The organism is Candidatus Methylomicrobium oryzae (genome assembly GCF_016745425.1).
Lineage (GTDB): Bacteria > Pseudomonadota > Gammaproteobacteria > Methylococcales > Methylomonadaceae > Methylomicrobium > Methylomicrobium oryzae.
Genome location: NZ_JAERVK010000007.1, coordinates 1 through 115343 on the forward strand (window position 1 = coordinate 1; position 115343 = coordinate 115343).

Here is a 115343-nt window from a genome sequence, read left to right on the forward strand (position 1 = left end):
TCGACCGGGCCGATGCGGCCCTGTACCGCGCCAAGGCGGCCGGCCGCAATAGGATCGTCGTGCAGGAAGAACCTTAACCTGAAAGCGGTAGGTAGAGAGACTATTTTTTGATCTTGTCCTTTTCCGGAAGCAGATCGATGGTGAGGCAACTCAGTGCTCTTGCAAGCCTGCGCAACGCGTCGATCGAAATGTTTTCGGCCTGGCCCTGTTCGAGCTTGCTGATCATCGACTGAGTGACGCCGGACCGGTTCTCGAGCTCCTGCTGGGTCAGCCCGAGGCTGAGCCGTTTATTTTTTAATATGTCGCCGATTCGCATCAGGTAATCCCTCCTCAAGAATAAGCTCAGCATTATATGAACATATTCATAATCCGTCTAAAAAAGTCGCAAAAAAAAGGGCCGTAAAACGGCCCTTAGTCTGTAACGGCGGGTTTATTTGATTACGAGGCGCGCGCCTTGGCTTAGGCTGGCGCCAGCGACGCTCTGCCCCGCCTGCAGCGCTTTTCTGATCGCTGTTTTATCGACTTTCCAGCTGACGACCGGCTCTTTGAATTCGGCCGGCACCGAGTCTTCGTCGCAAATTTCGACCGCTGGCGGATTGCTCTGAATCGTCACCCTGAAATAAGGGCATTCGATTTCGGTTATACCGCTATGCTCCATGTTGCTTCTCAGGTAGTCTTTCAGCCATTGCACCCGATTTTCCAACGTCTTCCGGCGCTTTGCCATATTCGCCTCGGCGGCTTTAATTGCTTCAGCGGTGGCTTCCATGTTGCGCAAAAATTTGGCGACATTGACGGCCTTCTCCTCCAATTCTCCGGCCAGCGCCTCCAGCGTGTCGCTGACCGCTTCCGCCGGCAGCTCGGCCTCCGGGTCGGCCAAAGCATCGAGGGCCTGCAGGTACTGGGCGCTCAACTGGTACAGCGTTAAATTGGGCACCTTACACTCCTGCAAACTGATCGAGCTTACTGTAAAGCCGGTGGTAGAACTCCTGGTTCAAATCCAGAAAGGTTCTGAAACGCTGATGCGACGCGTTGGCCATCCAGGCTTTGACCCGTTTTCGGTCGAGGCCGAGTTCTCTTATCTTCACTTCCAGCTGTTTGAGCTGTTCCTTGGTGATCCCCTCGAAACCGTTGTTCAGCACAGTGGTTTCCGCTTCCCGAATGCTTTCCGCTTCGCGCAACTGCATCATGTCTTCAAGATCCTGGGTGAAGACCTCCGACAAGCCGGCCATCCTCAGCGTGGCGTCGATATGGGCGGATTTCTCGGCCATTTTCAGCGATTTGTTGATGTCGCCGTTATCCTGCGAAACGATCCGGGCCCCTACTCCATCGGCAACGACGCGGCCGGAACCGTCGACAATTTCGCAGCGGATAATGATCTGGCTGAGCTGCGTGCCGTTCAACGCCGCCTTTTCGTAGTCGGGCAGCGTCGGATAGCGAACCATCAGGCCCAGCATACCGCAAATTTTTTCCGCGCCGGCTTTGAATAGGCTCGGCTTGCTGAAATGGGCCGGATTCCGGCAATCCTTGCCGGCCGAACACCGCCTGTTCGCGACATGGATTTTTCCGAAATCCAGACCTTCGATCAAGGCATCCCGAACCCAGGCCATCAGTGCGGCGCGGTTCTGCTTACGCCGATCCAGTCCTTCCTTGAACATATCGGCCGGCAAATCGAGCGGATTGGCGGCGATTACCGGAGGTTCGTTTTCCGGCTGTTTTTCAATAGTGGCCGGAACCACTGCTTGCGATGTAGATTGCATAATAAACACACTCATCTATGCGATTGAGAAACGGCGAAACCGGGCGGATGCCTGTTTCCGCGGTATCTTTCGATGTTCTTCCGGAAGAAGGACGGTTGTTGCAGGTCGGACGCATCGGGTATCAACCGGGTTTATCGCGCCGAACCGGATCGCTGAAATTTTTCTGTTTGAATCGTCATAATGGAGGCCCTCCTGATAAATAAAATTAGGGAGAATGAGGAATCAAGGCCCGGAGCCGAAACAGCCTCAAAACGGCGCCGCCTCGGGACTTTCATCCGTTGCTTCAACGCCGTTTTTCTTTCGCTGGCCTTTCACGGCGGCGAGTACTTTTCGGACAGCTTCCGTGAGAGTTTTGCCGGTTTCGTAATAAGGCTCGATATCCGCACCGGGCGGAGCCGAGACAAAAACGGCAAAGTTTTCGGCACACTCCGCCGAAAGCACCCGGCTCGCCCAACTGGCGCAGACGTCCCGCCCGTGGATGCCTTGGCTATCCAATGCGGTGCGGACCACGTTCACGGCACTTCGCTGTTTTTTTTCAAGATTTGTCAAAATAACAATCTCCGAAAAAGATGGAGCAAACTCCGCAATATGAATATATTCATATTTCAGGGCGCTTTTCATCCTGTCAATTGATCATGTCAGACCTAGCAGAACCGGAAAAGTTGCCCTCCGTCTCTCTTGTCCATACAAACGAACTCCTAAGCGCAAACGGGGGAAAAATATATGAATATATTCATATTTTACACCAAAATACTATCTTTTTCATATAGATATTTTGGACAGAACGAGAAGGGAGCGGATTGAGTCGCCCTCACGGCATGCCGGAATCGACGATCTTTCCTCTTGAATGAAAAGTCATCGCCCCACGCTCTGCACTCATCGTCATACGTCCGTCCTGCAAAACTCAAATGCGGATTAAGTGCTGCATCAGGGGTGTCCCATCCACTCTTTGCAGAGCAAATCCCCCCTGCCCCCCTTTTTCAAAGGGGGGAATGTCTCCAGCGTAGTCGCTCTCTTTTCAAAAAGGGGATAGCCGTTTTGGTCAAAGGGGAATGGCGTTTTGGCCCTTGTTGAAGCGACGCCTGCCCTCGCCCCTTTGACAAGGCCGCTTTCCTTCCCTTTGAAAAAAGGGGGAGCCGGAGTATTAACTACGTCGACAAAATAACGTTTGACAATGCCGCTTTCCCCCCCCTTTGAAAAAGGGGGGCAGGGGGGATTTTAAATAGGCTGCTTTCACAGCATAACAGCCTTTAGCTCTTAACCCGTATTCAAGCAGCGGAGTTTAAAAGGTATAACGACGAGCGCCCGATATGGGAACGCGGCCCCCCGCTCCGGCCCTCGCGTCCCAGCGGAACGTGAGAGGCGGCGGCTACCGCCTCACCCGCTTCTCGGTTTCCAGAATCCGCGAGGTCGTTTGCAGCACCGTATCCGGATTCAGGCTCATCGAATCGATCCCGATTTCGACCAGGAATTCGGCCATTTCGGGATAATCGGACGGCGCCTGGCCGCAGAGTCCGCAATGGCGCCCGTTACGGCGCGCGCCTTCGACCGCGAGGCGGATCATCTCTTTCACACCCGGGTCGCGCTCGTCGAAATCGTTCGCCACGATTTCGGAATCGCGGTCGACGCCCAAGGTTAACTGGGTCAAGTCGTTCGAGCCGATCGAGAAGCCGTCGAAATGCTTGGCGAATTCGTCGATCAGGATCACGTTGTTCGGAATCTCGCACATCACGTACACCTGCAGACCGTTCTCGCCCCGCTTCAAGCCCAACTTCGCCATGGAGTCGAGTACCCGTTCGGCCTCGTCGACGCGCCGGCAGAACGGAATCATCAGGATCAGGTTGGTCAGCCCCATCGTCTCGCGCACATATTTCATTGCCGCACATTCGAGCGCGAAGCCTTCGGCATAGGCGGGATGCACATAGCGCGAGGCACCGCGGAAGCCGATCATCGGATTCGCTTCGTCGAACTCGAACCAACGGCCACCGAGCAGCGTCGCGTACTCGTTGGTCTTGAAATCGGACATCCGGACCACCACCGGTTTCGGGTAAAACGCCGCCGCGATCGTTCCCACCCCTTCGGCCAGGCGTTGGATGAAGAAATCCCGGCCGCTCTCGTACTGCTGAGTCAGCGCTTCCAGTTGCGCTTTCTCGGCCTCGTCCTGCACTTTTTCCCGATGGATCAGCGCCATCGGATGCGCTTTGATCGATTCGGTGATGATGAACTCCATCCGGGCTAGGCCGACGCCGTCGTTCGGCAGGAAGCTGTGCTTGAACGCCGCTTCGGGATTACCGATGTTCAGCATGATGTGGGTCTTCGGACGCGCCATGCCGGACAGGTCGGTGGTGATTTTTTCGAAGTCGATCAGGCCCGGGTAGATCTTGCCGACATCGCCTTCCGCGCAGGAAACGGTCACCGGCCCGTCGGTCTTCAGCACTTCGGTGGCGTTTTCGCAGCCGACTACCGCCGGCACCCCGAGCTCGCGGGCCACGATCGCCGCATGGCAGGTACGGCCACCCCGGTTGGTCACAATCGCGGACGCGATCTTCATCACCGGCTCCCAATCCGGGGTCGTGATGTCCGCCACCAGCACCTCGCCGGCCTTGAATTGGGACAGCTGCTCGACATGATCGATCACCCGGGCGTTGCCCTGAGCGATCCGGCCGCCGACCGCGCGACCGGTAACGATAGGCGTTGCAGAGCCTTTCAGCACGAACTGATCAAGCGACGCGCCCTGTTTCAGCGACGCAACCGTTTCCGGACGCGCCTGCACGATGTAAAGCTCGCCGTCGATACCGTCCTTCGCCCATTCGATGTCCATCGGCCGCTGCATGCCGGCCTTGGCGCTGTAGTGCTTTTCGATCTCGATCGCATAGCCGCCCAGGGTCAGCGCATCCTCGTCGCCGATGCAGAACCGGGCGCGCTCCTGTTCGCTGGTTTCGATGTTGCGGGTCGGCTCACGTGTGCGGCCCTCGCTGTAGATCATCTTGATCTTCTTGGCGCCGAGCGAACGCCGGAGCACGCTACGGTAGCCCTGCTCGTAAGTCGGCTTGTGCACGTAAAACTCGTCCGGATCGACCGCCCCCTGCACCACGTTTTCGCCCAAGCCGTAAGCGCCGGTAATGAACACCACGTCCTTGAAGCCCGATTCGGTGTCGAGCGAAAACATCACACCGCTGGCCGCGAGATCGGAGCGGACCATCTTCATCACCCCAACCGACAGCGCCAGCTTGAAATGGTCGAAGCCCTGGTCGACCCGGTAATGGATCGCCCGGTCGGTGAACAGGCTGGCCATGCAGCGCTTGCAGGCGTCGAGCAGCGCGTGCTCGCCGCTGATGTTCAGATAGGTATCCTGCTGGCCGGCGAAGCTGGCGGTCGGCAGGTCTTCCGCGGTCGCGGAACTGCGCACCGCAACGCTCAAGTCGTCTCCGTATTCCTTTTGCAACTCGGCGTACGCCCCGAGGATTTCCCATTCAAGATCGTCCGGAAACGGTGCGCCATAGATAATTTCCCGGGCCGACCGGGCGCATCTGGCAAGATCGGCCACATCGTCCGGATCGAGGTCGTCGAGCACCCGATGCAGGGCTTCCCAGGCGCCGGCCTGATCGAGAATATAGCGGTAGGCCTCCGCGGTCACCGCAAAACCGTTCGGAATCCGAATGCCTTTCGGCGTCAGTTCGCGGTACATTTCGCCCAGCGAAGCGTTCTTGCCGCCCACCAAAGGCACGTCTTCGATCGACAATTCGTTAAACCAGCGGATATATTGCATCTGTTCGGGCATGCTTGTCTCCTTGTACGGGCGCGGCCGGATCGGCCGCGAAAATCAATTGTAGTCTAGTATCAGTCGTTTTCCGCAAATACGCAAAAATCCCGGCTAAACGGATAGCTTGCGCGGTCTCTGCATATGATATTTTAAGGAGTGCCTTAATAAACCGGTTGCGGGTTGCGGCTGTCTTAGTCAAAAATAGGTTTAAGGGTGTCCGGCAATGGACGCAAATCAAAGATTACCGTAATGATGGCCTGTTCCGAATCGCACGGCGAAGGCATCGCGAATCGATTAACGGCATGGAGTTTCGCTGCCCTACCCGACTTGGAACGGGAAATGCGGAATTTTAGGCCTCTCTTCGAAAGAAGCGTTGAGGAAAAAATAAGGTGGCTTACTCTGATACCATGGAGGTCATCGGATGCGATTGTCCCGTTTGGCTCGAAATCCTTCACCGCTGCAGCAAGCCGTGCGAATAGCCGCGCTTTCCCTGCTCTTCACGGATGTTCCTGCAGAAACCGCGATCCGCGGCATCGAAGGCGAAGCCGCGAAGAACGTCGAGTTATCCTTATCGTTAGCCAGAGAACAATGCGACGCTTCGCGGTGGATGATCGAGCGCCTGTTCGATAAAGCCGACACCGAAATCGATCAGGCGATGCGCGCGTTCGGCTATTATCACGCCGCCGTCGAAAAATCGCTGAGTGTTGATGATGCCTGCTGGCACGCAAAATTCGACATTTCGCCCGGCCCGCGGACAGTCGTGAACGACATCCGGATTACGCTGCGCGGCGAGGCCGAAAGCGATCCCGCATTCCGCGAATTACGGGATAAACTGGCCGCCGAAAAAAACCAGCCGCTGCGCCACGACCGCTACGAAAAAATGAAGAACGAGATCAAATCGCTGGCGACCGCAACCGGCTATCTGAACGGAAGCTTTTCGGAAAGCCGGCTAATCGTCGACCCGGCCACAAACACCGCAACGTTCCGGCTGTCTTTCGATTCGAAAAACCGGCTGCGTTTCGGCGACGTGAACGTCGAACAGGATATCCTCAACCCGGAATTCGTTCGGAAATTCATCGCCTTCAAACCGGGCGATTTTTATTCCAGCGATGCCTTGGGGAAAACTTACGACGCGCTGTCCAGAAGCGGCTATTTCGAGCAGATCGACATCCGGCCCGCGGCCGACGTCGAACACCGGCAAAACGTACCCGTCTCTGTTCGCCTGACGCCCAAGAAAGTGCATCACTACAGCTTCGGCCTGGGCTTCGCCACCGACGTCGGCCCGCTGGTAACCGCCGCCTACCAGAACCGCCGCCTGAACCGGCGAGGCCATTTCCTGAACGCCAATCTCGACATTTCCCAGGTGCTGTCGACTGCGGATATCGAATACAACATCCCGCTAGCCAAACCGACGACCGATTTTTTCAGTTTCGGCGCGGGATTTAAGCGCGAAGACACCGATACGTTCGAATCGCGCTCCGGCAAGCTGTCGTCCCGCCTGAAACATGCGTACGACAGCGGCTGGAAGCAGACCCTGTTCCTCGACTGGGTTTACGAAGACTTCCGGATCGGCGCAACCCAGGAGGAGGTGGTACTGTTAGTCCCCGGCGGCAACTGGCTGCGCTCCGTCTCGAACGATCCCCTGCGTCCGACCGAAGGCTACAGATTAGAGTTCAACCTGGCCGGCAGCTATGAAAACCCGCTGTCCGAAGTCAGCTTTGCGCAGGGTTCGGTGGCTGCGGTCTGGCGGCATCAACTGCCCTGGGGCGGAATTTTCCTCGGGCGAGCCGAGCAGGGCGCAACGCTGGTCGGCGATTTCGACAAACTGCCGCCTTCCTACCGGTTTTACGCGGGCGGGATGAACAGCATCCGGGGCTATGACTATAAGGAACTCGGGCCGCGGGACAGAACCGGCAGCGTGATCGGCGGCAGGTTTTTGAGCGTGGTCAGCGCCGAATACGAGCATCCGATTCTCGACAACTGGGGACTCGCGGCGTTCGTCGATGCCGGCGATGCGTATAACTCGGGGGGAATCGACGTAAAGGTCGGCACGGGCCTGGGCGTCCGCTGGTATTCGCCGATCGGCCCGATTCGGCTGGATTTCGCGGTGCCGCTGAATGAAGCGGCGTCTTCGTTTCAGGTCCATTTCGCCGCCGGCATGCGCTTATGAAAAAGCGTGTGTTCCTGATCGTTCTCGCGGCGGTGCTGGCGCTGCCGCTTGTCCTGATCGGGCTGCTCTACACCGAGGCCGGCACCCGCTGGCTGCTGCGGCAGGGTTTTGCCTTCCTGCCGGCCGAAATCGCCGCCGATGCGATCGAAGGCCGGCTGCTCGGCCGCCTGACGCTGACCGGTTTCGACTACCGGAGTGACACTGCGCATATCGCGGTCGACCGGTTCGTCTTCGCCTGGAAACCCGCCCGGCTTTTCGGCGGAACGCTTGCTATCGACGAAATCGTCGTGGATACGCCCGCGATTATCTTGACGCCGTCGGAAGCGCCTGCCGCCCAAAAGCCTTTCGCCCCGAACAGCCTGCCGCGACTGCCGATCGGTATTTTCATCGGCCGCGCGCGTATAACCGATTTGACCTTTCGGCAAGGCGAGACGGAACAGCGCCTCGACGAACTGCAATTCTCCGCCCGGACCGAGAACGAGCGCCTTATCATTCCCGACCTTGCGCTGAAGACCGATAACGCCGCGCTGAATGCGCGGGCCGAGGTTACGCTCCGGGGAGAACTGGCGTTTCTGCTGGCCGCCGAGGGCCAGGCCGCTGCCGGCGAATACGGCGACTGGAAGGGCAAAGCGCAGCTTCAGGGCGATGCCCGGCAAATTCGGCTCGAAGGCCAGCTCGCCTCCCCTTTTGAACTTCAACTCAAGGGAACCGCGGACGATTGGTCAGAAAAACCGAAGCTGAATTTGCACGCCGAATGGCGAAAGCTGGCCTGGCCGCTCGCCGCGAAAGCGCCGCAGGTACGCAGCGACTCCGGTCGGCTGGAACTCTCAGGTCCACTCCGCGGCTACTGGATCGTGCTGAACGGCGAACTCAGCCCCGCGGCATTGCCGAAGGCGATGCTGGCGCTGAAGGGCCGGGGCAGCCTGGAAACGCTAGAGATCGAAGCGCTCGAACTCCGGTCGCCGGACGGGGTGTTTCGAGCCAGCGGCGGTCTCGCCTGGCCACCCGACGAAATCACCTTCGATCTGGCCTTAAACGCGCAGGACTTCAACCCCGCCGTGCTGTCGCCGGAACTGCCGGGCAAGGTGTCGATGACGGTACGCAGCGGGGGTAGGCTTGCCGGCGGCAAACTATGGCTCGATGCCCGCATCGATAAACTGGCCGGCAATCTGCGCGGGCGCCCGTTACGCGGCGGAGGCGGGCTGGCGCTGGCGGACGACAGGCTCAAGGCCGACAACCTGACGCTGGCTTCCGGCCCGAACAAGCTCGCGCTGAACGGCACGCTCGGCTCTGCACGCGACACGCTGGACGCGGCGATTGAGGCGTCGAACCTGAACACGCTCTGGCCGACGCTCGGCGGCCGTTTCGAAGGCAGCGCGCAACTGCGCGGCGCGTTGAAACAGCCCTCGTTGTCATTCCAGGGCAAAGGCCAAGCCCTGCGTTTCGGCGAACACAGGATCGAACGCGCGGACATCGCGATCGATTACCAGGCAGGTGCGCAGGAAAACTCGACCCTCGCGGTTTCCGCCCGCTCCATCCAAAGCGGCGGGCTGCTGATCGAACAGTTATCGGTAGACGCCTCCGGCTCGGAACGACGGCATCGATTCAAGGCCCGGATCGATTCGACTCATGCCGACATCGCTGCCGCGCTCGACGGCGATCTGAACGACGGCCGCTGGGAAGGCAAACTGACGCGCCTGGACATACGCCGGCCCAGCGACGGCAGCCAGTGGGAACTCGAAAAACCGTGGCCGATGCGCGCACAAAAAAAGCCCGAAGGCGTCGAATTCGCGCTGGATACCGGCTGCCTGGCCGGGCAGAAGTCTTCGGTCTGCGCGAATGGGCACTACTGGCCAAACAGCGATTTCAAGCTGGCCGCGCAGGTGGCGAATTTCCCCACCGGCCTGTTTCAGGATTATTTCCCGGCAGGCTTCAGCCTGATCGGCCTGCTCGATGCGGACATCGACTTCAACAGGCAGAAACAGCGTCTGAGCGGAAAATACAACGTATCGCTGCCCGGCCGTACCACTCTTCAACTACCGGCAAAACCGAAACCGCAGACGATCGCATTGGGCCCCTTGGCCGTGTCGGGTGCCTTGAAAGGCCAGGAGGTTACCGCCGTTGCCGATGTGAAGCTCGTCGAACAGGATTATCTGCGCGGCAACCTGCGCTTGAACACCGCCGCCCCGCAAACGCTTTCAGGCCGGATCGACGCCTCGGTACGCCGGCTGGACCTGATCAAGTCTTTCGCTCCGGCGCTTTCGAACATTAAAGGGCATCTGCGGGCGGATCTCGGCATCGAAGGCAGCCTGCAAAAACCTGAAGTCACCGGAACGCTCGCTCTAACCGAAGGGCTTGTCGAAATGACGGGAGCGGGAATTGCCCTCCGGGAAATCGATCTCAGGGCGACAGCGTCGGGCCGGCGCGAAACCCGCATCCAACTGCAAGGCTCCACGCGGCTAGCCATGTTGAGCTCTCCGGGCGTGACCGTCCAAAAACCGGTCCAGGAACGGATCGAGGCCGATGCCGAGGCGGTTTTGCACGAAAACACCCTCAGCGCAGCGCTGAAGCTGGGCATCGGCTCCCGGAACCGGATCGATGCCGACATGCGGATGGACACCGGCGAGCGGCAAACCCTGGACGGCCGGATAACCGCATCGCTGACCGACTGGTCGTTGCTGGCGCCGTTGACCGACGCGCAATTGGGGGATATCAAAGGCCGGCTGGCGGCCGATTTCAGGATCGCCGGACAAACGGACGCTCCTGAGATACGGGGCGACATGACGCTTTCAGAGGGCGGCGCCGCGGTGCTGCCGCTCGGCATTGCGGTTCGCGATATCCGGCTTCGGGCGACAGCCGACATGGACAACGAACGGCCGGTCCGGATCGAGGGCTCGGCCCGATCGGGACAAGGCACGATCAACCTGGACGGATTTGCTGATCTTTCCGGCAACGGCCAATTCCGCTTGCAAGGTAACCGGTTCGAAGCGGCCCGGCTCCCCGAAGCCCAGGTGACCGTCAGCCCCGATCTGTCGCTGCTGATGACGGCCGAGGCACGCAAAATCAGCGGAACCCTGGCCATTCCGAAAGCGCGGATCGAACTGAAAGAACTTCCCGAAAACGCGGTCCCGGTCAGCAAGGACGAAGTGATCCTGGGCGAAGAAAAAAAGCGCGAGGAGGCGGTGCCGCCGATTCCGCTCGATGCGAACGTCGAAATCGAACTCGGCCGCGAAATCCGGTTTTCCGGCATGGGCCTCAAGACCGGCCTTACCGGTAAACTCCGGGTCAGCAAGGCCGGCGAAAAAATCGCCGCGAACGGCAATATCGATATGGAAAAAGGCAGCTATAAAAGTTACGGGCAAGACCTGGCCATTAAGCGGGGCAAGATCGCGTTCAACGGCCCGCTCGACAATCCCTGGCTCGATGTGGAAGCGACCCGGCTATCGAAGGACGAAAAGGTCACCGCGATCGTCAACGTGAGCGGCCCTCTGAAAACGCCCAAAACGCGGCTTTCTTCGAATCCTCCGCTGCCGGAAACCGATGTGCTGGCCTACCTCGTCACCGGCGGCCCGCTCGATCAGGTCGGCCAGAGCGAAGGCGAGATGGTCGCCGGCGCGGCGCTCGCCTACGGTTCTTCCCGGGTCGGCTGGATCGCGAACAAACTCGGGTTCAGCGAGTTCGAAATCAAGCAAGGCAAAACGCTGGAAGATACGCTGGTACAGGCCGGGCGGTACCTGGCGCCCGGTTTTTATGTCGGCGCCAAGGTCGGCCTTTTCAATAATCAGGCCGCACTGGTAATGAAGCGCAGACTGACCGAAAACCTAAACCTGGAAACCCAGGCCGGCACGGCGCAGCGGGTCAAAATCAATTACGAATTCGATACCGATTAGCTTCGTTCGGCTAGGTGATAGACCTGCCAGGTTTTCAAAACCCGGCAGGTCTATCAAGCCGGCAGGAACACTTGAAAAAACGCGATGAAATCGCCGCTTCGATTCGGCCGAAATTCGGTTAAACTGATCGAATCATAACATTCAGGCTCGGTATGCGATGACATTGAAGACTCTTCCTCTGCATGCGTTACACCTCGAACTCGGCGCAAAGATGGCGCCTTTCGCGGGTTACGAGATGCCGCTGCATTATCCAACGGGCATCATCCGGGAACACCTGCACTGCCGGAGCCAGGCCGGCTTTTTCGATATCTCGCACATGGGTCAATTCGAAGTCGAAGGTACCGAGGCCGCCGGCGTACTCGAAAACCTGACGCCGAGCGACATCACGGGCCTGCGTCCCGGCTTTCAGAAATACACCGTGCTGACGCTGGACAACGGCGGCGTGCTCGACGACATCATCGTCAGCCGGACCGGGACGGGACTCTTTATCGTCGTGAACGCGGCCCGCAGGGACCAGGATTTCGCGCACCTGAGCCGTTCTCTGCCGGCCCTTAAAAATCTGCAGGACCGCGCGCTGTTCGCGCTGCAGGGTCCCAAAGCCGAAGCCGTGATCCGGAAGTTTTCCCCGGCTGTTGCAGAACTCAAATTCATGCAGTTCGCCGAAGCCGAACTCGACGGGATTGCATGCTCGATCAGCCGCAGCGGGTACACCGGCGAGGACGGCTTCGAGATTTCGGTCAATATTTCCGAAGCCGAACGCCTGGCCCGCGTGCTGCTCGCCGAACCCCTTGTCGCGCCGGTCGGGCTCGGCGCGCGCGACACGCTGCGGCTGGAAGCGGGCCTTTGCCTGTACGGGCACGAGCTGAACGAAATGATTACCCCGGTCGAAGCGGGGCTTGCGTGGATCATCAAAAAAGGCCACGACCGCTTTCCCGGCGCCGAAAAAATCCTCGCCCAGCGCCAACACGGTCCGGCATTCGTCCGCGCGGGGCTGATCGCGGAAGGCAAGGTGCCGATTCGGGAAGGCGCGACTTTATTGAACGACCGGGGCCAGAGCGTCGGCCGCGTCACCAGCGGCAGCTTCGCGCCGAGCCTTGCCAAACCGGTGGCGCTGGCACGGCTCGAAACGGCTTACGCCGCGGCGGGCACCACGCTGTTCGCCGAAGTCCGGGACCGCCGGATCATGCTGTCGGTCGTCCCCCTCCCTTTCATTCCTCACCGCTACCGCCGTTAAGCCATGACTACACCGCGCCCTACCCTGAACCAACTGGAAATGCTCGGCGACTTCATCCGCCGCCATATCGGCCCGAATCCCGAACAAACCCGGCAGATGCTGGCCGAACTGGGCCTAACCGATCTTGAACAGATTATCGACAAGGCGCTGCCGGCCGACATTCTGAACACCGAGCCCTTAAAGCTGACCGAAACGATCAGCGAGAACGCGGTGATCAAGCACCTGCGCAAGATCCGCGAACGCAACAAGGTGTTTACCTCGCTGATCGGGATGGGCTATTACGACACGATCATGCCGGCCGTGATCAAGCGCAACGTGCTCGAAAACCCCGGCTGGTACACCGCCTATACTCCGTACCAGGCCGAAGTCAGCCAGGGCCGGCTGGAAGCGCTGCTGAATTTTCAGCAGATGGTGATCGATTTGACCGGCATGGAAATCGCGAACGCTTCGCTGCTGGATGAAGCGACCGCCGCGGCCGAAGCGATGACGATGGCGCGCCGCCTCTCGCACGGCACCAACAACACGGTCTTCGTCGACCAGGACTGCCATCCGCAGACGATCGCGGTGGTCCAGACCCGGGCGCGCTCGCTCGGCTACCGGGTGATCGTCGGCGATCCTTACCAAGGGCTCGACCGGCACGACTTCTTTACGGTAATCGTGCAGTATCCCGGCTCGCAAGGCGAAATCCGCGATCTTTCCGAAATCGTCGGTATCGCGAAGCAAAAATCGGCGCTGGTCACGGTCGCTGCCGACCTGTTGAGCCTGGTTTTACTGAAGCCGCCGGCCGCGTTCGGGGCCGACATCGTGGTCGGCAATTCGCAGCGTTTCGGCGTGCCGATGGGCTACGGCGGCCCGCACGCGGCCTTTTTCGCGACCAAGGACGAATACAAGCGCTCGATGCCGGGGCGGATCATCGGCGTCTCAAAGGACAGCCACGGCCAGGCCGCCCTGCGCATGGCGCTGCAGACGCGCGAACAGCATATCCGCCGCGACAAGGCGACCAGCAATATCTGCACCTCGCAGGTGCTGCTCGCGGTGATCGCGGGTTTTTACGCGGTCTACCACGGCGCGGACGGCCTCAAGATGATCGCCGGACGCGTGCACCGCTATGCGCAAATTCTCTCGAAAGGGCTCAAACTGATGGGCCATGAGGTCGTCAGCCGTTGCTACTTCGACACCATCGTCGTGCGCGTGCCGAACCGGGCCAAACGGATCGCCGCGCAGGCGATGGAAGCGACGATCAACCTGCGCGTGATCGATCCGGACCATCTCGGCATCTCGCTCGACGAAACGACCACCCGCAACACGCTGCGGGCGGTCTGGCAAGTGTTCGCGGCGCCGGCGGCCGAATTTCCGGACATCAACCGGCTGCATAAAACGATCGAGGAATGCATCCCCAACGACCTGCTGCGCAGCGATCCGATCCTGCAGCATCCGGTCTTCGCGCGCTACCATTCCGAAACCGAGATGATGCGCTACATGCGCCGGCTGGCGCGGCGCGACATCGCGCTGGACCGCTCGATGATTCCCTTGGGATCGTGCACGATGAAGCTGAACGCGGCGACCGAAATGCAGTCGATCTCTTACCACGAATTCAACGGCCTACATCCGTTCGCGCCGCTGTACCAGACGCTCGGCTACCAGCAGATGTTCGCCGAGCTCGAAGACATGCTCTGCGACCTGACCGGCTTCGATGCGTTTTCGCTGCAGCCGAACGCGGGCTCGCAGGGTGAATACACAGGCCTATTGGTAATTCGGAAATACCACGAGGTGAGCGGCCAGGGCCAACGCAACGTCTGCCTGATCCCCGCCTCCGCGCACGGCACCAACCCGGCCAGCGCGGTGCTGGCCGGTCTGAAGGTGGTCGTGGTCGCCTGCGACGACAACGGCAACGTCAGCCTCGACGACTTGAAAGCCAAACTGGACGAGTATCATGATACGGTCGCCGCGCTGATGATCACCTACCCTTCCACGCACGGCGTATTCGAGGAAGCGTTCCGGACCCTCTGCGACCTGGTCCACGCGCATGGCGGCCAGGTCTATCTGGACGGCGCCAATTTCAACGCGCTGGTCGGCCTCAGCCGACCCGGCAGGATCGGCGCCGATGTCGCGCATTTGAACCTGCACAAGACCTTCAGCATTCCGCACGGCGGCGGCGGACCCGGCGTCGGCCCGATCGGCGTCGGCGCGCATCTGGCGCCTTACCTGCCCGACCATCCGGTCGTCAAAAACGTCAATCCGAACAAAGGCCGCTACGGCACGGTCGGCACGGTTGCAGCCGCGCCCTGGGGCTCGGCCAGCATCTATACGATTTCCTGGGCCTATATCGCGATGATGGGCGCGGCCGGGCTCAAAAAAGCCACCCTGACCGCGATCCTGAACGCGAACTACATCGCCAAGCGGCTCGCACCGCATTACCCGATCCTGTACACCGGCAAGAACGGCTGGGTCGCGCACGAGTGCATCATCGACTGCCGCACCTTTAAATACTCCTGCGGCATTACCGTCGAAGACATCGCCAAACGGCTGATCGATTTCGGCTTCCATGCCCCGACCGTATCGTTCCCCGTGCCGGAAACCCTGATGATCGAGCCGACCGAAAGCGAGAGCAAGGACGAAATCGACCGCTTCTGCGATGCGCTGATCGCGATCCGGAACGAAATCGCCGAAATCGAAGCCGGCCGCGCCGACCCCGAAAACAATGTACTCAAGCACGCGCCCCACACGCACCGGCTCCTGCTCGAAGACTGGACCCTACCCTATTCCCGTAAGCAGGCCTTCTTTCCGGCCGAACACCAGCAGGACGACAAATACTGGCCGCCGGTCGGGAGGATCGACAATGTGTACGGGGACCGCCATGTAGTCTGCACCTGTCCGCCGATGGAAGATTATCAATAAAGCCGTAGGTCATCTAGGATGTGCCGAACAACGTGAGGCGCATCAATCGCGACTATGTCGCGAAAGGGATTTATCCGCCGGCTTGGTGCGGGGATGCTTCTTCCGAAGTAGAGGGCGATGCTTGACATGCGTCCGATTACGCTGCGCTAATCGGACCTACGCGGGCTATAATAGGCGTCCACTTAACGTTATGCAATTAGAGATCGAGGCAAACAAGCGTGAAAAATAAGCCCTTCAACTGGGACGAATACTTTTCAAGTGCAACATGGGATGAAGTAAGAAAAAATTCGCCAATGCTTTCAGAGCAAAGATTGCCTTCTCTCACTATTCATGAGCAAGGGTTGATTTATCTATCATCGCTGGATTTAGATTTTTCCATTTCAGATATAGACGGCCTGAAAAACGTCCTACCTGAAGTGAAAGATGCATTTCATCGGGCAAAAAAATCAAATAATTACTACAAAATGGCTGTTGCCAACTATGACTTCGAGGAGATCAAAAATTTACTGGCTAGCCTCGGAGTAGAAAGCTTCGATTCCATAGATGCTTAACTATATGCATAACAATCGCATAAACTTCAGACTGCAAAAAGCTACGCTACGCTCGACTTTTTTGTCAGGTTATGTGTAGCGTTAGAATAAAATAGACTGCTTTTCTTTGGTCTCCCTATCCGGGCAACAGAAATGTTTGTTTGATGCCCCGCGTCATACGCCTATGGAACAGCTCTAACTGCATTCTGAGGTGGGATACCAGGTTACGGTAAAAATAGTTTTTTCCTGAAAAAAACAATATCTTATATAAACGATGAATAATTATTGTAGAGCATTTTTAATTTTCAGCATTTTCTTAACATCATTAGTCGTGAACGCAGAAAACAAAATATACAATTTTCATGAAGGTATAAATGCTGAAATAAAATCAGCATCAGATTGCGTGCCGATCCTAAAAGGAAAAGTTTCATTAGGAGGTGATGGATTGTATATATACAACTATGAATGCAGGAACAAGGCAGAAACCGCTCAATACAATATTACATACCAATCAAAACTCAATTTCGCTCTTGCTGATAAGGGCGAAGCAGAAAATTTTTTTAATGAATACTTAAAAAACAAAATAGTGCCATATCTACAAAGCGCAGAAATAACAAATGTTAAATATTCTCTTTTATCGGTAAGTTACAAATCAAGTGAATCATCCAATGCCGACTATGTTATTACTTACAACTGGAATGGACAGTTACTATTAAAACAGGGAAGATTTATTTTCAAAAAAGGGTACATTGCAGATTGGTCTGTTAAAAGCGAGGCTTCTTCGGGCGAAGCGGCTAAAGCATTTGATAATTATGTAAAATATTTTGACATAATTATATAAACTCACAAGCCCGCGTAGGGCCGTAGGATGCGCTGAGGAACGAAGCGCATCTGTCGAGTCACTTTCACAATTGATGCGCCTCCTGACGTCGGCACATCCTACGATTTCATGATGGGGATAGCTCGCGTAGGTCCGATTAGCGCAGCGTAATCGGACGCATGTCAGGCATCGCCCTCTATATCGGAAGAAGCATCCCCGCACCAAGCCGGCGGATAAATCCCCTTGGCGACATAGCGATGAAAAGTCGAATAAGGCCAGTCCTCTACCCGCTTGACGTAGCCGTGCTTCAAGGGATTCACATGCACATAATCAACATGGCGTTGATAATCGGCATCGTCACGAATCAAATGCTCCCAATAATGCCGCTGCCAGATACCCCGCTCCCCCGCGGCTTTTCGCACGTCCGACCTGCGTTCGGTTTGGGGTAAGATGCGAGAAAATCCGCTTTTGATCAAGCGCCACCGCATACTGAAATCGCTGTCGCCGGGCGGCAAGGTCCAAACACAGCCCGCGTAGGCCCGATTACGCTGCGCTAATCGGACCTACGCAGGCGGGTGAAGTGAAACGGAAAATGGAAACGCTTCTATGGTATTAGTTCAGACTTAACCCACTCGTGACGTAGTTTACAGCGCTGTCACTAACGTTTTGACAATGCGGATATTCGCAAAACCTACGAAAAAGGTACGGAAACCTGATCCGAAAACCGGCTCAAGTCCGACAGGCTCCTAAGAGTTAATATACAGATTTTTACTGCATTGCCATTTTCTAAAAATCAATTATCGAAAAAAATGAATATCTGGTGAAAAATGTAAAATTTATGCGACACTATCGGCCAAAAACAGGCGCTGATTTATCATGCATTTATTTACCAAAAATCACGGGGGCATATTCGGCTTGGCGTTACCGTTTATGCTGCTTAGCCCTACGGCCTTCGCCACCAATGGCTTCAACCTGATCGGCTTCGGCGCCGAATCGACCTTGATGGGCGGCGCCGATATTGCGGTAGCCCGCGACACCAGCGCACTGAACACCAATCCTGCCGGCCTGACACAGATTCACGGACAGGCATTCGACGGTTTTGCTTCGGGATTGCGCACTTTCGATCTCACTCATAAAGATAGCCTGGGCAATAACAAACACGCCGATAATAAATATACCTTTCTTGGCGGCGGCGGTTATGCCGCTTCGTTTGATTCACTACCTTGCACTGCCGGAGTCGGCCTGTTCAGCCAGGGCGGCGCCGGTGGAATATTCAAAAATATTAATACTCCATTCGGCAACCGCGATGAGATAAGTTCACTATTCGGCATGGCCAAAGTCAGTCCCGGAATGGGTTGCCGCATCAATGACAGCTGGTCGGTGGGAGCCAGTCTGGCGGTCACTTATGCCAGCGTAAGACAGAAGTTTTTCCCCGATACGTCGGTCGGCGCTGCCCCGTTTGCAGGCTATAGGCTTGACGGCACTACTGCGCTTAAAGTGGGGTTCAGGCTGGGTGTACAGTACCGCGTCAATCCGTCTCTAACACTGGCCGCAACTTACACCGAAAAAATCGATTTGCCGCTGACCGACGGTGAGCTGACTGCAAATTACTCGGAGATGGGGCTGGGAAGAGTCAAGTACCATAATGCCAGCGTGACCGGTCTGGCGCTGCCGCGCGAAGTGGCACTGGGCTTCGCGTTCAAACCGGCCGATAGTCTGCTGCTATCGTTTAAAGTCAATTGGATCAATTGGGCCGACGCGATCAAATCCGCAACCATTCGCGCCACCGATCCTGAAAATCCTTTAGCGCCGGCGGTCTATCAAATCGTGACCGCCGGCGATTGGAGCAATCAGTGGGTGTTCGCTTCCGGGCTTGCTTATAACTGGGATAAAAGGACAACGCTCTACCTAGGGCATAACTACGGCAATAGCCCGATACCGGCCCAGAACGCCAGCCCTTTGTTGGCCGGGATTCTCGATCATCATATCACGGTCGGCGCAGCGCATCAGATCAGCCGGGAATGGCGCTTTACCGGCGGCCTGGAATATATGTTGCCGGTCAAAGAACAATATACCAGCCCTCTCTTCGGCAACGCCGAAGTCAGAAACGAAGCCTTATTCCTGCACGTTATGTTGAGCCGTCGTTGGTAGAATCATTTTTCAATAATTCGGTGTCAAAACCGAACACTTTCCCGAACCAAATGAACACCACCCATACCAGAATGCCGAAAGGGATATAACCTATGTAGCCCAAAATCGGCATTTCGGCAAAAATATGGATAACGTTGACGTAAGGAATATCGTATATCCAATAATTAGGGTTAGTCGGCGGAATGTCCGGGTTGGCATTGCTGCCCCAGTTCCATAACTCCCAGAAAAACCCGTTACACAAACTGCCGATCGCCACCAGCAAGGCCGGCCCCCAATTACCTTCGGCCATGGGTGTAAACGGATTCCATATGTTTTTCCTGATCAGTTGGCCGGAGACGATTGCCAGCGGCCCCACCCACATTGCCCAAAACAGCGGATAGGGCGCAAACACCACGGCAAAGATCAGCAATAAGCCGCCCCACAGCAACAGTCCGCCCGGCAACGCTATCTTAGGACCGTTGCTGTATCGGCTGGCTAATCCGGGAAATGTGTTCAACAGCGTGTACCATTCGAAAATCGCGGGCCAGACCGTGGTATAGGCAATCAGGAACAGCAGCACGATGGTGCCGTGGCTAAGCGGCATCACGCCGTCCGCGGTGTTCGGGTAATACCAGTTGCCGAGCGTAAAGTAATCGAAATATTCAAAATACAGCCAGCCCACTATTGAGATGGCTGCGCTAATAAACAATGTTTTCGGCCGCGCCGCCAGCAATGAATAACCGCCGCTACGACGATAGGTCAATCCGTCCAAGGCCAGAATAAAGCCCCACCATAAAGGAGTAAAAGCGTAGTACACCAAATCGCCGAAAGGCGTGACCCGCGCCCACATCAACCACCAGAAAAACAGTGTCAGCACCGAGCCTATCCAAAACCACACAGGCAATGCTGCGGGAGCCGGCTTCGGCGGTGGAACCGGTATCGTAAAACCGAACCATTGAGGGAATAATAAAAATAGATAGAACGCAGCCTCTACCAGTGCCAATGCAATAAAGACTATCAAATTGAAACCGGGCGGTTCCTCCACAAAAAGCGGCGGGAATACGCCGAAGCCGGGCGGCAAATGGGTTTCCGGATAAGCCAGCCACGCCGCTACAAGCGGTAACACGATTGATAATACAATCGGCCAGATCAAACCGTAAATACGCTGCATTATTCTCCCCTCGCTAGTTGTTATAGAATTGATTTATGACCTTCCAAGCATCTCCGCCTGCGAAAATGCTTGCTTCACGATATGTACCTGGTGATCCAATGCCGTTAAGTTAAGCCGTCATCCCGGCATGGACCCGAAGGGTGCCGGGCTTTCCTGCCTGGCACCCTCCGGGTAAATGCAAATCTGTTCCAGACAGATTTGTGCCGGGATCCAGAGTGCAGGGATGTATTAAAGCTTGCCATCCCTGGCGCCTGGATTCATGCGGAGCTATCCTGCTCCGCACCCCGTTGGGGTTAATGCCAATTCGCTCCCGACGAATTGCTCCGGCATACCCCTTGGGCCCTTCAGGGTATGCCGGAATGACGTGTTTTTTCTTAACTTAACTTAACGGCATTGCCTGGTGGTCTACCCCATCGTTTTACGAAGACGCTTATTTTCATACATCCGGCAATCGGCCATGTGCATGAGTTTTTCTTTACTTGTAGCTTCATAAACATATGCCGAACCGGAACTGGCGCCGACAGAGCCGAATCCGCCGGCACGCATGGCGTCAATTGCTTGCATCAACATTTTCTCGATCCACAGCACATCGCCTTGCTCGCAAGTAATCGCGAACTCGTCGCCGCCCAAACGGTGCGCCTGGGCATTGTCGCCCAAAAATTCGTTCAGATGCCGGGCAAATACGCACAGCAATTCGTCTCCGCGTTCATGTCCGAATCGGTCGTTGTAATACTTGAGGCCATCCATATCGATAAATGTCAAGCTGCCATGAGAGGGCAAATTCTCCAGTGTCATATCCAAAGCCACACGATTGGGCAGACCGGTCAAATTATCGGTTCTGGCTACCTGATTGCTGTATTCCAGGCATTCCAGCGCATATTGCTTATCGCGATATAGCTGGGCAAACTGGTAAGCCTGAACCAGAGCCAACAGCATGACTTCTACCGAAACCGAAACCAGGCCCATGTGTTCGGCGTACAAAGTGTAAAAGCTGAGGCTATTGATTGAAATTGCCGTAATTCCCAGCACAAAAAACGCCCCGATCGCGCACAGGTAAAGCCGCGCGGTCGTGCTGCCCTCAAGTGATCGGGCAATACCGGCAACCAAGCCGTAAAGCAGAAACAAACCAACACCGTAACGATCGATTTCCAGCGACCAGTGAGGCATCAACATCGCCAACGCTATGCCTCCTCCCAGCAAGACTAATGATAGTTTACCGGCCCTGTTCAGGCGCGGATAAGCCTCAGGCCGGATTTCCAACAAAGACATGACGAACAGAATATAGGCGAAGTTGGAAAACAGGATTGGGAAACTAACCAGATAAAACCAGTGCATATCGAACAATTCTGTAAATGCCAGCAGCGCCGTGCCGTTATACAGCAGATTGCCGAGAATAAAGATCGAGTACATGATCGAAGAGAGATTCAGGCGTACAGCCGCCAGCGCCGCATAATAGACCATCAAACCCAAAAACATGCCCAGGCAAGTCAAAACCAGCGCATTCCCCGGTTTGATCGCTTGCCGGTAACTGGTTAACGAATCCAGATAGGGTTGCGGATCGGCCAGAAAGAAAGGGGAGTCCAGTTCAGTCAACAGACGGTAATGACCGGCCGGAAGATCGATTTCGCGACCATGGCGTAGAAAGAAAGGGTTTAGCGCATTGCTCAGGATCCCGCCTTGCAGATCGACAACCGGACGGCCATGAGCGTCTAGGATGATATGCCGAAAGTACCCGATAGTGCTGGTATTCTTGAAATCCAGCACATGGCGGCCTGGAGCATCAATGTCGAAATCCGCCTGCTGAAAAAAATGGCCCCCAGTCAATGCGACTTTAGCAACCGGTTTGAGTCCCGCAACAGTCATATCGCCCTGCCCCTGATAGGTCCAACCTTCGGGAGCTTGATACCAAGAACCGGCAATTTCCTTCGCATCGGCCAGACAGGACAAGGACCACGAAAGGCTCACGATCAAGCAAATAACCATGCTGAACACGGTGTGCGGGGAGCATATGCTGAAACACGCACTTGATCGGGTGATTTTTACCATATTTTCTACATAAAGAGTTTAGTCGTCTAAACCAGAACGAAGCCAGTAATAAGCATCCGCACAATTGAAAAACATTAGTCTATTTTACAAACTAAGCAACTCCCTTATTTTCTGCCCAGGACTTTCAGCCCGCATAAATGCTTCACCGGCCAGGCATGTACAGATGCTGTTATCCAGCCCGCGTAGGTCCGGTGAGCGCAGCGTAATCGGACGCATGCTGCCGAGGCCAATGCTCTCTTTGCCGCATTTTTCATAATGCGAACAAAGTCATGCTGCGCGAAACAGTGTGGCGGGTTCATGAGCGCCATCCTTTCCAAACCGAGGACTGTGTCGTTTTGCCGGAACATTTGTATTGCATATGGACCTTGCCGCACGCTGACAGCGCTTTCAGCAAACGGTGGCGCTTGATCAAAAGCGGGTTTTCCCGCGACTTACCCAACACCGAAAGGCGGTCTGATGTGCGAAAAGCCGCAGGGGAACGGAGCATCTGGCAAAGCTCACGCTCCTTGCCTAAGTCCCTGTAGGCAGCGGCATTATCAGGAGCGTTGGATTTGCAATGATGCCGACTATCAATGCCACATCGATTATGTGCATGTGAATCCCTTGAAGCACGGCTACGTCAAGCGGGTAGAGGACTGGCCTTATTCGACTTTTCATCGCTATGTCGCCAAGGGGATTTATCCGCCGGCTTGGTGCGGGGATGCGTCTTCTGAAGTAGAGGGCGAGCCTGACTATGCCTCCGATTACGCTGCGCTAATCGGACCTACGCGGGCTCAGCCGTATCCATAGACTTGGCAAACAATTCGGCATAAGTTTCGAGCAGTTGTCCCAGTTTGGCCGCCTGGGACTCACGGGTTTCCTGCATCCAGGCCGGCACGTCCATTGCTTTGGCTTTGGTTTCCCAAGCGGCGGCTTGGGAATCGCCAAGGCCGACAGCTGCTTCGTATAATGAGGCGATGACCCAATAGCGGTTATCCCTGTCTTCCAGCTTATCCGCCAGTGCAGAAGCATAACGTATCACATCCTTACGCACGCGCCTCGCGAGCACGAAGTCGGCGACGGCTTCGTCGCGGTTGCCGCTCTGCAGAAACTGCAGGGCGCGTAGGTTCAACAGATAAGCCAGATTGATGCCGTTATAATGGTCCTGCTTCAGGTAAAAGCCGCGCTCGTAGGCGGCGATGCATTCCGACAGGCATTCGGGGCGGCCGCATTCTTCCCATAGGCGTTTATGGATGGCGCCCCAAAGCCCCAGGGTTTCGGGGTTGTTCGAGATTTCGGGAGACAGCCGTTTGAGCACGTCGCGCGCGGCGTGCAGCGCTTCGACCACGGTCGGCTGCTTGCTTTTGTAAGTCGCCAGAGCCAGCTGCTGAACCACGAACGAATCTTCCGGGCGCAGCTTGTCGACCTCTTCCAGCAAGATCCGGGCCGCGGCAAAATCGCTGGCGGCGATTTTTTTCATCGCCGCATCGAGTATTGCCTTGGCGCTGGGATTGTCTTCGCCGACAAGGTCCCCGGCAGGGCCGAATGAAAGGCCGGATTTCACGGCCGCGGCATGCGCGGGCTCGGCCTTCGCCGCCGGCGGCTGCAAATGCGGCAGGTAGGTGTAGACCGGGCTGTCGATGGCCGGCTGGCTGAGGATTTTCTCGATCGCGGCCTTCAAATCGTTCATCAGGCGGTTGGCTTCCTTGAAGCCGATTTCATCGCCCAGATGCTTGTAGCGGCGCAGCACGATATGCGACAGGTCGAACGGGTTTTTGAACTGTTCTTCGGCCAGCACGATCGTGGTATAGGGCTTTAGCGCATAGCGCACGCCCAGTTCGAACGCCGCATTGACGTTGTAGGTGGACAGGTCGGCAATGACCACGTCGGCGTTCAGCAGGCGCTCGTACATCGGCACGTCGATGGTGCCGGCATGCACGATTTCGTCCGCGCGCACGCACTCCAAGCCGGCCGCTTCGACCGCCATCTTGATGATTTCGTAAGACGCGTCCAGGTCCAAGACCCGGCCGTCGGTGTAATCGGTTTTCTTGCCGAATCCCTGGACAACAAAACATTGGCTCATGCTAAAAACCCCTCGAAATGTTCAGGAAAACAGTTTTTCTCTGCGTACGCGCTGCCGACCCGGCGAATGTCGCCGATATGGTCGACCGAATCCAGCAACTGTACATTGGCGGGATTGATGTCGCCCAGGCCGAGGGCATGCAGCCCTTCGAAGCTGACGTCGGGATCGTAGCGAAGATAAGCAAATAATTTGGAACCGGTCCAATTCAAACCATCGGCGCACGGAACCACCATGTCGCCGAACTCCCGATCGATCGGCCTCCCGTGCCGGCATTCGCCGACCAGGCGGCAAGTCATGTCCCAGCCGGCCGAGGCGGCGTTCATCAACGCGGAAGGAATATTTTTGGCGAAATACAGCAGATTCATCTCGTCGACCTTAAGATTGGGGTTGGCGTTCGCCACACTGCCGGTGCCGACCGACACGATCATCAGTTTATCCGCCCCGGTCTGCCAGTTGATCGCGTAGGGCCTGGCCGTCGCCATCTGAAACGCCAGCCAGGCCGGGTTGTTGTACGTCGTCACGCCGCCGTCCACGAAGATGAAGTTGTATTCGTCCGGCGTGCCTTCGGCAAAGGTCACGATTTCCGGCGGGAAATAAGTCGGCGCGGCGGTGCTCGCCCGCACCAGTTGCCACAGCGGCAGATTCAGGTTGCAGTCCTTGCGTTCGCGGCCGTTGTATTTGGCGAAAGGGTTGTTCGACACCGGCCAGGGCGAATCGGTGGTGTGGTTACGCATCACCATCATCAGCAGGGTTTTGAGGTTGGCGCTGCCCAGCGTCGCCGCGCTTTCCTGCAGCTGTTCGTCGAACGACGATTTGAGCAGTTCGGCCAGGGGTTCCTTGTTGTAATCGTATTTAAGCCGTTTCAACAGCGAGGCCTTATCGAACATCTGCTTGCCGCTGTCCAGGTAAAACTGGCGAACCCGCGCCATCGACATGCCGCTGGCGATGCAGGTGGCGATAATCGCGCCGGTGCTGGTTCCGCAAACGAAATCGAAATAATCGGCCAGCACGAACTCTTCGCCTTTTCCCAGCGCCTGCCGCAATTGGTCTTCCAGCCTGGCCAAAATTTCCACGCTCATCAAGCCCAGGATGCCGCCGCCGTCGCAGGCGAGGATTTTCTTGGGGCCCGGTGACTGGATGCGGTTAAGCACGTTGCTATTCTGGATCGGAGGGTTCATGACGGCTTCCTGTTGGCTTGCATAAAGTTATTTTTTTAATTGGGTTTTGCAAAAGCTCTCGGCCAGCGTTTCATCATATTGACGCGTAGCCTCAGTTGCGAGGTAGGATAAGCGCCCCGCTCATTCCAGGGTTTTGGTATTCAACCAGACCACCCGGCCATTCCGCTTTTCGACTTCTTTCACCATGTGCGCCGTACCCCCCGGCCCGTCGCCGCCGCTTCCGTCCCATAGGCAGATGAAGGTCAGCTTTTCGGGGCCGTAAGCCAACGCGCTGGCCAACAACCAAAGATTGCAGCGCTCGTAAGGGTCCGTGTCGGGCGACAGTTCGCCTAACGCCCGAGGGGCAGCCAGCGGTGGCGTTTCCAAACTTTCGGTTATCGCCCGGTAACGCTTCAGCCAATTGGCATTGGCGATAGCGACCGACTTTTCGATAAAGACCGGCTCTTCGAAAGGTTGCAGCAGCTGCAGCCTGACGCCGCGTTGCCGGCAAGCCTCGGCAAACAGAATATCGCCGCCGCAGGCGCCTTGAGTCAATCCCAAGTCGTGCGGGCCTGCCTGCAGGTCGGAAAGTACGGCCGCGATCCGCTTGCCGGCGATATTTTCCTTGGCCGCGGGAAAACGCGGGCTTTTGCGGCCCGGAGAATCAATCATGTGGCCGCTGAACAAAAATACTTTTTCCGGAACCCATCCATCGCGGCAGGCGCTAGGTTTGAAGCTGACGGGCGCAATCTTCATGCGGAAGCGGTTCCTGTGTATGTAACGATTGAAATGAATGGGCGGGATTCCATCCCTTACCTGCGCCGAACACACTCCCGAAGTTCAATACGCGAACCTGGCGATACGGAAGATCGGCCGCTTGCCGCGCCTAGAGTCAAAAAAGCGCCTGCGGTTGGGCCAACAACTTTGATCAAGCTTGAATGGTTTGATAAGCCCTGTCAAGCCCTATTATCGATCAGATTTAAGGAGATTGGAAAGGCCGAACCCTGGCCTGTTACGCTTACCGCCCGACCGGCGGAATGGTGTTCCGCCGGTCGGATAGGTAATGCCTACGCGATTGGCTTTGAAGCTTGAGTTTGCCCTTCGCCTGAGAACAATTAATATCCGTCAGCCGATAAACAAACTTTTGCTGAAAGAATTTGAGGCTAAAAAGAAGATAAAAAATCTTTTTTGTTACATCGGCTGCAGGCTTCCCTTGTTCCGGGACCGGGTTTCGATCACGAACCGCAGTTATAAGCCTTGCCGGTGACCGAACCGTTAAAAGCGCCGGTCGGGTTGAACCGTTCCCATACGACATGACTTGCCCCCAACCGGCCGGCGCGCTTAACGGCAGCCTGTCGGGCCATTCTTTGCCAACCGTTGTTCTTGCCGTAGCCTGACGAACCCTCGATCGGGCCGATCAAACGGCAACCCTGGACGCTTTCGGCCGGCACCTCGTCGGGTTTTGCGGCCGCGTTGAACGAAAGGCCTAAGAAAGCCATGATCAGTAAAATCTTGCCGAAACGGAAACGATTTCCTTGGGAATCGAGAAGTTTTGTCATAAAGTTCTCCATTTTGTAATTATTGAGGGGAATCTCTTTCCGAAGAGATTATTCTTCCTGATTGGCGCCGGATCAGTATGCACCAAAATGTTACGTTGTAGCGATTCGAAAGTAAATAGCTGATAAGCTCCGGCCGCAAAAAAAGTTTTAACACCCGGCATATAAAGAAAATAAGCTTTTGATATTTATAGTTATATATTGATTATCAAAAAACAGGATGATGCACCATTATGGTATATTTTTTTGATCTATTTATGCACAATAATGGAACGCCGATCGAAAGCAGAAATTCGAAATCCCCACCTATTAATATCGACTCGAAACCATTTGAAGAATATAATTCATCCTGATGCTCGGCAAACGGCTCTACATAGCCGCAAGGGCGGCAGGACAGGATTTTTCAAACAAGACGTATCGAAGTGATACGTAACCGATCCCCATGGCAATGCTTGGCTTGAATATGAAACCATCGACGGCAGTTCTCTGCGCATCTCCGCTGACTTTCGACAAGGCATCGATACTTTGCCTGTTTTTACTGTTGTACAGCCATTTCGCATCGACAGTGATGGCGCATGACGAGAGTGTGATCTATGCATTGACTGGCCAGGGTTTCAGCCAGAGCAAATTCCTCAGGGAACACGGCCTCAAGATGGACGGCTGGCTGTCCATGGGCGGAACCTACCAGACCCACAACCCGGACAATCATTCGAACGCGCCGATCACCTTCAACGACCGCAGCGGCGAGTTCCAGCTCAACCAGCTCTATTTCTACCTCGAAAAAGCGGTGGACATGGAAGCCAGACACTGGAATTTCGGGGGCCGCGTCGATCTGATGTTCGGAACCGACAGCCGGTTTACCCAGGCTACCGGACTGGACAACCGATGGATCGACGAGCGGGATCTGCGCTTTTACGACCTGGCGCTGCCGCAAGCCTATCTGGAAATCTTTGCGCCGTTCGGCAACGGCATCACCGCCAAGATCGGCCATTTCTACACGATTCTCGGCGAGGAAGTCGTGACTTCGCCGAATAATTTCTTTTATTCGCACGCCTATACGATGCAGTACGGCGAGCCGTTCACCCACACCGGCGCCTTGCTCAGTTATGCGCTGAATGAAAATTTAACGCTGAATGCGGGCACAGTCGCGGGGTGGGATAATTTCAGCGAAAACTTGGCCAACTGGAATTTTCTGGGCGGCGTGTCCTGGACCAACGACGAAGCGACCAGCGCCGTATCCTGGTCGGTGGTCAGCGGCGATGCCGACGATGTTCCGGATGCCAACCGAACGGTGTCCAGCCTGGTCGTCTCGCACAACTTTACCGATAAACTGGAATACGTTTTCGGGCACGATTTCGGCTTTCAGGAACAGGCCGCGGCATCGGGCCAGGACGCCTACTGGTACGGCATCAACCAATACCTGGTGTACGATTTTACCGATGCATTTTCGGCCGGGCTGCGTGGGGAATGGTTTCGCGATGCCAACGGCACTCGGGTGATGGCCGGCAATCCGGGGCATTATTTTGCGCTGACCGCGGGCGTGAATTGGAAACCGCAGAGCTGGCTTACCTTGCGGCCGGAAGTGCGTTACGACTGGGCCGATGCAAAAACCGATCCTTACGCCGATCGAAGCAAGGATCATCAGTTGCAGATTGCGATGGATGTCGTGATCGATTTGTAACGTTTTTAATCTGCCGCGTCCTTATCACACCTCGAAGAGGCCTCATCCCGCCCCACTCCGCGCAGTGTGGCAACACGTTGCCGGTATTTCCCATCGGTCTGCCTAAAAAACATTTTCTCTGAGCGCTGCTTTTTTTAATATCCGGGCGCCGTAGTTTTGCACTCCGCACGCTGCCCTCCAGTAACACCTTGCATTTTTTTCGCAACTACGCTACAAAGCGCGATCCTTTGAGCACCGGAGGCAAGGCCTCCGTTACAGAATAAAAATAACGGTGCAGATCATGCGAAAAATCCTCTCCCTACTCCCGATTGCCGCGATCCCGTTTCCGGTTTGTGCCGAAGACGGCCTGAACTCGGCCGATACCGCCTGGATCTTGACCTCGGCGGGCCTGGTACTGTTCATGACCATGCCGGGACTGGCGCTGTTTTATGGCGGACTGGTGCGCACCCGCAACGTGCTGTCGGTGATCATGGCCTGTTTTTCGATCACCTCGCTGATCTCGCTGATCTGGGCGATCGCCGGCTACAGCCTGGCGTTGACCGACGGCGATGTGCACCAGGCCGTGCTCGGCGGCATCTCACAATTGTTTATGGCCGGCATGAATGCGGACCGGCTGGTCGGCAATCTGCCCGAATCGGTCTTTGCGATGTATCACATGACTTTTGCGATCTTCGCGCCCGCCCTGATCGTCGGCGCGATGGTCGAACGCGCCCGCTTTTTTCCGCTGCTGTTTTTCTGTGCATTTTGGGAATTGCTCGTGTATGTACCGATCTGCCACTGGATCTGGGGCAACGGCTGGCTGGCCGAATGGGGCGTGATGGACTTTGCAGGCGGCATTGTGGTGCACGGCAGCGCAGGGGTCGCCGCGCTGGCCGGCGCACTGGCGATCGGCCCGCGGCGCGGTTTTCCGCGCGCGCCGATGATGCCGCATAATTTGACGATGACCGCGATGGGCGCCGGCATTCTCTGGGTCGGCTGGCACGGTTTCAGCGCCGGCAGCGCGCTGATGGCGAACGGTTCGGCGGGCATGGCGATGCTGTCCACCCATCTTTGCGCCTCCTCGGCTTCGATCACCTGGATCGTGATGGATTGGCTCAAATTCGGCAAACCGAGCGTGCTCGGCGCCATGACCGGCATGGTCGCCGGCCTCGGCATGATTGCGGCCGGCGCGGGTTTCGTGTCGCCGTTCGGCGCGATCCTGATCGGAATCATCGCCGGAATCGCCTGTTTTTATTCGATTCAACTGATCAAGCAGCGCCTCGGCATTGACGACGCGCTCGACGTGTTTCCGGTGCACGGCGTCAGCGGCATTCTGGGGGCGCTGTTGACCGCGGTATTTGCAGACACCGCTTTCGGCGGCACTGGCATTGTGACCGAAGGCGGCATCCTCAAGCAGATCTTGGTCCAGTTGTTCGGCATCGGGGTCACAATTGCCTGGAGCGGCCTGGTCAGTTTTCTGTTATTCAAAGCGATCGATAAAACGGTCGGGATTCGGGTCACGCAGGAAGCCGAATCGACCGGGCTCGACATCGACCAGCATGACCAGCAGGGCTACAGTTTTTAACCCACCGATGGATTCCTCACTTTTGCCCTGACCGACATACCGAAACCATGCAAATCCGTCGTTTTCTGACCCTGATTCTGCTGTTCGCCGCGAACCCGGCCTTTGCCGAAACGCACGAGCACGAAGTGAAGGTCCAAAACTCGCCCTGCCTGGGACAGACCGTCGAAGAGGTCTTGAAAAGCAAGATTCACACCCGGTCGCAACGCGACCTGGGCTGGCAGACTTTCCACGAAGAAGACCATGTAGAGGTCGAACGCGCCTTTTTGATGAACAAAAGCATGCAGCTGCGCTTTCGCTGGCGGATCAACGCCGACGGCAGCATTACGCCGATCAGCAAACGGGCGGAATCGCTTTGCACGCAGGAAGAAGAGTAACCGTCACGGCAGATCTTCCGGTAGAAGGCGATTTACCTCGAGGGCGAGTCGGCATACAATGAATTTACGTAAGGCTTGTTTTAGTCAGCCAGGAACGGCTTCTACCCATGCGAGGAACCGGACATGCTTTTCCCTTCAATAAAAACCGAGGCGTACCTCAAATTCAGGCGGTCAAGCCCGATCCTCCTGTTTTGCATTCTTCTTTCCGCCGGCTGTGCGCAATCGCTGCCCCCGCCGGATACTTTAGCAATCCAGACCGACGCCGCTGCCTCGGCGCTGATTCCGCTGACTTCGCCCGAAGGCGAGCTTTTGCTCTACAACAGCGAATCCAGACAAGATTTCCTGCCGCTGAGCGTTCATTTCATCTCCCAGCAGAATCTGGCCTACTGCGGCACGGCGAGCATGACGATGGTCCTGAACGCGCTCGGCATTCCCGCACCGGTCGATCCCGTGTATGTCCGTTTCCCGATGTTTACCCAGAACAACGTGTTCAATCCCGAAACCGAACGCGTCCTGCCCGTTAAAACGATCGCGAAACAAGGCATGACGCTGGACCAGCTCGGCGGCATGCTGGCGACCTATCCGCTTGCAACGCAGGTCTACCATACCCGCGACAGTAATCTTGACACATTCCGGAGGCTGGCCGTCGAAAACCTGAAACAGCCCGGCAACTTTATCCTGGTCAACTATCTGCGCAAAGCCCTCGGCCAGCAAACCGGCGGCCATATTTCGCCTTTGGCCGCTTATGATCAGGCCGGCGACCGGTTTTTGATTCTGGACGTCGCCCGCTTCAAATACCCGCCGGTCTGGGTCAAGGCCAATAAGCTCTGGCAGGCGATGGATACGGTCGACGATGCTTCCGGCAAGACCCGGGGCTTTGTTTTGATCAGCCGAGCGGCATCGAACCGATGACCATCTTGTTCTAATCCGCATGCGGCCTTTATTCAAAACAAAACCGCTTCCCTCCATTCCGCGGACCGTCTGGACGCTGGGCTTCGTCAGCCTACTCATGGACATGTCCTCGGAATTGGTACACAGCATCCTGCCGGTTTATCTGGTCGACACGCTCGGCGCGAGCGTGCTGACGCTCGGCTTTATTGAAGGCTTCGCGGTCGCCGCGGCCCAACTCGTCAAAATCTTTTCCGGCACGTTGAGCGACTTTTGGGGACATCGCAAGCGTCTGATCCTGCTCGGCTACGGGCTGGCAGCACTCACCAAACCGCTGTTTCCGCTGGCCGGTTCGGTCGAAACGGTTTTCGCCGCACGATTTCTCGACCGGATCGGCAAAGGCATCCGCGGCGCTCCGCGCGATGCCCTGATCGCCGATGTCGCCCCGGCCGCCATTCGCGGCGCCTGTTTCGGGCTGCGCCAGGCGATGGATACGGTCGGCGCATTTCTCGGCCCGCTGCTGGCGATCGGACTACTCTATCTTTACGACAACAACCTGAAAACCGTTCTCTGGTTTGCGGTCCTGCCTGCCGCGCTGACCGTGGTGCTGATCGTTGCCGGCTTGCGGGAATCCAGGCCTGCTGCAGGACAACATCGCTTTCGTCCCCCGCTGCGGCTCGCTTCGCTGAGGCATTTCCCGTGGCCGTATTGGCGAATCGTCTTGATCGGTGCTGTGTTTACGTTAGCCAGATTCAGCGAGGCTTTTTTGGTCCTGCGCGCTCAGCAAATGGGCATGGCTGTGGCGATGATACCGCTGGTGATGGTCGCTATGAGCCTGTTCTATGCGCTGTCGGCCTATCCGGCCGGCGTTCTGTCGGACTCGATCAACAAAAATCATGTGCTCTTGATCGGGCTGCTTTTCCTGATCGCGGCCGATTTGCTGCTGGCAAGGGCCGCGGCGCCGCTTGCCGTGCTGCTCGGTGCCGGTTTCTGGGGCTTGCATATGGGGTTTACCGAAGGCATCCTGGCTGCGCTTGTAGCGGGCTCGACGCCGCCGGAATGGAAAGGCTCGGCATTCGGGCTTTTCAATTTTGTAAGCGGCGTGTTTACCCTGCTGGCCAGTGTCATCGCCGGCTGGCTCTGGGATTTTCACGGGGCAGCGGCGACGTTTTATACAGGCGCCGGGTTTGCCGTACTGGTCCTGATCTTGACCGCGTTCAGCAGAAAATAAAACCAAAACCAGACCGGATCGGTCGAAAAAACGCAAAATCATCCGCAGCAAATCCGACTGCAGCGAATTAAGGAAACAAGCCATGACCGAAGCCCAAGCCATTACCGACATACTGCAGCACTGCAAAGAGCTGAGCGCCTTCTGCAGCCAGAACGGCTGGATCATCAACGAATCGATCGACTATGAAATCATCGAGCGGCGCCCGGACAGTCTGTTGATTTATGTCACCTTTCTCGAAAGCATCATGGAAGGCTCGGGCTGCCAGTGCGACCAGAAATCCTGCTACGGCCGCTTGAGGTTGAAATTGAACGAACAGGAGGAAATCGTCGGCGTAAAACCGGAATAACGAAGGTGCCTTGGCCATCGCTTGTGCCTTTATCTCGAAATATTTTGGTCTTTCGGCAAATGTTATTTAATAATTTCTGGAGCTGTTTGGGATTGTTTTAACATATATAAAGTTTATAAAGTTACGCAAACCTTTTTCACTCAAAACCGCTTCCCGCTTCTTCTCCAAATCACGCAGTAAGCTACAGAGGCGGCGAGAACGTTTCAACCCCAAAGGATCGGATTGCGGAGAACCACTCATGAACATGGGACCGAACCAAATCGAGTCGAAATGCTTGCGTTTACGGCAGCAGGCCGAGCGATACTTGGCAGAACTGAAAGAAGCTCGCCCGCTAACAGACGGAACGGAAGACATGCAACGTTTGCTGCATGAGCTTCAAGTTCACCAAATAGAACTGGATATACAAAACGAAAACCTTAGAACAGCGAGCCAGCAACTTGAAACCGCGCTGGAACGCTACACCGATCTCTATGATTTCGCACCGGTCGGCTACCTTACCTTGGCCCCCTCCGGACTCATCCTCGAAATCAATCTCACCGGCGCGAAAATGCTGGGCGAAAAGCGCCCGGAAATCATAGGCCGCTTCTTTCTGAATTATCTTGATCCCCGCCACAGTGAATTATTGCGCCGACATTTGCGCGAGGCGTTCCGGAAAAAAAGCCGGATAAGCGACGAACTGAGCATAAAACGAAAAAAAAGTACAGCGCGGGACATTCTGCTGGTTAGCGTGGTATCGGAAGAGCACGGCGTTTGCCGCTCGATCATGACAGATGTCAGCCAACGCAAACAGATGATTCAAAAATTGCGGGCCTTGACGGCGGAACTGAGAACGGTCGAAGCGCGCGAACGACGTAATCTGGCAAATGAACTGCACGATAATTTGAGCCAGATAATGGCAGTGGCGAACATAAAGCTGTCGCAATTTCCAAGAAACGGCATGGATGACAGCCAGGCGCAAATCCTTCTAGAGGTTAATAATTTACTTGAAAAAGCAATGAAATCGATGCACGCTCTGGCATTTCGTCTCAATCCACCCGAGCTGGATCATTTTGGACTATCGGCAGCCCTTCAAAAATTGGCGGAAGAATTCAAAAACCAATACGATTTTGAGGTGCGCCTTGTAGACGCTGCCCGGGAGAAACTGCTGCCGAAAGAATTGAATCTTATCTTGTACCGAACGGTTCGCGAATTGCTGATGAATGCAGTCAAACACGCCCAAGTTCGGACGGCAGAAGTGGTGACGCGACGGATCGGCAATCAAGTACTGGTCACCGTGAGCGATAAAGGAAAAGGCTTCGATAACGGGGTGCTAGCCAACGGCCTCCATGCCAAAGGCTTCGGCTTATTCAGCATCAAAGACCAGTTCGATCACTTGGGCGGCAGTATGGCGATCTATACTTGTCCCAACGGCGGCACCCAAGTCACAGTAGCCCTCCCCTTAAGTGAGACCTTGGGAGACCGGTGGGAGCCTTCAAAATGAACCTACGCTTGATTCTGGCCGACGATCATCAGTTAGTGAGGGAAGCCTTGCGGGCTTTGCTGGAAAAGGAAGCAGACCTTGCTATCGTAGGCGAAGCGCCCAACGGCCGCGTCTTACTTCACCAAACCGCCGAATTGCAACCCGACATGGTAATCATGGATATCGGCATGCCCGTCATGGACGGCATTACGGCAACGCGGCGCCTGCATACCGATCATCCATCGGTCAAAGTCATCGTGCTGTCGATGTTCTGCAACAGACATTATACGCAGGAAGCCTTGGCGGCAGGCGCCTCTGCCTTTATCCTCAAAGCCTCCGCCGGCGAGCACTTGCTGCAGGCCGTTCGAGCGGTAAGCCAGAACCACCGCTACCTGCCCCCGAATATCGCCGCCTTGCTATCGGAGGAGTCTGGCGGCGCCATCCGGCCTCTTCCCCAATTGGGGCGGCGCGAATTCGACGTGCTGCAGCTCCTGGCGGACGGCCTAACCTCAAAAGAAATCGCGAAACAGCTCCATATTTCCCCTCGCACGGCCGAAACCCACCGGCGTAACATTATGAAAAAACTCAATATCGGCAATCTGGCGGAATTGGTCAAATACGCTATTCGCCAAGGTCTGACGTTTTATTGATTCGAATTTATGGACGATCCGGCCATGTCGTCGATTTCTCATTAGGGCGAAAAACCGGCCGCCCAGGCCTTTGCCGTAATTTCGTTAACGGCCTCTTCAGAGAAAATACCGATATTACGGTATTTTCAAGAGTATCCGGCTTGAGTATGCTGGACTCAGGTATCTGCGATACCCCATTGGAAAGCCGATTTTTTCTTCTATCGGTCCTATTCCTCGAGGACCTCTTATGGCGATCGAAGACTCCTCCATAACGAGGCCCCACTTTTTTAAAAGTGCAATTACGGGAAATTCGAAAAAACCTTGCGTCTCAGAACGAATTTTCGTGAATCGAAATGTAGAGAGGAATGCGATGAAACCCACCGGCAACAATATCCCTCGAAGCGCAGGCTTTTTATCCCTTGATGAAGTGCCGGCATTCGATCCAGGCGCCAATACGATCCAAATTGCCGAACTCGCCTATTACGTCACCGGAAGAAAAAGACTCGAACCGGACCTCGAACTGGATGATTGGCTGGAGGCGGAGCGGAGAATTCGGATTAAGGCCGGACTAAGGCTTGATTGGAAACGCACAGGAGAAATCGCACGAGACATCGAAGTTACCCTCTCCCAACAAAAAGGAGCTCCCCATGAATTCATCGATATCTACCTATAAAAGCCGATCCGATGCCGAATATGCGCCTTATCGGACAGGCTTCGATACCCAGACCGGCTTCGCCAATCGGGCTCTGTTCATTTCCTTCCTCTCTTACAACTTGCTCCTCCTTTCCCGTAATAGCATGGGTTTGACGCTGCTGGACATCAGTCTCAACAACTTTAAATGGATCGATGAAAACTATGGACCTGCCACCGGTGATCAGGTTCTTGCGGACACCGCACGCCGTCTCCTGGAATGCGCCCGGCACAACGATAGCTTCGCCCGCCTGTCGGAAGACGAATTCGGTATGCTGTTACCCGGCATCATCAGCGCCTCGGCAGCCGAGCTGGTCGCCCGCCAGATACTCGCAGCCATCCAGGAAACTTTCGTGTTGCCGTTGAACACCCGTCTGGAAGTCGCCTGCAGCATAGGAATCGCAACCTATCCGCACGATAGCACCAGCGCCGACGGGTTGCTGCATAATGCCTGCGTTGCGATGAATCAGGTCAAACTGTCAGGGCGGCATGGATTTGCGTTTTCCCAATGTACGGATTCAAGCAGCGGATGAAGCATGCTTGCTCTGCAAAACCTGGTTGAGACTTGAACAAAGCAACGCTGTTCCGGCCGGACTACCAGCCCTTCGCCATCAATCCGCCGACGAGCGGCATTCCGCCCGGCCTTACGGAGGCATGGCTTTGTTTTCACCTACTCCCTCCCTATTCGGCGCCAGCTGCCGAGTCCATATGTTTCGGAAACATCTATTTGAAACAAAATTCAGTCTCAATGAAACATTAAGAAACATTCTTTCGCTCATAACTGTAGTTGCTGCTTTCTAGCGTTTTTCAAGGCGACCCCGCCCTTACGCTTCCCGCTTCCTATTCCTTAGCCCATATTCAGCTGATAGATTAAACCAAGCACACACTTTACTGTCGAAAGTTGCCGAATGCATTCCACGCTGCTTTTCGGATGTTTCTAAAACTTGGCATATGAATTGCTCAATTCACAACAACATCACGATAATCGATAATCCAAGCGGCACTGCCCTACTACAACACGAGGAGAAAAAAATGATTTTCAAACAATTATTCGACCCCGAAACCTGGACTTACACTTATTTCATCGCCGATACCGACACCAAGGAAGCGGTGCTGATCGATCCGGTTAAATCGCATATCGACGAATATATCGCCCTGCTCGACGAACACGGCCTGAAACTGAAATATACGCTCGAGTCCCATGTGCACGCGGACCATATTACCGCCAGCGGTCTGCTCAGGCAGAAGCTCGGCGCGGAAACCGGCGTCGGCCAACTGTGCGGGGCGATCGGTGCAGACCTGCAGTTGCAGGACGGCGACGTGCTGGAATTCGGCAACGGCGAAAGAATCAAAGTCATCGCGACGCCTGGCCATACCAAAGGCAGCATGTCCTTCCTGTGGCGGGATCGCGTATTTACCGGCGATTCCCTGTTCATCGGCGGCTGCGGACGCACCGACTTCCAAAGCGGCGATGCGGGCGCTCTGTACGATTGCATCACCCAGAAGCTGTTTACCCTGCCCGACGAAACTCTGGTTTATCCGGGCCACGACTATCAGCAGCGCTGGGTCAGCAGCATCGTGCAGGAACGCACCACGAATCCGCGCCTGGCCGGTAAGAGCCGCGAGGAATTCATCGAGATCATGAACAATCTGAATCTGCCGAAGCCCCGCTTCATCGATGAAGCGGTGCCCGCCAACCGTTACTGCGGCCTGGATGAAGACGAGCGGCAGGACGCGGTGGCCCGACGCGATACGGCCCGCCCGGCACGGGCCACAACCACGGCACAGAGCCTGGTCGCGACAGCCAAGGAACAAATTACCGAAATCGGCGTCGACAAAGCCAAACAATTGCTGAGCCAGAGCGATATCGCCGTGGTCGATGTGCGCGAAGAGAGCGAATATGCGGCCGGCCATCTGGACAAGGCGCTGCCGATTCCGCGCGGCGTTCTGGAATTCAAAATCGACACCATCCCGGAACTCGCCGACAAGTCGAAAACTGTCGTCGTCTACTGCCGGACGGGCGGCCGCGCGGCCTTGGCCGCGCAAACCCTGCAAAACCTGGGGTATTCGAACGTGCTGTCGATTGCCGGCGGTTACGAGGCCTGGCAAAAAAGCCTCTGATGCGGTAAAACCGCAATGCCGGTTGACTTAAGCCGAGTTTAGCGTAAAAGTGAAGCCGGGAGAACGATCGGACGTTCGCCCGGCAAAGCCAACAGAAACCTGATGAGAAAAGAGGCTTTGCCTCTACCTATAAGAGACTTCAAGCGAGGAGATTTTATGTCGCAACACCATACCCTTCTGATCGTCGGCGGCGGCGCTGCCGGCGTGTCGGTCGCGAACAACATGCTTCGGCAACAGCCGAAAATGGATATCGGCCTGATCGAACCTTCAGAAAAACATTATTATCAGCCGGGCTTTACGATTATCGGCGGCGGCGAATACACCCTGAAACAAACCACCCGCAACGAAGCCGACCTGATTAACCCGAAGGTCAACTGGATCAAGGACTATGCCGAAAGCTTCCAGCCGGAGCAAAATACCGTCACGTTGCGTTCGGGCGAAACGATCACTTACGATTATCTGGTCGTCTGCCCGGGACTGCAGTTGGATTGGGACAAGATCAAAGGCTTGAAGGAAACGCTCGGCAAAAACCAGGTCAGCAGCAATTATTCGGCCGAAACCGTCGAATATACTTGGGAATGCATCCGCTCGCTCGAAGGCGGCACCGCTTTGTTCACCCAGCCGACCATGCCGATCAAATGCGCCGGCGCGCCGCAAAAAATCATGTATCTGGCCGCTGACCGCTTCCGGAAGAAAGGCATCTTCGACAAGTTCACGATCGAGTTCTGCAATGCGGGTCCTGCCATGTTCGGGATCCCGTTTTTCGCCAAGGCATTGGAGAAAGTGGTCGACGGCTACGGCATCAAAAAGTGTTTCAACCATAATCTGGTCGAAATCGACGGCCCGAACAAGACCGCGATTTTCGAAACGACCGACGGCGACGGCAATAAACAGCGGGTCGAGAAGAAATTCGACTATATCCATGTGACGCCGCCGCAAAGCGCCCCGGATTTCATCAAGCGGAGCCCGCTCGCGAACGAGGCCGGCTGGGTTGATGTGAATGCGAATAGCCTGCAGCACAGCAAATATCCGAATATTTTCGGTTTGGGCGATGCAACCTCGACTCCGAACGCAAAAACCGCAGCGGCAATTCGCAAACAGGTGCCGGTCGTGGTCGACAACATTTTGCACCTGATCAAAAGCGCCGGTGTGGAAGGCAAATACGACGGCTACGGTTCCTGCCCGCTGACGACTTCGCTGAGCACGGTGATGCTGGCCGAATTTTCCTATGGCGGTAAGGTGACGCCTTCGTTCCCGCTCCTGGATCCGCGTAAAAACCGCTGGATCTGGTGGTGGGGAAAAAAGGTCGGTTTTCCTTGGATGTACTGGCATTTAATGCTGAAAGGCTACCGGATCGACATTCCTCATCGCGAAGGCTATGCGGAAAAATTTGTGAAGGAAGGATAAGCCAGCAACCTGGCCCAAAGCAAAAGGCGCAAGAGCAACACGAGGCATTCGCCCGTACGACTCGGTTCTCGCGAGGGATGCGCCCGTCAGCATACGGAATATCGTTCCCACGCCCTGCGTGGGAATGCCTTCCGTACTTTCCTGCGGCGCATCGCGCAGAATTCCCCGGCCATTTCAAGCTGACATGGTCCGATCCGTATTGATTTTTTACAGACTCTTTTCAGGAACGATTTTTCCAATTCGACGCAATCATTGCTGAAAATTGTTTTTGACCGATTTACCGTACTGCATTTTTTATTCACCTATTGCTTCTAATGCGCCTGACTGACTTTCTGCCCATTTTCGGCTGGCTCAAAACCTATTCCCGGAGCGATTTCCAGGGCGATGCGTTCGCCAGCGCAATCACAGCCATTCTGCTCGTGCCGCAAGGCATCGCTTATGCGCTGCTGGCTGGGATTTCGCCGCAACTGGGGCTCTATGCCAGCATTTTGCCGCCGATGCTGTATGCGCTGTTCGGCACCAGCCGGACTTTATCGGTCGGTCCGGTATCGATTGCCGCGGTAATGATCGCCAGCGCACTCAATTCGCCCGAAATCAGTATCCTGCATCAGCCCGAACAAAGCGCTGTGATACTGGCCGCCGAAACCGGGATGATCATGCTGTTGATGGCCCTGTTGCGCATGGGAGGCCTCGTTAATTTCATCAGCCATCCGGTGCTGACCGGCTTTACCAGCGGCGCCTCGATCCTGATCGTATTTAGTCAGCTGCCGCCGCTACTCGGACTGGCAAAACCCGCTTGTACAGACCGTTTCATCTGTTATGCGGACGCCGTACGAACGGCGAACCCCGCAACGGTAGGCACCGGTTTCGCCGCCCTTTTGCTGTTGATCCTGCTCGGCAAGCCGCTGACCGGCTTACTCAAAAAAACCGGGATGAAACCCGCCTGGATTACCGCAGTCAGCAAATGCGGGCCGTTACTGACGGTAGCCCTCGGCGCGGCGGCGGTTAACCGGTTCGATCTCTATACCGATTACCGAGTCGCTACGGTCGGCCAAATTCCGGCCGGCCTTCCCTCGCTGCGCTTCGATACGGGCGATTACGCCCATTGGCGGCTTCTGCTGCCCTATGCCGCCTTAATTGCCCTGATCGCCTATGTCGAAAGCGTCGCCATCGCCAAGGCGATAGCGAACCTCAAGGGCGAAAAAATTCAGCCCAACCAGGAATTGTTCGGCCTCGGCGCGGCTAATATCGCCTCGGCCCTGTCCGGCGGCATGGCCGTAGCCGGAGGCTTCAGCCGCACGATGGTCAACTTTTCCGCCGGCGCGCGAACCCAGCTGGCGATGCTGGCGGCCTCCGGCCTTGTCGCGCTGGCGTTAATGTTTTTCAGTCCTTATTTTGCCGCCATCCCGAAATCGGTGCTTGCCGCAATCATTCTGGTCGCAATCACGCCGCTGATCCGTTTGAAAAACATCGCCGATACCTGGCGCTACGATGCCAGCGACGGCATCGCCGAAGGCGTCACCCTGCTCGGCGTGCTGGTGCTCGGGATCGAGGAAGGCATCACACTCGGCATCGTCCTGACCTTGATCAGCTACCTCAGAATCACGAGCCATCCGCATATCGCTGTGGTCGGACGCATCCAGGGCACCGAGCATTTCCGCAACGTCAAACGCCATGAAGTGAAAACCTGGCGGCACCTGCTGCTGCTTCGCGTCGACGAAAACCTTACTTTCGCCAACGTAAACTATGTCGAGGAATTCATTACCGACCAATTGCAGCGCCAGCCGGATATCCGGCATATCGTACTGATCTTCGCCTCGGTCAGCTATATCGACAGCACCGCGCTCGAAGTGATCGAAGGCCTGAACGACACACTGAAAAACCTGAACATCACGCTGCATCTTTCCGAAGCGAAAGGCCCGGTGCTCGATAAGCTGCAGAAGACCGAATTTCTCGGCCATCTGAAACCCGGCAAGGTGTATTTTCGGACTCAGGATGCGGTCAATGAACTGGCGTAACGGCTTCACATCCATGCAGCGTCTCAATTTATTTAATTGAATTTAAGGTTGATATTGCAGAAATCCGGTCTTGTACTAGGCTTAGTCCATCCCGTCTAACGTTTTGGAGGTCGGCATGGAACCCTGCGAATTCAAAGACTTTTATGAGATTCTCGAAATTAGCCCGAACGCGAACAGCGATACGATAGACAGGGTGTTCCGTTATTTGGCGCAACGTTATCATCCCGATATTCAAGAAACCGGAGACAGCCATCGATTCGCCGATATCGTTCAGGCTCATGAAACGTTGCGGAATCCGGAGCAGAGAGCACGTTACGATATCGAATACCGGAAACAACGCAGCCGAAGCCTTCCGCAACCGGAAGACAACCAGAATCCTCAGCCCTTTTATGAAGATGGAACAATACGGGAAAGGCTGCTGCTGTTGCTGTATTTCAAACGCCGCCACAATATGAATAATCCAGGCCTCGGCAATCTCGAACTGGAACGGCTGTCGGGCTGCCCGCGCGAGCACCTGGAATTTCATCTCTGGTATTTGAAGGAAAAAGGCTGGATAGCGCGGATGGAAAACGGTTTGCTGTCGATTACTGTCCATGGCGTCGATCATTCGAATCAGGAAACCCGGCACAGCAGAAGCGCAAAACTATTGACCGTTCAACCCGGCTGAATAAATTATAAAATGGGCCAGCATCCACTTTCGCGGGTGCGTTCCTTTGTCTATTGTCAAGACTTTTGAGGCCTTAGATTTTATGTTAGTCTAACGGAATGCTTCGCCCTTTGAAACAGGAACGCCGCCTTCTAGGCGTTAATGACCAAACCGCATTTGCCCAGTCATTTTATGGAACCAAGTCCGTTCATCGATTATTATGAAACCTTAGAAATCAGTCCAAACGCCAATGCTGAAACAATAGACCGGATATTCCGCTATCTGGCGCAACGCTATCATCCGGACAATCAGGATACCGGCGACCATCATCGCTTCAGCGAAATCGTCCGGGCTCATGATACGCTGAGAGATCCGGTCAGACGGGCCAGATACGATATTCAGCATAAAAACTATACGGAGTCGCGTTCGAAGCTGGCCGAAGAGGCGGGCAATCCCGAAAACATGGAGCGGGATGTCGAAATTCAGGAAAAGCTGCTGTCGATCCTCTATATGAAACGCCGCCGGAATATCCATAATCCCGGCCTCGGCAATCTCGAGCTGGAACGCCTGTCGGGTTGTCCCCACGAGCACCTGGAATTTCACCTCTGGTATTTGAAGGAAAAAGGCTGGATAGCGCGAATGGAGAACGGTACCCTCGCAATTACCGTGGAAGGTGTCGATCACGCGCATTCCGAAACAAAACACACAGCCGGCTTAAAACTCTTGCCGGACCCTATCCACTCCGCCGAAGGCTTCTAAACCCTCCGAAAGACGGGTAATGGTCTCCGCCTCGTCCTCTCAAGCCTCTTTCATCCCAATCCTCCTCGGTTTTCCACCAGGGGATGCGAGAATCAACGTCACCCCCGATGCCGACCCGACGACTTATTCATCCGTATTCGCCAGCACCGGGAGTCGATCTGCAGGCCCTACTGGCCAACCTGGAGGCCGGCTCCGGCCAAAGATGAAGCTACACTTCATCGCAAAGCCGAAATCCGGCCGCCTTTGGCTTCTATAGCCCAGGCTCCAACGCTGCTTGGCCCGGACGGTAAACGGCGTACACATAGACCGGGATGTCCAGCCCGCCAAGGCGCTCATCAATCAAAGGCCAGACATCGTCCCAATCCAGATCTCCAACTCCGGTTGCCAATCGCGGCAGCGCCAACGATGTCAGTTTTTCGTGGCGAATGATTTTGACCAGGGCCTCCAATGCGTGCCGGACATTACCGATCGTTGCCTTGCCGTGCCGATGATCGTGGCTGTCGACGCCTTCCTGAGTAATCAGATTGACGATTCTGACATTGTCCGGACCGCCCCACATCCAGGCCTCGCCCGGCTTGGTATTGTGCATGTGGCACCAGCGATGGAAATCCTTGTGCATGGCCGGATACCGGTTGTGCAGTTCGAGCGCCAGCCCTTTGTCCATCGGATCGTTAAGGCCCACGCCATGCGCAATCGCCTGTGCCTTGGTTAATAAAATATCACCTTCGACTCGGTAAATCATCGTGTTCTCCTTTGTTATTCCAGGCCTGGCGATGGCGCCAGACCGTTTAATTTTTAACCACAAAGTCCCCAAAGACGCCGACTATGCCAGCCCGAATGACAGATACGCGCTCACTGCGCTCCGCCCGTTTTTCAAGAGGCGGTTTCGGAGCCTCACGTCTCCGTTTACGTATCGGATTTGGTAATAAAAACACTTACACCGGTGTGAGAATTGTTGTAAATTTCTAACCGTTTCGGGATGGATTCCGAATTCCCCTTGTCTATTCTAGTTTAACGGAATGAGGCTGTTATTATGAAATTAAAGCCGTTACTTTCTTCTGTCGGAGAATACATGCAGGAGCAGCCGATCGGCACATTGCTGACTTTATTGTTTGCCTTGCTGGTGATCATTCTGATGAGTTTGTATTTTCGAGTGTATATGGACGATGAGCAGTGGGAAAAATTCAAGGCCGAGCACCACTGCGAATTACGGATGAGCAAAACCGGAACCCAGCGCGCAAGCTGGGCTTGCGACGACGGCAAGACCTATTTCCGCTGGCGCCAGCAGCGTTGAGGATCGGAAAGTCCCAAAATCAATGCCGCGGTTCGCGCAATCCTGCATCGACGCCGATTTCGCCGCGCGAATCCAGCGTCAGCACCGCAGGCATAGGCTCGCCATTAATCGTAACCCTGCAAGCTTCCGCAGTACGGCCCTGCCGCAATAATTCCGCCGCCATCCGGCGAGATATCTGCGCACCGAACGCCTCTTTCCACAACACAAACTTGCAGCCCTTGCGCCAATCGCTGCAGCCGTAGCCTTTTCGGCCTTCGATGATCGGCGCGCCGCAGAGAGGGCAGCGCCCCAGGTCTGCCGGTGCGTCGCTGGGTCGGCGCGAACCCACGATATCGCGGGTAAAACGGATGATCCCTTCCATGAACTGCCGCGGATCGAATTCGTTCTGCTCGATTCTTTTCAGGCGCGATTCCCATTCGCCGGTCATCGCGGCCGACTTCAAATGCTCGTCGGCGATCAATTCGATCAGCCGCTGCCCGGTTCCGGTACTCAGCAACAATTTTTTCTGCCGGCAAATATAGTTACGCTTAACCAGCACTTCGATGATCGCGGCCCGCGTCGCAGGCGTCCCGAGCCCTTTTTCCTTCAAGGCTTCTTTCAGGGTTTCATCGTCGCAGGTTTTGCCGGCCGACTCCATCATACCCAGCAAAGTGGCTTCGGTATAATGTTTCGGCGGAGTCGTCTTGCCCTGCTTGAGCGCTGGCCGGTGCGGCCCGGTTTCGCCCTGCTCGAAAGCGGGCAGAATCTTTTGCTCCTGCTCGGCAGGCTGGGAGGAAGAATCCTTATATAATGTCTGCCAACCCGGTGCCTCGATAACCGTGCCGGTCGTTTTGAAAGGCACTTCGGCCGCCTCGCCGAGCACGGTGGTGACCTGCTTCAAGCAGGGCGGGTAAAACCCCGCAATGAACCGTATCGCGACGGCCTGGTATACCTGTTCCTCATCGCCGGCCAGCGTCCGCGGCAAGGTGGTCGTCGGAATGATCGCATGGTGATCGGTCACCCCGGCATCGTTGAACAGGCGGCCGGTCAAAGCCAGTTGATTTAGGTTCAGCGCTGCGATCTGCGGCTCGAAGCGTGCCTTCAAAGTCTGCAGCAAGGGCTTGACCTGCGGCTTCATGTCCGCACTCAGGTAACGGCTGTCGGTACGCGGATAAGTGATGTGCTTTTTTTCGTATAACGACTGGGCAAGACGAAGCGTCTGATCGGCCGTGAAGCCGTGGCGAACGCTCATGTCTTTCTGCAGATCGGTCAGATCGTACAAAGGGGGCGGATAAACTTTTTCCTGCTTGCCTTTGACCGACGTAATCCGGAAATCGCTGCCGTCGATACGCTCCCTGAGCGCCTCGGCCTTCTCTTTCTTCTCGAAACGCCCGCCGCTGTGTTGAAAGTCGACCTCGCGGTACAGCGTATGCAGCTCCCAGAAATCTTTCGGCTTGAATTCGGCAATCTCCCGGTCGCGCTGTACGACCAGCGCCAGTACCGGCGTCTGTACCCGGCCGAGGGTCCACAGCTGCGAACCCTGGCCGAACTTGAGCGTGTAATAGCGGGTTGCATTCAAGCCGACGATCCAGTCCGCCTCGCTGCGGCACTTGGCGGCCTGGTAGAGTCCTTCGAAGGCCCGGCCCTCGCGCAGCTGGGCGAATCCCTGGCGAATCGCTTCGTCGGTCAGCGAACTGATCCAGAGCCGTTTGAACGGCTTACTCTCGCAGCCGCACCAGGACAGGATGTAACGGAAAATCAGTTCGCCTTCCCGGCCCGCGTCGGTCGCGCAAACGATCTCGTCGGCGCTCCGTAACAGGCTTTTGACCGTCTGCAGCTGCTTCTGCGCGGCCGCGTCCCCCCGCGCCCTGAGCGCAAAACGTTCGGGAATGATCGGCAGTCCTTCCAGAGACCAGCGTTTCCAGGCCTTGTTGTACTGGTCCGGCTCCTGCAACTCGACCAGATGCCCGAAGGCCCAGACGATCCGGTAACCGTTGCCCTCCAGGTAGCCGTCGCGCCGGTTGTTGACGCCCAGGCAGCGCGCAATGTCCCGGGCCACGGAGGGTTTTTCGGTCAAGACGACTTTCATTGAAATCTATACCCGGCTTCCCTCGGCGGCTTCCGGCTGGACGATCTGGTAACAAGGCACGTATTTCTTGCCCGGCAGTTTCATCCGGTGCTGCTTCACGAAAGACGTCAGCAGCGCATCCATCAACACCATGATCTCGGGATCGCCATGGATTTCGAAATGGCCGTGCTTTTCGACCGCGCGAATGCCGTCGTCCTTCACATTACCGGCCACGATGCCCGAAAACACCCGCCGCAGATTCGCCGCCAGAACATGCACGGCCTGATTTTTATGCAGGGCCAAATTGCTCATGTTGTGATGCGTCGGCACGAAAGGCGTTTGAAAGACTTTGTCGATATGCAGCATCCAGTTGAAATAATAGGCGTCGCCGGTAGCCTTGCGAAATGCCCGCACTTGGTGGATGCCCGCGTCCATCTCGATCGCAACCTGCCGGGGATCGTCGATGATGATCCGGTAACGCTGCTGCGCTTCCGTGCCGAGGGTGCCGCCGATAAACCGGTCGATCTGCTCGAAATATTCTCCCGCGCTGTCGGGGCCGGTAAAAATCAACGGAAACGGCATCGCTTCGTTTTCGGGATGAAGCAAAATGCCGAGAATGTAGAGAATTTCTTCGGCGGTACCCGCGCCGCCCGGAAACACGACGATGCCGTGACCGGTCCGCACGAACGCTTCCAAACGCTTTTCGATATCCGGCAAGATGACCAGGTCGTTCACGATCGGGTTCGGCGATTCGGCCGCGATGATGCCCGGCTCGGTAATGCCGAGGTATTGCCCGTGCTTGATCCGCTGCTTCGCATGGCCGATCGCCGCACCTTTCATCGGGCCTTTCATCGCACCCGGTCCGCAGCCGGTGCAGATGTCCAGGCCGCGCAGGCCCAATTCATGGCCGACCTGTTTGCTGTACTCGTATTCCTTACGGCTGATCGAATGCCCGCCCCAGCAGACGACCAGCTTCGGGTTCACCATCGGCCGCAAAATGTTCGCATTGCGGAGAATGTGAAACACCGCATTGCTGATGCCCTCCGAGGTTTGCAGATTGAAGCGCGGGTTGTCGTTGATCTCGTCGCTGACGTAGATGATGTCGCGCAGTACCGCAAACAGGTGCTCCTTGATCCCCTTGATCATCTTACCGTCCACAAACGCATGCGCAGGGGCGCTTTTCAGCTCCAGTTTGATCCCGCGCTGCTGCTGGACGACGCGAATCCCGAAGGATGAGTATCGTTCCAGAAGCTCCTTGCCGTCGTCCATCGAACTGCCGCAATTCAGTACCGCCAGCGCACAGTTGCGGAATACCCGGTATAAACCGCCTTGACTGGTATCCAGCAATTTGCTGACTTCGGCTTTCGATAGAATATCCAGGCGGCCTTCCTCGGGCGATATGACCGCATCCATTACTTCATGCTTCATTCTGTTCCTCTACACTTCATTCTTCGATGGATTGCTTTGCGACGCTCGCTTCTTGTCGGGAGTTTTTGTCTCCGGCCGGCACAAGCCTTTCCCGGATAAAGAATAACCGTTCATTCATGACCTATTCAGCATTTTCGATTATGATCCGCCTAACGCATATTTTTCTACATATATTAGGACTAAAATCATGAACCCCATCATTAAAGGAGTGATTCTGACAGGATTGGCGATATTGCCGGCAGCTTGCGCAACCTATTCCCAAGGGTACTATGACACCGGCTACGGCTATTCTCCGGGTTACTACGACAGCGGCTATGGCTATGGCATCGTCGAACGCAATTATTACAATACATATACCTACCCTACCCCGGTTTACCGCACGGAAGAGCACCATCACCACCACTACGACGGCCATGATCGCCGTCATTCCGATCGGCATGATCACGACGGCCGGCGCTACTCGCCGCCTCCCGGCACCCTTTACCCTAACCCCGGATCCCGCGACCGCGACCGCGACCGCGACGAAAAAGATCATTATAACTGGAACGCACAGGCTGCGAAGCCCTACGACAACCGGAAATTCGATCGGAACCGCCAGCAATATGGCGAGCGGCACGAAGGATGGCCCCAGCGTCCTCCCGCCGACTCGAATGCGTATGGACAACGGGGGCACCGCCAAAATTGGGATCGGCAGGAAAGCAGACGTCAGAACAGCGGCTTTGAAGAGCACTCCCCTGCTTACGGCAGAGCGGAATCGGGATGGCATAACAATACCCCGGCCGCTCCGAAAAACAGGCAGGACGGGCAAGCAAGACAAAGGCCCGGAAGATGGCGTTCCGGGGATCCGCAAGACGTGCAAAACGGTCAATGACCGCTTTGCCCCCGGCATATAAGGAAGGAAGGCGTTAATCCGCAACGGCCGGATGGGGTATCTTCGACCGGACCGGACGCTTCGAATTCAGCCCCCACAAGATTATTCAACGCTTTTTAGATTGTATTTTCGCACCCGGTAACGCAGGGTTTCGCGCGTTGCCCCTAAATCCCTGGCGGCCGCGGTCAGATTGTAATCGGCGCGTTCCAACGCGGTTTTGATGATGAACTTGTCCATGTCGTCCAGAGCCATGCTGCCGTCCAGCGGCAGCTGAATCATGTTTTTATCGGTCACCCCGGCCTGCGGCGGACTGGCTTGTCCCGGCAATTGCAGCCATTGTCCCGGAAAAACCGGCCCATCGGCAAACAGAACGCAACGCTCGATCACATTGCGCAGTTCGCGCACATTGCCCGGCCAGTCGTAATTTTTCAATTTGCTCCAGACCTCCTCCGGAATGTCCTTGACGCGCTGACCGGCTTTCGCATTGAATTCGGCAACAAACAACGGCACCAGATCCTCCAGGTCTTCCTTGGCCGCACGCAGAGGCGGCAGCATGACCTTGAAAACGCTCAGACGGTGGTAAAGATCGCTGCGGAAGCTGCCTTCGCGCACCATCTGTTCCAGATCGCGGTTACTGGCGGCGATAATCTGCACATCGACGCCGACTTCTTTTTCGCCGCCGAGACGGCGCACCTTATGATCCTCGATCGCCTTGAGCAGCTTGGCCTGCAATTCGAGCGGCATTTCGCCGATCTCGTCCATAAACAGGGTCCCGCCATCGGCCTGTTCGAGCAGGCCGCGATGCCGGGCGGTCGCGCCGGTAAACGCCCCCGATTCGTGACCGAACAGTTCGGATTCGAGCAGCTCGCGCGGCAGCGCCGCACAGTTCACCTCGATCATCGGCTGCTGAGCGCGGGCGCCGCCGTAGTGCAGTATCTTCGCGGCCAGCCCCTTGCCGGTGCCGGTTTCGCCGCCAATGATCAGGGCGCTGAACGGCACCTGATTCAGACGTTGCAGCAAAGTCCGCACTTCCTGGGCCTGCCGGCTCCGGCCGACATAGGCACTTGGCGAATAACGCTTATGTCCGGCGCTGGCCTGCTCGCGCACCCGCCTGATGATTGCGGCGCTGCGTGCGGCACTGGCAACCACCAGATCGAGCCGCTCCAGATCGCAGGGTTTTTCCAGAAAATCATAAGCACCGAGCCTGAGCGCCCGCACCGAATCGGGCACGCTGCCGTAGCCGGTCAAAAACAGCCATTCGGCATGCCCGGCCTTCTTCTTGATTTTTTCCATCAAATCCAGGGCATTGCCGTCCGGCAGATTCAGATCCGAAAGTATCAGCAACGGCGCCAGGTTTTTTTTGACCAGCCAATCCTCGGCTTCGGCCAGCGTGGTGGCCAATACGACTTCCCATCCGGATTTCCGGTAATGCAGGGACAGTTCGGAGCCTAGCAGTTTTTCATCTTCGATGATCAACAAGGTTTCTATCATCGATGCGCCTCCTCAGCAATGGCCGGCCAACACAGCGAGACACAGGCGCCATGCGGTATCTGATTTTTGAGACTGATGCAACCGCCGGTTTCTTTGACGTAACGCTGCACCATCGTCAGCCCAAGTCCGGTGCCCCGCTGGCGGGTCGTCCGAAACGGCCGAATGCCCTGTTCGAGCAGTTCCGGGGAAAATCCGGGGCCGTCATCCGCCACCTCGATTCTAAAGCCTTCGGCGTCTTGAGCGGCCGTAACGCGTATCATACCGCTCCTTCCTTCCAATGCATCGGCCGCATTCAAGATCAGATTCAACAAGGCTTGCCTGAGGCCGCCCGCCGGCAAATGCGCCGTAAGCAGCGGCAGAGCCACAACCTCCAGGCGGATGGATTCGGCGATCTGATAACGGGTCAATGCCGCCAGGTCGCGGATCAGCATCGCGACGTCGATGTCGTCGGCCTCTTCCGGCACATGGCGGCTTTGGTTCAGCAGATCGTTGAGCAAATGGCCGAGCCGTTTCAGCTCGCCGCCGATCAAATCCATACGCGCATACTGGCCGGGATTATCGATCTCACGCCGCAAGTTACTGAACGCGATCTGGATGCCCGCCAGCGGATTGCGTATCTCATGGGCGAGTTCGGCCGCGACCTCGCCGACCGCCGCAAGCCGTTCGGCCCGGGCCAGGCTGGCCTGCTGTTCGAGCAGGGCCTGGGTCGCCAGCCTGACCTCCCGCTGAAGCGATTGCGCATACAGGCGTTTGGCTTCCTCGAGCTCGGCCAGATGGCTGACCATTTCGTTATAGCTGTTGAAGACCGGCAACAGCAAGGGATCGAGATGGTCGGTCGTGATTCGGGTAAAATTGCCTTCGGTCAGGCGCTGCAGCAGTAATCTCAGATCGTGCAAAGGGTGCAGGATGCGCCGGTAGAAAAACCCGAACGCGACGACCACAATTACAATAAACGTGACCGCAGCCAAGTCGAGTTCGGTTTGCGTGTCTTCGCTGATTTCGCCCAGCAATTTCTCGCGTTGCCCAAGCTCGTTATCCAGCGTATCGCTGAGCAGATTCAGCGCGCTGATCAAACGTTCCTGCTTGTCTGTCCCGCCAGGTTGCCGCCATTCATCGAGTATCGCTTTGACAATGCCCATGTTTCCTGCAGAGCTCTCGGCCAAAAATCCGCTTTCCGTAAACAAAGTATTCAACTCCTCGACCGTGCCGCTCAGCGCTTCGATCATCGGCAATAAACGCTCATGCTGGCCAAGCGGAGTCACTTTAGTCAAATAATCGATCAGTGCTTTTTGCAGCGCCACCGACGCATGCTGCACGCTGTGCGAATAATTGACGTGCGAGAACACGGTATTGAAATGATGAAGATTGCGCCATATCATCCCGACGAACATCGCCAGCGTCAGCGACATCAATAATAAAAACGCTAAAACACGATGCTGAACAGGGCTATTCAAGAATTGCATAACTCTTAGATACGATAAGATGCGCTCGCGATCAGGGCGAATCTTTCGATCGCCCTGGCCGACACGACGGCTAAACTTCCTCCGCCGAACGCTGTTTATTATTCGCGTAGCCCGGCAGACCATGATGATCCGAGCGCCGTCTACACATGTGATCTCTTTTCATTTTGCGCACCGCCAACGGATGCCGTGAGTAGGTGTCATGGTATTCCATTCCGAAGAACTCACAGATGCCGCCCTGTGCTTCATAATTGTGCTGGAATTCGTGCAGGAATTCCATCACTGTATGATCGATCAGATAGGCGTTGCTCAACTGGAAGATCACGTGCCGGCCCTTGTCGATGCCGGCCAGCGCGTTTTTCAACGCCATGAAGTTCGAAAAGATCGCCGCCCCGACGATTTCGACCAGCAGCGCGCCATTTTCCAAGGGCTCCAGCACGAAATGGATCTTGAATAAATTATTCAGCCGGACCCCCCTGAACATATGGATCGCAAATTTGGCCATGATGCCGATCGCCACGCCGATCAGCAGGTCGGTCGCCAGTACGCCAATAATGGTGACCACGAACATGAACAGTTGTTCCTTGCCGATCCCCATCACTTTGGCGAACTCTTTCGGCGAAGCGAGGCGAAAGCCGGTAAACACCAGCAAGGACGCCAACGATGCCAATGGAATGCTGTGGATCAGACGCGGAAACAGCACCACGAACAGCAAGAGAAACATGCCGTGAAAAAAATTGGCCCAGCCGGTTTTCGCGCCGTTGTTGCAATTGGCGGAGCTCCGTACGATTTCGGCAATCATCGGCAGACCGCCGACCATTCCCGCAACCAAATTACCGACCCCAATCGCAGTCAAATCGCGATCCAGGTTCGAATGCCGGCGATAGGGGTCGAGCTTGTCGACCGCCACGGCACTGAGCAGGCTTTCCAGGCTGCCGACCAGGCAGATAGCGACCACCGCGGACCAGAACTCGGCCGTCGCGATTTTGGAAAAATCCGGAAAATAGAAACTGGACAAAAAATTATCCGAAATCGCGACCAGAAACTTCGGCCCGACCGTTGCCTCGTGATGCGGCAGAAACGTCGCATCCGGCAGAAACAGATACATGTGTTCATGATCGAGATCGTAAAACTTCCCCAAACCGATACCGGCCAGCACCACCAGAATCGGTGCCGGCAGCATTTTCAACTGCGGCTCGCGGACCACCCGCCAGAAAATCAGAATTGCGATACTGGTCACCCCGATCATCGCGATTTCGGGATTTAGGTTGACGATACTGTGCGGGATTTGCGCGATCGTCGAAAACAGACTGCCTTTTTCCGGGGTCACCCCGAGCATCACATGGATCTGCTTGGCCATGATGATGATGCCAATCGCCGCCAGCATCCCATGTACGACCGAGGCCGGAAAAAACGAACTGAGCCGGCCGGCCTTAAAGAACCCCATCGCAATCTGCAGCACGCTGGCGACCACGATCGCGGCCAAGGTATAGCGGTAGCCCGCCATCGCATCGCCCTGCCCGAGGCTTTGCACCGCGTCCAGCACGACCACGATCAGGCCGGCGGCCGGGCCGTTGATCGTCATGAACGAACCGCTGACTCTCGAAACCAGCATGCCGCCGACGACCGCCGTAATGAGCCCGGCGGACGGCGGAAAGCCCGACGCCATCGAGATTCCCAAGCACAGCGGCAGCGCGATCAAGAACACTAAAAACCCCGACAACAAGTCGGCGCGCCAATTTTCCTTTAACCCGGCGAGCCCCGTTTTAGGTAAGCCGGGCGATAAAACTTCAGACATCAGCATCTCCGTAAATTAATAGATGCCTAGACCTTAGCGAATACCATGCCAGCTCACAAAAACTTATAAGCCACTGTTTATAAAAAATTTTTCAACCAACCACCCCTTGTCGTCCGAAAAAACGGTGTAAAACCACCATTTTAAGGTTGTATTACACCTTAAAGCTGCATTCCGCCCTGTTCGCTAGGCACTTGCCCGCTAAGAAACCGTTTGCAGGAATCGCTCGAACTCTCGAGTGAGAAACGGCAGTTCGCTCATCAAGCGATGATCCGCATCCAGCATCGTCAAACGGACCCGGTATTCCCGGCAAAAGCGCCAGGCATGCTCGGGCGGCACAATATCGTCGCGCCAGCCGTGATAAACCCAAGTCTTGTCCGGCGGAATCCTAAACGCGGTTTGCGGGTAGCCCGGCAAATAAAAAGCGGGAGCCAATAGAAAAAGACCGGCCGGCTTGACTGTTTCGGCTGCAACGGCGGACACGTAAGCCCCCATACTCGAACCGACCAGCACAACCCGGTCGAAATCCCGCCATCCCGTCGCCAGCAATTGGTCAGCACGCCGATCGGGATCGGGCTGCGCCCGATAATCGGGACTTTCGAGCCGGTAGCCCTGATTTTCTGCGACCCTCGCAAACGCCAGCGTCTTTTCGCCCCACGGCATGCTGTCCTTACCGTGGCTATAGATCAGTAATTTTTTCATCCGTTTCTCCGATATACGTTGCCGATTTTGGTAATACCTTAAAATCATATAGCATTTGACCATAACACGGTTTCACGATAAGATTATTGATTTATGTTAGTTCGCCTCCCCCAAACTATTGACCCGTTACACCTCGCCGACAAGCGCAGTGTACTGAAAGGGGAGCTTTCGCTTAAAGATTTTGGCCGTCTCCGCGACATGCTGTTCGATACCGACGGAAACGTCGCGGTCGAGCTCTACTTCAGCCGCGAAGGCCGGTTGGCCAAGATCGAAGGGAAGATTGAAACCCGTCTGCAACTGATCTGCCAGAATTGTCTTCAGGCTATCGACTGGCCTGTAAATGCGACCATCCGGCTGGGCGTTGTGAACTCCCTGGAGCAAGTTGACCGCTTGCCTCCGGACTTCGAACCGCTGTTCGTCGAGGAAGAAAAAATGCCTCTGTTGGACATCGTCGAAGACGAGCTGTTGCTGAATCTTCCCCAATACCCGAAACATTCCGAATCCTGCCAGGCTCAGGAGACGGACAGCCGCGTGCCGACTCGACCCGAGACAGACCGGCAAAAAAGACAGGATAACCCTTTTTCCATTTTAGCCAACTTAAAAAACCAGGAGAGCCCTCATGGCAGTACAAAAAAGTAAAGTATCCCGCTCGAGACGCGGCCAGCGCCGCTCGCACGATGCATTAACCGCCCGCACACTGTCGCAAGATCCGTTGACCGGCGAAACCCATCTGCGTCATCACGTCACCCCGGACGGTTATTTCAAAGGCCGCCAAATTACAGCGGCTGCCAGCGACGAAGAATAAGCATCGAGCTTTAACTTGGCGCCATACCGAACCCTCACCGGTTCGGTTTTTTATTTTTTAATGCGGAGACCTCGGTTAAGGTGAGCTTGACAATTTCGATTGATGCGATGGGCGGGGACTATGGCCCGAACGTAACGATCCCAGCCTCCTTGGATTGCCTGAAGAGCAATCCGAAGCTGAAGCTGATTCTAGTGGGCAATGAAGCCGTCATCAAAGAGAAGTTGGGAAACCATCTCGAAGTTTATCGCGACAGATTGACCGTGCATCATGCATCTCAATGCGTCGAGATGGACGAGCCTCCTTCGAAAGCCTTGAAAAACAAAAAGGATTCTTCGATGCGGGTCGCGATCAACCTAGTCCGCGACGGTCTGGCCGATGCCTGCGTCAGCGCAGGCAATACGGGCGCGCTGATGGCGACGGCCCGTTTCGTGCTCAAAATGATACCGGGGATCGACCGTCCGGCGATCATTTCCACACTGCCCTCGATTCACGGCCATACGCATGTGCTCGACCTGGGCGCGAACGTCGACTGCACGGCGCAGCATCTGTTCGAATTCGCGGTCATGGGTACCGAACTGGTCAAGGCGATCGAGAACGTCGAATCACCGCGGGTCGGCCTATTGAATATCGGCGAGGAAGAAATGAAAGGCAACGAGCAAGTAAAAGCCGCCGCCAAGCTGCTCGAAGCCTCCTCATTGAATTATATCGGCTATGTCGAAGGGAATTCACTGAACGCGGGCGACATCAAGGTCGATCTGATCGTAACCGACGGCTTCGTCGGCAATGTCGCGCTCAAATCGATCGAAGGCGCCGCCAAAATGATCGGCACCTTACTAAAGCAGGCGTTTTCGAAAAATCTATTGACCAAGGCGATCGGACTGATCGCCTACCCGGTTTTATCTTCCTTCAAAAAACGCATCGATCCGCGCCTTTACAACGGCGCCAGCTTTCTCGGCCTGCGTGGACTGGTAATTAAAAGTCACGGCGGCGCCGATGTGCTGGCTTTCAAAACTGCGATACAGCTGGCTGAAATTGAAGTCAAACAGGACGTCATACGCAAAATCAGCCAGCAGGTCGAACAGAATCTGTCTTTGGGAATGCATTCATGACCCGCTATTCAAGAGTCATCGGCACCGGCGGCTATCTCCCCTCGGAAATCTTAACCAACGATCAAATTTCGGAAACGGTCGACACCTCTGACAGCTGGATCTTTGAACGGACCGGCATCAAGAGCCGGCGTATCGCGGCTCCCGACGAAACCGCCGCCAGCATGGCCGAAATTGCGGCCCGCCAGGCCATCGAAATGGCCGGCATCGATCCCGAAGAAATCGACCTGATCATCGTCGCGACCGGTACGCCGGACCGCGTCTACCCGAGCACGGGCTGTCTGCTGCAGCATCGGCTCGGGATTAAACATTGCGTCGCGTTCGACGTCCAGGCTGCCTGTTCCGGCGCGATCTTCGGGCTAAGCATCGCCGATCAGTACATCAAGACCGGCGCGGCCCGCAAGGTACTGGTCGTCGGCTCCGAAATCTGTTCGCGGATCGTCGACTGGACTGACAGAACGACCTGCGTGCTATTCGGCGACGGCGCCGGCGCGCTTCTGTTGGGCGCTTCCGAAAAAACCGGCATTCTGTCTACCCACATTCATTCGGCCGGCGAATACGAAGAACTGCTGTACTGCCCGAATCCGCAAGCCGCAGCAAACGGCCATAAACATGAAATGGGCTTCATCAACATGCGCGGCAACGAAGTCTTCAAGGTGGCAGTCAACACGCTCGGACGGATTGTCGACGAAACCCTGGAGGCCAATGCGCTGGACAAGGAAGCGATCGACTGGCTGGTCCCGCATCAGGCCAATATCCGGATCATTCAGGCCACCGCGAAGAAGCTGAAAATGCCGATGGACCATGTCGTCGTCACCCTCGAAAACCAGGGCAACACCTCTTCCGCTTCGGTCCTGCTGGCGTTCAACGAGGCAGTGCGCGACGAACGCATTCAGCGCGGCCAGATCGTCCTGCTGGAAGCCTTCGGCGCCGGGTTCACCTGGGGCTCGGCGCTGCTGAAGTATTAATAAAGCAAGCAAAAAGCGCAAGACGAAAAGTCACTTTGCTTTTCGCCTTGCGCTTTTGCCTCGCTCAAAAATAACAAAGACTTTAAAAAATACTCGACACCTCCATGAGCACACAAAACTACGACTTAGCCTTCGTTTTTCCAGGCCAGGGTTCCCAGTCGGTCGGCATGATGGCCGATTTGGCGGCCGGTTTTCCCGAAATCAAACAGACGTTCGAACGCGCCTCCGATGCGCTAGGCAAGGATTTGTGGACCTTGGTCAGCGTCGGCCCCGAAGCCGACCTGAATCAGACGCAAAATACCCAACCAGCGATGCTGGCGGCAGGGTTTGCGATCTGGGAAGTCTGGCGTAAGCAGTGCGGCATCCGGCCGGCCTGGACCGCAGGCCACAGCCTCGGTGAATATACCGCCTTGGTCGCCGCCAATGCGATCGCGTTCGAAGATGCAATCAAGCTGGTCGCAGTCCGCGGCCGCCTGATGCAGGAGGCGGTCCCGCCGGGTACCGGCGCGATGGCCGCGATTCTCGGGCTTGAGGATCATCAGGTCGTGGAAGCCTGCAAAAAAGCGGCGCAGGGCGAAGTCGTCGAGGCGGTCAATTTCAATGCGCCGGGCCAGGTCGTGATCGCCGGTCACGCAAGCGCAGTGCAGCGCGCGATAAACGAAGCCCAAACACTGGGCGCCAAGCGCGCCGTGCTGCTGCCGGTCAGCGTGCCCTCGCATTGCGCACTGATGGATGGCGCCGCCGATAAACTCGGCGAGGAACTCTCACGGATTCAGATCGACAGCCCCGACATGACTCTGATCCACAATACCGACGTGATGTCGCACAGCGCACCGGAAGTGATCCGCAACGCGTTGAAAGAGCAGCTGTTCAAACCGGTACGGTGGGTCGATTCGATCAAATTCATGCACGACCAAGGCGTCACCCGCATTGTCGAATGCGGCCCCGGCAAGGTCCTGATCGGGCTGAACAAACGCATCGTGAAAGATGCCGAGCATCTGTCCATTTTCGATACCAAATCTTTTCACACTACATTGGAGCAGTTAAATGGCTAAACAAGTCGCCTTAGTGACAGGCGCCAGCCGCGGCATCGGCAAGGCAATTGCCGAACGACTGGCCGGCGACGGTTTTTTCGTGGTCGGCACTGCGACCACCGAAAACGGCGCGGAAGCAATCTCGGCCTATCTCGGCGAAAACGGCAAAGGCCTGCGTCTGGATGTCGCGGACGCCGATTCGATCACCGAAGTGATCAAGGCCGTCAACGACGAGTTCGGCGCTCCGGCCGTACTGGTCAACAATGCGGGCATTACCCGGGATAATCTCTTGATGCGGATGAAAGACGAAGAATGGGATGCAATTATCAACACCAATCTCGCTTCGGTCTTCCGGATGAGCAAAGCGGTGCTGCGCGGGATGATGAAAGCCCGGACCGGCCGCATCATTAGCATTTCTTCGGTGGTCGGTGCGACCGGCAACGCGGGACAAGCCAATTATGCCGCCGCCAAGGCCGGCATCGTCGGATTCAGTAAATCGCTGGCAAAGGAAGTCGGCTCGCGGAATATCACCGTAAACGTGGTCGCCCCGGGCTTCATCGACACCGACATGACCAAGGAACTGGGGGACGAGATCAAAACCTCGCTGCTGGCGTCGATTCCGCTGGAACGACTCGGCTCGGCCGAGGAAATCGCCCATGCGGTATCGTTTCTGGCCTCCCCGGGAGCCGCCTATATCACCGGCGAAACCTTGCATGTAAACGGCGGGATGTATATGCCCTAACCGTTGCGACCGAGATTAGGCAAGCGCGAACCCAGCTTTATATTGTGACTTTGAATTCAGATTAAAGTATAATTTTCGCTACCGTCGTCTGGAATTTCCGTGGACGGGATTTCTAGTAAAACCAATAACAATATCATTGTAAATATATGATTTATTAATTAGAAGTATATTTACACTGCTTGAGGATATAAATTATGAGTAATGTTGAACAACGAGTAAAAAAGATTGTTGCAGAGCAATTGGGCGTCAAAGAAGATATCGCCAACGACGCGTCTTTCGTAGACGATCTGGGTGCCGATTCTCTGGACACCGTTGAACTCGTTATGGCGCTTGAAGAAGAATTCGAATGCGAAATTCCGGACGAAGAAGCTGAAAAAATCACCACCGTTCAGCAAGCTATCGATTACGTCGAAAAAAATACCTGATAGCGATTTCTTAGTGGATGACAACCCGCGCATCCACTAACCCTCACCCCCCGTTTTTCTAAACCACAGATTCCACACGGTAACACACATTGAGCACACGTCGAGTCGTAATCACCGGTTTGGGCGCCATTACGCCTTTAGCAAACACGGTAGCCGAAACCTGGGACGGCATCATTAACGGCAAAAGCGGCATCAGCCCGATCGATTCGTTTGATATCTCGCCTTTCGCCACTACTTTCGGCGGCGTGATTCGCAATTTTGACGTCACCCAATATATCCCGGCCAAAGACGCTCAGCGCATGGACGGCTTCATCCACTACGGGCTGGCGGCCGGCTGCCAGGCGATCGAAGATTCCGGCCTTGAAGTGACCGATGCGAACGCGGAACGGATCGGCGTTGCGATCGGCGCCGGCATCGGCGGCGTGACCGGTATCGAAGAGTGTTACGCACTGTACGAAAAAAGCGGCCCGCGGCGGATTTCGCCGTTCTTCGTGCCCGGCAACATCATCAACATGATTTCCGGCAATCTGTCGATCAAGTACGGATTGAAAGGCCCGAATTTTGCGATCGTAACCGCCTGCGCGACCGGTACGCACAATATCGGCGATGCGGCACGGTTGATCCAGCACGGCGACGCGGATGTAATGATCGCAGGCGGCGCCGAACGCTGCACGACCTCGCCGACCGCGATGGGCGGCTTCATCTCGGCAAAAGCGTTGTCGCGCCGTAACGACAGCCCCACAACGGCCAGCCGGCCCTGGGATAAAGACCGCGACGGCTTCGTGCTCAGCGACGGTGCGGGTGTAGTCGTTCTTGAAGAACTCGAACACGCGAAAGCGCGCGGCGCGAAAATTTATGCGGAGCTGGTCGGTTACGGCATGAGCGGCGACGCCTATCACATGACTACTCCGTCGCCGGGCGGCGAAGGCGCCGCGCGCTGCATGCGAAACGCCCTGCGCAACGCCGGCCTGAATCCGACCGACATCGATTACATCAACGCGCACGGCACCTCGACGCCGGCCGGCGATATCGGCGAAACCCAGGCAATGAAAGCCGCATTGGGCGATCATGCCTATAAGATCGCGGTCAGCTCGACCAAATCGATGATCGGCCACATGCTTGGCGCGGCCGGCGGCATTGAGGCGGTATTGACCGCGCTTAGCATCAAGCATCAGGTCGCGCCGCCGACGATCAACCTGGATAACCCCGACCCCGAATGCGACCTCGACTATGTTCCGCATGTGGCCCGCGACATGAAGATCAGCATTGCGATGTCGAACTCCTTCGGTTTCGGCGGCACCAACGGAACGCTGATTTTTAAACGCTACGAATAAACCCGATCCCGCGCAGGGTCGCCCTGTCCGCCGATGTTGCTTGTCAATGGTGAACGCAGAGAGACCCTGTCCGTTTCAGACCGCGGCCTGCAATACGGAGACGGCTTATTCGAAACGATCGAAATCAAGGATTGCCGGCCGGTTTTTTTCGACCTGCACCTGAAGCGTCTTGAGGCGGGCTGCCTTCGGCTCGGACTTCCGTTTCCCTCTTCCGGCCTGTTGGCCGAAGAAGCCGGAACCTTGTGCAGGGAGTCGCCCGCACAAGCCGTACTCAAGATCATTGTGACCGCAGGTTCCGGCGGACGCGGCTATCGCCGTCCCGAAGCAATCGAAACGGCCCGGATTCTGAGCCTGCACCCCTTCCCCGATTACCCGGCTACCTTCGGCACCGAAGGGATCCGGGCCCGCATCTGCGCAATACGCCTGGGCATCAATCCGGCCTTGGCCGGCCTCAAACATTTGAACCGGCTGGAACAGGTGCTTGCGCGCGCCGAATGGAGCGATCCCGCCATCCAGGAAGGCCTGATGCTGGACAGCGCCGGCCATCTGATCGAGGGGACGATGAGTAACCTCTTCTATGTTCGGAACGGCGCCCTCTATACCGCATCGCTCGAACAGTGCGGGATTGCGGGCATCATTCGCGAACTGATCATACGACTTGCCACCCGGCATCGATTTGCCGTTACAGAACTCAGCTACACGTTCGAACAGTTAGCGTCGGCCGATGAGATCTTCGTTTGCAATTCGATTATCGGCATCTGGCCTGTCCGCCAAATCGAGCAAATCGCTCTCCGTTCCGGTCCAATTACCCGTGAAATTCAGCAATGGCTGGCGGATTACAAACAAGAGACGCTTCGCAGTGAGCCATAAAATCATAGGACTGACCTTATTATTCATCAGCTTCACGGCCGGTTGGGCGTGGATGGATTACCGTGCCGCGCTGGAAACACCGGCCGTCAAAGATAATCCGGTTGTGATCGAGATCGCGAAGGGCGATTCGATGGACCGAATTGCCGAAAAACTCGTCGAGCAGCATCTGAAGGTCAATCCGTTTTGGTTCAAAGTGATCGCGCTCCAAAAGCAGGCGGCTGCCAAGCTGAAGACCGGCGAGTTCGAATTCGCCGTTGGACTGACGCTTCCCGAAATCATCGATCAAATCGCCGCCGGCAAAACCCGGCAGCACAGCATCACCTTTCCGGAAGGCTGGAAATTGGCCGATATCCTAACCGCGCTGAACAGCAACCCCTACATCGAACATACCCTGAAAGATACTTCTTCCGATGCAATGCGCAGCCGGCTCGAAATCAAGGAAAACCATGCCGAAGGCCTGTTTTTCCCGGATACTTATTTTTTCGAGAAAAACATGACGGATGTCTCGCTGCTGAAAAGGGCCTACGGCAAAATGCAGTCGGTGCTGCAGGAAGAATGGCCGCAAAGATCGGCAGACTTGCCGCTCGCCTCGCCTTATGAAGCGTTAATTCTGGCCTCGATCATCGAAAAAGAAACCGGCGCGGACGACGAGCGGCCCCTGATCGCGGGCGTGATGACGCGCCGCCTGAAAAACGGCATACCGCTACAGACTGACCCGACGGTAATCTACGGGATGGGCGCCGATTATCAAGGCAATATCGGCGAGCAGGATCTGAAAAAGCCGACGCCCTATAATACTTACCAGGTCAAAGGCTTGCCGCCGACGCCGATCGCGATGCCGGGACGCAAGGCGATCCGCGCCGCCCTCCACCCCGATGACGGCAGCAGCCTCTATTTCGTCGCGAAAGGCGACGGCACCCACGTCTTTTCATCGACCCTGCAGGATCACAACCGTGCAGTCGAACAGTTCCAAAAACAAAAAAAATGAGCGGCATGAAACGCGGAAAATTCATCACCCTCGAAGGCGGCGAGGGCGTCGGTAAAAGCACGAACCTGATCTTTCTACATGACTATCTGAAGCACCGGGGCATTCCGGCTGTCGTCACCCGCGAACCCGGCGGCACTCCCTTGGCCGAAAGGCTCCGCGAAGTGCTGCTCGCCCACGGCAGCGAATCGATCGCCCCGGCCGCCGAATTATTGTTGATGTTCGCGGCCCGCGCGCAGCACATCCGCCATGTGATCGAACCGGCGCTGACCCGGGGCGAATGGGTGCTGTGCGACCGTTTCACCGACGCGACTTACGCCTATCAGGGCGGTGCGCGCCACATGGATTCCGCCGCGATTGCCTGGCTCGAAAATCTGGTGCAGGGAACGCTTCGCCCCGATCTGACACTGCTGCTCGATGCGCCGGTCGAAACCGGCCTGGCGCGCGCGATGAGACGCCGGAGCGAACCGGACCGCTTCGAAACCGAAAAGCGCCGGTTTTTCGAAGACGTGAGGCAGGCCTATCTGCGGCTCGCCAAACAGCATCCGGAGCGGATCAGGCTCATTGCCGCAGACCGCCCTCTCCCCGAGGTGCAGGCGGATCTTGCCGATTCGCTGTCGGCCTTGCTTAAATGAAACCGTTACTGCCCTGGCAGCAAACCCAATGGCGGCAGCTTTGCGGCTATCTCCGCCAACGGCGCATTCCGCAGGCGCTCCTGATCAGCGGCAACAAGGGCCTCGGTAAACGCGAATTGGCCGAACGCTTCGCCGCGGTCCTGCTCTGCCAAGCGCCTTCCGCCGAAGGGGAGGTCTGCGGCAACTGCCAGGCCTGCAAACTGCATGCGGCAGGCAATCATCCGGACCTGTTGGTCGTGGCTCCGGAAGAACCCGGCAAGGCGATCGGAATCAACCCGATCCGCGAACTGATCGCCGATATACAATTAAAACCGCAATACGACGCTTACCGGGTCGTGATCATCGATCCCGCCGAACAGCTGAACAGGGCGTCCGCGAACGCATTTTTGAAGTGCCTCGAAGAACCGACCGAGCGCACGGTGATCATTCTGGTCACCGCCAACCCGGCCAAACTGCCGATCACGATCGCCAGCCGCTGCCAGCGGCTAGCCTTGACGCCGCCGGCTCGGGCCGCCGCCGTTGCCTGGCTGCAAGCTCGGTCGGTCGCCGATCCGGACGCACTGGCGGCGCTGGCTCAAAACGCGCCGCTTACCGCACTGATTTATGCAGAAGAACAGGTCTTGACCACCCGCAACGGCTGCTTCAAAGCCTGGCTCGACATCGCCCGCCGCCGCGCAAGCCCGGTCGCCATTGCCGAAGACTGGCAAAAACTGCCGCTCCTTCCCCTTCTCTCCTGGCTGACCGGCTGGGTGATCGAGCTGATCAAATGCAAATTCCAGCCGCAAGAACCCGATGCGCCGCCCGCTTCGGCCGAACGCCCCTTGCAGGAACTGGCTGACCGGCTAGACTTAAAGAGCCTGTATCGATTGTACGATTTATTGCTGGCGGCCCGCGAACGGCTCGACAGCCAGATCAATAAGCAAATGATGCTGGAAGAAATTCTGATTCAATGGGCCGAACTCAACCGGAGCTAATCATCATGTCGTCAGACTCTACCCCACGGCAAGGAATCTTGTCGTTGTCCATTAAGGAAAAAAGCGCGCTGTATATGGCATACATGCCTTTCGTGACCAACGGCGGCCTGTTCATCCCGACCACCCGTAATTATGAAATGGGTCAGGAAGTATTCATTTTACTGAGCCTGATGGAAGAAACCGAAAGGCTGCCGATAGCCGGCAGAATCGTTTGGAAAACCCCTCCGGGCAGCGTGTACCGCGCCGCCGGCATCGGCGTCCAATTCAGCGACCAGGACGGCGGCATGGTCCGCAACAAGCTCGAAAACTACCTGGCCGGCGCACTCGAATCCGAACGGCCAACCCATACGATGTAATACCCGGGCGCGACTAATTTCTGCACATCGCGCGCCCGATCGCGTAAAATACTTCTCCCTTGCCGGCAGCCGCATCATTGCCCGCCGGTAATCCGGGAAACAGGCCGGAATTCCGCCTGCCCTCGTTTTCTAATTCAAGCCGTTCCTTATTATCCCGAAAGCTACCACCCGAAGCCTTATGCTTATCGACTCGCATTGCCATCTCGACCGCATCGACCTCGAACCCTACCGGAACGATTTCTCGGTTTTCCTGAAAGAAGCGGAAAATCAGCGCATCGAACACATGCTCTGCATCTCGATCGACATGGAGGCGTATCCGGCCATGCTCGACCTGGTCAGCCGTTATCCGCAGCTCTCGGCAACGGTCGGCGTCCATCCGAATGCGCATGAAGGTTTCGAGCCGAACGTGGAGCAATTAGTCGAGCTGGGCAGTCATCCGAAAGTGATCGGCATCGGGGAAACCGGCCTGGATTATTTCCGCAGCACCGGCGACCTCGGCTGGCAGCACGAGCGTTTCCGGACGCATATCCGCGCCGCGAAAGCGCTGAACAAGCCGCTGATCGTCCATACCCGCGAAGCGCGCGAAGATACGCTGCGCATTCTGAAGGAAGAAGGTGCCGAAAGCTGCGGAGGCGTAATCCACTGTTTTACCGAAAACCAGGCATTCGCCGAACGGGCGCTCGACCTGAACTTTTATATTTCATTCTCCGGCATCGTGACCTTCAACAGCGCGCAGGAAATCAAGGAAGTCGCGAAACAAGTACCGTTTGACCGTTTTCTGATCGAAACCGACTCGCCCTATCTGGCGCCAGTGCCGTTCCGGGGCAAGCCAAACTATCCGACCTACGTGCGCTATGTCGCCGAGCAGATCGCCGAATTGCGCAATACCTCGTTCGAGGAGATCGCCGCCGCCTCGACGAGAAATTTTTATACGCTGTTCAAGTTGAACCAACAATCGGATAAAAAACCACTCCCTGAAATTTAACCCGCGTAGGGTACGCTGTGCGTACCTTTCGGAAGCATGCCTTATCGGAATGCCCTGATAAGGTACGCACAGCGTACCCTACGATTGATCCATCAACCCATCCAGACCATGACGACGCATCTTTCACTCGGCCCGGTCATGCTCGATATCGAGGGGCCCACCCTCGCCGCGCATGAAATCGACAAAATCCGCCATCCGAACACCGGCGCGGTGATCCTGTTCGCGCGCAACTATGACAATCCCGAACAGGTCCGGGCGCTGATCGCGAGTATTCGCAAGGCGCGCGGCGGCGAAATCTTGATCGCAGTCGACCAGGAAGGCGGCCGGGTCCAGCGCTTTCAAAACGGCTTCACGCGCCTGCCGCCGGCCGCGCGTTATGCGGAAAAACCGGAACTGGCCGAAGCGGCCGGCTGGCTGATGGCCAGCGAGCTGCTTGCGGTCGGCGTCGATTTCAGTTTTGCGCCGGTGCTCGATGTCGACTGCGGGATCAGCCAGGTGATCGGCAACCGCTCGTTTTCGGCCGATTCCGAACGGGCGGCGGAACTGGCCTCAAGATTCAGGAAAGGCATGCAGTCGGCCGGCATGGCCGCGACCGGCAAACATTTTCCGGGACACGGCGCGGTCGCGCCCGATTCGCATCTGGCGCTGCCGGTCGACGAACGCGGCCTGGACAGCATCCGCGCCAAGGATTTGCTTCCGTTTAAACGGCTGATCGCCGAAGGGCTCGAAGGCGTGATGCCGGCGCATGTGGTGTTTGCGGCGGCCGACCCGCGGCCGGCCGGTTTTTCGCCGTTCTGGATACAACAGGTTTTGCGGAAAGAATTACAATTCGACGGCGCGGTCTTCAGCGACGACTTGAGCATGGCCGGCGCCTCCTGGGCCGGGGGTTATCCCGAGCGCGCCGAGGCGGCGCTCGCCGCCGGCTGCGACATGGTGCTGGTCTGCAACAAACCCGATGCCGCCGAAGAGGTGCTCGAAGCCTTGCCGATCAAAGCCGACCCGCTCCGGGAACGCCGCCTTGCAGCGATGCGGGGCAAAGCGCAATTTAGCCGCGAAGAATTAATGAATTCGGTACAATGGCGCCAAATTTCAGAACAGGTCAATCGAACTTTTCACTCATGCTAGACGAAATTCAACAGGTACAAGAAACGGCCGATTTGCTGTACAGCGAACAGGAAGTCGAAACGGCGCTCGACCGGATGGCCGCGCAAATCAACCGGAAGCTGGCAGGCACCAACCCGGTGTTCGTATGCGTGATGCACGGCGGCGTCGTCGCGGCCGGCCGTCTGCTCACGCGGCTCACCATGCCGCTGACGATCGATGCGGTCAACGCGAGCCGCTACCAGAACAAAACGTCGGGCAGCACGCTTGCATGGACGCTGAAACCCGGCACGCCCCTGGCGGGCCGGACCGTGCTGATCGTCGACGACATTCTCGACGAAGGCATTACCCTGAAGGCGATCGTCGATTATTGCCTCGAACAAGGAGCAAGAGCCGTATACACGGCCGTGCTGGCCGACAAAAAACTCGATCACCCCAAACCGATCCGGGCCGATTTCGTCGGCGTCGAAACCGAAAACCGTTATCTGTTCGGTTACGGGATGGATTACAAAGGTTATTTGCGCAATGCGGCCGGCATTTATGCCTGCAAGGAAGGCGGCGCATGAGCAAGCTTGCGATCATCGGCGGCACCGGCCTCACGCAACTCGAAGGTTTGAAGATCGTCAGGCGCGATGCGTTGACGACGCCTTACGGCCAGCCGTCAGCCGAATTCCTGACCGGCGACCTTTACGGCCGCGAAGTGGTTTTTCTGGCCCGGCACGGCAATCCGCATGCGATCCCTCCGCACCAAATCAACTACCGGGCCAACCTCTTCGGGCTCAAGCAGCTCGGGGTCGAACGGATCGTTGCGGTCGCGGCGGTCGGCGGCATTACGCGGGAAATGGAGCCTGCGCACATTGCGATACCGGATCAGATCATCGATTATACTTACGGCCGCCACCACACCTTTTTCGAGGGTGAAAACGACCCGGTTACCCATATCGATTTCACCTATCCGTACACACAGAAACTGCGCACAGGACTGATCACGGCGGCTGCGCAAGCAAATATCCGGGTTTCGCCCCTGGGCACCTACGGCTGCACGCAGGGTCCACGCCTCGAATCTACCGCCGAAATCCGCCGGATGGAACGGGACGGCTGCGATGTGGTCGGGATGACCGGTATGCCGGAAGCGGCGCTGGCAAGGGAACTCGGGATCGATTATGCGGCGATGGCGGTCGTTGCGAACTGGGCAGCCGGAAAGACCGAAGGCGAAATCACAATGGCGGAAATCGAGATGCATCTGCACAAAGGCATGGCGAACGCGGCAGAAATTTTGAAAGCGTTTATTGCAGCCTGAAGCGCCGCCTTTCCGCCCGGGTTCCGCACCCTGCGCGGAACCCGATGCCTCGCCCCGGACGGAAACAACCGTTCACTGACGGCGCAGATTATACTTTTTGCGGTAAATGTTCCGGCTGGCCTGATTCTGGCGGCGATTCAGGCGAACCCGCTCTTTCCGCGTGAGGACGCCGTCGGCTTTGGCCTTGTCTTCCATGCGCCGGATCTTTTCCTGCTGCGCTTCCAGACGCTGCGCTTCTTTCGAGGTCAATCTGCCCGAGCGGACGCCTTGTTCAATGCGCTGCTGCTGCTTTTCCTGGCGCCGGTCGACCCGCAGCGTATCGGTACCGGCGTAACCTGCCGGAAGCGCGGCGGTAAAAAGTAAAAACCCGGCAGGTATTAAAGCGGTTAACGGCTTCATTGTCTTTTTCCTCGTGGGACGTTAAACAGAGGATTTACATTCTATCCGGTTTGAACAAAAAACCCATCTCGGGTTCGCTTCACGGGATGAAAATGGCCGCCATGTCACAACGGAGGCTGCGGGGAGCCTGTCGCTTTGATCTCCACCCGATCGCCGACCGCCAATTCGCCGCATTGGTCGTGCAGCGCATTCTGCCCGAAATAAACCTTGTTCCCCCATTTGCGGGTCCGGTTCAGCGTGACCAGCGGCTCTTTGCCGGTTTCCGCGGTTTCCGGATCGATCGTCGGCACCGCGCAGCGCGAACAGGGCTTCGGCAGGCGAAAACCGATGGCTCCGATCCGTATTTGGCGCCAGACATCTTCTTCATATTCCGTACAACCTGAAATCACCAGGTTCGGCCGGAAGCGCGCCATCGGCAGGTTTAAGCCCATTTCCCTGTTCAAAGCGGCCAGTGAATTTTCCGAAACGAGCAAAAACGGAAAACCGTCCGAAAAAGCAGTTTGATCGGTGGGCAGACCGTAATCCGGGTCGACCGGTCGAATCGACGCGTCCGGCTGGAAGACCAAACGGCAGTCCTGGCCCAGGAAACGGCTGAACCAGCGGTCGGCTTCTTTGGAAACGGAACGCGCCAGGCAATGGTCATTCCAGACCGTCGCTTCGATCCACTCGCCGTCCGCAGGAAGCAGCGGCAATGCCAGATCTTCCATGCCCGGCGCGGACAGGACCAGCCGACTCCCGACCAAGGCCGTTTTGACCAGTGCCATCCGCGGCAGTTTACGCTGACTCAAAAACAGGCCGTTCTGATCGACCAACATCCACTTTCTGTCATAGGCCAAACCGGTCGGACCGACCGGCCAGCGCTCGACCCGGATACCGGCCAGGGACTTGACAGGATAAACATAGATTCCGCTCAATCGATAGTCGATCATTTGATTCCGCACTTTGTGTTTTTTTACCTCGACCGGCCAACGCCGTGCCGCGTCACTTGAAAGTCAGTTTTTCTTGGGTCTTCAGCATATAGTCGCCAAGCTCGTTATTATAAGCGGCGAATTTTATCCCGTACTGGCCCACACCCTCAGCTTTTCTGACCACCGTCGCTTCGATCTCGAAGCGCCTGGCGGTTTCGAACGTCAATAATACGATGATCTTGGAACGTACCGCCAATTTCTCCAGGCTGGCGATCAAGCAGCCCCGGTTGCTGATATCGAGCAACTCGACCGAAATCTCCTTCCGAAACCGGTGGCCCCCGATCGCGCTAAACCAATTCTGTTTCCGGATATGGACCTTGATGTCCTTGCGGATATAACGCACGGTCCGGCGCGAGTTGACCACCTGTTCCTTTCCCTTTCGGTCGGAAGTTAAACCCTCGTTGTCACTATTTAGAGTCATGGCAATACTCGATCAAGAATGATTGTCAGGATATCAGTATCGATCTTTATCAGGCAAAATTCAATTGCCGGCCCGCAAGCAGGCGCCGAAAGCTAAATAAAATTCATCAAATCCGTTAAAATTGAGTCCTCTGTCATTTAATCGTCGGAATATGATTGACCTTCTCAAGTCCCTCCTTCGGAACCGGCTGCCTATCGCACTGATCGTACTGCAGGTCATGGCGGGTCCGGCCGCCGCGAAAAACAAGCCGATCCCTGTGCCGATCGCCTATCTGACCCAGGAACAGGAAGTCCCGCCGCCGCTGTCGAACCTGGACCCCTTCATCAAGAACCTGGGGTTGCCCGGCGCGGAGCTCGCGATCGAGGACAATAACACGACCGGACAATTTACCGGGCAAGCGTTCACTTTGAAAGCCTTTACCGTTCCACTGCAAGGCGATCCGCTGGCCACGTTCAAACAAAACATCGGCGGCAAATACCGTTTTGTGGTCGTGAACCTGCCCGAAACCCAGCTGATCAAGCTGGCCGATCTGCCGGAAGCGAAAGACGCTTTATTGTTCGATATCGCCTCCACGGACGACAAACTGCGCAACCAGAACTGCCGGGCAAACATGCTGCACATCCTGCCGAGCCGGGCCATGCGCGCCGATGCCCTGGCGCAGTATCTGCTCAAAAAACGCTGGACTAAATTGTTCCTGCTGCTGGGCAACGATGACGAAGACCGCCTGTACGGCGAGGCGATCAAACGGGCGGCCACCCGTTTCGGACTCGAAATCGTCAGCGAGAAGCCTTGGGAACATACCGCCGATGCACGCCGCACCGCGCAGTCCGATGTCCCTGTCCTGACCCAGGCGGACGACGAATACGATGTGCTGATCGTGGCGGACGAACGGGGCGAGTTCGGCGAATACCTCGACTACCGCACCTGGCTGCCCCGGCCGATCGCCGGCACGCAAGGCCTGACCGCGACATCCTGGCACCGTACGCACGAACAGTGGGGCGCGGTGCAGCTGCAAAACCGTTTCAAGGAAAAATACGGCCGCTGGATGGAAGAGATCGACTATGCCGGCTATCTGGCCACCCGCGCCGTCGGCGAAGCGGCAACGCGCGCCAAATCGAACGAATTGCAGCCGGTCAAAGACTATCTGCTGAGTCCCGCCTTCGCGCTGCAGGGTTATAAAGGCACGCCGCTGTCGTTCCGGGCCTGGAACGGCCAATTGCGGCAGCCGGTGCTCTTGGCGGCGCCGCGCTCGCTGGTGGCCGTCGCGCCGATCGAAGGCTTTCTGCACCCGAAAACCGAGCTCGACACGCTCGGCTACGATCAACCCGAATCTACCTGCCCATTGAACAAATGATTAAAAACACATTGCTCGCCGCGTTGCTGGCCACCCCGTTTATCGGCCCAATCGCGCATGCCGAAACGCTTTTCGTGACGCTCGAAAAAGACAACGCGCTCGCCGTCGTCGATCCTGTCGAAGGTAAACTGCTCAAGACGGCGCCGGTCGGCCAGCGTCCGCGCGGAATCGCGCTCAGCCCCGACTTTAAATCAATTTATGTCGCCACCAGCGACGACGATACGATCAAAATTCTCGACGCGGAAACATTGAAGGAAACCGGCAAGCTGCCGTCCGGCGAAGACCCCGAAACCTTCGCGCTGAATCCGGACGGCACGATGCTGTATGTCTCGAACGAAGACGACAGCATGGTCACCGCGATCGACCTCAAGAAACGGAAAGCAGTTAAGCAAATCAAGGTCGGCGTCGAACCGGAAGGCATTACCGCCAGCCCCGACAAAAAATGGGTGATCAGCGCTTCCGAGACGACCAACATGGTGCACTGGATCGACGCGAAAACGCTGAAACCGGTCAACCACATCCTGGTCGATCCGCGCCCGCGCGCGGTCGTCTTCACGGCCGACAGTGAACAGCTGTGGGTCACCTCCGAAATGGCCGGCACCCTGACGATTATCGACGTGAAATCGCAGCAAATCGTTAAAAACATCAAATTCGAAATCCAGGGCGTAACTGCGGACAAGATCCAGCCGGTCGGGATCGTAATCGACAAGGATCGCAAACGCGGCTATGTGGCGCTGGGGCCGGCAAACCGGGTCGCGGTGATCGACGCACAGAAACTGGAAGCCGAAAATTATCTGCTGGTGGGCCAGCGCGTCTGGAATCTGGCGTTTTCGCCCGACCAGCAGCGTCTGTATACGACCAACGGCGTCAGCAACGACATCTCGATCATCGATCTTGTCAGCCAGACCGTCACTAAATCGGTCGGCGTCGGCACTTACCCGTGGGGCGTTGCGGTCAAACCATGAACACGAACGCCGCCTTAACCGTCAGTGACGTCAGTTTTTCCTACGGCGCCAAAAAAGCGCTGGACCATGTCGGCTTCGAGATTCCGCCCGGACACTGCACGATGCTGCTCGGGCCGAACGGCGCAGGCAAAAGCACGCTGTTTTCGCTGATCACCCGCCTCTACGACACGCCGAACGGACAAATCGAACTGTGCGGCTACGATATCAAAAAAAGGACCACCCGGGCGCTGGCCAACCTCGGAATCGTTTTTCAGCAAACGACCCTGGATCTGGACCTGACCGTGATGCAAAACCTGCGCTACCACGCCGCGCTGCACGGGATGAGCCGCAAAGTCGCCGCACAACGCATTCATGAAGAATTGGAAAGGCTCGACATGTTCGAGCGCCGCTTCGAAAAAGTCCGTCAATTGAACGGCGGCCACCGCCGCCGCGTCGAGATTGCCCGCGCCCTCCTGCACAAGCCGGCGCTGCTGCTGCTCGACGAACCGACCGTCGGCCTCGACGTGCCGAGCCGCACATCGATCGTCGACTATGTGCACAGCCTTGCCCGGACCGGTCATATCGCGGTGCTGTGGGCCAGCCACCTGATCGACGAAATTTATCCGGACGACCGCCTGATCGTGCTGCACAAAGGCAAAATCAGAGCGGCCGGCAGCGTCGATGAGATCCTCCAAAGCACCGGCACGGCAATGGTCAAGGACGCTTTTTTCAGACTGACCCAGGGAGACTGAAGATACGATGAACATACTGCACTTCTGGCGCGCGCTGTGGGGTATCGTCGGCCGCGAACTCCGGCGCTTCGTCACCCAGCGCGAACGGTTCATTTCGGCGCTGGTCAGGCCGCTGATCTGGCTGTTCGTATTCGCCGCCGGCTTCCGGGCCGCGCTCGGGCTCGCCATCACGCCGCCTTATCAAACCTACATTCTTTACGAAGTCTACATTACGCCGGGCCTGATCGGGATGATCCAGTTGTTCAACGGCATGCAGAGCTCGCTGTCGATGGTCTACGACCGCGAAATGGGCAGCATGCGCAGCCTGCTGGTCAGCCCGCTGCCTCGCTGGTTTTTACTGGTATCGAAACTGTTGGCGGGCACCTTCGTGTCGATCCTGCAGGTCTACGTCTTTCTCGCGATTGCCTGGGCTTACAAGATTCATGCACCCTGGCAGGGTTATCTCTGGATCGTCCCGGCGCTGATCCTGTCCGGCCTGATGCTCGGAGCGCTCGGATTACTGTTGTCGTCCTTCATCAAACAGCTCGAAAACTTTGCCGGCGTGATGAATTTTGTGATTTTCCCGATGTTTTTCCTCTCGACTGCGCTCTATCCTTTATGGAAGCTGAAAGAATCGAGCCTGTTGCTGTACCAATTGGCCAAATACAACCCCTTTTCCCAGGCCGTTGAACTGATCCGCTTTGCCTTATACGGCCAATTCAACCAGGAGGCACTGCTTTATACGCTGACTTCCTTCATTGTCTTTATTACTGCCGCGATTATTGGCTATAATCCTTCAAAAGGAATGATGGTAAAAAAAGGCGGCGGTTAGACATTCCTCGGCAGCATGCTCCGCGGCCGGACGAGAATAAAAACTTCTTACTTTCGCCCGACCGCTGTCAACCCGCCTCCCTCTCTCCGGTGACTATGTGAAAAATTCTTTTTACCTTGTTATTCCCAAACAGGAAAACAATCCGCAACGCACCAAAGAATACGAGGCCAAGCCCCTTCAGCAGTGGATCAACGAGCTTCCGGCGGCGAATCCGGGCCTGGCGACGCGCCTGGTGCACGATTTGATTATCGAATTCAATACCCTGGCGGTTTCGGCCGATCTCCGAATCGCCGCGCTCGAACAGTTGCGTCCCAGTATTCTCGCAATCGAAGAAAATTTGCTCAGCCGCCTGACCAAAACCGGTTTTCCAAAAGAAGAGAACGACCAAAAAGTCTTCAACGTACTCGTCTCGATCGAAAAGGAACTGACGCTGAGCTACTGGATCGTGCTGAAGGAAATGTCGCAGAAAACCTTCGGCTGGTTCCAGGGTAAACAATTGCCTCTGACCCTGCATCGCTGCATCAGCGGACTCAGCAACATCGTGATCAGCCATTACCTGATGGGCGTACCGATTCCGGACTGGATTTGGATCGACCTGCATTCGCTCTATAAACTCAGCATCAAGCTGAAAAAAGACACGGCCAAGATTATCGACGATCCAACCCATCCCTCCGAAAAAAGCAGCCCGGAAGACTGCTACAAACAAATTCTGCTGCTCAGCCTGGCCGCTCCGCACGGACTGATGCAAAAAGAAGTGCTGCTGGTCTATCACTTCATCAAAACGGTCTGTGAATCGGTGCATATCCAGAACACTCCGGTTTCCGGGCAATCGGCACAATATGTGATTCTTACCGACGAAGACCGGTCGCCCTTTCTTTTGAAAGAAGGAGCCCATCGTCCGGATTCCGCCACGCTGTATCTGGACTTCACCAAACTCTATAAAACGCTCGAACACAAGGCAAGGCTCGCCAACATCGGCGAAGGGCGCTTCAACTCGGTGCTCGCGCTGCAAAACAATCAAATGCCGAGCTTCGATCTCTTGGAATACCTGTTCCACCGCTGGTCCGGCTTCGAGCTGGAAAGCGCTCCGCTATTCGAAGACCGCCTGGACCGCTGCATTACGCTGGGCCTGATCCCTACCTTCGAACTCTTGAACGACTCACTGCACCAATCGGAAAGCCAGGCGGAACTGCAGGTCCAGACAGCTTCCGAAAGTCTGCTGACCTGCCGATTCGAACAAACCGGCATCTTATCCATTGGCCGCCTGATCAGCATCCGAAAAGCCGACCGCCGGGATAACGCCCTCGTGCTGGGTATTGTCAACCAGATTTTGATCGAGAAAAAGACGAACAATCTGCTATTCGGTGTCGAATTTTTGACTTCACAATGCTATGCGGTTACCTATAACCCGCTCGATTCATCCAAAAAAGAAGAATCAATCAAAGCGCTGCTGTGCGCCGTTACAGAAGCGGACGGCGACAAAAGCTACCTGATTACGGATAACTTTATCCTGAAAGACGGAGATACCGCCCGTATTTACTGGAAAAACGAAGATTATTCCGTTTCGCTGCACGATCGGAAAAATATCGGCCTGGGCTACTGGCAATTCCTGTGCGTAAAAATAATGGAGAGGCCAAGGGCTTCCACCCCGGCAAAAGGCTATGACTTCATCTAGCTTCCTTGTAAAATCCGCCTGGCACAAAAAACACAAACCACTTGAAAAGTTTTTTCATCGTGGTAACTTGTGCGGTCGAGTGAGCGATTAAAATAGTAGGAAAATAGGTTGCGGCACCATCGGCTAAAACCGCTACACTCCGCGCGTAATGAATTTTAGACAAATGCAGACCTTCCGCTCCTGATCAGGGAAAGTCAAAGGCAAGAAGTGTCCGAATTCCTATGCAATTACAATAATAAAATCAATATCGTGAGGATAAGAAATGAGTAACGAAGAGAAAACCAAACCATCGTTGGATAACGCAAAAAATCTGCTCGGCAACCTGACTTCGGCCGCGCAGAACCTGAAAGAAACCAAACCGAAAGTATTCTACGGCGCGGTCGGCGGTGTCGCCTTACTGATTTTGATTGCGGTATTCAGCGGCGGGGAAAGCCGTCCGACCGTCCAGCAATATAGCAAGAAAGCCCTGGCCGTCGGCCAGACCTATAGTTTGGTATCCCCGAATAGCTACGACCCTGCCTCCACGATACGTATCGTCCCGGCCCCCGGCACTCTGGCCGCCTACGATGACACCGAAGAAGCGGATCGCACCGGCACTTGTCAACATTTCCCGCAAGGAACCAAAGTCAAAGTGCTGAGACTGCAAGATGCTTTCGATACCGCCAACAGCTTTGCCGAAGTTTCAATCGAAGGCGGCGAGTGTAACGGTAAAACCGGCTGGGTTTTGTCGATCGACCTGCAATAAATCGATCGGCGCTGTAAAAATTATTTGACACATGCTGTAAATTCTATATAATGTGCGAATAATTTCTAGCGCGGGAATAGCTCAGTGGTAGAGCACAACCTTGCCAAGGTTGGGGTCGCGAGTTCGAATCTCGTTTCCCGCTCCAAAATATGACAAAAAAGCCGCGAAACTCGCGGCTTTTTTATTTAGTAAGATCAAGGCTGCGTAGCAAAATGGTTATGCAGCGGCCTGCAAAGCCGTATATACCGGTTCGATTCCGGTCGCAGCCTCCATTACTCGATTCAGCGACGTTCGACGAAACACATGAAACCCGCAAGCTGCAAGGCTTAGCGGGTTTTTTATTGTCCAACGAAGTACGGTAGAAAACGGGGGTAAGTTGGGGTAACATTTTGGGGTAACCAGTTACCCCCAGAAGGAGTTACCCCCAATGCCTCTCTCCGATACAGCCTGCAAGAACGCCCACAAGAACGACAAAGCCGGCAGCGGCAAGCCGTTCAAGCTATCCGACGAAAAAGGCCTCTTCCTTTTGCTCCAGCCCCAAGAAGACGGATGGGGTAAGTGGTGGCGCTTCAAATACCGCTTCGAAGGAAAGGAAAAATTGTTATCGCTGGGCACCTACCCGGAGACCAGCCTTGCCCAGGCCAGAGAAAAACGCGACGAAGCCCGGAAACAAATCGCCGCCGGCATCGATCCCGGCGAAAACCGGAAAGCCGTTAAAGCCGCCAAAGCGGAAAGCGCAGCGAACAGTTTCGAAGTAATCGCCCGGGAATGGGGCCTTAAAAAAGTCGATAACTGGGAAGAAAAGAACCACCGCTCCAAACGCATGCTCGAACGGAATGTTTTCCCCTGGCTTGGCGGCAAACCGATCGCCGAGATCCTGCCGAAAGACATTCTGGCCTGCCTGCGCCGCGTCGAGGACAACGGTACCATCGAGACCGCCCATAGAACCTTGCAAATCTGCGGCCAGGTGTTCCGTTACGCGGTCGCCACCGGCCGGGCCGACCGGGACATCACCCACGACCTGAAAGGCGCCCTACCCCCGGCCAAAGGCGAACACTTCGCCGCGATCACCGAGCCTAAAGAAGCCGCCGAACTCTTGCGCGCGATCGACGGCTATCAGGGATCCCTACCCGCCGTGTGCGCGTTAAAGCTGGCCCCCTTGGTGTTCGTCCGGCCCGGCGAATTGCGGGCCATGCAATGGCAGGACGTGAATCTAGACACCGCCGAATGGCGATTCTTCATCACCAAGACCAAAGTCCAGCACATCGTCCCGCTGTCCCGGCAAGCCGTCGCCATTCTGCAGGACCTGTTTCCCCTCACCGGCCGTGGACGTTACGCGTTCCCTTCCGAGCGCACCCCAAACGGCGACCGCTGCATGAGTGAGAATACGATCAATGCCGCTCTGAAGCGGCTCGGCTACGGCAAAGACAAAATGACCGGCCACGGCTTCCGGGCAATGGCTCGGACCATCCTGGACGAAGTGCTGGGCGTCAGACCCGACTTTATCGAGCACCAGCTCGCCCATGCGGTTAGGGATCCGAACGGCCGGGCCTACAACCGGACCGCTCACCTTTCGGAGCGCCACAAGATGATGCAGCAATGGGCCGATTATTTGGACGCGCTGAAGGCTGGCGAGCTGTAGCCGGGAACGTCCGGCACAAGAAGCCGTATTTTTTGAAGCCGAAAAAGAAAAAATCCCGGAGGGAAGCGCGCGCCCAGCGGTCCGGTGGGAAAATTTTTTTTGGGAAGAAAAACTTTTTTTTCACGTTCCCGATGTTCCCAATGTTCCCGGCTTTGCCTTTGGGCGATCGCGCGCTCACTGCCGGCGCTGCGCACTCCCTTTTTGGCGGCCCTGAACGAGCCCAGCGGATTCCGATCGCACAGTTTTGCCCGGTAAAATATTTATTTCTGAAGAAAAACTTTGATTTCACGTTCCCAATGTTCCCGATGTTCCCGATGTTCCCGCTTTCGCCTTTTGGGCGGCCGAGGGGGAGTAAAGCGGCGCCCGATCGGGAGGCGTTCATCCAGGAAATATTTTTTTCTGGGAAAAAAACTTCTAAAGCACGTTCCCGATGTTCTCAACGCTCCACCCTTCTTTTTAACAATAACGATCAATAAGCAGCGCTGCGCTTTTTTTCTGGAGAAATCATTTTGTTGTTAAGAAAAATTCGCTACCAGCGAACTTTTTTACTGAGTAGTTAGTTTTTTGGTATACTAAAACTGTAATACGGTAAACAGAGATACCTCGAAGCTTTGTTGAGCTTTGGCTCGCGGTGAGTAGAAGTATGACTCGCTATAACTTTGCGTCGGTCTTGTTCGCCACGCGTCGACAATCGCGACTGCTGGCACTGACTGCGTACCTGATCGCCGAGGGTGGCGATCAGTCAATTTGTGAGTTACAGGGGGGATGATCGATTTCTCTGTCCTAAAAAAAGCGAGGGGGAAGCAGAAGGCTTCCACACTAACAATCCCGTTAGTGTTTTTTTAGGAGATTTAATGTTAAAACGTATTACAAATCGATCTGAGCGTAGTGAAGATGGTGCGGCTGCACGTCAAAAGGCCAAACGTAGACTCGTGATAGTGCTTAAAGCCCTTATACGAGGAATTTTACTTAGACCGTCGACTTGGCGCATGCTCATAGTTAATTTGCCTGATTTAGGTGAAAAAATTGAGGGTTTCATACAACAGTTATTAGACTTGTTTCCTGACTTCTAATCTACGCCCCCCCCTTCACATTTGAGGGTGTAATTATGATTTCTAAAGCTATTAAATTAATTCGTCAATACCATAATCTAAATCAGGCTCAGCTTGCTTCTAAATTATCCATTTCGACTTCGTACCTTTCCGAGATAGAATCAGGTAAAAAGGAACCGTCCTTGGATATATTGCAAAAATACGCTGATTTTTTTAAAGTACCTTTATCATCGTTGGTTGTTTTCTCTGAAACACTTGACGGATCCCACAGTAAGAGTAAAGCACGAGCTTTTCTCTCCAAAAAAATGTTGAAAGTGTTGGAGTGGATATCAGACAATGATGACATCAAGGAGATCAAAAACACCCCATAGATATGAAATAGAGTTTTCCCCATTATATAGATTATCAAACAAAAAAAAATTAGCAGCATTACTTAATGTTGATGTTTCGATAATCTCTTCACCTGATAAATCAAAGCTGTGCTCCCAATACAGGATCTTTGTTGATAAAAAGACAAAGCGCTTCATAACGGAGCCTATCGGTGACCTCCTTGCTATCCATCAGCGGCTACTAAAATTTTTTAGTAGAATTGCGCCGCCTGAATATATTCACTCAGCCATAAAAAAGCGTTCATATTTAACAAATGCAGAAGCACACCGTAAATCTTCAAATATCTTAAAAATAGATATTAAAAAATTTTTTCCTTCAATAAAATTTCAATGTATTTATGGATTTTTCTTAAATACTTTAAAGTGTTCTTCAGATATCGCAACAATTCTTGCAAAAATTTGTACAGTTCAAACTAATAATTATGGGACACACCTCCCTACAGGTAGCTGCATTAGCCCAATCTTGTCATTTTTAGCAAATCAGCAATTGTTTGATTCAATCAAGATTATTTGCGAAAAAGAAAAATGTAAACTAACTCTATATGTTGATGATATTACAATTTCAGGGGAAAATGCTTCGCCAGCGCTTTTAACCCTAATTGCAATGGAAATTTTTAAACATGGTTATGGATACCACAAAATTAAAATTTATAAAGATCAACCAGCAATAATTACTGGTTTAGTTGTATATAATAAGAAAGTATGTTTACCTCATGAGCGTGCAAAAAAAATTAGGGAACTTATAGATGCGCTAAAAATTTCTGTTGGCCCTCTTCGACAGAAAATGCTTGCAAGCTTAGTCGGTCGACTATCAGAGGCAGAACATATAGAATCACAATATAAAGCTAAACGTGTAAGTATTATTTCACAATATCGTAAAGAATGGGATGAAGTGGTAGCTAATAGAAATAGCAAATGTAAAGTATCAAGAAATAAAAAATTAGCGAAAAATAATACCTAGATTTTTAACCGAGCAATTGCGCTCTCTCTTCCTGGCTTAAATGATTGAGCAGGTTTTGGGCGATTTGGGCGGTGGTTTTGGCCGGCGGGTTGAGGTCGTGCTTGAAGCTCATTATGCAAACGAAGGTTGCCTCGCAGGCCGGGTTGGTGCATTTGCAGTACAGGTCGACGACGGTTTTCGCTTCGGTTAAGTTGTTGCGGGAAGTGATGACGGCTTTTTGAAGGCAGTGCGGGCATTCGATACGCATGAGGATCCTTATCCGGTAAAGTCGCGCTATTATGCCCTACCGCAAAAAAATGTTGCAGAGAATCATCGGTTTGTTATGATTGCCTTACCGGATAGCTCAACTCGAAGGGAGCGAAAACTGGGCACGTCTTCGTCCTCGTGGCCAGTTTCCGGTTTTTCCTCATTTTCCCTTTTCTTTTTTACCCTCATAGGCCCCAATACTACTGGCGGGCTTAAAAATCCCTTTGTTATAATCCCAGACTGACCGGATAGCCCGACGGGGCGATAAGCGGGTATCGTCAACCTGTTTCCGGTTAACCCTTCCTGACGGCTTTCACTTGGACGGAGTGAGAACTTTGCGTATCCCACGAGAAACACCTTTTGAAGAAATTGATGAACAATTGTACTGGGTAAAGAAACATTACTTTGAGAGCGGCGGCAGCATTGAGCATTTAATTAACTTAATCGATAGGGTTGATATTAAGTTAACTCCTAAAACAAGAAGATTCATAGCGGGCGTACTGTCAGGCCAGATCAAAGCTAAAGGCAAAGAGCGTAAGAAATATTTCCATCATCTAAGAATTTATTCTCTGATTTCCGACTTAATATCTAAAGGTATACCGCTTACCTGTGACGATCGATATACCGCCAAGGCTGACTTAAATAAAGCCGGCGCAGCAAGGCAAATTGCCGAAATATGGGGAATAAGCGAAGACGCTGCAATAAAGATTTATCAGAGAATGAAGCCAAAACCTGAAAGTATAGAAGATTATCTTTAGGCATTATGGACATTTAATAGGGCTTCGTGTCCATGACAAAATAAAAAGCGCCCAATAGGATAGCCATGCATTTAAACGAACAGACTCTAAGGAGTTCAACGCATGGCTGTCAATACCGAAAAAACTCAGCAAAAACCGCGCAATAAAATTACCTATACGCCGGCACCGTTACCGGAAGAAGGCTTTGTTCGATTGCCCTCGGTTTTAGCTGTGCTGGGCATTTCAAAGACCACTTTTCTGGATGGCGTCAAGTCCGGGAAATATCCGGAAGGCAAGCTGTTATCACCCCGGTGCCGTGTCTATCCGGTCTCGGAAATACGCGCCCTGTTGGCTTCCTTGGAAGCAGAGGTTTCCGCATGAACCTCTTGACGCCCCTTCCCGCCAGCGCTATGCTGTCCCCGCTTTCGCAAAAAACGAAAGTCGGGTTTCGCAGCCCGGACAACCCAAGCCTTCAAAGGCCACTATTCAAAGTGGTTTTTTTGTGTCCATCAAAAATACAGGCGGCCTTACGCCGTTTGTCTTCTGTTATGGTGGCGCGTAATGGGCAGCCCCTCAAAAGGCTGGCCGGTTCTTGGGCCGGTACTGCGAACCTGTTACGCGTCGCCGCCCAACAATTCGCAGTCGTTGGCGGCGGTTTATCCATATACCCAAGAGAAACCGCTATGGCTACATACGCCCCAAGTGCGCCCAAGTTACGCCTTACCCCGCGTCAATCCCTGTTCAACCTTATCCAACGCACCGATCACGGCCAGCAGCTGGTCGGCACCGATTTAACCTTTACCCAAGTCTCAGGCTTACTGGCCGAATTCCCTTCCCTGATCGTGAAGTTTTCCCGGATGGAGGCCTTGTCATGAGCACTCCTAACAACACCGGCAATAATACCCCGTCAGTCAGTATGACCGATTTTGCGGTCAAACTGAACAATGAGATAACCGCTGTTACAGGGATTTTTTCGTTACTCATCAGAGACTTTTCTATGGGTAAACCTGTATCAAAGGAGACGCTTGAACTTCTTGAAAATCATGCTGAAAAAATTATTCTCGTGTCCAAATCGATCCGCGAGAAAGTCAGTCAAGAGGAAAACTTTCCGGCGCCCAAAAAAAGGCGGAAGCTCACCCGAAAGCAGGTATTAGCAAAAACTAAAGTGATTACCGGGGGGCTAAAATGAAAGCTCCGACCACCCCCGAAAACAAAACCGCTACCGTGTTCCACCCGGCCGTCTTTTCAGGCCGTAATCCCGGCGCCACCGCGGCCGGCCGCCACAAATTAAAACGCCAAACCGCCAGCCGCTTGCCGGTCGCGCTGAAATGCGCCTTGGGCGTGTTCAGCCATGCCGAAATCCAGTTCAAGGCCTGTCAGACCGCTTACGCCCAAGGCGCGCTAAAAGCGGCCGCTTACGAGAAGCTGCGCGATTTAATTTACCTGCTCTACGACGTGTTGGAATCGGCCCTGTGGGAGCTGGGCATTGAAACCGGGAACGCGACCTCTCAAGCCGGTTCCGTCCAGCATCCTTTCGAGGCCGTCAGCGCCGCGTTCCTGTCCCTGTCCGAAGCCGCCGACGCGTGCCGGCAGGCCGATAAAACCTGCACGCTGGCCGAGGCCGATCTGCGCGCGCTGTTTATGGCCGCCGAACGCGTCCAGGCCGTTTTTTACGACTTCGAAGACGACGATCAGGACACGCGGCCCGATCTCGGACACCGCTTCGGGCTGTTCTCCGACACTCCCGACGCGCTGGGTTTAAGCGAGACCGTGGGTTTTATGAGCCAGAAAGCCGATGCAGTCCTCACGATGCTGGGCAACGCTTTCGCCGAGGCCGACGCGCCGCGGCTCAACGACGACTCGGTGTATTACGCGCTGATGACGGTCAAGCATGAACTGGCCGACATCAACAGCGTGGTGAAGGCGTTTCATCAGGCCAGCAAAAAGAACCCGCAGGCGTAACGCCGGCGATCGCTCACTCGAGACGCGCCGGCGCAGGCCCTGCCTGCCCCGTAAGGGCGCTTGCAGCCCGAACCGGCAGGCGGGCCAACCCGGCAAGGACGACGAAAAATGACGATTTTCGAAACTATTATCACGGCTTTTGTTGCCGAAATGGCAGATTATGGGGCGTTTATCCAGTCCCCTCTACCCGACGGCAAAACCCATGCCTTCAAAACGGACGGCGATCAGCACGGCCAAAAAAGCGGGATCTACGCCTTGCGCATCGACAGCAAAACGGCGGCTTCCGGCTACTTTGAAGACCTCATCACCGGCCGGGCGTTCTTCTGGACGCTGTCCGGAGATCCGGGCGATTTCTCGCCGAAATTGTACAAAGTCGTTATGGCGGCGCGGCAACGCCGCAAACAGCAATTCATTCAGCGGCAGCAACAAGCGGCCGGCCATGCGCAGCGTATTTGGGCGCGGACTAAACCGATCCACGATCTGCGCCAACATCCCGGTTTAAAGCAAAAATCCCTGTTGATGAAATCGGCCCGCCTTTACCGAAACGCCTTGGTCCTCCGGATTTTTAACGAGATGGGGCAACTGGTCAATTTGCAATTCATCGACCAGCGCGGCCATCACAGCTTTCTGGCCAACGGCCGGTTGATCGGTGGCTTTTTACCCCTTCAACGCTGAGAGGCAAGCAACGTTATGGATGATTCTCAGTCTGCACGATACAAGAGGGCCGCCGGCCAGGCGCTAAGCCCCGACAACACCCAAGGCTGGCAGGGGACCGATCTGCTGGCGGCTTGCTGTGCCGCCGGGCTGGCGTTGGTCAAAATCCCGGCCGTCGACGGCAACCCCACCAAAGCGCCGCGCAATCCGGGCTGGAACAAGCCCAGAACCGCACAAAATCTCGCCGGCTACACCGCTGACCCGGCTGTGCTGAAAAACAGCCAGAACTGCAATTTCGGGCTCTACCACGGCGCAAGCCAGACGCTGGCCCTGGATCTGGACAATGTCCAGTTGGCCGCCCAGGTCTTCGAGGAGGTCGCGGGTATGCGCCTTTCGGAATGGCTAAACGCGCCGGACCGGGCGGAGATTAAAAGCCCCAAGCCCAATCGCGGCAAAGTGTTGTTCAAGCTGCCTGAGAGCGCCGGGCCGGTCGGCCTCAAGCAATTCAAGCAGGGCGGCCAGGTCGTTTTCGAACTGCGCTGCGGAAATTGCCAGGACGTGATCTTCGGCCGGCATCCCGACGGCGGCGCCTACCAGTTCATCGGCGATCCGGCGGCGATCCCGGCGATTCCGGACGTCTTGCTCGACATGCTTGCCCATTGGGACGCCTGGCTGCCTTGTTTGGCGTCCGCATTGGGCGCCGCCGATCGGCCGGCCAACGTGTCGCCCAACCCGCCGCGGAACAGCGAAAATTTGCCCGGGTCGCGGGATCCCATCAAAGCGTTTAACGAATCCAGAAGCGTGGCCTCCGTATTGCTGGAAAACGGCTATCAGCCGGCCGGCGGCAAACGCTTCATCCGGCCGGGCAGTTCGTCGAAAGCGCCGGCGGCCGTGTTGTTGAGCGATTTCCCCGACGGGCTGGAGCGGGTCTATTCGCACGGCGGCGACGTCTTGAACGACGGCTTTGCGCATGATGCGTTCGATTGCTTCCGGCTATTGCAATGCGGCGGCGATTGGGCGGCCGCGCTCGCCTGGAATCCGGACATCACTCGACACAATCAGGCATTGTTCCGCGAGCAAAAAGCCCAACAGAAAGCGAGCGAGAAAGCCGCCACCCAGCCCAAGCCGAACGCCGGGACCGGTAAAGACGAGGCGACGGAACTGCCGGATGGGACGACCCTCAGCGAAGAGGACGTTAAGTTTTTGAAGCAAATCGATGCCTCCCACGCGCACGTCTTTTTAGGCGGAAGAAATCTCATTGCCAGCTACAAATTCTGCCAAGTCCAAGGCGCTACCCTTACGTTTGAAAGCCCGCAAGAATTCAACAAGCGCTTCTATCATCAGCGGCTAGTCGGCATCGGCAAACGCAAAAACGCCGGTAAAGCCTGGCTGGAATGGCCGTCAAAACGCTATTTCCCCAGCGGGACGGGCTTTTTCCCGGACCCGAGCACTTGCCCGAAAGAGGTGTTCAATCTGTTCCAGGGCTGGAAAGTCCAGCCGATCGAGGGGGATTGTGGCCCGTACCTCTACCATCTGGAGCATATCATGTGCGCCGGCGACGCGGTGGCGTTCAAGTACGTGGTGCAATGGCTGGCGCATTTGTTTCAGCGCCCCCAGCAAAAACCCAGCGTGGCCATTTTGCTGAAATCCACCCCAGGCACGGGGAAGGGCACGATGGTTGAGCCCGTGCTGGAAATACTCGGCGTGCACGGCAACAAGACCAATGGCGCCTATGCGATTGCCGGCCGCTTTAACGGCGTGGTCGCCGGCCGGTTGCTCATTTTTGCCGATGAGGTGGAGTTAACCGACACACACGTGAACGACAAGCTGAAAGGCATCATTTCCGAGCCGACGGTGAACTTGGAACGAAAGGGCCTGGAGATCGAGCCCTTGCCGAACTATTGCCGGCTGATCTTCGCCAGCAACCATGCCAAGGTGCTGAATGCGGATATCCGCGAGCGGCGCTATTTGGTACTGGAGCCGTCGGATGCGCTGGCCCAGGATACCGAGTATTTCACGGCACTGTGGGCGTGGATCAAAAACGAGGGGGCCGCCAAACTGCTGCATTACCTGCTGCAGGTCGATATTTCCGACTTCAACCCGTACAAGTGCCCGCAAACCGAAGCCCTGATTGCCGAGAAAATTGAAAACCTCAGCGGCATTCACCGCTTTTTCTTCACCGAAATTTTGCGTCCGGAGCCTTTCGGCGGACGGGCCCGCATCACGGCCTCCGAATTGATCGATGAATTTATCGCGTGGAGTGCCGAGGATGGGTCAAAAATTCACAAGGCGGCCGCACGAAATGTCGTCGGCCGAATGATGGCGAGGATGAATATAGAGGTTAGAGGCAGATCGGATCGCGGCCTGGGCAAGTTTTACGACCTTCCGGACCGGGCGCAGTTGGTACAGCGGTTCGCCGCTTTGCTCGATATTCCGGAAACGCATCTGGCCGAATAACCCGTTTAACCAGGCTGGGCGGTGTACCAACTGTACCAGTGAAAATTTATCATTTAGAAACAGTAATTTAAGTGGTACAGCAATATTTATTATAACTGTACCGAGATATACCAACTAAACCAAAGGCGAATTGAATGCGAGTAAAAAACACCGGGTCATGGCATTTTTGCTGTACCACTCGGCAAATCAACTGTACCCCCCTCAAAGCCGCGGATTTACTGGGTTTTGGTACAGTGGGACAGTTGGTATGCCAGAAAACGCGTTTTTTACGCCACAATTTTTTCAAAATGCAATATTCAACATAATCAGTATGTTACAAATTCTTAGAATTTTTCCAAACCGGAAAGATACAAAAAAGCCGATTTGCTGTACCACTTTGCCCTGCAGCCGATTTTTTAAAACCGAACGCCTTCGCTTTGAAAAAAATGGCCGGGCCTGTGCGCTGGTTGGAGAGGTATCTTTTCAGATTTGGAAGGATGGCCCGCCTAGCGTGGTTAGGCGGACGGCATCCGGGCGGCCACAGGTCGCCGACCCGGCATCTTTAACTCATCGACTGAAAGGAGGCACTCACTGATAAATGACGTATTAATTACCGCAAACCCTATTTTCATTCATTACACGGAGTAAACCCATGAGCGAACAAATGAACAACGAAATTTTATCGGACTGCCGGAGCAGACTGAATAACATTATGGAAAGACTGGTCGACTTTAGCCAAGACAAAGGCAATGAAACTTTCGACGATATCAAATTCGAATTTGAGTCGTTGCAATGTGAATTTGAGGATTTTTCCTTCGGCTTGGATCCGCAGGGAAAAGATATGCGGCAGCTTACCGGCAGGATGGAAAAAACCGGAGAACTCTTCAAAAAGATCGATGAGATGCTCCCTCTCTAATCCAACCCATCAAGCGGCAGGGCGATCCCCTGCCGCCTTTTCTTTTTTCTTTTGAAGGAACATCAATCTATGAACGATTTGCACTTAAAAAAACGCGACTACCGGGAAGCGAAAGGCAACACGGAACACTTCGACGAAAGGCGGCAAGAAAAGCAGGCCGAAATCGCCGAGCTGGAAGACGATCTGGCCTACGCGCGCGAGCAACTGAAGGAACTGCAAGACCGGCTCGCGGCGGCGCAGCGGGACATGGCGATCGGCCGGCTGTCGGCCGATGGGTTCATGGAACTGAAGCGGGAGATTGCCGAAAAGGAAACCAAAGTGAAGCTGCTCGGCGAAGCGATCGCCACCCAAAAAGGCGCGCTGGCGCTCATTAATGTGGACTATCAAAAAAACCGCAGAAACCAGCATGAATGGCTCAAGCGCGCCGCGGCCGATTTAGGCGAACAGTTTGCCGATGAGGTGGTCGCCTTGGCAAGTGCCCGAATTCAGGACCTGGCGCATGCGGTGGTCGCATCCAGCGGGCGAAGCGGCGGTTTCTCTCTGAGTGAGCGCCAACGCAATCAGGAATTCGTCTACCAGGCGATCGGCCAAGCGCTGTGCCGGCGGGTATTCCCGAACCAGAAAAGACCGATCGATTTCATCCCGGATCTGCTTCAAGCCCGGCAGCATATCGGCGAACTGATCGAGCAACAGGGCTGATCGCGGTTTACCCATCCTTTAAAACTGATTGCGGACTGAACTGCCATCGCATTGGCATTGGCAACAGTTCGCTTTCAGTATTTCTTTAAAAATTAAAGCTGGAAAAGGTTCTTTGAAGTCGATTGGCTCAAACCGGCCAAAAGCTGTCGATGAAAGTGTTCAAATGAGTGACCGGTCAATCTCGTAAAACTGCCAGTCATAATGCTGGCAGCAGAGGCACAACTTTGATTCATTCTATTTATTTACATTGTTATATTTGTTGTCTTTCCCAAACTAGATTAAATAAGGTAGCTAGAGTCTCAGCTTTTTTGAACAATTCATCAAAAGTGACTATTTCCACATCCTTCATGCTCGTTCGATATAGCTCAAACGAAGTTCTCTTTTCATCATCATCTAGCTCAGCTTCAGAGTTTCCAATTATCACTAAGCACTTTGGATTAAATACATCCAATTTTTTACCAGATTCCGAAGTTAAATTTTGATAATTCTTGGCTAATTCACGCCTATAATTGAGCACCTGTAAAATAGAGCCAGATAGCTCTTTTGTCGGATTATAAACGCCATTTCTATATTTTGTTTTGGCAAGCATCTGAGTTGCTGGTGTTTTAATTTCCACCAGAAGTGCATCATTAGAAGACTGGTTAGCAAATAGGAAATCTACAAGTTTAGCCTTTGAACCTTCAATATTCATCCCGCCTACGTAAGCCCTGTCTTTGAGAAAAACAACTGGCACAGAGAATACCTGTGACAATATGTAAGGATTTTCATTAAAGATTACCTGCCAAAACTCCTCCTTGTTACTGTTGTTATTATTCTTATTTGAATGCCATTTGCGGATTACTTCTATAATACGACCAGCGGAATGCCCCATCCATACGACTTCTTCAAGACTTTCCTTAAATACGCACATTGATCTGCACCTTTCAGCTGCGCGCATTGCCCAAGCCGCCTTCCTCGCATCATTTTCCTTGATTGCATCTCTAGCAATATCGTTGAAAAATCCAAAACAATAGGCCCACCACTCCAACCCATCCTTTTCTTTTTCAAGTCTAGAGAACAACTCGTTAGCGCCTTCTTCCAAATACAAATCCAGTCCATCAAACAAGCCTGCATCTCTAAGGATTTTTTCGCTGTATTCCTCATTTGCTTGTATGAAAAGGTCTATGTTATCTGGGTTTTTCTCAAGCTCTTCTATGAATATAAGCTTCGCGAACCATGCCAACCCATGTTTGGTTAAATAGCCGGTTGACTTTAAGGGATTTGCAGAGACTTTTAAAAAACCGGCAGGGAAGACAAAGCGGTCTCCTTTCTCGACCTTAATCCCATGGCCATTATCACCAGGTTCCCTTAGCGTAATTTCCCTATTACAAGCACTACATGTCCTGACCACGTAAGGCATACTTAAATCTTCAATATCTTCTAATCCTATGCACTGATTACAGGTCATATTAATACTCTTCGAAGACTACTTGGAAAGCAAACGTAGAGCTAACAGTTATTGACACCACTGCCGCTCGCAAGGAATACCATCTTTATTACCATCCATTTTAGTGCCAGGACAGTTGTTTATAAAAAATGTTGCTTCCTCGCACGAAGTCATTTGAGAGCAATGGGTTCTACCATCACACTTAAATTGAGAATTGTTTGATGGGATATCAGACTCTGAACTGGCAACATAATCAGTTGTTGTTTCCGATGTATCAAATAGCAATTCTTGTTGATGGGTTCGGTATTTTTGGTTGCTATACCAACCCAGCCCTAAAACAATGAGTATTATGATAATTCTATTCATACGCCGCTCTCTCTTGCTTGATATTGGCTCTAACGTTAAGTAAACACGCATTTAGGTGTATAACGCCACTCTGACAATTTGTTAAACTGAATGCTACGGTATTTAATTGTCGATAGCAATCTCTACTACTAACGAAAAACACCCCTCCTAAACAAGGGACCGCATACGGACTTTGAACAGACGTTCAATCAGTAAGTCGTGAGAGACCGAAAAGGGTCGAACTCGGCCTGTCAATGATTGATCAATTGTTAAGCCATCGGATAAAGCCCAAGGTTTACTCTCCATCACACCAAACAGCTTAAGACGCCGGCAACACGACCAAATTCACTCCTCCTCGCCCGCGCGACTTCCGCTAAAAAATACCGCCGCCATCTACTCCCGCCACGAACAAGCCGCTCTTTCATTATATAAGCCTTTGTAATTGTAGGCTATTTTCTAAATTTCAATACTGAACAAACGGCCGCTTTGGATGAATACCGCGGGGTGTTTGCCAGTAAATGAATTCTGTTTTTGTGCAGCCGTATTCCTCAGCTCATAAGCTGAGCCTTTGTTTTATAAGACTTTTTTAAAAACCATCGAATAAATTCGAAATTCACCACCTTTCAGACAACAACTTATAAACCACTGTTTTTTCTAAATAAATAATCTTAGGGATGGCAATCTAATGGCAATTTATGGCGGTTTCTGGCAGCGTCTCTGTTAATGATGAATGGCTGGACTGGTGGAACATTGGGAACATCGGGAACGTGCTTCGGAAGTTTTTCTCCCAGAAAAAAATTTTTCCCGGATGAACACCTCCCGATCGGGCGCCGCTTTACTCCCCCTCAACCGCCAAACAAGGCGAACACGGGAACATTGGGAACATTGGGAACGTGATTCAGAAGTTTTTTCCCTGAAATAAAAATTTTGCCCGGCGACCGCCGGCGATCGGGATCCGCTGGACTCGCTCAGGGCCGCCAAAAAGGGAGTGCGCAGCGCCGGCAGCGAGCGCGATCGCCCAAACGGCGAAGCCGGGAACATTGGGAACATCGGGAACGTGAAAAAAAAGTTTTTCTTCCGGAAAAAAAATTTTCCGCCAAGCCGCCGGGTAATCTTATCTCCGGGATTTTTCTTTTTCTGGCTTCAAAAAATGCGGTTTTTATTTCCCGATGTTCCTTGACCTTCTTTGAATCATCCCTTAAAATAGCCCCTCTTTTGCTGAGGCAGGGGTAACTTTTGGGGTAACTCGAAAGTCCTATTTCTCTGAAACTCAGCAATTTAAAGACTTTCAAAGGATGTTGCGGTAGTGGTCGCAGCCTCCACATCGTACCCATGCGGGAATAGCTCAGTGGTAGAGCACAACCTTGCCAAGGTTGGGGTCGCGAGTTCGAATCTCGTTTCCCGCTCCAAAATACAGTAAGAATGCCGCGGAACCCGCGGCTTTTTTATATCAAAAAACAAATAAAGTGTCGCGCAATCTTAAAGGCTTGGAGGCGTTCGGCATTATCCCTCCCCTTCGAAATCCGCCGCAACCGGCCGAAAACCCGAGCCGAATACGCCACCTATAGCCGACACCGCCAGTGCGGTTATTGGGATTTTTCCGCATTTTTCCGGAGCTCCGCAGTATCCTGCAGTTTGAGACGGGTCTGCTCCGGCAAGCCGGCCAAGCCTGCGCAGGGTTTCCGTACCTCAAGCGCTTTGAGCAGGGCCGCCGCCAGTCCGAAATCCGGATTATCCTCCGTCGAGTTGTTGAAAGCCCGCCTCGCGATGCCGGTTGCAATTGCCGGATCCGAACAAGCCAGGTCGATCAGTTTAGGGTGCAGCACTTTGGTGCGATAAACATCCAGCTGCGCCGGACTATTGTATTTGCATCCCAACAAGACGCGGTGATCGCTGTAACAATTTGTCCGGCTGGCCGCTTTGCCCGGCGACAAACCGGTGCCGACATTCCTCATCCGTTTCTGCAGGGCACTGAATTTTTCATCATCGAGTAACGGTTTCAGCATCTCTTCCAGGCTGCGCTGTTGCTGTGCATCCCTCTCCAGCGAGACATGGTCGGCGATAAAGATGCCGTCGAGATTGGCGGCAGACCAATCGCTCCCCTGCAGTTGCGTTTCCCGCAGCTCCGCCCCCTGCAGATCGGCCAAAACCAGGTCTACGCCCTGCAGTTCCGCGTAAACCAGATCCGCGCCTTGCAAATTCGCCTTGCGCAGCGTAGCGCCCTGCAGTTTCGCGCCTCTCAGGTCGGCGCCCTGCAGTTTTGCCCCGCGCAGATCCACGCCCTGCAGGTTCGCTCCGCGCAGGTCCGCACTCTGCAGGCTTGTCCAACTCAGGTCGGCTCCCTGGAGATCGGCGCCCCGCAGGTCCGCGCCCTGCAGATCCGCTTCGACCAGAACCGCGCTTTGTAGTTGCGTGCCTCCCAGGATCGCCCCCTGCAGCTGCGTCTTGTCCCAGCCGGCTACGCCCTGGAGCTTTGCTCTCAGCAGCACCGCGCCCTGCAGCTGGACATGCCGAATGTCCGCCTTGGGTAATTGGGCTCCCTGCAAATTGGCGAAGCGCAGATCGCGCTTTTGCAGGTTAAGGCCGTCGAACTCCTTGAAGGCTGCATCGCGGATTGCCTTGTTCGGGTCCGTTGCACGCGTCAGCAGGGACAAAGAGACTTCTTTCGGTACCAGGCGTCTTTCTATCAGATTCAGATTGCGCGAAAAAAAGCTCAAGTCGAACCACGCACAGGGCCCCAGCATCACCTGAAGAATCGAAGCTTCGGTTTTTTCGGCCTGTTCCAGCGAAGTGCAGGATATGGCCCCCTGTTTATGCACCGCGACGCTCAGCCAGGTTTCGGGCACTTTCCGGATCAGCCAGTCTTCGAAATACTCGGGCTCCTGCTCCGGAGAGCCGTTTCCAGGATCGCTGCTCGCCGGGCTGTAATAGGCTTGGACGGTCATCCTGCCGGGTATCACGGCAACCAGGCTCAACAAGACCACCAGCGGCACCGACACCATCAGAATGATCATTCCCTTGGGTTCGGTGCCGGTTTGCTGAACCGGCCGCAGGGCGACTTCGCGCAGATGCCGGTTCGGCCAGCGCCGCTGGATCGCCCGGACCAGCCGGTTCCATCCCAGTTCGCACAAATAGTGGAGCGAGGCCGGCCAATACCCGAACAGCTTGAAGGCGAAGTTTTGCCACCATTCCCCTGCCCGGTCCTGCGGCGACGCAATCAGCGGCCAGAGCGCGATCAGCATGACAGCGTCGACCCAGACCGCGAGCCGCTGGGACCAGCTGATCGCCTCGTCGTGAAACGGCAGAAAACGGATTTGCGCGGCCAACAGCATGAATAAAGGCAAGGCGATGATCGTAATGCCGACGATCAGGGACAGCAGCCAGCGGATCAGCCAGACATTGGACCTCCCGACGATTAAATGCGTAAAAGGAAAGATGAACAGGCGGTCGCGGATTTGCTGCCCGGCCGAAGTATTCGGCAAATCGCGGTCCAGATTCCAGAGCTTGCAGGAAAGCAGCTCCAGCTGCATCAGCAGATTGAAATGCAGCAGCACGACCATCCACGGCGCGAACGAATAAAAAGCCGTCAGCGGCAATTCCACATCCAGAATCGGCAGCTTGACCGGACTGATCCGGAGCAGATCCTCGTGCGTGGTCCCCCAGACGATCACGCCGAGATAAGCGGCGAACGCGATGAACGCGACATGCAGCGCCGCCACCGTCTGCGAAGCGGAATTGGCCGAGTCCAGCAGTTTCTCTATGTGCGGAGAATTTTCGGGGCTGGGAGGCAATGCAGGGCTGGTCATGGCGGCGAATGCGAAAGGCGGCGTAATAGGTTTTGAGTGTCAATGTCCCGAATCGATCCTTCGGGTTTGGCTTGAATGCCCGCTATGTTACCGGAGGCACGACGACTCGTGAACAGACGGTGCCGATTTCGCGGTAAACGGCTTCGGGCTTCGCTTCATAACGGCGGGAAAAATGAAACGGCACCAATTGTTTGACGTCGGCCCGGGTCGCAATCTCGCCGCAGGCCCTCGCGGTCAAATGGCCGGTCCGGCGCGCCTGCTCGACATCGTCCTCAAGAAAGGAGGCCTCGCAGAACAGAAAGTCGGCCTTGCGCGCCAAACGGCTCAGCGCCTCGCGATTGGCCGGCGTGTCGGCCAGATCGGTGGCATAGACCAGTTTCTCGCCGGGCGCAACGGTCAACAGGCGCTCTGCCAGTTCGTTCGCCGGTCGGCAGCTGTCATCGGGCAAACGGATCGCTGCTTCAGTAGCGCCTGCTGCGATCAGCCGCTTCAACTCGTTGAGCCAGGGGCCGGACTTAAATCCCCAGGAGGCGACCGCCTGCTTGTCGACATTGAATTTGGCCTTGCTTTCGAACGCATAAGCCTGCACCGGCGTGCCGTGGTCCAGCGTGGCCGTGCGAACGCTGAACAGCGGTTCGTCCACAATCAGCCCTTCGGAAACGGGCAAGTCGGGAAGCTCCGCGCAATCCCGGCAGCCTGCCTGAATCCGGGCTCGCCGCAGCCGATCGCAATGGATTTCCGCAACCTCGAAGCGCGGCCCGGTATCGCCGATGCGGTCCCAGAGAATGCCGTCGACCATGCCTTTGATATGGCCGATCAAGCCCGGCGGCCCGAAAAGCCGGCAACTCGGAAAATTCCCGAAACGGGAACGCAACAGCCACAGGAAGCCGCCGATATGATCGATATGGGCGTGGCTGATGAACACATCGCTGACTTGATGGACGGTCCGGGTGGGCAATCGGCCCGATTCCCCCAGATCGAACAGCAGGCTGCGCTGTTGCTGTTGCATCCGAAGATGCAGCAACGGGTCGCCGAAGACCCCGTTGATCAGCGTGGCATACAGGCCGCGCAATTTGACTGCCGGCCGCGGTCCACCGCCGTAATCGGGCGTCGGATACGGCATCGCGTCCGGCGGCGGCAAAAATTGCAGGTTGCCCGAACCGAACGGCGCCGCGCTGACGAGCAATCCGTTCTTATCGCTATGGGCATCGCGCACCAGCAAGGTTCCGGAAATCGCAGCCGGCATAGGCAACCGGATTCGAAGCTCCTTCTCCTTCAGCGCGATGATCTCGCCAAAGCCGACCGTGCGGCCGTTTTCGATAAAAGCACACTGGCGCCCCGCCCACACTTCCGGCACATCCGTCGGGGGAGGCGTGCCGGTCAGTCCCAATTCGTCGAGACGGACGTTGATCTCTTCGGCGGTAGAAAGATAAGCTCGCCACAGTCCGGTTCTCTTGTGCGTACGGCTCTTTTTACCGGGATAGCGGGCTTCCGGATGCGCATGAACCGGCAAAAGATGGATGCCGAGCGCCCCCAGCTCATCAATCAAAGTCGGCGCTTTCGAGCGGCGGTTCAGCATCAGTACCGTATCGATGCCCAGAAGCTCGACCATCCCGCTCAGCAATTCCGCGCCTGCAATGCCCCGGCTTACGCCGGGAGCATCGATCAGCATCAGGCCCGGCGGAGCCTCTTGGATCAACCTGCGCACCGCCGCCAACAGAGGCAGGCGAAAACGGCCCGCATCCAGCGTACAGAGCGCTTCGAAAGCCAATACCTGCCAGCCTGATTCCCGCCACTTCCCCAGGGATACGGTGCCCGGCAAACCGAAGCCGGGCGATCCGGGATCAGCAGTGACGGTGAAGCTGTCCAGCCCTCTTCCGGTCAGTTCGCGCGCCAGTTCGGCAGTCAAGGTGGACTTGCCGATTCCGGTCTCGCCATACAATAAAACTCTTTTCCCGCCGGCTAGCAGTCGTTCGGCAAGGTTGGCAGGCGAATAAGACAACCAGGGAATAGGCACGGGAAATCCCACGAAAGAAAAAGAAATCTGGAAACCATAGCATTCACTGTGTGAATTGGACTCGCCTGGGAATCGAACGTGCAAGAAGGTATCCGATGCTGATCGATGCAAAGAGTCCAGGTTAATGATCAGGCACCTCGGAAGATTGTATAGGTAAATACCCGCCGAAATTTCCTATTTTCTACAGGATGTCTCGCGGATTGCCAAAGAGATCGGCAAAGAATTAGGCCAGCCCTTTTAAGCTGAGCCAGAACCGCGACGTCTGGATCGGCGCCAGCATAGGCATCCCCCTGCTCCAACAGCACGGAGACAGCATCGATATGCTGATGGATCATGCCGATAAGCCCTCGTATCAGGCCAAAGATCAAGGACGCGGCGGCTTCGCTTATTTTTCCGAAGACCTTACCATCGCGACTCAGGAACGCATCGAGCTGGAAACCCGGCTGCGCAACGCGATCGAACAGCAGGAACTGTGCATGTACTACCAACCGCAAACCGATACAGCGGACTGATTGTCGGCGCCGAAGCTTTGGCGCGCGGGCAGAACTCGGACCAAGAACTCATAGTACTGATCTTCTGGCGAAAGAGCGCCCGGCACTGAACGCAGCCGATTCGGCAGCCATTACGCCCTTTAATATTTCGGTGCCATAGCATAATCCGATTTCCGGCGGAAACGGAATTTCGTCTTACCGTCGGTACGGCGTAAGCCATTTCCACGATCCGGCAACCGGCCGGTGAATCTCCGGGAATCGTTTTTCGAACACGCCGACGTAAGGCAATTCTTTTCACAAAATTACCGCAGAGAATCAAGCGATGCGGTTTTTTTGCCTCGCAGGTGAGGGTTTTTCACTGCTCAAACGTCTTAGTAAAGATAATGAGCCCTGATGCCCTCATGCCGACACAGTTTAGGCTTTAGGAAAAAGACTTTTCAGGTCACAGCCCTTTATTTTTCAGGTATTTTTTATGAAGACGAAAAGGAGTACAGCCGCAAAAAATTCGCCTCCGCTCGATTCGCCATTTCCGTCGGCCCGCTATTTTCAGATTCATTTTCAATATCTGCAGGAAATCATCGGCGATTTACGCGTTCAGGTGGAAAAAGCCAATCGGCAAATTGCCGAATTACAGGTCCAGCTACACCTTCAACAATCCGCCTACAACCCCTCGCAAAACGATTACGGTAAAGAAACGGAAAATTATTTCGAGCGCCGGGTAATTGAAGACCGGCAATGAAACAAAGCCAATCCTCCTTTTAATTGTTACCATGATTTTCGAAAAGGAAGCCGCTCGACGCGAACGCCGTTTACACCGTTTGAAATCCACCCTTGCCGCGCTCTGCGGCCTGCTGCTGCCGGGATGCATGACGCCGCCCGAACGCGAGCGGCTGACTTCGCTGCCGCCGCTCCCGGCCCAATGGTCTGCCGAACGGCATCGGCAGGGCGCCGCTTCGGACCATTGGCTGGAGACATTTGAGGATCCCCGGCTCACGCAGGCGGTGAACGCCGCCCTCGACGGCAACTTCGATCTGCGCGCGGCTGCGGCGCGCGTCGAGGCGGCGCGGGCGCGAATGCGCATCGACGGTGCCGGGCGCTGGCCCCAATTGGCTTTCGAAGCCGGTTACCGGCGCGGCGATCCGGGAGCGGGAGAGGCGGTAACCGGCGCATTCGAGGCGCTTTTCGATCTGTCGTGGGAACTGGATGTCTGGGGCCGCATTCGTGCCGCGCAGCTGGCTTCGGGGCAGGAAGCCGAAGCCACCCTGTCCGATTGGCAGGCCGCGCGCCTATCGTTGGCCGCGCGCACCGCGCAGAACTTTATCGAACTGACCGAAGCCCATGCGCAAGTCCGGGTCGCCGAACAATCGATGCACGACCGCCGCACGTTGGTCGAACTGTTACGCGGGCGCTTCCGGCGCGGCCTGACCCACGCCCTGGACCTACGCCTGGCCCTGACCGATCTGGCGAACGCCGAAGCCCAGCTTGCCGAACAACGCACCCGCGTGCAAAATCTGACCCGCTCGTTGCAGGTCTTCTTGGGCCGCTACCCGGACGGACACTTTACCGTCGGCGAAGCGCTGCCGGCGCTGCCGAAAGCGGTGCCGGCCGGCATCCCTTCGGCTCTCGTCGAACGGCGTCCCGACCTCAATGCCGCCTTCGAGCGCCTCTGCGCGGTCGATAAACGCTTGGAAAGCGCCCGCAAGGCTTTACTGCCCCGCTTTGCGCTGACCGCAAGCGGCGGCACCGGCAGCGCCGCGTTGAGTGAATTGATCGATCCGCGCGCGGCGGCCTGGCATCTGGCGCTCGGCCTCGTGCAGCCGATTTTCACCGGCGGGAGGCTGCGCGGCGAAATTCAATTGCAGGAAGCGCGCGCCGAGGAAGCGCTGAACGGCTACCGGAGCATCGCGTTGAATGCATTCCGCGAAGTCGAACAGACCCTGGCCGCCGAAGACCGTTTGCGCGAACAGGAACAAGCCCTGGAGGAAGCGGTCCGGCAAACCGACGCCAGCCGTAAGCTCGCAATCTATTCCTATCAGCACGGGCTGATCGAAATTCTGACGCTGCTGGACAGCTACCGTAGCACCTTGAATGCGCAAAGCGCGCACTTGACCGCACGCCGACAATTGCTGAACAACCGGATCGATCTGTATCTGGCGTTGGGCGGCGGATTTTAAACCGTAATTCTTTATGTTGCACGAACTGTCCGGCGCGATCCGTTCCCGGGCGCAGGCGATCAAAAATCCGCCCTCGGTAGGTTGGGCTGACGTCAGGAAGCCCAGCAGGATAGCCTTGGTAAGCTGTTGATTTCCGCTTTGCACAGCCCGACGATTCTTAAAAATGGTATGCATAGCATACCCTACAACGATGACTTGACAGGAGAAAACCGATGACCCAAACCCCTCTTCGATTGCTGAGCCTTATCTTGGCGACACCTTTGTGCGTAAGCGCCGGCATCCTCGTAAACGGCAAATGGTCGCTCGCCAACTGCGGCAACAAGCCCGAGGTGCCGGCGATAGATCAAACTAACGTCGAAGCCTTCAATCAAAGCGTCGCGAAGATCAATGCCTGGCAACAGCAGGCCAAGGTGTATTACGAATGCCTGGTCAAGGAAGCGAACGCGGACAACGCGGTCATCGCCGACACCGCCAACGCGGCGCAAGCCGAATACCGCGCCACGGTCGAAAGCATCGGCAAGCAAGCCGAAGCCGCCAAAAAGAAACTCGAAAAAAAATAAGGATTTCGCCATAAACCACTTCCTTGAAAAAGGAGGGATTCAAAGCAAGTTTTGAACGCCAGGGCTTGGTTTTACTGTGGCGCCCAGGGATCCAAAGCTTGCTTTGGGCAATAAACAAAAGTCATTTTGGCCCCATCCTAAGACCGAAAACCATCGGATTTCCTTCTCGAATCGGAGGCTGATGTGGCAAATGCCGCATTTTTACGCACAGAGGTGGGGAATTTTGCGCTCTGAAACGTCTTATTTCGAAGAAGCCAAACTCAAAAACGATTTCATACGCTACGGAAAAAAATTCTCATGCAATTCTTCAACAGCCGGCATGGCGGACCGTCAACACCGGATTTCGTGTATCCGGGCGGGACGAGCTCCCATCCGTTATCTTCCTGGCAAGCGCTGCTCAATCGCCTGCGCCGTGAAAAACGACCCGGCTATCTGTTCGGCGAAATCGTGCTCGCGGTTTTTCTGCTGCACGTGTTGGCGCTGCACTGGCTGTTCGCACCGTCCGAACCGATTGCCCAAGCCAAACCGTTGGTGATGGAAGTCTCGCTGGTCGCCGCGCCGAAACAGGAGCCCCATGCAGCGCCGCCCGCGCCGCCGAAACCGCCGGAGCCGCCCAAACCGAAGCCGAAGAAAAAAACCGTTGCAAAGAAAAAGCCGGTCATGAAAAAACCGTTGCCGAAAGAGGCGGTGGCTTTACCCAAGCCTGCGGAAGCGGAAGCCGAAGCCGAGGCAGCCGAAACCCCGCCGACACCCCCCGCTCCGCCTGCGCCGGCAAAATCTGCCGCCCCGCCCGCGGAAACCTTTACCGAAGCGAATTTCCGCGCCAATTACGGTTTCAACCCGAAACCGGAATATCCGCGCCTGGCCCGCAACCGCGGCTGGCAAGGCCAAGTCTTGCTGAAGGTGCAGGTATCCGCCGAAGGCCTCAGCGACACTGTCGACGTTTATCGCAGCAGCGGCCATGACATCCTCGACGAGGCGGCGGCCATCGCGGTCAAAAAGTGGAAATTCATTCCGGCAATGCTCGGCAGCACGCCGGTCGCCAGTGCGGTAATCGTGCCGATCATTTTTACGTTAAACAATTGATAGCAGGAGATTCAATGCCCCATCATATCGCCCCGACCGTCATCGTCGACGGCACCCTTTACACTTTGCTGGCGTTTTCGATCGCCACCTGGTCGCTGATCGTATTCAAGATTTGGCAGTTCGCCCGCCACGGCTACCAGAACCGGCGCTTCACCGACGCGTTTTGGGAAGCCTCCGACCTCGAAAGCGCAAAAGCGCTGCCGATCATGGCAGCCCGCGGACCGCAGGCACGCATTGCCCAGCGCGGCTTCGGCTGGCTCAACGAAATGCAGGCGACTTCCGGCCGGATGCTCAAATTCCACGGCTCGCCGGAAGAACTGCTCGGCCAGGCCCTGCGCATCCAAACCCAGAAAGAACAACACGCGCTCGAAAGCGGCCTGACGCTGCTCGCCAGCATCGGCAGCACGGCGCCGTTCGTGGGCCTGTTCGGCACCGTACTCGGCATCATGCACGCCTTGCACGAAATCAGCCAAAGCGGCTCGGCGAGCCTGGACGTAGTGGCGGGGCCGATCGGCGACGCGCTGATCGCAACCGCGATCGGCATTGCGGTCGCGGTGCCGGCGGTACTGGCCTATAACTTTTTCGGGCGGCGCGCCAAACAACACCGGCAGGCGCTGGACCATTTCGCCGGCAGCTTTCTGCATCTGGTGTTCAACACCGGGGCCAAACAAGGATAATGCGTCATGGCCTTCAATACGCAATCTTCCGAAGAACAGGACGCGATCAGCGAGATCAACGTTACGCCGCTGGTCGATGTGATGCTGGTACTGGTGATTATCCTGCTGGTTACCGCACCGTTGCTGACCCAATCGGTCAAAGTCAATCTGCCGAAAACGGCCGAAACGACGCCGGACGAGAAAGACCCGCCGCTGCAACTCGTCATCGACGCGCAGGGGCTGGTCACGCTGAACAAGAAGCCGCTCGCCGACCTCGCCGCGCTCGAAGCCGAACTGACCGCCGAACTCCGGCACAACCCGGAGACGGCCGTCCATCTCTACGCCGACCAGGGCGTGATCTACTCGAAAGTCGCGGAAGTGATGGCCGCCGCCCAACATGCCGGCATTACCAAACTGGCATTCGTGACGGTAGAGCGGTAAGGCAATGCCGTTAAGTTAAGGCGTCATACCGGCAGGGATGTGTTCTGTCGTTGCCATCCCTGGCTTCCGGATTCGGCAACTGCTCCTTGCGTTGCCCGCGATCGCTTGTTCCCGACGTGATCTACCTTCCCCATCCATGGAGGCGTCGATCGCTTGTTCCCGACGCGATCTACCTCGCCCTTCCTTGGGCTCGTACCTCCTGTGTCCCTACAGTCGTCCGGCAATCCCAGCCGGAACGACGAGTTTCTCCTAACTTAACGGCATTGAGCGGTAAGATGGGGGGCTTTCTTCCGCGAAAACGCAACGGGATCGTGGCCGAAACATTGAAGAGGTTGAATTGAGCCGGATTGAAGCTATGATTGATTCAAATACCCAATCCCGTTTCCACCGATATGATCGATCCCATCGCCGGATATTCGAAACAGCCCGTCTTGCGCATTTCGAAAGGTCAATCTGAAAAAAGAGGTTCGGCTCTCGGCCTATGCGGAGTTAAATCATCACCCGGCCAGCTTAATAAAGCCGTCCGCCCTTGTAGCCGGTCAACCCATGGAATCGAGGACGTTGTCGAGCTAAATCCGTATTCTTTTCGTCAATTTTAACGCTCTTAAAGAGCAGGGAGACCTCGCGTGGCATTATTCGGCAATAAAGCAGTCCAGTCGCGTATCGACGAAGCAGTCAAGATTCTCGATAGAATGACCGACGGCGATTTTTCCGCCCCTATCGATACTGAAGGCCACGATGTCGTAGCGCCGTTGATGCTGGCCTTGCAGAAAAACAGGCAAACGCTGGAGCGGCGCCAGGCGGAAAACCGCGGCGCCAACGATCTTGGCGCCGAACAGACGACCCGCTTCGAACAGGCTTTCGATCAATTGATCGCAGGCATCCGGCGCGGCCAATTGTCTTCGCGCCTGGACCCGGAAGCGTTCCCTCCCGAGACGCTGCGCGCAACGGCGGAGCGCGTCAACCAGCTTATCGAACTGCTGACAAAACCGCTTGAAACGACCAGAGTCTACCTGGAAGAAATCGGCCAAGGCAACGTCCCTTCCAAGATTGCCGAGGCGTACGAAGGCGACTTCAACGCCGTCAAAAATGCGCTGAACGGTGCGGGCGAGACCGTCACACGGTTGCTCACGCGCCAAAGCGCGCTCGACAACACCAGTACCGGCGTCATGCTGGTAGACAACGAACGCAAGATCACCTACGCGAACCAGGCCGTCAAGCAAATGCTCAAATCCGCCGAGGCAGGGATTCGCGAACAGTTGCCGGGCTTTAGCGCCGACCGCCTGATCGGCGTCTGCATCGACAGCTTCCATAAAAAACCGGCGCATCAGGCGGAACTGCTCGACCGGCTGAACAGTGCGCATAATGCCAGATTTAAACTCGGCGGCCGCATCTTGCAGGTGATCGCCAACCCTATCATCGACGCCAGCGGCGAGCGCCTGGGCAGCGTAGCCGAATGGCTGGATCTGACCAATGAGCTGGCGCTACGCGATAAAGAACAGCAACTCGCCGTCGAAAACACACGCATCCGTATCGCCCTGGATAACGTCACCACCAATGTGATGATCGCCGACAGTGAAGGCCGCATCATTTATCTGAACAAATCGATTGTGGATATGCTGACCCGCGCCGAGGCCGACATTCGCCAAGTCTTGCCCCAATTCAAGGTTTCCCAACTGCTGGGCACGAATATGGATCAGTTCCATCGGCAGCCGTCCCGGCAACAGCAACTGCTAACCGCGCTCTCCGGCACGCATCATGCGCAAATTAAAGTGGGAGCTCGCACTTTCGTTTTGAACGCAAACCCTGTCACCAACGAAAAAAACGAACGCTTAGGGTCGGTGGTCGAATGGAGGGACCGTACCGATGAAGTAGCTGTCGAGCAGGAAATCGCCGACATCGTCAATGCCGCCGGCCGGGGCGATTTCAGCCAGCGCATCGAGCTGGCCAACAAACAAGGTTTTTTCCGCAATTTAGGGGACGACATGAATCGGCTAATGCAAACCAGCAGCGCAGGCCTGAATGAAGTGCTGCGCGTACTGGATGCAGTGGCGGAGGGCGACCTGACCGAAACGATCTCCAACGACTATCAAGGATTATTGGGACAATTGAAGGCGGACTCCAATACTACGGTGGAGCGCCTGTCGCAACTGGTGCTGGACATCAAAGCCGTGGTGAATGCCGTCCACACTGCCGCACGGAAAATTTATACGGGCAATGCCGAACTGTCGCAACACACGAAGGAACAGACGGCCAGCCTGGAACAAACCGCCTCCAGCATGGAGCAGCTCGCCTCTGCCGTCAAGCACAATGCCGACAATGCGCAACAGGCCAACCGCATGGCGTTGGCGGCCTCGAACGTCGCCGTCAAGGGCGGCAAAGTGGTGCAGCAAGTGGTGGACACGATGAGCGCCATCAACGAAAGCTCGCACAAGATCGTGGACATCATCAGCGTAATCGACGGGATTGCTTTACAGACCAATATATTGGCGCTCAATGCCGCGGTGGAGGCAGCACGTGCCGGTGAACAAGGCCGTGGATTTGCGGTCGTGGCCAGCGAAGTGCGCAACCTGGCGCAGCGGTCGGCGGCGGCGGCCAAGGAAATCAAAGGACTGATCAGCGATTCGGTGGAAAAGGTGGAGGACGGCAGCCAACTGGTCGGCGAAGCCGGAAAGACCATGGAGGAAATCGTGAATTCGGTGAAGCAGGTCACCGACATTATGGCGTTAATTGCAGCCGCCTCCGCCAAACAAACCTCCGGCATCGAACAAGTGAATACGGCGATAGCCCAGATGGACGAAGCGACCCAGCAGAATGCCGCGCTGGTGGAACAGGCCGCGGTCGCCGCCGATTCCCTGGAGGAACAAGCTGACCGGCTGACCGAAGCGATGCGGCAGTTCCGCCTCGATCCCTCCATCGCCCCTCTCTCCGCGGCAGCCCCTAAGACGTTCGGGCAGAAACCGGCGCGGCACCTGGCGCATAACCAACCGGGAGTGCCGCAAAAAAGCGATGCATCCGGCTTATCCCTGGCCGGCTCACCCAGCGGCGCAGAATGGACTGAGTTTTAACGGCGCAACCTTACGATTCCTTTTCTTGATTCGGAGCGGCGTTACCGCACTCAGTCGCCGTCGACGCCGCTCCTACCGTCCTTACTTCGATCCGTTCGGTCCGAAGCGGTTTCGCTTATTCCTCGAAATGATTGACGATCACCCGGCCGCCCGAAATCACCAGATCCGGATTTTCCAACAGCTTGAAGCGCTCGAACGGATTACCCTTGACCGCAATCAGATCGGCCGGCGCATTCGGCAATAAAGTGCCCAACAACGGATCACCCAGATGTTCGCCGGCTTTGGAGGTAACGGCTTTGAATACGTTCAGCACGTCGGCGAAATCGATCGATTGGCCGCCGGTCAAATGCAGCATCAGGTGCATCTCTTCGCCGTTGATGCCCCAGGGTACGTTATCGTGCCCGATTTCCGAACCGTATAACAAGCCGGCGCACTGCCCCGGCGTTGCCGTCTCGCACTCCGCTATTTTGGCGGCCAGTTGCGCCGTATTGGAGTGGACGCCCATACCGTCTTTTACGCAGGACGAAAGCGTGTCGATGGTCGTCACGAAGATCAGCCCCGGCGTATTGGCGGCCTGTTGCAGCAGTTCCGGTCTGATCGCGGCGCAGGGCATGTGCGCAAACTCGTCGATGCCGGCATTCAAGGCGCGTTCAAAGCCCGTATCCTCGCCGGCGTGAACGATCACGCGTTTGTTCAGGGCATGCGCCTTGACCACAATCGCATTCACGATATCCTGGGAAAGCATGGCCCAGGGCGCCGCAGGGACGGGATTTTCGCCGTGCGGCATCATCCAGGGAGCGCCGGGTTCGCCGCCGGGTTCCAGCGCAATCTTGATCGCGGCCGCACCGCCGTCGCTCAGTTGCTGTACCGCATTTTCCGCTTCGGCGGCGGAGGCTACGGGATAGCCGATTTTATCCAGTCCGCCCTCGCCTCCGAAGACGTTCAACGGATAGCCGCCGGGCGCCTGGAGGATGGGGCCCGCACTCAACAGCCGCAACTGGCCTTCGCCGCCGGACGGAGGCAGCAAAGGGCCGCCGGTATCCTGAACCGTGGTGATGCCGTTCCGCAAAACCGTTATTTTAGGCACATTCTGGAAAGTGATATGCGCATGCGACTCGATGAAACCCGGCAAAATCGTCGCCTCTCCCAAAAGGTCTTTACGGGCGCAGCGCCTTTTTAACTCGACCATGGGACCGATCTGGGCGACTTTTTCCTTTTTCAGCAACACGCCCCATCCTTCATGCAGCTCGAAGCCGTCGAATAGCCGGTCTGCCGTCACGATCCGGCATTTGGCCAATTTGGGTAATTTGCCGGTTTCCGAAGAACCGTCGTGTTCGCCTTCATGGGCGTAAGCTTGAAGGCTGCCGCCTATCCATAAGAGCAGGACAATAGTCAAACGAAGCAATTGATAGAATCCCCTGTTGTTTTTCATCTGGCGTTCCAAGTTCTTGTATGTATGGGTTGTATTTTGTAGAGGGCGCGGATCTGCCGACGCCCCGTGCGCCGGCACCGGATCCGGATCCGGATCCGGAAATGATTGAAATGGCCTGGCATGAAAGCGCCCAGAGAGTCAGCAATATCCAAGCCAAAGCGATTCCGTCATTTCGATTCAACTTGGCAATCCTGCTTTCAGGCGAAAAAAAGCTGGCGAATAGGCTTTGGCACAGGTCGTTGACGATAGAACGGATACCGCCGCAGACCATCGCTTACCGGCTGATCTCAATAAAAACTATGTCATCTGCCACATCGGTTTTGCGCCATATCGCACGGCACGGCTTTGAAGCGGTAGCGGAAAATTTTCGCGCCTTTGCACCGGGGATAAGCCTCCATGCCCTACCGGCACCCAAAAATGCCGGAAAACCGCACGCAGAGCCGCTATTTCCCTTCCCGGCCAGACGGCCGCCATCGCCCGGCAGAGCAGCGTTTTGCTGCCGCGAAATGGCTGGCCCCGCGGGCTATTGATCACGTAAGCCTACTCCCATCACAAATGCGGTTCCCTGATTTGAGTCGCCATGTCGATTATGATTAAATTATTACTTGCGTTGCATCGATTGACTCTGCGTTTTCGTCCTTGTCGAATAACACTGACAGATAGAGTCGAATCTAACCTGCTTTCGAGTTGTATCACTCCCTAAATAAAATCAAAAATACTTCAGGAGATGAGCATGCCATTACCCTCTTGCCGGGTCTTAATCCTAGCCCTGTTACTGTCGTCGTGCGCATTTAGAAGCTGGGGCGCAGATTCGGATGTCGTCGGTTACGTCAAAATCGCGCATGGCAAGGCTTTCGTATCGACCCGGCAAATCGCCGTCGACGCCCAACCCGGAACTCCCCTCTACCAGGGCAGCACGCTGACCACCGGAAGCGACGGCAGCCTGGGCGTTACCTTGAAAGACAACACGGTCATGTCGTTCGGGCCCGACACCGAAGTCAGCATCGACGACTATCTCTACAAACCGGCGCAGGATCGTTTAAAGCTCGCCGCCCGCATTGTCAAAGGCACTTTGCATTACATCTCCGGCGTCATCGCCAAACTCAAACCGGAAGCGGTCTCGATCAACACGCCAACCGGTATCATAGGCGTTAGAGGCACGCGTTTCGCCGTCAAAGTCGAGGACTGAAACAGATGACCACGTACTCAGCGCACCCGCTCCGTTCAACGCTCCCCCTCGTGCTAAGCCTCTTTATGGCGGCCTGTTCGCAATCGTACGTCGTACTGCTCGCCGAAGACGACGGCCGCGTCGGCCAGGTTTCGGTGACCACACCCGCCGGCACGACCTTGCTCGACAAAGCTTCGGAAGGCATCGAAATCAGCGGCCAACCCGGCAAAACATTTGCCGTCGATCCGCAGCGGCTCGAGCGCGATTTCGGCGCCGCCCTGGCTTCGGCGCCCAGAAAACCCGTATCGTTCGATCTGTACTTCAACAAAGGCGGAACCGAACTTACTGCCGCCTCTGCGGCGGATATTCCGAAATTTTTTGACGAAATCAAGCAGCGTCCGGCCCCCGACATTTCGGTCATCGGCCATACCGACACCGCTGGCAGCGCCGAAGACAACGAGCGGCTGAGCCTGAACAGAGCCAAAGCAACCGCCGAACTGTTGAAAAAAAATCTGCCGCAGGTCATCAACATCACCATCGATTCACACGGCGAAAAAAACTTATTGGTCCCAACCCCCGATAACTCCGCCGAACCGCGCAATCGGCGCGTAGAAATCACGGTCAGATAATTCGACACATCTTGTCATATGCCGTCATCGATGCACTCGAACCTTCAACCCAATCGCGCCTCTTCTTCCAGGCGCCCTGCCGTCCTGCATTGTGCCGAGGCCGGCCGCGCGCATCGCCTGCAACAAACGCCCTCTATCGCCGAACTCGCTCTCGACTTCACCGTGCTCGGCCAGCCCGAGCAAATCTTCACGGCCTTATTAGACAAACATTACGACCTGGTCTTGATCGATACCGATAACATGCCGAATGCCGCCGTAGACTTGGTCGTCTCGATAAGAAAGCACTTTCCGGCCCGGGCGTTGCCTATATTGATCGGACACGGCCCGGCCGCGCGTGCGCAACGCAATGCCGCACTCGCCGCGGGCGCGACCGACTGGTTCTGCACCGCAAGCGACGATGAAGACATCGCGCAGAGAATCCAGCACTGCCTACGCCTTGGCCACGTACTGCACACCAACAACCATCTGCAAGATCTTTTGGAAGCGGAAATCCGGAAACGCACCTCGAAATTGGACATGCTGATCGAAAGCGGTTTGATGATGTCGATGGAGAAGAACCGCTCCAAATTATTGCGGCACATTCTGGTCGAAGGGCAACGCTTGCTGAACTGCGACGGCGGCACGATGTATTTGATGACCGAAGCCAAAACCTTACGTTTTGCCGAAAGAACCCGCGACGATTACCTGCCGTTTACCGAAATCGCGCTCTATGACGCCGCCACCGGCCGCCCGAACGACACCTATGCGTCCACTTATGCCGCCCTGCACAATAAAATCGTCGTCATTGACGACGTCTATCGCGAGCAACGCTTCGATTGCAGCGGCACTCGCGATTTCGATGCGCGCAGCGGTTACCACACGACCTCTTTGCTCACCGTACCGATGGCGCCGCGCGGCGGCAAAGTGATCGGCATCCTGCAATTTTTCAATGTCAAATCGGCCGCAACCGGCGAATTCCTCCCTTTTGCCGCCGACACGGTCGAACTGGTCGAAGCGTTGGCCGCGCAAGCCGCCGTCGCCCTGGATAATTTGCAGTTGGTGAAAAGCCAGAAAGACGCTACCGAAAACATCATTCGGATTATCGCCAACGCCTTGGACAGCAAAAGCCCGCATACCGGCCATCATTGCGTACGCGTCCCGAAACTGGCATTCATGCTCGCCGAAGCCGCCTGCCTAGAAACGGAAGGTCCCCTGGCCGAATTCAATTTCGCTTCCGACGACGAATGGTTCGAGTTCCGGGTCGGCGCATGGCTGCACGATTGCGGCAAGATCACCACACCGGAATACGTGATCGAAAAAGCCACCAAACTGGACATGCTCTATAACCGCATCCACGAAATCCGCTTGCGTTTCGAAGTGTTGCTGCGCGATGCCGAAATCGCAAGCCTTAAAGCATGCCTGCAAGGTGAAGACCCTGAAGACATGCAAACCCGCTTCGCACAACAAAAGGCCGAATTGCTCGACGATTTCGCCTTTCTCGCCGACTGCAACGTCGGCAAAGAAACGATGGACGACGCCAACGTCGGACGGATTAACCGGATAGCACAAAAAATATGGCTGCGCCATTTCGACGATCGCCTGGGCCTGTCGCGCGAAGAACAACTGCGCCGGCAAAACGAAACCCCGCGCTCGTTGCCGGTCGAAGAGCGTTTGTTGAGCGACAAGCCCCATCATGTCATCCCGAGGCCCTTCCCGAAACAGGACGAAAGCCGGTTCGGCATCAAAATGGACGTCCCCGAACATTTGTATAATTTCGGCGAGATCTATAACCTGAGTATCCGAAAAGGCACCTTGACTCCCGAAGATCGTTACAAAATCAACGAACACATTATCGAAACGATCAAAATGCTCGGACAAATGCCGTTTCCGGATACATTGAAGCGCGTTCCGGAATATGCGACCACTCATCATGAAACCCTGGACGGATGCGGCTATCCTCGTAAACTCACCGCCGCCGAGCTATCGATTCCGGCCCGCATCATGGCCATCGCCGACATTTTCGAGGCGCTGACCTCGGCCGACCGTCCCTATAAAAGGCCTTACAAGCTATCGGAAGCCGTGCATATTCTGTACAACATGAAGCAGAAACAGCAGATCGACCCCGACTTGTTCGAATTATTTTTACGCTCCGGCACATACCGCAAATTTGCCGAACAATTTCTGGCGCCCGAACAAATCGATGAAATCGACATCCAGGTTTTTCTGCATCCGGCAACCGACTGAGTAAGGAAAAAGCTTTTGAACACCGCGCGCCCCCCTTTCCGCATCGACTCCAGCCAAAGCATCGATGAGGCCGCGGTCGAAATCGTGCAGCTTTTCCGGTCGATCGGCCATTTGCCGAATAAAGTCGGCCTGGTTTTCCAAACGCTCGCCGCCTGCCTCGCCCTCGCGCCAAACAATGCCTACATGCAAGCCGGCTTGCGCCTCGCCGAAGCCATCGACGGCGACGACCCGTGCTTCGATCTGCCCTACCATAATAGGCAACACGTTTGCGAGGTCATGTTGTGCTGCCGTTACCTCGCCCTGGCGCTTGACCTCGCCCCGCAGGCCACGCTCGAAATCATTCTGGCCGCCCTGTTCCATGACTATCGGCACGACGGCAATAGCTGCAACCCTATTCCTTTCCGGCTCGAACGCCATTCGATTAACCAGGCACAACCGTATCTACTGGCCGCCGGCCTTAACCCAACGCAATGCCGCAAGCTGACGGCGCTGGTCTTGGCCACTCAGCCAACCGCCGGGCTGCCGGTTGCCCTGGCCTATTACCACCACCATTGCCGGCAAGGACCGCGTCCTGAAGCGCCTGCCTATGCGCCGGAGCTGACCGAATTGGACAACATCGACAACGCCACGCATGCATTGATCCTTTGCTTGGCCGACGTATTGCCTTCGCTCGGCCTCACGATCGAGCATGCCTTGCATTTACAGGAGAAACTCGCGCAAGAATGGGGCAAACCGTTGGGTATCGAAGACAAAGTGCGCTTCATCGAGCATACGCAACACCTTTTTATACTCTGCGACCGCTTCATCCCCAACGTAATGCGTCTCAAGAACCACTTATTGAGCATCCGTCATGGCGGTAGCGCCGATTAACACGCGCGCCAGCGTTTGGGCGACGCTGTTAACCGTCTTATGCGCAGCGGCTTTGCAAGCGGCCGACCCCATCCCTGCGCAAATCGTGCGCAACGCCACGTTCGACCAATTTCAACGCCTGAAACCGCGCGCCTACCAAACCTCGCCGATCAAAATCATCGATATCGACGATGCCAGCCTGAACAAGCTCGGCCAATGGCCTTGGCCGCGCACGCGCATCGCCGAATTGATCGGCCTGTTGAAAACGGCCAGGCCGCAGGCGATCGCCTTCGACATCCTGTTCGCAGAAGCGGACCGTACTTCCCCGCAAGCGATGCTGAAGTTCTGGCCGGTTTCCGAGAGCCTTCGCCAAGCCCTCGCGCACTTGCCCGACCATGACCGGGTGTTGGCCGATGCGCTCAAAGGCAGCGGCGTCGTACTCGGCTTTACTTCCGCCGGCCCAAACCCTGCCGACGCGAACCCGCTGCCGATCCGGGCCCGCTTCATCGAACTGGGCAACCCGCTCGCAACCGAACGCTTGCCGTACATTGACGGCATCCTGGCGCCTCTGTCGGCGCTCGCCGCGGCGGCTGCCGGCAACGGTGCATTGAACTTCACCCCCGACGCCGACGGAGTCATCCGCAAAATTCCGCTGCTCTTGAATAACCGCGGCCAAATCGTCCCCACCCTCGCCGCCGAAACGCTACGCATTGCGCAGCGAACGCAAAACGTCACGCTCGTTGCCGAAAGCGAAAACAGCGGCGACATCGGCGCCATCCGGATCGGCAAGATCGTCCTGCCGACCACGGCGCGAGGAGAAATCTGGCTGCATTACACGCCGCCGGAACCGGCGCGCTCGCTTCCGGCCTGGAAAATTTTGGCCGGCCACGTGCCGCCTGCCGACTTGCAAAACGCGATCCTGCTGGTCGGCACGTCCGCACAAGGCTTGATGGATTTGCGCTTCAGCCCGCTCGGCCATATCCTGCCCGGCATCGACATCCACGCGCAAGCGCTCGAGCAAATGTTGAGCGGCCAATATTTGCTGCGGCCGTCCTGGTCCAGCGCTTTGGAACTGGGGATCGCAATCGCATGCAGCCTGGGCATCGGCCTGTTCACTTTGAATACCCGCGCATTGCGCTCTTTCGGCCTGTTTTTGCTCGCACTCGCTGCGCTGTGGTTCGGCGCTTGGCAGGCGTATGCCGCCCACCGCCTGTTGATCGACCCGACGCTGCCCAGCGTCGTTGTACTGTGGACATTCATGACCGCCGGCATCTGCCGGCACCTTTACAGCGAGCGCCGGCAGCGCTGGGTCAAAGCGGCCTTCGCGCGCTACATTTCACCGAACCGGGTCGAACATCTGCTCGCGCATCCGGAAGCGCTCGAACTCGGCGGCCGCCGCCGGACATGCAGCTTCGTGTTCAGCGACCTGGCCGATTTTACGGGCTTGATGGAAAGCATGGAACCCGAAGCGGCGGTAAGTTCGTTGAACCGCTATCTGGACGAGCTGATCGCGATCGCGTTTACCCACCACGGCACCTTGGACCGTATCGTAGGCGACTCGGTCGCAATCATGTTTTCCGCGCCCATAGAGCAGCCGGACCACCAACGCCGCGCCCTACACTGCGCGCTCGCGATGCAGCGCTTCGCCGAACGCTACCGGAAAGCGCTCAACGCCCAAAACATAGCGTTCGGCCAAACCCGCTTCGGCGTGCATACGGGCGAAGTGATCGTCGGCAATTTCGGCGGCAGCACAATCTTCGATTACCGCGCGCTCGGCGATCCGGTCAACACCGCCTCCCGGCTCGAAGGCGCCAACAAATATCTGGGTACTACGGTCTGCGTATCGGAAGCCACCTGGTCCGGCTGCCGCGACATTCCTGCCCGCCCGATCGGAAGCTTGCGCGTGAAAGGAAAATCCATCCCGTTACAGGTTTACGAGCCGTTAGCGGACGGCCGGCTCCATCGCGCGCCGCAACAAGACTACGAAGCCGCTTACCGCTTGTTGGATTCAGGAGGGGCGGAGGCATTTACCGCATTTCAACGCTTGAACGCGGCTTATCCGGACGATGCGCTGGTCGCCTTCCATCTGCAGCGTCTACAGGCGAACCGAAGCGGCGATTTGATCGAATTGAGCGAAAAATGACGAGGCGCGTCGGCTACCCCGAAGCGTTCCAATTATTCCCAATTTTTTATGGCAACAGAATGGGTATTGGCTTTGCTCTGCTCATGATAAAGCCGGGAGGCGCGCGATTTTACCGTTCTATCGCGTGTCCTTCTTGAACGTCTTGTTGGATATCGATGCGAAAACTAAAGCCATGGCGCTCGAAATCCAGTGACTCGTAGAAAGCATGTGCGCGAGTGCGTTTTAAGTTTGACGACAGCACCGCCTTATAACAACCCTTTTTGGCGGCGAGCCGGACTGCATGGCGCATCATTTTCCTCCCGATGCCTTGCCCCTGAAAAAAGGGGTCGACGGCAACATCTTCGATGATTGCCGAGGGAGCGCCTTGGTGTCCTAAGTTGTCCATAATGAGCAGCGCAAATGTGCCCACGATACGGCTATCTTGGACTGCGACATAAATTTTGTAATCCGGATAGCGCGCCATGCGCTCAAAGATGCACTCCGCTTCGGATGCTGTAAGCACTGTTCCATCGTCAAGGTCGGGCTGGGCATAGAGCTGCAGCACCTCGGGTAAGTCCGACTTCGAGGCTTCGCGAAAACGGAGTGCGCTATTCATTTCTTGTCTCCTATAAGGCCTAGCACAAAAGTAAGGGGAGCGCGACGAGGGGAACGTCCCTTTGACCGTTTTGTTAGATAGTGTCGTCATAAGATAGAAGCCCACAGGGCGATACAGCGGATTTGTACAGCGGCCAAAAACGAAGCGGTGTGCTTGGCATAACGGGTCGCAATGCCTCGCCAGCGCTTGAGATGCAAGAACGCGTTTTCCACCTAATGCCGAAGTTTGTAGAGATCGCGATCGTAGTCGCGGGATTCCTTGCGATTTCGGCGCGGCGGAATGACGACCGTCATCTGATTTGCTTCGGCTTGGGCCACGATGGCATCGCTATCGTAGCCTTTGTCGGCCAATCAATGCTGAGCGTCCACGCCTTCGATCAAGGTTGCAGCTTGCGAACAATCCGCTGTGGTACCTGCCGTAATAAGGATTCTGACCGGCATACCATGCGCATCCACGGCCAGATGTATCTTACTGTTGAGCCCCCTTTTGTGACTGCCATGTCCTGATTGCCGCCTTGCGCGCCGGCCGCATGCGGATGAACTTTGATGTGGCTGGCATCGATCATCAACCATTCATAGTCGGGCTCGGTCACCAGCTGTTCCAGCAGCGACTCCCAGACACCGTGGTCTCGCCAACGGCAAAACCGGCGATGGGTGTTTTTCCAATCGCCATAGTCGGGCGGCAAATCCCGCCACGGCGCCCCGGTGCGTAAAATCCAGAAGACCGCATTGATGAACAAGCGGTTATCACGGGCCTTGCCGCCCCAGGCCCCTGCACGGCCGGGCAGATGGGGCTCCAGCAAGCTCCACACCCGATCGGAAAGGTCGTGGCGGCGGTGGGCAGGTGGGGACATGGTTCTTTAATCTCATCAGCAACTACGATCCCCGCATTATACCTGATAAAGACTCATCTTATGACGACGCTATGTAGAAAAACGGAAACTTAGGCTGGCCCGTTGCAAAAATGCCATGCCACGCCGGGCAATGCGGCAGACTTTTAAAGGAGTAAAAACTGTGCCATATCACACACCGGCTTTTTGCCGTCCGCGGCGTTTCCGCAGCCAACGGATATCCTCGTTACAAACAACACCGGGCAGCTCAGGCCGGCCGGAAACACCAGCACGCAGCCCGGGCAGCTAAAAGCCAGGCCCGAATGTTATCTGTAGGCCTCCGCCGAATCGCTGAGGTTCCGTTTCCGATCTTTTCCGCCTCAGACCCCCGCCGGAAGTTTCGCGCGCATCATTTCCCTCCGGTCCAATTTGTAGCCGTCGACGATGAAGGTGCCGTCCCCGACGGCGTGGAGAGTGCGCTTTTCTTCCCATGATTGATCAAAGTACGCGGCAATCCCTTCAAGCACAACGATATGGTGCATTTCGACGATATCGATCACTTTACACTCAATATTTGCCAGGCATTCCTTGATCAGTGGCGCTTCGACATGCTTTCCCTGGAGGGGCGTCAGTCCGAACTTCTCAAATTTGTCCGTATCGGCGCCCGAACAGGTTCCCACCCCAACGACCTGATCAATCAGATCCACGGTAGGAATAGCCATGACACATTCTTTGGAATTCCGAAGTGCGCTATAAGAATAGTTCCAAGAACCCGTCGTGATGGCAAATCTCGGCGTAAAATCCATCACCATGGTCCAGGAAATGGTCATGAGATTATGCTTCCCGCCCTTATGGGTCGTAATGAAGACAACTGGACCCGGTTCCAGCAACGTGAAGGCTTTATTGATCGGCATCGTTTTCATGGTCCCCCGCCTACGGTTCGTCTGATAAGGTATGAGAAAGTTTATCCCGTTACGGATGTTCACAATCTCTAATCTCATCCTGAATGAGACCGCACCATGCATTGCCTGGGTTCCCGGGAGAACGGGGTTACGTCTTCTCTGCCGCGCGCAATGCCGTTTCGGTGCGTTTTTTATCCGTGACGTCGATACAAAATTCGCTGATCGTTCCATCGCCAAGGTCCCGGCCGGCAAAGAGCAGCCAGCGCCGTGTGCCGTCCTTGCAAAAGTACTCCTTCTCGTACGGACCGATCTTGCCGGTTTTGTCCAGGCTTTCCAATTGGGCTTCACTCTCGTCCATGTATTCAGGCGGCGTCATATGGCGCCAGGTAAGTGCCCGGGTTTCGATGTCTTGCCGGGTGTAGCCGGTCAAATTCAGGAAGGATTCGTTCGCATCGATTACCGTCCCGGTCTGGTCGAAGAAAATCACGCCGACAGTCTCGATTTCGAGCATGCGGCGCAGACGCTCTTCGTTTTGGCGCAACACGTCCAGCGCACGCCGGCGTTCGAGTACGTCCGTAACCTGACGGGCGAGGACGTCAAGGAGAGCGAAGTCACGCTCGCTCGGGGTATGCGGCTGACGCCAGTGCGTGGAAATCATGCCGATGACCCGCCCTTCGCGCGTGATCAGCGGTGTGGATTGGACGGCGAGGATGCCGCTCAGCAAGTATTAACGAAGATCTTCCGTGCCTTGCAGAAAATCGGCGGTGCGTACATCCGGCACGATGATGCGTTTGCCGTGTCGGAGGGCTGAGCCGCAACTCGTGGCGGTTCTGATCGAGACGGTCCGCCAATACTGGGCCGACTCCGGATTGAAATTACGCCACGTGAGAAGTCGCAGCGCGCTGCGTTCGGCGTCGAGCATTTGAAGGCTGCCGAAATCCGCGCGCATGATCGCCATCGCCGCGTCGAGGATCTGCTCGTAAAGTCTTTCGTTGTTTTCATCTTCGATGAGCGCGCTGCTGATTTTTTGCAGTT

General features: G+C 55.7%; 109 protein-coding genes, 3 tRNA genes and 1 pseudogene (1 of these 113 running past the window's edge). 78 read left to right on the top strand and 35 right to left on the bottom strand.

Features of this window, described 5'->3' with window-relative positions; translation table 11 throughout:
* Nucleotides 1–100: 100 nt before the first annotated feature.
* From JJL52_RS09000 to ppsA, 5 genes are all read right to left on the bottom strand, one after another.
* Nucleotides 101–316: a helix-turn-helix domain-containing protein gene (locus tag JJL52_RS09000; protein ID WP_202052082.1), complete on the bottom strand. Its 216-nt coding sequence runs from the start codon at nt 314–316 to the stop codon at nt 101–103.
* 114 nt (nt 317–430) lie between these two features.
* The gene (locus tag JJL52_RS09005; protein WP_202052083.1) at nt 431–934 is read right to left on the bottom strand and encodes a siphovirus Gp157 family protein; all 504 of its coding nucleotides are present in this window, start codon (nt 932–934) and stop codon (nt 431–433) included.
* Between the two features lies 1 nt (nt 935).
* A complete protein-coding gene (locus JJL52_RS09010) occupies nt 936–1757 on the bottom strand; it encodes a hypothetical protein (protein ID WP_202052084.1) in 822 nt (273 codons plus the stop codon).
* A gap of 246 nt (nt 1758–2003) precedes the next feature.
* Nucleotides 2004–2378, bottom strand: coding sequence for a hypothetical protein (locus tag JJL52_RS09015; RefSeq protein ID WP_236994154.1), 375 nt, complete (start codon nt 2376–2378; stop codon nt 2004–2006).
* Nucleotides 2379–3126: 748 nt separating this feature from the next.
* Nucleotides 3127–5538 carry a phosphoenolpyruvate synthase gene (gene ppsA / locus JJL52_RS09020; RefSeq protein ID WP_202052085.1) on the bottom strand — a complete coding sequence of 804 codons (2412 nt, stop codon included), beginning with the start codon at nt 5536–5538 and terminating at the stop codon, nt 3127–3129.
* Nucleotides 5539–5941: 403 nt separating this feature from the next.
* On the opposite strand from ppsA, the gene JJL52_RS09025 reads away from it, so the two are divergent.
* From JJL52_RS09025 to JJL52_RS09050, 6 genes are all read left to right on the top strand, one after another.
* On the top strand, nt 5942–7690 hold the full coding sequence (locus JJL52_RS09025) for an autotransporter assembly complex protein TamA (RefSeq protein WP_202052086.1): 1749 nt from the start codon (nt 5942–5944) through the stop codon (nt 7688–7690).
* Nucleotides 7687–11580 carry a translocation/assembly module TamB domain-containing protein gene (locus tag JJL52_RS09030; protein ID WP_202052087.1) on the top strand — a complete coding sequence of 1298 codons (3894 nt, stop codon included), beginning with the start codon at nt 7687–7689 and terminating at the stop codon, nt 11578–11580. Before JJL52_RS09025 ends, JJL52_RS09030 begins: the two co-directional genes overlap by 4 nt.
* A gap of 157 nt (nt 11581–11737) precedes the next feature.
* Nucleotides 11738–12814 (top strand): glycine cleavage system aminomethyltransferase GcvT, encoded by a 1077-nt coding sequence (gcvT, locus tag JJL52_RS09035; protein WP_202052088.1) that lies wholly within the window; start codon nt 11738–11740, stop codon nt 12812–12814.
* Nucleotides 12815–12817: 3 nt separating this feature from the next.
* On the top strand, nt 12818–15712 hold the full coding sequence (gene gcvP / locus JJL52_RS09040; protein ID WP_202052089.1) for an aminomethyl-transferring glycine dehydrogenase: 2895 nt from the start codon (nt 12818–12820) through the stop codon (nt 15710–15712).
* Nucleotides 15713–15930: 218 nt separating this feature from the next.
* Complete coding sequence (locus tag JJL52_RS09045; protein WP_202052090.1) at nt 15931–16263, top strand: hypothetical protein; 333 nt, start codon at nt 15931–15933, stop codon at nt 16261–16263.
* 310 nt (nt 16264–16573) lie between these two features.
* The gene (locus JJL52_RS09050; RefSeq protein WP_202052091.1) at nt 16574–17083 is read left to right on the top strand and encodes a hypothetical protein; all 510 of its coding nucleotides are present in this window, start codon (nt 16574–16576) and stop codon (nt 17081–17083) included.
* Between the two features lie 161 nt (nt 17084–17244).
* Here the strand turns inward: JJL52_RS09050 and JJL52_RS09055 are convergent, their stop codons facing one another.
* Nucleotides 17245–17577 carry an REP-associated tyrosine transposase gene (locus tag JJL52_RS09055; RefSeq protein ID WP_436231516.1) on the bottom strand — a complete coding sequence of 111 codons (333 nt, stop codon included), beginning with the start codon at nt 17575–17577 and terminating at the stop codon, nt 17245–17247.
* Between the two features lie 415 nt (nt 17578–17992).
* Here JJL52_RS09055 and JJL52_RS09060 point away from each other — a divergent pair, with 415 nt between their 5' ends.
* The gene (locus JJL52_RS09060; RefSeq protein WP_236994156.1) at nt 17993–19213 is read left to right on the top strand and encodes an OmpP1/FadL family transporter; all 1221 of its coding nucleotides are present in this window, start codon (nt 17993–17995) and stop codon (nt 19211–19213) included.
* On the opposite strand, the gene JJL52_RS09065 is transcribed toward JJL52_RS09060, so the two are convergent.
* From JJL52_RS09065 to JJL52_RS09090, 6 genes are all read right to left on the bottom strand, one after another.
* A complete protein-coding gene (locus JJL52_RS09065) occupies nt 19191–20363 on the bottom strand; it encodes a mechanosensitive ion channel protein MscS (protein WP_202052093.1) in 1173 nt (390 codons plus the stop codon). The genes JJL52_RS09060 and JJL52_RS09065 overlap by 23 nt on opposite strands.
* Before the next feature lie 405 nt (nt 20364–20768).
* Nucleotides 20769–22346, bottom strand: coding sequence for a GGDEF domain-containing protein (locus tag JJL52_RS09070; RefSeq protein WP_202052094.1), 1578 nt, complete (start codon nt 22344–22346; stop codon nt 20769–20771).
* A gap of 826 nt (nt 22347–23172) precedes the next feature.
* Entirely contained in the window at nt 23173–24471 is a 1299-nt protein-coding gene (locus JJL52_RS09075) for a TRAFs-binding domain-containing protein (RefSeq protein ID WP_202052095.1), read from the bottom strand.
* Entirely contained in the window at nt 24468–25649 is a 1182-nt protein-coding gene (locus JJL52_RS09080; RefSeq protein ID WP_202052096.1) for a patatin-like phospholipase family protein, read from the bottom strand. The genes JJL52_RS09075 and JJL52_RS09080 overlap by 4 nt, the downstream gene beginning before the upstream one ends.
* 120 nt (nt 25650–25769) lie before the next feature.
* Nucleotides 25770–26384, bottom strand: a complete 615-nt coding sequence (locus JJL52_RS09085) for a hypothetical protein (protein WP_202052097.1) — start codon at nt 26382–26384, stop codon at nt 25770–25772.
* 479 nt (nt 26385–26863) lie between these two features.
* Nucleotides 26864–27187, bottom strand: a complete 324-nt coding sequence (locus tag JJL52_RS09090; RefSeq protein WP_202052098.1) for a hypothetical protein — start codon at nt 27185–27187, stop codon at nt 26864–26866.
* A 460-nt stretch (nt 27188–27647) separates the two neighbouring features.
* Between JJL52_RS09090 and JJL52_RS09095 the strand changes: the two genes are divergently transcribed.
* The 15 genes from JJL52_RS09095 to JJL52_RS09165 all read left to right on the top strand — a co-directional run bounded on the left by JJL52_RS09095 (nt 27648) and on the right by JJL52_RS09165 (nt 42997).
* Complete coding sequence (locus JJL52_RS09095) at nt 27648–28865, top strand: porin (protein WP_236994157.1); 1218 nt, start codon at nt 27648–27650, stop codon at nt 28863–28865.
* A 280-nt stretch (nt 28866–29145) separates the two neighbouring features.
* Nucleotides 29146–30429, top strand: coding sequence for an ammonium transporter (locus tag JJL52_RS09100; protein ID WP_202052100.1), 1284 nt, complete (start codon nt 29146–29148; stop codon nt 30427–30429).
* A gap of 47 nt (nt 30430–30476) precedes the next feature.
* Complete coding sequence (locus JJL52_RS09105; RefSeq protein ID WP_202052101.1) at nt 30477–30803, top strand: hypothetical protein; 327 nt, start codon at nt 30477–30479, stop codon at nt 30801–30803.
* A 123-nt stretch (nt 30804–30926) separates the two neighbouring features.
* Complete coding sequence (locus JJL52_RS09110; protein ID WP_202052102.1) at nt 30927–31715, top strand: phytochelatin synthase family protein; 789 nt, start codon at nt 30927–30929, stop codon at nt 31713–31715.
* Nucleotides 31716–31734: 19 nt separating this feature from the next.
* Nucleotides 31735–32922 carry an MFS transporter gene (locus JJL52_RS09115; RefSeq protein ID WP_202052103.1) on the top strand — a complete coding sequence of 396 codons (1188 nt, stop codon included), beginning with the start codon at nt 31735–31737 and terminating at the stop codon, nt 32920–32922.
* Nucleotides 32923–33004: 82 nt separating this feature from the next.
* Nucleotides 33005–33268, top strand: a complete 264-nt coding sequence (locus tag JJL52_RS09120; RefSeq protein ID WP_202052104.1) for a hypothetical protein — start codon at nt 33005–33007, stop codon at nt 33266–33268.
* A gap of 238 nt (nt 33269–33506) precedes the next feature.
* Entirely contained in the window at nt 33507–34748 is a 1242-nt protein-coding gene (locus JJL52_RS09125; RefSeq protein WP_202052105.1) for a PAS domain-containing sensor histidine kinase, read from the top strand.
* Nucleotides 34745–35377: a response regulator gene (locus JJL52_RS09130; RefSeq protein WP_202052106.1), complete on the top strand. Its 633-nt coding sequence runs from the start codon at nt 34745–34747 to the stop codon at nt 35375–35377. Before JJL52_RS09125 ends, JJL52_RS09130 begins: the two co-directional genes overlap by 4 nt.
* A 349-nt stretch (nt 35378–35726) precedes the next feature.
* The gene (locus JJL52_RS09135; RefSeq protein WP_202052107.1) at nt 35727–36029 is read left to right on the top strand and encodes a hypothetical protein; all 303 of its coding nucleotides are present in this window, start codon (nt 35727–35729) and stop codon (nt 36027–36029) included.
* Nucleotides 36004–36579, top strand: a complete 576-nt coding sequence (locus JJL52_RS09140; protein WP_202052108.1) for a GGDEF domain-containing protein — start codon at nt 36004–36006, stop codon at nt 36577–36579. The genes JJL52_RS09135 and JJL52_RS09140 overlap by 26 nt, the downstream gene beginning before the upstream one ends.
* A 499-nt stretch (nt 36580–37078) precedes the next feature.
* Nucleotides 37079–38167, top strand: coding sequence for an MBL fold metallo-hydrolase (locus JJL52_RS09145; protein WP_202052109.1), 1089 nt, complete (start codon nt 37079–37081; stop codon nt 38165–38167).
* A gap of 156 nt (nt 38168–38323) precedes the next feature.
* Nucleotides 38324–39574 (top strand): NAD(P)/FAD-dependent oxidoreductase, encoded by a 1251-nt coding sequence (locus tag JJL52_RS09150; protein WP_202052110.1) that lies wholly within the window; start codon nt 38324–38326, stop codon nt 39572–39574.
* Between the two features lie 314 nt (nt 39575–39888).
* Nucleotides 39889–41592, top strand: coding sequence for a SulP family inorganic anion transporter (locus JJL52_RS09155; RefSeq protein WP_202052111.1), 1704 nt, complete (start codon nt 39889–39891; stop codon nt 41590–41592).
* A 115-nt stretch (nt 41593–41707) separates the two neighbouring features.
* The gene (locus JJL52_RS09160) at nt 41708–42259 is read left to right on the top strand and encodes a J domain-containing protein (protein ID WP_202052112.1); all 552 of its coding nucleotides are present in this window, start codon (nt 41708–41710) and stop codon (nt 42257–42259) included.
* Between the two features lie 171 nt (nt 42260–42430).
* The gene (locus JJL52_RS09165; protein ID WP_202052113.1) at nt 42431–42997 is read left to right on the top strand and encodes a DnaJ domain-containing protein; all 567 of its coding nucleotides are present in this window, start codon (nt 42431–42433) and stop codon (nt 42995–42997) included.
* 250 nt (nt 42998–43247) lie between these two features.
* Here JJL52_RS09165 and JJL52_RS09170 read toward each other — a convergent pair whose 3' ends face one another.
* Nucleotides 43248–43739 (bottom strand): macro domain-containing protein, encoded by a 492-nt coding sequence (locus JJL52_RS09170; RefSeq protein WP_202052114.1) that lies wholly within the window; start codon nt 43737–43739, stop codon nt 43248–43250.
* Nucleotides 43740–44030: 291 nt separating this feature from the next.
* On the opposite strand from JJL52_RS09170, the gene JJL52_RS09175 reads away from it, so the two are divergent.
* On the top strand, nt 44031–44291 hold the full coding sequence (locus tag JJL52_RS09175; protein ID WP_236994158.1) for a hypothetical protein: 261 nt from the start codon (nt 44031–44033) through the stop codon (nt 44289–44291).
* Between the two features lie 19 nt (nt 44292–44310).
* Here the strand turns inward: JJL52_RS09175 and JJL52_RS09180 are convergent, their stop codons facing one another.
* Both JJL52_RS09180 and ppnN read right to left on the bottom strand, forming a co-directional pair.
* Nucleotides 44311–46359, bottom strand: a complete 2049-nt coding sequence (locus JJL52_RS09180; RefSeq protein ID WP_202052115.1) for a type IA DNA topoisomerase — start codon at nt 46357–46359, stop codon at nt 44311–44313.
* A 6-nt stretch (nt 46360–46365) separates the two neighbouring features.
* Nucleotides 46366–47766 carry a nucleotide 5'-monophosphate nucleosidase PpnN gene (gene ppnN, locus JJL52_RS09185; RefSeq protein ID WP_272901726.1) on the bottom strand — a complete coding sequence of 467 codons (1401 nt, stop codon included), beginning with the start codon at nt 47764–47766 and terminating at the stop codon, nt 46366–46368.
* Between the two features lie 187 nt (nt 47767–47953).
* Here ppnN and JJL52_RS09190 point away from each other — a divergent pair, with 187 nt between their 5' ends.
* Nucleotides 47954–48637, top strand: a complete 684-nt coding sequence (locus JJL52_RS09190) for a hypothetical protein (protein ID WP_202052116.1) — start codon at nt 47954–47956, stop codon at nt 48635–48637.
* A gap of 102 nt (nt 48638–48739) precedes the next feature.
* On the opposite strand, the gene JJL52_RS09195 is transcribed toward JJL52_RS09190, so the two are convergent.
* The 4 genes from JJL52_RS09195 to JJL52_RS09210 form a co-directional block, all read right to left on the bottom strand.
* Nucleotides 48740–50128: a sigma-54-dependent transcriptional regulator gene (locus JJL52_RS09195; protein WP_202052117.1), complete on the bottom strand. Its 1389-nt coding sequence runs from the start codon at nt 50126–50128 to the stop codon at nt 48740–48742.
* Nucleotides 50125–51591, bottom strand: a complete 1467-nt coding sequence (locus JJL52_RS09200; RefSeq protein WP_202052118.1) for a sensor histidine kinase — start codon at nt 51589–51591, stop codon at nt 50125–50127. The genes JJL52_RS09195 and JJL52_RS09200 overlap by 4 nt, the downstream gene beginning before the upstream one ends.
* Before the next feature lie 70 nt (nt 51592–51661).
* Nucleotides 51662–53386 (bottom strand): SulP family inorganic anion transporter, encoded by a 1725-nt coding sequence (locus tag JJL52_RS09205; RefSeq protein WP_202052119.1) that lies wholly within the window; start codon nt 53384–53386, stop codon nt 51662–51664.
* A gap of 198 nt (nt 53387–53584) precedes the next feature.
* Nucleotides 53585–54085 (bottom strand): alpha/beta hydrolase, encoded by a 501-nt coding sequence (locus tag JJL52_RS09210; RefSeq protein WP_202052120.1) that lies wholly within the window; start codon nt 54083–54085, stop codon nt 53585–53587.
* A gap of 93 nt (nt 54086–54178) precedes the next feature.
* Between JJL52_RS09210 and JJL52_RS09215 the strand changes: the two genes are divergently transcribed.
* The 17 genes from JJL52_RS09215 (at nt 54179) to JJL52_RS09295 (ending at nt 67705) form a co-directional block, all read left to right on the top strand.
* Nucleotides 54179–54724 (top strand): YceD family protein, encoded by a 546-nt coding sequence (locus tag JJL52_RS09215; protein ID WP_202052121.1) that lies wholly within the window; start codon nt 54179–54181, stop codon nt 54722–54724.
* Nucleotides 54705–54890: a 50S ribosomal protein L32 gene (rpmF, locus tag JJL52_RS09220; protein WP_202052122.1), complete on the top strand. Its 186-nt coding sequence runs from the start codon at nt 54705–54707 to the stop codon at nt 54888–54890. The genes JJL52_RS09215 and rpmF overlap by 20 nt, the downstream gene beginning before the upstream one ends.
* An 80-nt stretch (nt 54891–54970) precedes the next feature.
* Nucleotides 54971–55999 (top strand): phosphate acyltransferase PlsX, encoded by a 1029-nt coding sequence (plsX, locus tag JJL52_RS09225; RefSeq protein WP_202052123.1) that lies wholly within the window; start codon nt 54971–54973, stop codon nt 55997–55999.
* Nucleotides 55996–56964 carry a beta-ketoacyl-ACP synthase III gene (locus JJL52_RS09230; RefSeq protein ID WP_202052124.1) on the top strand — a complete coding sequence of 323 codons (969 nt, stop codon included), beginning with the start codon at nt 55996–55998 and terminating at the stop codon, nt 56962–56964. Before plsX ends, JJL52_RS09230 begins: the two co-directional genes overlap by 4 nt.
* 104 nt (nt 56965–57068) lie before the next feature.
* Nucleotides 57069–58019, top strand: coding sequence for an ACP S-malonyltransferase (gene fabD / locus JJL52_RS09235; RefSeq protein ID WP_202052125.1), 951 nt, complete (start codon nt 57069–57071; stop codon nt 58017–58019).
* The gene (gene fabG / locus JJL52_RS09240; RefSeq protein ID WP_202052126.1) at nt 58012–58740 is read left to right on the top strand and encodes a 3-oxoacyl-ACP reductase FabG; all 729 of its coding nucleotides are present in this window, start codon (nt 58012–58014) and stop codon (nt 58738–58740) included. The genes fabD and fabG overlap by 8 nt, the downstream gene beginning before the upstream one ends.
* 194 nt (nt 58741–58934) lie before the next feature.
* Entirely contained in the window at nt 58935–59165 is a 231-nt protein-coding gene (gene acpP, locus JJL52_RS09245) for an acyl carrier protein (protein ID WP_005371208.1), read from the top strand.
* Between the two features lie 89 nt (nt 59166–59254).
* Nucleotides 59255–60499 carry a beta-ketoacyl-ACP synthase II gene (fabF, locus tag JJL52_RS09250; protein ID WP_202052127.1) on the top strand — a complete coding sequence of 415 codons (1245 nt, stop codon included), beginning with the start codon at nt 59255–59257 and terminating at the stop codon, nt 60497–60499.
* A 33-nt stretch (nt 60500–60532) separates the two neighbouring features.
* Nucleotides 60533–61369 carry an aminodeoxychorismate lyase gene (gene pabC / locus JJL52_RS09255; protein WP_202052128.1) on the top strand — a complete coding sequence of 279 codons (837 nt, stop codon included), beginning with the start codon at nt 60533–60535 and terminating at the stop codon, nt 61367–61369.
* Entirely contained in the window at nt 61359–62357 is a 999-nt protein-coding gene (mltG, locus tag JJL52_RS09260; RefSeq protein ID WP_202052129.1) for an endolytic transglycosylase MltG, read from the top strand. Before pabC ends, mltG begins: the two co-directional genes overlap by 11 nt.
* A gap of 5 nt (nt 62358–62362) precedes the next feature.
* Complete coding sequence (tmk, locus tag JJL52_RS09265) at nt 62363–62989, top strand: dTMP kinase (protein WP_202052130.1); 627 nt, start codon at nt 62363–62365, stop codon at nt 62987–62989.
* Nucleotides 62986–63963, top strand: a complete 978-nt coding sequence (locus JJL52_RS09270) for a DNA polymerase III subunit delta' (protein ID WP_202052131.1) — start codon at nt 62986–62988, stop codon at nt 63961–63963. The genes tmk and JJL52_RS09270 overlap by 4 nt, the downstream gene beginning before the upstream one ends.
* A 5-nt stretch (nt 63964–63968) precedes the next feature.
* Nucleotides 63969–64319 (top strand): PilZ domain-containing protein, encoded by a 351-nt coding sequence (locus tag JJL52_RS09275; RefSeq protein ID WP_202052132.1) that lies wholly within the window; start codon nt 63969–63971, stop codon nt 64317–64319.
* A 178-nt stretch (nt 64320–64497) separates the two neighbouring features.
* Nucleotides 64498–65304 carry a TatD family hydrolase gene (locus tag JJL52_RS09280; RefSeq protein ID WP_202052133.1) on the top strand — a complete coding sequence of 269 codons (807 nt, stop codon included), beginning with the start codon at nt 64498–64500 and terminating at the stop codon, nt 65302–65304.
* Between the two features lie 108 nt (nt 65305–65412).
* Nucleotides 65413–66429, top strand: a complete 1017-nt coding sequence (gene nagZ, locus JJL52_RS09285; protein ID WP_202052134.1) for a beta-N-acetylhexosaminidase — start codon at nt 65413–65415, stop codon at nt 66427–66429.
* Entirely contained in the window at nt 66423–66971 is a 549-nt protein-coding gene (locus tag JJL52_RS09290) for a hypoxanthine-guanine phosphoribosyltransferase (RefSeq protein WP_202052135.1), read from the top strand. Before nagZ ends, JJL52_RS09290 begins: the two co-directional genes overlap by 7 nt.
* Entirely contained in the window at nt 66968–67705 is a 738-nt protein-coding gene (locus JJL52_RS09295) for an S-methyl-5'-thioinosine phosphorylase (RefSeq protein WP_202052136.1), read from the top strand. The genes JJL52_RS09290 and JJL52_RS09295 overlap by 4 nt, the downstream gene beginning before the upstream one ends.
* 72 nt (nt 67706–67777) lie before the next feature.
* Here JJL52_RS09295 and JJL52_RS09300 read toward each other — a convergent pair whose 3' ends face one another.
* From JJL52_RS09300 to JJL52_RS09310, 3 genes are all read right to left on the bottom strand, one after another.
* Nucleotides 67778–68104 (bottom strand): hypothetical protein, encoded by a 327-nt coding sequence (locus JJL52_RS09300; protein WP_202052137.1) that lies wholly within the window; start codon nt 68102–68104, stop codon nt 67778–67780.
* Nucleotides 68105–68208: 104 nt separating this feature from the next.
* The gene (locus JJL52_RS09305; RefSeq protein WP_202052138.1) at nt 68209–69033 is read right to left on the bottom strand and encodes an MOSC domain-containing protein; all 825 of its coding nucleotides are present in this window, start codon (nt 69031–69033) and stop codon (nt 68209–68211) included.
* Between the two features lie 52 nt (nt 69034–69085).
* Complete coding sequence (locus JJL52_RS09310; protein ID WP_202052139.1) at nt 69086–69493, bottom strand: PilZ domain-containing protein; 408 nt, start codon at nt 69491–69493, stop codon at nt 69086–69088.
* 151 nt (nt 69494–69644) lie between these two features.
* Between JJL52_RS09310 and JJL52_RS09315 the strand changes: the two genes are divergently transcribed.
* The 13 genes from JJL52_RS09315 to JJL52_RS09375 all read left to right on the top strand — a co-directional run bounded on the left by JJL52_RS09315 (nt 69645) and on the right by JJL52_RS09375 (nt 79818).
* A complete protein-coding gene (locus JJL52_RS09315; RefSeq protein WP_202052140.1) occupies nt 69645–70847 on the top strand; it encodes an ABC transporter substrate-binding protein in 1203 nt (400 codons plus the stop codon).
* Nucleotides 70844–71812 (top strand): PQQ-dependent catabolism-associated beta-propeller protein, encoded by a 969-nt coding sequence (locus tag JJL52_RS09320; protein ID WP_202052141.1) that lies wholly within the window; start codon nt 70844–70846, stop codon nt 71810–71812. The genes JJL52_RS09315 and JJL52_RS09320 overlap by 4 nt, the downstream gene beginning before the upstream one ends.
* Nucleotides 71809–72543 (top strand): ABC transporter ATP-binding protein, encoded by a 735-nt coding sequence (locus tag JJL52_RS09325; RefSeq protein ID WP_202052142.1) that lies wholly within the window; start codon nt 71809–71811, stop codon nt 72541–72543. The genes JJL52_RS09320 and JJL52_RS09325 overlap by 4 nt, the downstream gene beginning before the upstream one ends.
* Nucleotides 72544–72550: 7 nt before the next feature.
* A complete protein-coding gene (locus JJL52_RS09330) occupies nt 72551–73354 on the top strand; it encodes an ABC transporter permease (protein ID WP_202052143.1) in 804 nt (267 codons plus the stop codon).
* 97 nt (nt 73355–73451) lie between these two features.
* Nucleotides 73452–75029, top strand: coding sequence for a cyclic-di-GMP receptor FimW-related protein (locus JJL52_RS09335; RefSeq protein ID WP_202052144.1), 1578 nt, complete (start codon nt 73452–73454; stop codon nt 75027–75029).
* A 262-nt stretch (nt 75030–75291) separates the two neighbouring features.
* A complete protein-coding gene (locus JJL52_RS09340; protein WP_202052145.1) occupies nt 75292–75774 on the top strand; it encodes a hypothetical protein in 483 nt (160 codons plus the stop codon).
* A gap of 70 nt (nt 75775–75844) precedes the next feature.
* Nucleotides 75845–75919 (top strand) — tRNA-Gly (locus JJL52_RS09345).
* Nucleotides 75920–75972: 53 nt separating this feature from the next.
* Nucleotides 75973–76046: transfer RNA gene (locus JJL52_RS09350), tRNA-Cys, on the top strand.
* A gap of 155 nt (nt 76047–76201) precedes the next feature.
* On the top strand, nt 76202–77416 hold the full coding sequence (locus JJL52_RS09355) for a tyrosine-type recombinase/integrase (RefSeq protein WP_202052146.1): 1215 nt from the start codon (nt 76202–76204) through the stop codon (nt 77414–77416).
* A 32-nt stretch (nt 77417–77448) separates the two neighbouring features.
* On the top strand, nt 77449–77892 hold the full coding sequence (locus tag JJL52_RS09360; RefSeq protein WP_202052147.1) for a hypothetical protein: 444 nt from the start codon (nt 77449–77451) through the stop codon (nt 77890–77892).
* Nucleotides 77893–78147: 255 nt separating this feature from the next.
* Nucleotides 78148–78489 carry a hypothetical protein gene (locus JJL52_RS09365; protein WP_202052148.1) on the top strand — a complete coding sequence of 114 codons (342 nt, stop codon included), beginning with the start codon at nt 78148–78150 and terminating at the stop codon, nt 78487–78489.
* 35 nt (nt 78490–78524) lie between these two features.
* Complete coding sequence (locus JJL52_RS09370) at nt 78525–78839, top strand: helix-turn-helix domain-containing protein (protein WP_202052149.1); 315 nt, start codon at nt 78525–78527, stop codon at nt 78837–78839.
* On the top strand, nt 78805–79818 hold the full coding sequence (locus JJL52_RS09375; RefSeq protein ID WP_202052150.1) for a reverse transcriptase family protein: 1014 nt from the start codon (nt 78805–78807) through the stop codon (nt 79816–79818). The genes JJL52_RS09370 and JJL52_RS09375 overlap by 35 nt, the downstream gene beginning before the upstream one ends.
* A 4-nt stretch (nt 79819–79822) precedes the next feature.
* On the opposite strand, the gene JJL52_RS09380 is transcribed toward JJL52_RS09375, so the two are convergent.
* Complete coding sequence (locus JJL52_RS09380; RefSeq protein ID WP_202052151.1) at nt 79823–80065, bottom strand: ogr/Delta-like zinc finger family protein; 243 nt, start codon at nt 80063–80065, stop codon at nt 79823–79825.
* Between the two features lie 334 nt (nt 80066–80399).
* On the opposite strand from JJL52_RS09380, the gene JJL52_RS09385 reads away from it, so the two are divergent.
* The 9 genes from JJL52_RS09385 to JJL52_RS09425 all read left to right on the top strand — a co-directional run bounded on the left by JJL52_RS09385 (nt 80400) and on the right by JJL52_RS09425 (nt 87468).
* On the top strand, nt 80400–80822 hold the full coding sequence (locus JJL52_RS09385; protein WP_202052152.1) for a hypothetical protein: 423 nt from the start codon (nt 80400–80402) through the stop codon (nt 80820–80822).
* Nucleotides 80823–80924: 102 nt separating this feature from the next.
* Nucleotides 80925–81182 (top strand): helix-turn-helix transcriptional regulator, encoded by a 258-nt coding sequence (locus tag JJL52_RS09390; RefSeq protein ID WP_202052153.1) that lies wholly within the window; start codon nt 80925–80927, stop codon nt 81180–81182.
* On the top strand, nt 81179–81676 hold the full coding sequence (locus JJL52_RS09395) for an ash family protein (RefSeq protein ID WP_202052154.1): 498 nt from the start codon (nt 81179–81181) through the stop codon (nt 81674–81676). The genes JJL52_RS09390 and JJL52_RS09395 overlap by 4 nt, the downstream gene beginning before the upstream one ends.
* Nucleotides 81673–81990, top strand: coding sequence for a hypothetical protein (locus JJL52_RS09400; RefSeq protein WP_202052155.1), 318 nt, complete (start codon nt 81673–81675; stop codon nt 81988–81990). Before JJL52_RS09395 ends, JJL52_RS09400 begins: the two co-directional genes overlap by 4 nt.
* Nucleotides 81987–82763: a hypothetical protein gene (locus JJL52_RS09405; protein ID WP_202052156.1), complete on the top strand. Its 777-nt coding sequence runs from the start codon at nt 81987–81989 to the stop codon at nt 82761–82763. The genes JJL52_RS09400 and JJL52_RS09405 overlap by 4 nt, the downstream gene beginning before the upstream one ends.
* A 108-nt stretch (nt 82764–82871) precedes the next feature.
* On the top strand, nt 82872–83438 hold the full coding sequence (locus tag JJL52_RS09410) for a primase/helicase family protein (RefSeq protein WP_202052157.1): 567 nt from the start codon (nt 82872–82874) through the stop codon (nt 83436–83438).
* A gap of 15 nt (nt 83439–83453) precedes the next feature.
* Nucleotides 83454–85874 (top strand): DUF5906 domain-containing protein, encoded by a 2421-nt coding sequence (locus tag JJL52_RS09415; protein WP_202052158.1) that lies wholly within the window; start codon nt 83454–83456, stop codon nt 85872–85874.
* A 631-nt stretch (nt 85875–86505) separates the two neighbouring features.
* Complete coding sequence (locus tag JJL52_RS09420) at nt 86506–86769, top strand: hypothetical protein (protein ID WP_202052159.1); 264 nt, start codon at nt 86506–86508, stop codon at nt 86767–86769.
* A gap of 69 nt (nt 86770–86838) precedes the next feature.
* On the top strand, nt 86839–87468 hold the full coding sequence (locus JJL52_RS09425; protein WP_202052160.1) for a hypothetical protein: 630 nt from the start codon (nt 86839–86841) through the stop codon (nt 87466–87468).
* A gap of 250 nt (nt 87469–87718) precedes the next feature.
* Here the strand turns inward: JJL52_RS09425 and JJL52_RS09430 are convergent, their stop codons facing one another.
* Nucleotides 87719–88915, bottom strand: a complete 1197-nt coding sequence (locus JJL52_RS09430; RefSeq protein ID WP_202052161.1) for a Shedu immune nuclease family protein — start codon at nt 88913–88915, stop codon at nt 87719–87721.
* A gap of 48 nt (nt 88916–88963) precedes the next feature.
* Nucleotides 88964–89260, bottom strand: a complete 297-nt coding sequence (locus JJL52_RS09435; protein WP_202052162.1) for an excalibur calcium-binding domain-containing protein — start codon at nt 89258–89260, stop codon at nt 88964–88966.
* 1313 nt (nt 89261–90573) lie between these two features.
* On the opposite strand from JJL52_RS09435, the gene JJL52_RS09440 reads away from it, so the two are divergent.
* Nucleotides 90574–90648 (top strand) — tRNA-Gly (locus tag JJL52_RS09440).
* A 177-nt stretch (nt 90649–90825) separates the two neighbouring features.
* On the opposite strand, the gene JJL52_RS09445 is transcribed toward JJL52_RS09440, so the two are convergent.
* A complete protein-coding gene (locus tag JJL52_RS09445) occupies nt 90826–93045 on the bottom strand; it encodes a pentapeptide repeat-containing protein (protein WP_202052163.1) in 2220 nt (739 codons plus the stop codon).
* A gap of 82 nt (nt 93046–93127) precedes the next feature.
* The gene (locus tag JJL52_RS09450) at nt 93128–95062 is read right to left on the bottom strand and encodes an MBL fold metallo-hydrolase (RefSeq protein ID WP_336885054.1); all 1935 of its coding nucleotides are present in this window, start codon (nt 95060–95062) and stop codon (nt 93128–93130) included.
* Between the two features lie 320 nt (nt 95063–95382).
* On the opposite strand from JJL52_RS09450, the gene JJL52_RS21340 reads away from it, so the two are divergent.
* From JJL52_RS21340 to JJL52_RS21555, 8 genes are all read left to right on the top strand, one after another.
* Nucleotides 95383–95574, top strand: a complete 192-nt coding sequence (locus tag JJL52_RS21340) for a hypothetical protein (RefSeq protein WP_236994159.1) — start codon at nt 95383–95385, stop codon at nt 95572–95574.
* A gap of 451 nt (nt 95575–96025) precedes the next feature.
* Nucleotides 96026–96292, top strand: coding sequence for a hypothetical protein (locus JJL52_RS09460; RefSeq protein WP_202052165.1), 267 nt, complete (start codon nt 96026–96028; stop codon nt 96290–96292).
* A gap of 31 nt (nt 96293–96323) precedes the next feature.
* Nucleotides 96324–97727: an efflux transporter outer membrane subunit gene (locus tag JJL52_RS09465; RefSeq protein ID WP_236994160.1), complete on the top strand. Its 1404-nt coding sequence runs from the start codon at nt 96324–96326 to the stop codon at nt 97725–97727.
* Between the two features lie 212 nt (nt 97728–97939).
* Complete coding sequence (locus JJL52_RS09470) at nt 97940–98287, top strand: hypothetical protein (protein WP_202052167.1); 348 nt, start codon at nt 97940–97942, stop codon at nt 98285–98287.
* Nucleotides 98288–98584: 297 nt separating this feature from the next.
* A complete protein-coding gene (locus JJL52_RS09475; RefSeq protein WP_202052168.1) occupies nt 98585–99373 on the top strand; it encodes an energy transducer TonB in 789 nt (262 codons plus the stop codon).
* Between the two features lie 14 nt (nt 99374–99387).
* Nucleotides 99388–100050: a MotA/TolQ/ExbB proton channel family protein gene (locus tag JJL52_RS09480; protein ID WP_202052169.1), complete on the top strand. Its 663-nt coding sequence runs from the start codon at nt 99388–99390 to the stop codon at nt 100048–100050.
* A 6-nt stretch (nt 100051–100056) separates the two neighbouring features.
* A complete protein-coding gene (locus tag JJL52_RS09485) occupies nt 100057–100470 on the top strand; it encodes an ExbD/TolR family protein (protein WP_202052170.1) in 414 nt (137 codons plus the stop codon).
* A 626-nt stretch (nt 100471–101096) separates the two neighbouring features.
* Nucleotides 101097–103538 carry a methyl-accepting chemotaxis protein gene (locus JJL52_RS21555; protein ID WP_202052171.1) on the top strand — a complete coding sequence of 814 codons (2442 nt, stop codon included), beginning with the start codon at nt 101097–101099 and terminating at the stop codon, nt 103536–103538.
* 115 nt (nt 103539–103653) lie between these two features.
* Here JJL52_RS21555 and JJL52_RS09495 read toward each other — a convergent pair whose 3' ends face one another.
* On the bottom strand, nt 103654–104970 hold the full coding sequence (locus JJL52_RS09495) for an amidohydrolase family protein (protein ID WP_202052172.1): 1317 nt from the start codon (nt 104968–104970) through the stop codon (nt 103654–103656).
* 101 nt (nt 104971–105071) lie between these two features.
* Between JJL52_RS09495 and JJL52_RS09500 the strand changes: the two genes are divergently transcribed.
* The 6 genes from JJL52_RS09500 (at nt 105072) to JJL52_RS09525 (ending at nt 111982) form a co-directional block, all read left to right on the top strand.
* Entirely contained in the window at nt 105072–105500 is a 429-nt protein-coding gene (locus JJL52_RS09500) for a hypothetical protein (RefSeq protein WP_202052173.1), read from the top strand.
* Between the two features lie 203 nt (nt 105501–105703).
* Nucleotides 105704–106159, top strand: a complete 456-nt coding sequence (locus JJL52_RS09505) for a FecR family protein (protein ID WP_202052174.1) — start codon at nt 105704–105706, stop codon at nt 106157–106159.
* A 5-nt stretch (nt 106160–106164) separates the two neighbouring features.
* Nucleotides 106165–106767: an OmpA family protein gene (locus JJL52_RS09510; protein ID WP_202052175.1), complete on the top strand. Its 603-nt coding sequence runs from the start codon at nt 106165–106167 to the stop codon at nt 106765–106767.
* A gap of 18 nt (nt 106768–106785) precedes the next feature.
* Nucleotides 106786–108990: an HD domain-containing phosphohydrolase gene (locus JJL52_RS09515; protein WP_236994161.1), complete on the top strand. Its 2205-nt coding sequence runs from the start codon at nt 106786–106788 to the stop codon at nt 108988–108990.
* A 15-nt stretch (nt 108991–109005) separates the two neighbouring features.
* Nucleotides 109006–109860, top strand: coding sequence for an HD domain-containing protein (locus JJL52_RS09520; protein ID WP_202052176.1), 855 nt, complete (start codon nt 109006–109008; stop codon nt 109858–109860).
* On the top strand, nt 109841–111982 hold the full coding sequence (locus JJL52_RS09525) for a CHASE2 domain-containing protein (RefSeq protein WP_202052177.1): 2142 nt from the start codon (nt 109841–109843) through the stop codon (nt 111980–111982). The genes JJL52_RS09520 and JJL52_RS09525 overlap by 20 nt, the downstream gene beginning before the upstream one ends.
* Before the next feature lie 109 nt (nt 111983–112091).
* Here JJL52_RS09525 and JJL52_RS09530 read toward each other — a convergent pair whose 3' ends face one another.
* From JJL52_RS09530 to JJL52_RS09550, 7 genes and pseudogenes are all read right to left on the bottom strand, one after another.
* Entirely contained in the window at nt 112092–112577 is a 486-nt protein-coding gene (locus JJL52_RS09530) for a GNAT family N-acetyltransferase (protein ID WP_202052178.1), read from the bottom strand.
* Between the two features lie 212 nt (nt 112578–112789).
* Nucleotides 112790–112927, bottom strand: coding sequence for a hypothetical protein (locus JJL52_RS21760; RefSeq protein WP_436231517.1), 138 nt, complete (start codon nt 112925–112927; stop codon nt 112790–112792).
* Entirely contained in the window at nt 112928–113149 is a 222-nt protein-coding gene (locus JJL52_RS21765; protein ID WP_436231520.1) for a transposase, read from the bottom strand.
* Nucleotides 113110–113430 (bottom strand): annotated as a pseudogene (locus JJL52_RS21770) (IS5 family transposase); the annotation flags it as partial. The gene JJL52_RS21765 and the pseudogene JJL52_RS21770, both read right to left, overlap by 40 nt.
* A 356-nt stretch (nt 113431–113786) precedes the next feature.
* Nucleotides 113787–114329 (bottom strand): flavin reductase family protein, encoded by a 543-nt coding sequence (locus tag JJL52_RS09540; protein WP_202052179.1) that lies wholly within the window; start codon nt 114327–114329, stop codon nt 113787–113789.
* Nucleotides 114330–114456: 127 nt separating this feature from the next.
* Nucleotides 114457–115032, bottom strand: a complete 576-nt coding sequence (locus JJL52_RS09545) for a PAS domain S-box protein (protein ID WP_202052180.1) — start codon at nt 115030–115032, stop codon at nt 114457–114459.
* 3 nt (nt 115033–115035) lie between these two features.
* Nucleotides 115036–115343: the 3' portion of a hybrid sensor histidine kinase/response regulator gene (locus tag JJL52_RS09550; RefSeq protein ID WP_202052181.1), read on the bottom strand. Its footprint extends 2452 nt past the window's final position; 308 of the gene's 2760 nt are visible here — the last part of the coding sequence; the start codon falls outside the window, past its right edge; it ends in the stop codon at nt 115036–115038.

Excerpts from the sequence above, each read along its gene's own strand:
- JJL52_RS09000 (WP_202052082.1), bottom strand. The coding sequence starts at position 316 with ATGCGAATCGGCGACATATTAAAAAATAAACGGCTCAGCCTCGGGCTG.
- JJL52_RS09010 (WP_202052084.1), bottom strand. The coding sequence starts at position 1,757 with ATGCAATCTACATCGCAAGCAGTGGTTCCGGCCACTATTGAAAAACAG.
- JJL52_RS09015 (WP_236994154.1), bottom strand. The coding sequence starts at position 2,378 with ATGAAAAGCGCCCTGAAATATGAATATATTCATATTGCGGAGTTTGCT.
- ppsA (WP_202052085.1), bottom strand. The coding sequence starts at position 5,538 with ATGCCCGAACAGATGCAATATATCCGCTGGTTTAACGAATTGTCGATC.
- JJL52_RS09025 (WP_202052086.1), top strand. The coding sequence starts at position 5,942 with ATGCGATTGTCCCGTTTGGCTCGAAATCCTTCACCGCTGCAGCAAGCC.
- JJL52_RS09030 (WP_202052087.1), top strand. The coding sequence starts at position 7,687 with ATGAAAAAGCGTGTGTTCCTGATCGTTCTCGCGGCGGTGCTGGCGCTG.
- gcvT (WP_202052088.1), top strand. The coding sequence starts at position 11,738 with ATGACATTGAAGACTCTTCCTCTGCATGCGTTACACCTCGAACTCGGC.
- gcvP (WP_202052089.1), top strand. The coding sequence starts at position 12,818 with ATGACTACACCGCGCCCTACCCTGAACCAACTGGAAATGCTCGGCGAC.
- JJL52_RS09060 (WP_236994156.1), top strand. The coding sequence starts at position 17,993 with ATGCTGCTTAGCCCTACGGCCTTCGCCACCAATGGCTTCAACCTGATC.
- JJL52_RS09065 (WP_202052093.1), bottom strand. The coding sequence starts at position 20,363 with ATGCAGCGTATTTACGGTTTGATCTGGCCGATTGTATTATCAATCGTG.
- JJL52_RS09070 (WP_202052094.1), bottom strand. The coding sequence starts at position 22,346 with ATGGTTATTTGCTTGATCGTGAGCCTTTCGTGGTCCTTGTCCTGTCTG.
- JJL52_RS09075 (WP_202052095.1), bottom strand. The coding sequence starts at position 24,471 with ATGAGCCAATGTTTTGTTGTCCAGGGATTCGGCAAGAAAACCGATTAC.
- JJL52_RS09080 (WP_202052096.1), bottom strand. The coding sequence starts at position 25,649 with ATGAACCCTCCGATCCAGAATAGCAACGTGCTTAACCGCATCCAGTCA.
- JJL52_RS09085 (WP_202052097.1), bottom strand. The coding sequence starts at position 26,384 with ATGAAGATTGCGCCCGTCAGCTTCAAACCTAGCGCCTGCCGCGATGGA.
- JJL52_RS09090 (WP_202052098.1), bottom strand. The coding sequence starts at position 27,187 with ATGACAAAACTTCTCGATTCCCAAGGAAATCGTTTCCGTTTCGGCAAG.
- JJL52_RS09095 (WP_236994157.1), top strand. The coding sequence starts at position 27,648 with ATGAAACCATCGACGGCAGTTCTCTGCGCATCTCCGCTGACTTTCGAC.
- JJL52_RS09100 (WP_202052100.1), top strand. The coding sequence starts at position 29,146 with ATGCGAAAAATCCTCTCCCTACTCCCGATTGCCGCGATCCCGTTTCCG.
- JJL52_RS09105 (WP_202052101.1), top strand. The coding sequence starts at position 30,477 with ATGCAAATCCGTCGTTTTCTGACCCTGATTCTGCTGTTCGCCGCGAAC.
- JJL52_RS09110 (WP_202052102.1), top strand. The coding sequence starts at position 30,927 with ATGCTTTTCCCTTCAATAAAAACCGAGGCGTACCTCAAATTCAGGCGG.
- JJL52_RS09115 (WP_202052103.1), top strand. The coding sequence starts at position 31,735 with ATGCGGCCTTTATTCAAAACAAAACCGCTTCCCTCCATTCCGCGGACC.
- JJL52_RS09120 (WP_202052104.1), top strand. The coding sequence starts at position 33,005 with ATGACCGAAGCCCAAGCCATTACCGACATACTGCAGCACTGCAAAGAG.
- JJL52_RS09125 (WP_202052105.1), top strand. The coding sequence starts at position 33,507 with ATGAACATGGGACCGAACCAAATCGAGTCGAAATGCTTGCGTTTACGG.
- JJL52_RS09130 (WP_202052106.1), top strand. The coding sequence starts at position 34,745 with ATGAACCTACGCTTGATTCTGGCCGACGATCATCAGTTAGTGAGGGAA.
- JJL52_RS09135 (WP_202052107.1), top strand. The coding sequence starts at position 35,727 with ATGAAACCCACCGGCAACAATATCCCTCGAAGCGCAGGCTTTTTATCC.
- JJL52_RS09140 (WP_202052108.1), top strand. The coding sequence starts at position 36,004 with ATGAATTCATCGATATCTACCTATAAAAGCCGATCCGATGCCGAATAT.
- JJL52_RS09145 (WP_202052109.1), top strand. The coding sequence starts at position 37,079 with ATGATTTTCAAACAATTATTCGACCCCGAAACCTGGACTTACACTTAT.
- JJL52_RS09150 (WP_202052110.1), top strand. The coding sequence starts at position 38,324 with ATGTCGCAACACCATACCCTTCTGATCGTCGGCGGCGGCGCTGCCGGC.
- JJL52_RS09155 (WP_202052111.1), top strand. The coding sequence starts at position 39,889 with ATGCGCCTGACTGACTTTCTGCCCATTTTCGGCTGGCTCAAAACCTAT.
- JJL52_RS09160 (WP_202052112.1), top strand. The coding sequence starts at position 41,708 with ATGGAACCCTGCGAATTCAAAGACTTTTATGAGATTCTCGAAATTAGC.
- JJL52_RS09165 (WP_202052113.1), top strand. The coding sequence starts at position 42,431 with ATGGAACCAAGTCCGTTCATCGATTATTATGAAACCTTAGAAATCAGT.
- JJL52_RS09170 (WP_202052114.1), bottom strand. The coding sequence starts at position 43,739 with ATGATTTACCGAGTCGAAGGTGATATTTTATTAACCAAGGCACAGGCG.
- JJL52_RS09175 (WP_236994158.1), top strand. The coding sequence starts at position 44,031 with ATGAAATTAAAGCCGTTACTTTCTTCTGTCGGAGAATACATGCAGGAG.
- JJL52_RS09180 (WP_202052115.1), bottom strand. The coding sequence starts at position 46,359 with ATGAAAGTCGTCTTGACCGAAAAACCCTCCGTGGCCCGGGACATTGCG.
- ppnN (WP_272901726.1), bottom strand. The coding sequence starts at position 47,766 with ATGAAGCATGAAGTAATGGATGCGGTCATATCGCCCGAGGAAGGCCGC.
- JJL52_RS09190 (WP_202052116.1), top strand. The coding sequence starts at position 47,954 with ATGAACCCCATCATTAAAGGAGTGATTCTGACAGGATTGGCGATATTG.
- JJL52_RS09195 (WP_202052117.1), bottom strand. The coding sequence starts at position 50,128 with ATGATAGAAACCTTGTTGATCATCGAAGATGAAAAACTGCTAGGCTCC.
- JJL52_RS09200 (WP_202052118.1), bottom strand. The coding sequence starts at position 51,591 with ATGCAATTCTTGAATAGCCCTGTTCAGCATCGTGTTTTAGCGTTTTTA.
- JJL52_RS09205 (WP_202052119.1), bottom strand. The coding sequence starts at position 53,386 with ATGTCTGAAGTTTTATCGCCCGGCTTACCTAAAACGGGGCTCGCCGGG.
- JJL52_RS09210 (WP_202052120.1), bottom strand. The coding sequence starts at position 54,085 with ATGAAAAAATTACTGATCTATAGCCACGGTAAGGACAGCATGCCGTGG.
- JJL52_RS09215 (WP_202052121.1), top strand. The coding sequence starts at position 54,179 with ATGTTAGTTCGCCTCCCCCAAACTATTGACCCGTTACACCTCGCCGAC.
- rpmF (WP_202052122.1), top strand. The coding sequence starts at position 54,705 with ATGGCAGTACAAAAAAGTAAAGTATCCCGCTCGAGACGCGGCCAGCGC.
- JJL52_RS09230 (WP_202052124.1), top strand. The coding sequence starts at position 55,996 with ATGACCCGCTATTCAAGAGTCATCGGCACCGGCGGCTATCTCCCCTCG.
- fabD (WP_202052125.1), top strand. The coding sequence starts at position 57,069 with ATGAGCACACAAAACTACGACTTAGCCTTCGTTTTTCCAGGCCAGGGT.
- fabG (WP_202052126.1), top strand. The coding sequence starts at position 58,012 with ATGGCTAAACAAGTCGCCTTAGTGACAGGCGCCAGCCGCGGCATCGGC.
- acpP (WP_005371208.1), top strand. The coding sequence starts at position 58,935 with ATGAGTAATGTTGAACAACGAGTAAAAAAGATTGTTGCAGAGCAATTG.
- pabC (WP_202052128.1), top strand. The coding sequence starts at position 60,533 with ATGTTGCTTGTCAATGGTGAACGCAGAGAGACCCTGTCCGTTTCAGAC.
- tmk (WP_202052130.1), top strand. The coding sequence starts at position 62,363 with ATGAAACGCGGAAAATTCATCACCCTCGAAGGCGGCGAGGGCGTCGGT.
- JJL52_RS09270 (WP_202052131.1), top strand. The coding sequence starts at position 62,986 with ATGAAACCGTTACTGCCCTGGCAGCAAACCCAATGGCGGCAGCTTTGC.
- JJL52_RS09275 (WP_202052132.1), top strand. The coding sequence starts at position 63,969 with ATGTCGTCAGACTCTACCCCACGGCAAGGAATCTTGTCGTTGTCCATT.
- JJL52_RS09280 (WP_202052133.1), top strand. The coding sequence starts at position 64,498 with ATGCTTATCGACTCGCATTGCCATCTCGACCGCATCGACCTCGAACCC.
- nagZ (WP_202052134.1), top strand. The coding sequence starts at position 65,413 with ATGACGACGCATCTTTCACTCGGCCCGGTCATGCTCGATATCGAGGGG.
- JJL52_RS09290 (WP_202052135.1), top strand. The coding sequence starts at position 66,423 with ATGCTAGACGAAATTCAACAGGTACAAGAAACGGCCGATTTGCTGTAC.
- JJL52_RS09295 (WP_202052136.1), top strand. The coding sequence starts at position 66,968 with ATGAGCAAGCTTGCGATCATCGGCGGCACCGGCCTCACGCAACTCGAA.
- JJL52_RS09300 (WP_202052137.1), bottom strand. The coding sequence starts at position 68,104 with ATGAAGCCGTTAACCGCTTTAATACCTGCCGGGTTTTTACTTTTTACC.
- JJL52_RS09305 (WP_202052138.1), bottom strand. The coding sequence starts at position 69,033 with ATGATCGACTATCGATTGAGCGGAATCTATGTTTATCCTGTCAAGTCC.
- JJL52_RS09310 (WP_202052139.1), bottom strand. The coding sequence starts at position 69,493 with ATGACTCTAAATAGTGACAACGAGGGTTTAACTTCCGACCGAAAGGGA.
- JJL52_RS09315 (WP_202052140.1), top strand. The coding sequence starts at position 69,645 with ATGATTGACCTTCTCAAGTCCCTCCTTCGGAACCGGCTGCCTATCGCA.
- JJL52_RS09320 (WP_202052141.1), top strand. The coding sequence starts at position 70,844 with ATGATTAAAAACACATTGCTCGCCGCGTTGCTGGCCACCCCGTTTATC.
- JJL52_RS09325 (WP_202052142.1), top strand. The coding sequence starts at position 71,809 with ATGAACACGAACGCCGCCTTAACCGTCAGTGACGTCAGTTTTTCCTAC.
- JJL52_RS09330 (WP_202052143.1), top strand. The coding sequence starts at position 72,551 with ATGAACATACTGCACTTCTGGCGCGCGCTGTGGGGTATCGTCGGCCGC.
- JJL52_RS09340 (WP_202052145.1), top strand. The coding sequence starts at position 75,292 with ATGAGTAACGAAGAGAAAACCAAACCATCGTTGGATAACGCAAAAAAT.
- JJL52_RS09355 (WP_202052146.1), top strand. The coding sequence starts at position 76,202 with ATGCCTCTCTCCGATACAGCCTGCAAGAACGCCCACAAGAACGACAAA.
- JJL52_RS09370 (WP_202052149.1), top strand. The coding sequence starts at position 78,525 with ATGATTTCTAAAGCTATTAAATTAATTCGTCAATACCATAATCTAAAT.
- JJL52_RS09375 (WP_202052150.1), top strand. The coding sequence starts at position 78,805 with ATGATGACATCAAGGAGATCAAAAACACCCCATAGATATGAAATAGAG.
- JJL52_RS09380 (WP_202052151.1), bottom strand. The coding sequence starts at position 80,065 with ATGCGTATCGAATGCCCGCACTGCCTTCAAAAAGCCGTCATCACTTCC.
- JJL52_RS09390 (WP_202052153.1), top strand. The coding sequence starts at position 80,925 with ATGGCTGTCAATACCGAAAAAACTCAGCAAAAACCGCGCAATAAAATT.
- JJL52_RS09395 (WP_202052154.1), top strand. The coding sequence starts at position 81,179 with ATGAACCTCTTGACGCCCCTTCCCGCCAGCGCTATGCTGTCCCCGCTT.
- JJL52_RS09400 (WP_202052155.1), top strand. The coding sequence starts at position 81,673 with ATGAGCACTCCTAACAACACCGGCAATAATACCCCGTCAGTCAGTATG.
- JJL52_RS09405 (WP_202052156.1), top strand. The coding sequence starts at position 81,987 with ATGAAAGCTCCGACCACCCCCGAAAACAAAACCGCTACCGTGTTCCAC.
- JJL52_RS09410 (WP_202052157.1), top strand. The coding sequence starts at position 82,872 with ATGACGATTTTCGAAACTATTATCACGGCTTTTGTTGCCGAAATGGCA.
- JJL52_RS09415 (WP_202052158.1), top strand. The coding sequence starts at position 83,454 with ATGGATGATTCTCAGTCTGCACGATACAAGAGGGCCGCCGGCCAGGCG.
- JJL52_RS09420 (WP_202052159.1), top strand. The coding sequence starts at position 86,506 with ATGAGCGAACAAATGAACAACGAAATTTTATCGGACTGCCGGAGCAGA.
- JJL52_RS09425 (WP_202052160.1), top strand. The coding sequence starts at position 86,839 with ATGAACGATTTGCACTTAAAAAAACGCGACTACCGGGAAGCGAAAGGC.
- JJL52_RS09430 (WP_202052161.1), bottom strand. The coding sequence starts at position 88,915 with ATGACCTGTAATCAGTGCATAGGATTAGAAGATATTGAAGATTTAAGT.
- JJL52_RS09435 (WP_202052162.1), bottom strand. The coding sequence starts at position 89,260 with ATGAATAGAATTATCATAATACTCATTGTTTTAGGGCTGGGTTGGTAT.
- JJL52_RS09445 (WP_202052163.1), bottom strand. The coding sequence starts at position 93,045 with ATGACCAGCCCTGCATTGCCTCCCAGCCCCGAAAATTCTCCGCACATA.
- JJL52_RS21340 (WP_236994159.1), top strand. The coding sequence starts at position 95,383 with ATGCTGATGGATCATGCCGATAAGCCCTCGTATCAGGCCAAAGATCAA.
- JJL52_RS09460 (WP_202052165.1), top strand. The coding sequence starts at position 96,026 with ATGAAGACGAAAAGGAGTACAGCCGCAAAAAATTCGCCTCCGCTCGAT.
- JJL52_RS09465 (WP_236994160.1), top strand. The coding sequence starts at position 96,324 with ATGATTTTCGAAAAGGAAGCCGCTCGACGCGAACGCCGTTTACACCGT.
- JJL52_RS09470 (WP_202052167.1), top strand. The coding sequence starts at position 97,940 with ATGACCCAAACCCCTCTTCGATTGCTGAGCCTTATCTTGGCGACACCT.
- JJL52_RS09475 (WP_202052168.1), top strand. The coding sequence starts at position 98,585 with ATGCAATTCTTCAACAGCCGGCATGGCGGACCGTCAACACCGGATTTC.
- JJL52_RS09480 (WP_202052169.1), top strand. The coding sequence starts at position 99,388 with ATGCCCCATCATATCGCCCCGACCGTCATCGTCGACGGCACCCTTTAC.
- JJL52_RS09485 (WP_202052170.1), top strand. The coding sequence starts at position 100,057 with ATGGCCTTCAATACGCAATCTTCCGAAGAACAGGACGCGATCAGCGAG.
- JJL52_RS09495 (WP_202052172.1), bottom strand. The coding sequence starts at position 104,970 with ATGAAAAACAACAGGGGATTCTATCAATTGCTTCGTTTGACTATTGTC.
- JJL52_RS09500 (WP_202052173.1), top strand. The coding sequence starts at position 105,072 with ATGATTGAAATGGCCTGGCATGAAAGCGCCCAGAGAGTCAGCAATATC.
- JJL52_RS09505 (WP_202052174.1), top strand. The coding sequence starts at position 105,704 with ATGCCATTACCCTCTTGCCGGGTCTTAATCCTAGCCCTGTTACTGTCG.
- JJL52_RS09510 (WP_202052175.1), top strand. The coding sequence starts at position 106,165 with ATGACCACGTACTCAGCGCACCCGCTCCGTTCAACGCTCCCCCTCGTG.
- JJL52_RS09515 (WP_236994161.1), top strand. The coding sequence starts at position 106,786 with ATGCCGTCATCGATGCACTCGAACCTTCAACCCAATCGCGCCTCTTCT.
- JJL52_RS09525 (WP_202052177.1), top strand. The coding sequence starts at position 109,841 with ATGGCGGTAGCGCCGATTAACACGCGCGCCAGCGTTTGGGCGACGCTG.
- JJL52_RS09530 (WP_202052178.1), bottom strand. The coding sequence starts at position 112,577 with ATGAATAGCGCACTCCGTTTTCGCGAAGCCTCGAAGTCGGACTTACCC.
- JJL52_RS21765 (WP_436231520.1), bottom strand. The coding sequence starts at position 113,149 with ATGGTTGATGATCGATGCCAGCCACATCAAAGTTCATCCGCATGCGGC.
- JJL52_RS09540 (WP_202052179.1), bottom strand. The coding sequence starts at position 114,329 with ATGAAAACGATGCCGATCAATAAAGCCTTCACGTTGCTGGAACCGGGT.